This window comes from Burkholderia territorii, assembly GCF_902833055.1.
In the GTDB taxonomy this organism is placed as follows: Bacteria; Pseudomonadota; Gammaproteobacteria; order Burkholderiales; family Burkholderiaceae; genus Burkholderia; species Burkholderia territorii.
In genome coordinates this window covers 113,276-213,565 of the sequence record NZ_CADFEJ010000008.1, presented here as the reverse complement: position 1 = coordinate 213,565, position 100,290 = coordinate 113,276, and the positions used below count along the sequence as shown (strand labels likewise).

Annotated in this window: 86 protein-coding genes, 1 tRNA gene and 1 pseudogene; 32 read left to right on the top strand and 56 right to left on the bottom strand. The window is 67.2% G+C overall.

Going from position 1 to position 100,290, the window contains the following annotated elements:
* Window positions 1–171 precede the first annotated feature (171 nt).
* Genes HW466_RS17215 through HW466_RS17205 form a run of 3 tightly spaced genes read right to left on the bottom strand, consistent with a single transcriptional unit; the run spans window position 172 to window position 1,354 of the window.
* Window positions 172–606, bottom strand: a complete 435-nt coding sequence (locus HW466_RS17215) for a DUF1801 domain-containing protein (RefSeq protein ID WP_151006382.1) — start codon at window positions 604–606, stop codon at window positions 172–174.
* A complete protein-coding gene (locus HW466_RS17210) occupies window positions 603–1,034 on the bottom strand; it encodes an SRPBCC family protein (RefSeq protein WP_059450781.1) in 432 nt (143 codons plus the stop codon). Before HW466_RS17210 ends, HW466_RS17215 begins: the two co-directional genes overlap by 4 nt.
* On the bottom strand, window positions 1,031–1,354 hold the full coding sequence (locus HW466_RS17205; RefSeq protein WP_059450869.1) for an ArsR/SmtB family transcription factor: 324 nt from the start codon (window positions 1,352–1,354) through the stop codon (window positions 1,031–1,033). Before HW466_RS17205 ends, HW466_RS17210 begins: the two co-directional genes overlap by 4 nt.
* 700 nt (window positions 1,355–2,054) lie before the next feature.
* Here HW466_RS17205 and HW466_RS17200 point away from each other — a divergent pair.
* Window positions 2,055–3,794, top strand: a pseudogene (locus tag HW466_RS17200) (S53 family peptidase).
* A gap of 81 nt (window positions 3,795–3,875) precedes the next feature.
* Here the strand turns inward: HW466_RS17200 and HW466_RS17195 are convergent.
* The 5 genes from HW466_RS17195 to HW466_RS17175 all read right to left on the bottom strand — a co-directional run bounded on the left by HW466_RS17195 (window position 3,876) and on the right by HW466_RS17175 (window position 9,994).
* Window positions 3,876–5,303, bottom strand: a complete 1,428-nt coding sequence (locus HW466_RS17195; protein WP_174905937.1) for an MFS transporter — start codon at window positions 5,301–5,303, stop codon at window positions 3,876–3,878.
* 241 nt (window positions 5,304–5,544) lie between these two features.
* On the bottom strand, window positions 5,545–6,381 hold the full coding sequence (locus HW466_RS17190) for an ABC transporter permease (RefSeq protein ID WP_040141016.1): 837 nt from the start codon (window positions 6,379–6,381) through the stop codon (window positions 5,545–5,547).
* Window positions 6,382–6,418: 37 nt separating this feature from the next.
* Entirely contained in the window at window positions 6,419–7,675 is a 1,257-nt protein-coding gene (locus HW466_RS17185) for an ABC transporter permease (RefSeq protein ID WP_170296694.1), read from the bottom strand.
* A 102-nt stretch (window positions 7,676–7,777) separates the two neighbouring features.
* Window positions 7,778–8,824, bottom strand: coding sequence for an ABC transporter substrate-binding protein (locus HW466_RS17180; RefSeq protein ID WP_151005454.1), 1,047 nt, complete (start codon window positions 8,822–8,824; stop codon window positions 7,778–7,780).
* A gap of 78 nt (window positions 8,825–8,902) precedes the next feature.
* On the bottom strand, window positions 8,903–9,994 hold the full coding sequence (locus tag HW466_RS17175) for an ABC transporter ATP-binding protein (protein ID WP_059506357.1): 1,092 nt from the start codon (window positions 9,992–9,994) through the stop codon (window positions 8,903–8,905).
* Between the two features lie 107 nt (window positions 9,995–10,101).
* Here HW466_RS17175 and pdxR point away from each other — a divergent pair, with 107 nt between their 5' ends.
* On the top strand, window positions 10,102–11,622 hold the full coding sequence (gene pdxR / locus HW466_RS17170; RefSeq protein WP_151005452.1) for a MocR-like pyridoxine biosynthesis transcription factor PdxR: 1,521 nt from the start codon (window positions 10,102–10,104) through the stop codon (window positions 11,620–11,622).
* A 9-nt stretch (window positions 11,623–11,631) separates the two neighbouring features.
* Here the strand turns inward: pdxR and HW466_RS17165 are convergent, their stop codons facing one another.
* The 5 genes from HW466_RS17165 to HW466_RS17145 form a co-directional block, all read right to left on the bottom strand.
* A complete protein-coding gene (locus HW466_RS17165; protein WP_174905936.1) occupies window positions 11,632–12,666 on the bottom strand; it encodes a lipase secretion chaperone in 1,035 nt (344 codons plus the stop codon).
* Window positions 12,667–12,669: 3 nt separating this feature from the next.
* Window positions 12,670–13,764, bottom strand: a complete 1,095-nt coding sequence (locus HW466_RS17160) for a triacylglycerol lipase (protein WP_151006490.1) — start codon at window positions 13,762–13,764, stop codon at window positions 12,670–12,672.
* A 229-nt stretch (window positions 13,765–13,993) separates the two neighbouring features.
* The gene (locus tag HW466_RS17155) at window positions 13,994–16,126 is read right to left on the bottom strand and encodes a TonB-dependent copper receptor (protein ID WP_174905935.1); all 2,133 of its coding nucleotides are present in this window, start codon (window positions 16,124–16,126) and stop codon (window positions 13,994–13,996) included.
* An 81-nt stretch (window positions 16,127–16,207) separates the two neighbouring features.
* The gene (locus HW466_RS17150) at window positions 16,208–16,576 is read right to left on the bottom strand and encodes a DUF2946 domain-containing protein (protein WP_059977749.1); all 369 of its coding nucleotides are present in this window, start codon (window positions 16,574–16,576) and stop codon (window positions 16,208–16,210) included.
* A gap of 159 nt (window positions 16,577–16,735) precedes the next feature.
* Window positions 16,736–17,272 carry a cytochrome b gene (locus HW466_RS17145; RefSeq protein WP_059450772.1) on the bottom strand — a complete coding sequence of 179 codons (537 nt, stop codon included), beginning with the start codon at window positions 17,270–17,272 and terminating at the stop codon, window positions 16,736–16,738.
* Between the two features lie 233 nt (window positions 17,273–17,505).
* Here HW466_RS17145 and HW466_RS17140 point away from each other — a divergent pair, with 233 nt between their 5' ends.
* Window positions 17,506–18,144, top strand: a complete 639-nt coding sequence (locus HW466_RS17140; protein WP_059450771.1) for a Pr6Pr family membrane protein — start codon at window positions 17,506–17,508, stop codon at window positions 18,142–18,144.
* 48 nt (window positions 18,145–18,192) lie between these two features.
* Here HW466_RS17140 and HW466_RS17135 read toward each other — a convergent pair whose 3' ends face one another.
* Window positions 18,193–18,927 carry a peptidoglycan DD-metalloendopeptidase family protein gene (locus tag HW466_RS17135; protein ID WP_174905934.1) on the bottom strand — a complete coding sequence of 245 codons (735 nt, stop codon included), beginning with the start codon at window positions 18,925–18,927 and terminating at the stop codon, window positions 18,193–18,195.
* 369 nt (window positions 18,928–19,296) lie between these two features.
* On the opposite strand from HW466_RS17135, the gene HW466_RS17130 reads away from it, so the two are divergent.
* Window positions 19,297–19,617, top strand: coding sequence for a hypothetical protein (locus HW466_RS17130; protein WP_059450769.1), 321 nt, complete (start codon window positions 19,297–19,299; stop codon window positions 19,615–19,617).
* A 115-nt stretch (window positions 19,618–19,732) separates the two neighbouring features.
* Here the strand turns inward: HW466_RS17130 and HW466_RS17125 are convergent, their stop codons facing one another.
* The 4 genes from HW466_RS17125 to HW466_RS17110 all read right to left on the bottom strand — a co-directional run bounded on the left by HW466_RS17125 (window position 19,733) and on the right by HW466_RS17110 (window position 23,323).
* On the bottom strand, window positions 19,733–20,077 hold the full coding sequence (locus HW466_RS17125) for a DUF4148 domain-containing protein (protein ID WP_059466446.1): 345 nt from the start codon (window positions 20,075–20,077) through the stop codon (window positions 19,733–19,735).
* A gap of 201 nt (window positions 20,078–20,278) precedes the next feature.
* Window positions 20,279–21,691: an NADP-dependent phosphogluconate dehydrogenase gene (gndA, locus tag HW466_RS17120; RefSeq protein WP_059450767.1), complete on the bottom strand. Its 1,413-nt coding sequence runs from the start codon at window positions 21,689–21,691 to the stop codon at window positions 20,279–20,281.
* 97 nt (window positions 21,692–21,788) lie between these two features.
* Entirely contained in the window at window positions 21,789–22,430 is a 642-nt protein-coding gene (locus tag HW466_RS17115) for a DUF938 domain-containing protein (RefSeq protein WP_174905933.1), read from the bottom strand.
* Complete coding sequence (locus HW466_RS17110; RefSeq protein ID WP_151006726.1) at window positions 22,427–23,323, bottom strand: NAD-dependent protein deacetylase; 897 nt, start codon at window positions 23,321–23,323, stop codon at window positions 22,427–22,429. Before HW466_RS17110 ends, HW466_RS17115 begins: the two co-directional genes overlap by 4 nt.
* 1,178 nt (window positions 23,324–24,501) lie before the next feature.
* Here HW466_RS17110 and HW466_RS17105 point away from each other — a divergent pair.
* Window positions 24,502–25,461: an LLM class oxidoreductase gene (locus HW466_RS17105; RefSeq protein WP_059846633.1), complete on the top strand. Its 960-nt coding sequence runs from the start codon at window positions 24,502–24,504 to the stop codon at window positions 25,459–25,461.
* 247 nt (window positions 25,462–25,708) lie between these two features.
* A complete protein-coding gene (locus HW466_RS17100; RefSeq protein ID WP_174905932.1) occupies window positions 25,709–28,153 on the top strand; it encodes a mechanosensitive ion channel family protein in 2,445 nt (814 codons plus the stop codon).
* 453 nt (window positions 28,154–28,606) lie between these two features.
* Here the strand turns inward: HW466_RS17100 and HW466_RS17095 are convergent, their stop codons facing one another.
* Window positions 28,607–29,212 carry a hypothetical protein gene (locus HW466_RS17095; protein WP_167357953.1) on the bottom strand — a complete coding sequence of 202 codons (606 nt, stop codon included), beginning with the start codon at window positions 29,210–29,212 and terminating at the stop codon, window positions 28,607–28,609.
* Between HW466_RS17095 and HW466_RS17090 the strand changes: the two genes are divergently transcribed.
* The gene (locus HW466_RS17090; protein ID WP_151003298.1) at window positions 29,114–30,949 is read left to right on the top strand and encodes a S53 family peptidase; all 1,836 of its coding nucleotides are present in this window, start codon (window positions 29,114–29,116) and stop codon (window positions 30,947–30,949) included. The two genes, HW466_RS17095 and HW466_RS17090, sit on opposite strands and share 99 nt — an antisense overlap.
* A 142-nt stretch (window positions 30,950–31,091) precedes the next feature.
* Here the strand turns inward: HW466_RS17090 and HW466_RS17085 are convergent, their stop codons facing one another.
* The 7 genes from HW466_RS17085 to HW466_RS17055 form a co-directional block, all read right to left on the bottom strand.
* Window positions 31,092–32,642, bottom strand: coding sequence for a phospholipase D family protein (locus tag HW466_RS17085; RefSeq protein ID WP_059868533.1), 1,551 nt, complete (start codon window positions 32,640–32,642; stop codon window positions 31,092–31,094).
* A gap of 311 nt (window positions 32,643–32,953) precedes the next feature.
* Window positions 32,954–33,032 (bottom strand) — tRNA-Ile (locus HW466_RS17080).
* Between the two features lie 138 nt (window positions 33,033–33,170).
* Window positions 33,171–35,588 carry an RNA polymerase sigma factor RpoD gene (gene rpoD / locus HW466_RS17075; RefSeq protein WP_081051568.1) on the bottom strand — a complete coding sequence of 806 codons (2,418 nt, stop codon included), beginning with the start codon at window positions 35,586–35,588 and terminating at the stop codon, window positions 33,171–33,173.
* 88 nt (window positions 35,589–35,676) lie between these two features.
* Entirely contained in the window at window positions 35,677–37,551 is a 1,875-nt protein-coding gene (gene dnaG, locus HW466_RS17070; protein ID WP_059450758.1) for a DNA primase, read from the bottom strand.
* A gap of 69 nt (window positions 37,552–37,620) precedes the next feature.
* Entirely contained in the window at window positions 37,621–38,067 is a 447-nt protein-coding gene (locus HW466_RS17065; protein WP_059450757.1) for a GatB/YqeY domain-containing protein, read from the bottom strand.
* 185 nt (window positions 38,068–38,252) lie between these two features.
* On the bottom strand, window positions 38,253–38,465 hold the full coding sequence (gene rpsU / locus HW466_RS17060; protein ID WP_006479415.1) for a 30S ribosomal protein S21: 213 nt from the start codon (window positions 38,463–38,465) through the stop codon (window positions 38,253–38,255).
* Window positions 38,466–38,571: 106 nt separating this feature from the next.
* Window positions 38,572–39,801, bottom strand: coding sequence for a BaiN/RdsA family NAD(P)/FAD-dependent oxidoreductase (locus tag HW466_RS17055; RefSeq protein WP_269112415.1), 1,230 nt, complete (start codon window positions 39,799–39,801; stop codon window positions 38,572–38,574).
* Between the two features lie 121 nt (window positions 39,802–39,922).
* Here HW466_RS17055 and tsaD point away from each other — a divergent pair, with 121 nt between their 5' ends.
* Window positions 39,923–40,963, top strand: a complete 1,041-nt coding sequence (gene tsaD / locus HW466_RS17050; protein ID WP_151003296.1) for a tRNA (adenosine(37)-N6)-threonylcarbamoyltransferase complex transferase subunit TsaD — start codon at window positions 39,923–39,925, stop codon at window positions 40,961–40,963.
* A gap of 111 nt (window positions 40,964–41,074) precedes the next feature.
* Here tsaD and folE2 read toward each other — a convergent pair whose 3' ends face one another.
* From folE2 to HW466_RS17030, 4 genes are all read right to left on the bottom strand, one after another.
* A complete protein-coding gene (gene folE2 / locus HW466_RS17045; protein ID WP_059450754.1) occupies window positions 41,075–41,884 on the bottom strand; it encodes a GTP cyclohydrolase FolE2 in 810 nt (269 codons plus the stop codon).
* Window positions 41,885–42,038: 154 nt separating this feature from the next.
* Window positions 42,039–43,943 carry a 1-deoxy-D-xylulose-5-phosphate synthase gene (gene dxs / locus HW466_RS17040; RefSeq protein ID WP_059450753.1) on the bottom strand — a complete coding sequence of 635 codons (1,905 nt, stop codon included), beginning with the start codon at window positions 43,941–43,943 and terminating at the stop codon, window positions 42,039–42,041.
* Window positions 43,944–44,023: 80 nt separating this feature from the next.
* Window positions 44,024–44,908 carry a polyprenyl synthetase family protein gene (locus tag HW466_RS17035; RefSeq protein WP_059793203.1) on the bottom strand — a complete coding sequence of 295 codons (885 nt, stop codon included), beginning with the start codon at window positions 44,906–44,908 and terminating at the stop codon, window positions 44,024–44,026.
* Window positions 44,905–45,198: an exodeoxyribonuclease VII small subunit gene (locus tag HW466_RS17030; protein ID WP_059450751.1), complete on the bottom strand. Its 294-nt coding sequence runs from the start codon at window positions 45,196–45,198 to the stop codon at window positions 44,905–44,907. The genes HW466_RS17035 and HW466_RS17030 overlap by 4 nt, the downstream gene beginning before the upstream one ends.
* A gap of 271 nt (window positions 45,199–45,469) precedes the next feature.
* Between HW466_RS17030 and HW466_RS17025 the strand changes: the two genes are divergently transcribed.
* On the top strand, window positions 45,470–46,576 hold the full coding sequence (locus HW466_RS17025) for an aromatic ring-hydroxylating oxygenase subunit alpha (RefSeq protein ID WP_059503576.1): 1,107 nt from the start codon (window positions 45,470–45,472) through the stop codon (window positions 46,574–46,576).
* Between the two features lie 117 nt (window positions 46,577–46,693).
* Entirely contained in the window at window positions 46,694–47,563 is an 870-nt protein-coding gene (locus HW466_RS17020; protein ID WP_151003294.1) for a sulfurtransferase, read from the top strand.
* A gap of 52 nt (window positions 47,564–47,615) precedes the next feature.
* Here HW466_RS17020 and HW466_RS17015 read toward each other — a convergent pair whose 3' ends face one another.
* The 3 genes from HW466_RS17015 to polA form a co-directional block, all read right to left on the bottom strand.
* Window positions 47,616–48,491, bottom strand: coding sequence for a dienelactone hydrolase family protein (locus HW466_RS17015; RefSeq protein WP_059793204.1), 876 nt, complete (start codon window positions 48,489–48,491; stop codon window positions 47,616–47,618).
* 324 nt (window positions 48,492–48,815) lie between these two features.
* A complete protein-coding gene (locus HW466_RS17010) occupies window positions 48,816–50,150 on the bottom strand; it encodes an NAD(P)/FAD-dependent oxidoreductase (protein WP_059503582.1) in 1,335 nt (444 codons plus the stop codon).
* Window positions 50,151–50,427: 277 nt separating this feature from the next.
* On the bottom strand, window positions 50,428–53,181 hold the full coding sequence (polA, locus tag HW466_RS17005) for a DNA polymerase I (protein ID WP_151003292.1): 2,754 nt from the start codon (window positions 53,179–53,181) through the stop codon (window positions 50,428–50,430).
* 1 nt (window position 53,182) lies between these two features.
* On the opposite strand from polA, the gene HW466_RS17000 reads away from it, so the two are divergent.
* Both HW466_RS17000 and HW466_RS16995 read left to right on the top strand, forming a co-directional pair.
* Window positions 53,183–53,941 carry an LOG family protein gene (locus HW466_RS17000; RefSeq protein ID WP_059503586.1) on the top strand — a complete coding sequence of 253 codons (759 nt, stop codon included), beginning with the start codon at window positions 53,183–53,185 and terminating at the stop codon, window positions 53,939–53,941.
* Between the two features lie 392 nt (window positions 53,942–54,333).
* Window positions 54,334–54,624, top strand: a complete 291-nt coding sequence (locus tag HW466_RS16995) for a hypothetical protein (protein WP_151003290.1) — start codon at window positions 54,334–54,336, stop codon at window positions 54,622–54,624.
* Between the two features lie 120 nt (window positions 54,625–54,744).
* Here the strand turns inward: HW466_RS16995 and HW466_RS16990 are convergent, their stop codons facing one another.
* The gene (locus HW466_RS16990; protein WP_059450866.1) at window positions 54,745–56,271 is read right to left on the bottom strand and encodes an AMP nucleosidase; all 1,527 of its coding nucleotides are present in this window, start codon (window positions 56,269–56,271) and stop codon (window positions 54,745–54,747) included.
* A 140-nt stretch (window positions 56,272–56,411) separates the two neighbouring features.
* On the opposite strand from HW466_RS16990, the gene HW466_RS16985 reads away from it, so the two are divergent.
* From HW466_RS16985 to HW466_RS16965, 5 genes are all read left to right on the top strand, one after another.
* Window positions 56,412–56,819 carry a hypothetical protein gene (locus HW466_RS16985; protein ID WP_059450743.1) on the top strand — a complete coding sequence of 136 codons (408 nt, stop codon included), beginning with the start codon at window positions 56,412–56,414 and terminating at the stop codon, window positions 56,817–56,819.
* 107 nt (window positions 56,820–56,926) lie between these two features.
* On the top strand, window positions 56,927–57,925 hold the full coding sequence (locus HW466_RS16980; RefSeq protein WP_151003288.1) for a homoserine kinase: 999 nt from the start codon (window positions 56,927–56,929) through the stop codon (window positions 57,923–57,925).
* A complete protein-coding gene (locus HW466_RS16975) occupies window positions 57,916–58,725 on the top strand; it encodes a BPSS1780 family membrane protein (protein ID WP_151003286.1) in 810 nt (269 codons plus the stop codon). Before HW466_RS16980 ends, HW466_RS16975 begins: the two co-directional genes overlap by 10 nt.
* Before the next feature lie 167 nt (window positions 58,726–58,892).
* A complete protein-coding gene (locus tag HW466_RS16970) occupies window positions 58,893–59,345 on the top strand; it encodes a MarR family winged helix-turn-helix transcriptional regulator (protein ID WP_059450740.1) in 453 nt (150 codons plus the stop codon).
* 153 nt (window positions 59,346–59,498) lie between these two features.
* On the top strand, window positions 59,499–59,918 hold the full coding sequence (locus HW466_RS16965) for an organic hydroperoxide resistance protein (RefSeq protein ID WP_011658280.1): 420 nt from the start codon (window positions 59,499–59,501) through the stop codon (window positions 59,916–59,918).
* Between the two features lie 115 nt (window positions 59,919–60,033).
* On the opposite strand, the gene HW466_RS16960 is transcribed toward HW466_RS16965, so the two are convergent.
* Both HW466_RS16960 and HW466_RS16955 read right to left on the bottom strand, forming a co-directional pair.
* On the bottom strand, window positions 60,034–60,210 hold the full coding sequence (locus HW466_RS16960) for a DUF3563 family protein (protein WP_069228557.1): 177 nt from the start codon (window positions 60,208–60,210) through the stop codon (window positions 60,034–60,036).
* 81 nt (window positions 60,211–60,291) lie between these two features.
* Window positions 60,292–61,401, bottom strand: coding sequence for an extracellular catalytic domain type 1 short-chain-length polyhydroxyalkanoate depolymerase (locus tag HW466_RS16955; RefSeq protein ID WP_059503590.1), 1,110 nt, complete (start codon window positions 61,399–61,401; stop codon window positions 60,292–60,294).
* A gap of 246 nt (window positions 61,402–61,647) precedes the next feature.
* On the opposite strand from HW466_RS16955, the gene HW466_RS16950 reads away from it, so the two are divergent.
* From HW466_RS16950 to HW466_RS16935, 4 genes are all read left to right on the top strand, one after another.
* Window positions 61,648–62,346 carry a phosphatase PAP2 family protein gene (locus tag HW466_RS16950; protein ID WP_059450738.1) on the top strand — a complete coding sequence of 233 codons (699 nt, stop codon included), beginning with the start codon at window positions 61,648–61,650 and terminating at the stop codon, window positions 62,344–62,346.
* Between the two features lie 136 nt (window positions 62,347–62,482).
* Window positions 62,483–63,280, top strand: coding sequence for a molybdate ABC transporter substrate-binding protein (gene modA / locus HW466_RS16945; protein ID WP_059503592.1), 798 nt, complete (start codon window positions 62,483–62,485; stop codon window positions 63,278–63,280).
* Between the two features lie 10 nt (window positions 63,281–63,290).
* A complete protein-coding gene (gene modB, locus HW466_RS16940; protein WP_059450865.1) occupies window positions 63,291–63,968 on the top strand; it encodes a molybdate ABC transporter permease subunit in 678 nt (225 codons plus the stop codon).
* Between the two features lie 106 nt (window positions 63,969–64,074).
* On the top strand, window positions 64,075–64,776 hold the full coding sequence (locus HW466_RS16935) for a sulfate/molybdate ABC transporter ATP-binding protein (RefSeq protein WP_151006710.1): 702 nt from the start codon (window positions 64,075–64,077) through the stop codon (window positions 64,774–64,776).
* Between the two features lie 192 nt (window positions 64,777–64,968).
* On the opposite strand, the gene HW466_RS16930 is transcribed toward HW466_RS16935, so the two are convergent.
* The 3 genes from HW466_RS16930 to HW466_RS16920 form a co-directional block, all read right to left on the bottom strand.
* Entirely contained in the window at window positions 64,969–65,814 is an 846-nt protein-coding gene (locus tag HW466_RS16930; protein ID WP_151006708.1) for a TOBE domain-containing protein, read from the bottom strand.
* A gap of 48 nt (window positions 65,815–65,862) precedes the next feature.
* Entirely contained in the window at window positions 65,863–67,497 is a 1,635-nt protein-coding gene (locus HW466_RS16925; RefSeq protein WP_174905931.1) for a CHAD domain-containing protein, read from the bottom strand.
* Window positions 67,498–67,637: 140 nt separating this feature from the next.
* Window positions 67,638–68,021, bottom strand: a complete 384-nt coding sequence (locus tag HW466_RS16920) for a tautomerase family protein (protein ID WP_151006993.1) — start codon at window positions 68,019–68,021, stop codon at window positions 67,638–67,640.
* Between the two features lie 109 nt (window positions 68,022–68,130).
* Between HW466_RS16920 and HW466_RS16915 the strand changes: the two genes are divergently transcribed.
* From HW466_RS16915 to HW466_RS16895, 5 genes are all read left to right on the top strand, one after another.
* Window positions 68,131–68,988, top strand: a complete 858-nt coding sequence (locus HW466_RS16915) for a LysR family transcriptional regulator (protein WP_059770385.1) — start codon at window positions 68,131–68,133, stop codon at window positions 68,986–68,988.
* A 41-nt stretch (window positions 68,989–69,029) separates the two neighbouring features.
* Entirely contained in the window at window positions 69,030–69,953 is a 924-nt protein-coding gene (locus HW466_RS16910; RefSeq protein ID WP_059450731.1) for a DMT family transporter, read from the top strand.
* 67 nt (window positions 69,954–70,020) lie between these two features.
* Window positions 70,021–70,800 (top strand): sensor histidine kinase, encoded by a 780-nt coding sequence (locus HW466_RS16905; RefSeq protein WP_174905671.1) that lies wholly within the window; start codon window positions 70,021–70,023, stop codon window positions 70,798–70,800.
* 76 nt (window positions 70,801–70,876) lie between these two features.
* A complete protein-coding gene (locus HW466_RS16900; RefSeq protein WP_059770389.1) occupies window positions 70,877–72,217 on the top strand; it encodes a hemolysin family protein in 1,341 nt (446 codons plus the stop codon).
* A 22-nt stretch (window positions 72,218–72,239) separates the two neighbouring features.
* Window positions 72,240–72,824 (top strand): thiamine phosphate synthase, encoded by a 585-nt coding sequence (locus HW466_RS16895; protein WP_174905670.1) that lies wholly within the window; start codon window positions 72,240–72,242, stop codon window positions 72,822–72,824.
* A gap of 40 nt (window positions 72,825–72,864) precedes the next feature.
* Here the strand turns inward: HW466_RS16895 and HW466_RS16890 are convergent, their stop codons facing one another.
* Window positions 72,865–74,514: a DUF3459 domain-containing protein gene (locus tag HW466_RS16890; RefSeq protein ID WP_060128477.1), complete on the bottom strand. Its 1,650-nt coding sequence runs from the start codon at window positions 74,512–74,514 to the stop codon at window positions 72,865–72,867.
* A 306-nt stretch (window positions 74,515–74,820) separates the two neighbouring features.
* Between HW466_RS16890 and HW466_RS16885 the strand changes: the two genes are divergently transcribed.
* The gene (locus tag HW466_RS16885) at window positions 74,821–75,531 is read left to right on the top strand and encodes an SAM-dependent methyltransferase (RefSeq protein ID WP_151006589.1); all 711 of its coding nucleotides are present in this window, start codon (window positions 74,821–74,823) and stop codon (window positions 75,529–75,531) included.
* A 176-nt stretch (window positions 75,532–75,707) separates the two neighbouring features.
* On the opposite strand, the gene HW466_RS16880 is transcribed toward HW466_RS16885, so the two are convergent.
* Window positions 75,708–76,361, bottom strand: coding sequence for a DUF1345 domain-containing protein (locus tag HW466_RS16880; protein ID WP_059450726.1), 654 nt, complete (start codon window positions 76,359–76,361; stop codon window positions 75,708–75,710).
* A 135-nt stretch (window positions 76,362–76,496) separates the two neighbouring features.
* On the opposite strand from HW466_RS16880, the gene HW466_RS16875 reads away from it, so the two are divergent.
* Complete coding sequence (locus HW466_RS16875; protein ID WP_059503610.1) at window positions 76,497–77,222, top strand: metallophosphoesterase; 726 nt, start codon at window positions 76,497–76,499, stop codon at window positions 77,220–77,222.
* A 96-nt stretch (window positions 77,223–77,318) separates the two neighbouring features.
* On the opposite strand, the gene HW466_RS16870 is transcribed toward HW466_RS16875, so the two are convergent.
* Window positions 77,319–78,017, bottom strand: a complete 699-nt coding sequence (locus HW466_RS16870; RefSeq protein ID WP_059542719.1) for an RES family NAD+ phosphorylase — start codon at window positions 78,015–78,017, stop codon at window positions 77,319–77,321.
* A 2-nt stretch (window positions 78,018–78,019) separates the two neighbouring features.
* Entirely contained in the window at window positions 78,020–78,439 is a 420-nt protein-coding gene (locus HW466_RS16865) for an MbcA/ParS/Xre antitoxin family protein (RefSeq protein WP_059450723.1), read from the bottom strand.
* A 232-nt stretch (window positions 78,440–78,671) separates the two neighbouring features.
* Between HW466_RS16865 and HW466_RS16860 the strand changes: the two genes are divergently transcribed.
* Window positions 78,672–79,454: an ABC transporter substrate-binding protein gene (locus tag HW466_RS16860; protein WP_034194975.1), complete on the top strand. Its 783-nt coding sequence runs from the start codon at window positions 78,672–78,674 to the stop codon at window positions 79,452–79,454.
* 977 nt (window positions 79,455–80,431) lie between these two features.
* Here HW466_RS16860 and HW466_RS16855 read toward each other — a convergent pair.
* Together HW466_RS16855 and HW466_RS16850 are read right to left on the bottom strand one after the other, a co-directional pair.
* Window positions 80,432–81,904 carry a sigma-54 dependent transcriptional regulator gene (locus HW466_RS16855; RefSeq protein WP_151006211.1) on the bottom strand — a complete coding sequence of 491 codons (1,473 nt, stop codon included), beginning with the start codon at window positions 81,902–81,904 and terminating at the stop codon, window positions 80,432–80,434.
* A gap of 438 nt (window positions 81,905–82,342) precedes the next feature.
* Window positions 82,343–83,260: a metal-dependent hydrolase gene (locus HW466_RS16850; protein ID WP_059503616.1), complete on the bottom strand. Its 918-nt coding sequence runs from the start codon at window positions 83,258–83,260 to the stop codon at window positions 82,343–82,345.
* 603 nt (window positions 83,261–83,863) lie between these two features.
* On the opposite strand from HW466_RS16850, the gene HW466_RS16845 reads away from it, so the two are divergent.
* Together HW466_RS16845 and HW466_RS16840 are read left to right on the top strand one after the other, a co-directional pair.
* Window positions 83,864–84,205, top strand: coding sequence for an FKBP-type peptidyl-prolyl cis-trans isomerase (locus HW466_RS16845; RefSeq protein WP_059450863.1), 342 nt, complete (start codon window positions 83,864–83,866; stop codon window positions 84,203–84,205).
* A 26-nt stretch (window positions 84,206–84,231) separates the two neighbouring features.
* The gene (locus HW466_RS16840; RefSeq protein ID WP_059770400.1) at window positions 84,232–84,999 is read left to right on the top strand and encodes an AraC family transcriptional regulator; all 768 of its coding nucleotides are present in this window, start codon (window positions 84,232–84,234) and stop codon (window positions 84,997–84,999) included.
* Window positions 85,000–85,069: 70 nt separating this feature from the next.
* Here the strand turns inward: HW466_RS16840 and HW466_RS16835 are convergent, their stop codons facing one another.
* Entirely contained in the window at window positions 85,070–85,543 is a 474-nt protein-coding gene (locus tag HW466_RS16835; protein ID WP_151006424.1) for a winged helix-turn-helix transcriptional regulator, read from the bottom strand.
* Between the two features lie 154 nt (window positions 85,544–85,697).
* On the opposite strand from HW466_RS16835, the gene HW466_RS16830 reads away from it, so the two are divergent.
* On the top strand, window positions 85,698–86,930 hold the full coding sequence (locus HW466_RS16830) for an MFS transporter (protein WP_174905669.1): 1,233 nt from the start codon (window positions 85,698–85,700) through the stop codon (window positions 86,928–86,930).
* Between the two features lie 143 nt (window positions 86,931–87,073).
* On the opposite strand, the gene HW466_RS16825 is transcribed toward HW466_RS16830, so the two are convergent.
* The 10 genes from HW466_RS16825 to HW466_RS16780 form a co-directional block, all read right to left on the bottom strand.
* Window positions 87,074–88,240, bottom strand: coding sequence for a glycosyltransferase family 4 protein (locus tag HW466_RS16825; protein WP_174905668.1), 1,167 nt, complete (start codon window positions 88,238–88,240; stop codon window positions 87,074–87,076).
* A complete protein-coding gene (locus HW466_RS16820) occupies window positions 88,240–89,424 on the bottom strand; it encodes a glycosyltransferase family 4 protein (RefSeq protein ID WP_059503623.1) in 1,185 nt (394 codons plus the stop codon). Before HW466_RS16820 ends, HW466_RS16825 begins: the two co-directional genes overlap by 1 nt.
* Window positions 89,421–90,887, bottom strand: a complete 1,467-nt coding sequence (locus tag HW466_RS16815; protein ID WP_059450715.1) for a chorismate mutase family protein — start codon at window positions 90,885–90,887, stop codon at window positions 89,421–89,423. The genes HW466_RS16820 and HW466_RS16815 overlap by 4 nt, the downstream gene beginning before the upstream one ends.
* A gap of 10 nt (window positions 90,888–90,897) precedes the next feature.
* Window positions 90,898–92,034, bottom strand: coding sequence for a glycosyltransferase (locus tag HW466_RS16810; protein ID WP_174905667.1), 1,137 nt, complete (start codon window positions 92,032–92,034; stop codon window positions 90,898–90,900).
* A 43-nt stretch (window positions 92,035–92,077) separates the two neighbouring features.
* Window positions 92,078–93,037: a glycosyltransferase family 2 protein gene (locus tag HW466_RS16805; RefSeq protein ID WP_059503629.1), complete on the bottom strand. Its 960-nt coding sequence runs from the start codon at window positions 93,035–93,037 to the stop codon at window positions 92,078–92,080.
* Between the two features lie 62 nt (window positions 93,038–93,099).
* Window positions 93,100–95,325, bottom strand: coding sequence for a polysaccharide biosynthesis tyrosine autokinase (locus HW466_RS16800; RefSeq protein ID WP_059450712.1), 2,226 nt, complete (start codon window positions 95,323–95,325; stop codon window positions 93,100–93,102).
* A gap of 50 nt (window positions 95,326–95,375) precedes the next feature.
* A complete protein-coding gene (locus HW466_RS16795) occupies window positions 95,376–96,554 on the bottom strand; it encodes a polysaccharide biosynthesis/export family protein (protein ID WP_059450711.1) in 1,179 nt (392 codons plus the stop codon).
* On the bottom strand, window positions 96,548–96,991 hold the full coding sequence (locus HW466_RS16790) for a low molecular weight protein-tyrosine-phosphatase (protein ID WP_059450710.1): 444 nt from the start codon (window positions 96,989–96,991) through the stop codon (window positions 96,548–96,550). The genes HW466_RS16795 and HW466_RS16790 overlap by 7 nt, the downstream gene beginning before the upstream one ends.
* Window positions 96,992–97,031: 40 nt before the next feature.
* Window positions 97,032–98,447, bottom strand: coding sequence for a UDP-glucose dehydrogenase family protein (locus HW466_RS16785; RefSeq protein ID WP_059450709.1), 1,416 nt, complete (start codon window positions 98,445–98,447; stop codon window positions 97,032–97,034).
* Between the two features lie 69 nt (window positions 98,448–98,516).
* Window positions 98,517–99,890 (bottom strand): undecaprenyl-phosphate glucose phosphotransferase, encoded by a 1,374-nt coding sequence (locus HW466_RS16780; protein ID WP_059950031.1) that lies wholly within the window; start codon window positions 99,888–99,890, stop codon window positions 98,517–98,519.
* Window positions 99,891–100,290: the final 400 nt, after the last annotated feature.

The window sequence follows — 100,290 nt, the reverse complement described above, 5'->3', positions numbered from 1 at the left end:
CCGGTCCAGCAGCCCAGTGCCTGAAGTGCCTTTCGATCGAGCAATTGCCTCCTCCGACATCCTTAGAATCAGGTGTCAGATTATGCAATCGCTTGAAAACCCTCCACGGTTTTCTGCGATGAACCTTTTTTTATGCGCGCGCGGCGGCGCAAGGGCGATGCCGCCTGTCCGTCATGCGGCCTTGTCGCCGCGTGTCTTGGCCCCCGCGCGTGCGCGCACGTTCTTCTTCAGGTGCGCACGGTTGTAGTCGATCGCCGCGCGAACGAGGCGCTTCAGCGCTCGCTTGTCGAGCGTGTCGCCTTCGAGGAAATCGATCGCGCGGCGCGCATTGCCGTCGAGCCCTGCGTTGAACAGCCCGTCAGGATCGGGCAGGTGTGCACCGTGCATGAACGTGAGCTTCACCTTGCCCTTGTGTGCGTTCGCGACGGCGATCATCCCGTCGCACGACCACACCGGGCTGCCCATCCATTTCCATTCCTCGACGATGCCGTCTTCGGCGGCGAGGATCGTCTCGCGCAGCGCGGCGAACGTCTTGCCGCGCCAGTCGGCGATGCCCGCGATCAGCGCGTCGATGCGGGCCGACGGTGCGAGGTCAGATGCGCTCATGCCCCGGCCTCCGATTCTTCATCGGGACGCGCCAGCACCTGTTCGAGCGACTCGAAGAACCGCACCCACCCGTGCTGCGCCCCGCGATATGCCTGTTCCTGATCCGCGCGGAAGCCGGCCTGCTCCATGCGCAGCAGCGTGCCGCGCGGCGTCGGCGTGAGCGTCCACGTGACGACGCTTTCGAGACCGTACGCGGCCCATGTATAGGAAAGCACGCGCTGCGGCTCGATCGTCAGCACCTTGCAGTCGACCGAACCCCAGTCCGCGCGGAAGCTGAACGCGCGCCCCGCGACGGGCTCGAAGTCGCTCTGCATCAGCCACGCCTCGATCAGGTGCGGTTGCGTGAGCGCACGCCAGATCTTCTCCGGCGGATGCGACAGTTCGCGTTCGACGACGACGGTACGCGTTTCGGCATTGGACTGGTTCATTGATCCATCCTTTTGAGCAGATCTTCGAGAGCGTCGAACCGGTTCTGCCAGAAGCCGGCCATCTGGCTGGTCCAGTCGATCAACGGAGTCAGCGCCTGCGGCTGTGCGCTGTAGTGCGTCTGCCGGCCTTCATGACGGTCGGTCACGAGCCCGGCCTGCTTCAGGACACCGAGATGCTTCGAGACGGCCGGCTGCGAGACGCCCGCATGGGCCGTCAGCGCGGCCACCGTCAGCTCGCCGTCCGCGCACAGGCGTTCGAAGAGCGCGCGGCGCGTGGGATCGGCAAGCGTCCTGAAAAGCATGTCGTGTGCGGTCTGCATGTCCAGATTCATAACTCATCGGTTATGGATCGAAGGATAGCAGTCGATCGGTCCGCGTCAAGGCGAAATTTCGCGGGCGGCGTCTTTCGCTCCCGCCGCGCGCTCGTTCGGCGGCGCGGGCCGAACGACAACGAAGCGCTCGGCGATGGACGTCGGACGCGTCACGTCGGCACACCGTCGTCAGCATTCGAGTGTTTCCTCTAATCCGCCCGGCGCATCGGTTAACCGAAAGCACGCTGCAAGACTCGGCAATGCGCTGTTCCACAGTTCGGGAAACGCTCGTGATCGACCGGCCCCGTTTTCGTGCATCCGCGCGTTGCGGCCGCGTCGCGTGGGCGCCGCGGCCGCGCTTGACCACATAGTGCGACGCGCGACGCGCCGAGGTCCGATCGCACGCGATGCGCGTTCGCGGCGATTCGCTCCGCGATCACGCGCATTCCGATCCCCCAACGAACGAGTCGTGCGTGCAAGCGTCGTCGATCGCAGCGCGATCGCGTCGCGAACCGGTTCCGTTTGCCGACACCGAAGGCGTACGCGCGCACGACGCCGCGCATGCGCGCGAACGCGCCGATGTCAGAACTGACAGCTATGGAAACTGGCAGCTACCTGAACGGCACCGACGCCCTACGCTCGTCACCGCTCGCGGCCTCACAAGGGCCGGGGGCTCCAGCAACGTCGTCTCTCCTAAAAAGGACTCCCGATGAAAAGAAACGCCTGGTTTGCCCTCCCCCTTCCGTCGCCCCGCCGCCTCGCATGCGCGTGGCCGCTCGTGCTCGCCGCCGGCGCGGCACATGCGACGACGGACTGGGTCGACACCCACACGAAGGCCTTTCTCACCGGCCCGCAATTGATGGCGCGCAGTGCGGCGCCATCGCTCGAACTCGCGGCCGGCGAGACGACCGACATCGTCGTCAGCCTGATGCTGCGCAATGCCGCGTAACTGAAGCAACTGGCGCACGACGTGAACCGGCCCGGCAATGTGCATTACCGCCAGTACCTGACGCACGAGCAGTTTCTCGCCAACTACGCACCGACCGATGCCCAGGTGAAATCCGTCGTCGACTATCTGCGCAAGAGCGGCTTCGTGAACATCGAAGTGGCGCCGAACCGGCTGCTGGTGTCCGCGCGCGGCACGGCCGGCACGGTGAAGACCGCGTTCAACACGTCGCTCGTGCACTTCCAGTACGCAGGCCGCTCGGGCTTCGCGAACGCGTCGACCGCGCAGGTGCCGCGCGCGCTCGGCGACGTCGTCGGCTCGGTGCTAGGGCTGCAGAACGTCGCGCGCGCACGGCCGATGCTGCGCATCGGCAACGTCGCGAAGCCGCAGGCGCTCGCGGCCGGCACGGCCACCGGCCACTATCCGAAGGAATTCCCGGGCCTCTACAACGCGACCGGCGTGCCGACCGCGGCCGGCGTGACCGTCGGCATCATCACGATCGGCGGCGTGTCGCAGACGCTTCAGGACCTGAAGCAGTTCACGTCGAGCAACGGTTACGGCACGGTCACGACCCAGACCGTGAAGACCAACGGCACCGGCACGAGCGGCAGCTACAGCGACGACCAGGACGGCCAAGGCGAATGGGATCTCGACAGCCAGTCAATCGTCGGCTCGGCCGGCGGTCAGGTCGGCAAGCTGGTGTTCTACATGGCGGACCTGAACGCGGCGGGCAACACCGGGCTCACGCAGGCATTCAACCGCGCGGTATCGGACAACACCGCGAAGGTGATCAACGTGTCGCTCGGCTGGTGCGAGACCGACGCGAACGCGGACGGCACGCTCGACGCCGAGGAACAGATCTTCACGACGGCCGCAGCGCAAGGCCAGACGTTCTCGGTATCGTCGGGCGACGAAGGCGTGTACGAATGCAACAACCGCGGCTATCCGGACGGCGCGAACTACACGGTATCGTGGCCGGCCGCGTCGCCGCACGTGCTCGCGATCGGCGGCACGACGCTGTACACCACGTCGGCGGGCGCATTCTCGAACGAAACGGTGTGGAACGAAGGTCTCGACGGGAACGGCAAGCTGTGGGCGACGGGCGGCGGCGTCAGCACGATCCTGCCGGCACCGGCATGGCAATCGGGCAGCAATCGCCAGTTGCCCGACGTGTCGTTCGACGCCGCGCAAAGCACGGGCGCATACATCTACAACTACGGCCAGTTGCAGCAGATCGGCGGCACGAGCCTCGCCGCGCCGATCTTCACCGGCTTCTGGGCGCGTCTGCTCGCGGCGAACGGCACGGGTCTCGGTTTCCCGGCCGGCAAGTTCTATGCGGACATTCCGTCGAACCCGTCGCTCGTGCGCTATGACGTCGTGTCGGGGAACAACGGCTATCAGGGGTATGGCTACAAGGCAGGCACCGGCTGGGATCTGACGACCGGCTTCGGCAGCCTGAATATCGCGAACCTCAACAAGCTGATCCAGACGGGCGGCTTCTGAGCGTGATGCGAAGGCCGGCGCGCGGCGCTCGTTCGCTGCGTGCCGGCGGGGAAATTCGCGGGCAGCGGGCGCCGCGCAACGCTATTGCGTCGCCTGTTCCTTCGTCGGCGCAGCGGCTGCCGACGCGACCGGCACGCCGGCCCGATGCGACGGCGTGAAGAGCCGCAGCCCGCTCGCGACGCTCGCGGCGCCCGCAAAGCCCGCGCCGAGCATCAGCGCGAGCGTCGGCCCGTGACGTCCGGCGATCCCGAACGACAGCGCGACGAGCGCCGCGCCGGTCGCCTGCCCGATCAACCGCGCGGTCGCGATGATGCCGCTCGCGCCGCCGCTGCGCTCGGGCGGCGCGCTCGACATCAACGCCTTCAGGTTCGGCGACTGGAAAAAGCCGAAGCCCGCGCCGCACAGCATCATCCGCCAGCCGATGTCGATGACGTTCGGCGCGGCCGGCAACGCGGCGAGCGACACCATCCCCGCACTCAGCAGTGCGAGCCCGATCGCACCGAGCAATCCCGGAGGATAACGATCGGACAACCGGCCCGCGATCGGCGCGGCAAGCGCGACGATCGCCGACCACGGCGTCATCAGGAAGCCGGTCTCCACCGCGTCGCGATGCAGCACGGTTTCGAAATAGAACGGCAGCGATACGAACGCGAGCCCCTGCGCGGCAAACGCACACACGGCGGTCAGTGCGGACAGCGTAAACACGGGGCGGCGGAACAGATCGACCGGCAGCATCGGCGCCGGGTGCCCGGCCTGGCGACGGATCAGCAGCGCCCCGAACGCGAAGGCGACGGCGGCAGCCGTGAACACGATGGACAGCGGCCCGCGCTGCGCGAATTCGCCGAGCGCGAAGATCAGCGACGCGAAGGTGATCACGTTGAACAGCGCAGCGAGCGGATCGAACGCATGCTTGCCGCGCGCCGTCTGCGGCAGCGACGGAATCGCGACGGCAAGCGCGAGCATGCCGAGCGGCACGTTCACCGCGAACAGCCACGGCCACGCGGCCACCGACAGGATCAGCGACGCGATCGTCGGCCCGACCGCAAACGACACGCCGACGACGAGCGCGTTGAAGCCGACGCCGCGCCCGAGCCGGTGCGCGGGAAACAGGTTGCGGATCAGCGCGACGTTCACGCTCATGATCGCGCTCGCGCCGAAGCCCTGCACGATCCGCGCCGCCGTCAGCTGCGGCAGCGTCGCCGCGAGCGAGCAGCCGAGCGACGCGAGCGTGAACACCGCGAGGCCGGCGACATACACGCGCTTGTGCCCGACGATGTCGCCGAGCGACGCGAACGGCAGCAGCGTCGCGACCATCGCGAGCTGGTAGGCATTGATGATCCACACCGACGCGGCCGGCGACGCGTGCAGGTCGGTGGCGATCGCGGGCAGCGCGGTGTTCGCGATTGCCGTATCGAGCGTCGCGAGCGCGACGGCCAGTAGCACGGCGGACATCGCGCGCCAGTTGACGACCGGCTCGCGGGTGCCGGCAGGAGATGCGAATTCTGACAAGATGAGGCTCGGCTGACGAGCGACGCACGGCGTCGCGGATTGAGCGGCGCGGCACCGGGCGCCCATCCTGCAGGAACGGAACGCGCGTCGCCGCGAGCCGTATTGTTGCAGAGCCTCATCGAGCGTGCAGGCAGCCGCTTCGTCAGTCAGCGAAACGAAAGCTTTGGTGTGCTGCGCCCGGTGCGCGCCATCGTTGAGATCGCAACGATCGACCGCACGCCGGGCGCCGCGATGGCGGCCGTCACGACACCGCGCGTCGCGCGTTGCGTCCGCGCAGCCATTCGAGCGCGAGCAGCAGGCTCGTCGAGAAGATGATCAGGATCGTCGCGAGCGCGGCGATCGTCGGACTGATGTTCTCGCGAATGCCCGTAAACATCTGGCGCGGCAGCGTCGTCTGGTCCGCGCCCGCGAGGAACAGCGTGACGACCACTTCGTCGAACGACGTCGCGAACGCAAACAGCGCGCCGGACATCACGCCCGGCGCAATCACCGGCAGCGTCACGCGGAAGAACGTCGTGACGGGATTCGCGCCCAGCGACAGGCTCGCGCGCACCAGGTTCTGGTTGAAGCCCTGCAACGTCGCTGCGACCGTCGTCACGACGAACGGCACGCCGAGCGCCGCATGCGCGGCAATCAGGCCGGTGTAGGTATTCGCGAGCCCGAGCGGTGCGAAGAACAGGTACATGCCGACGCCGACCACGACGACGGGCACGATCATCGGCGACAGCAGCACGGCCATCAGGAGGCCCTTGCCGCGGAAATCCGCCTTCGTGAGGCCGATCGCGGCGAGCGTGCCGAGCACGGTCGCGACGACGGTCGCCGACGGCGCGACGATGAAGCTGTTCTTCGCGGCCATCCGCCACTCGTCCGATGCGATCAGGTTCTCGTACCAGCGCGTCGAGAAGCCCGGGATCGGATAGACGAGGAACGTGCTCGACGAAAACGACAGCGGCACGATCGCAAGCACCGGCAGGATCAGATACAGCAGCGTCAGCACGACGAGCACGCGCAGCGCGACGTACCACGCGCGCTCGACGAACGACATGTGCGGCGCGAACAGCGGCCTGGCGAGTTTCATGGTGGGCATCCCCTTCCCGTTTCGTTGTGCGCGGCGCTCAGCCGAGGCTCACGTTGGTGCGCGTGAAGCGCCCGTACACCGCATAGAGCACCAGCGTCGCCGCGAGCAGCAACCCGCCGAGCGCGCACGCCATGCCCCAGTTGATCGTCACGTTCGTGAAGTACGCGACGTAGTAGCTGACCATCTGGTCGTTCGGCCCGCCGAGCAGCGCGGGCGTGATGTAGTAGCCGATCGCGAGGATGAACACGAGCAGCGCGCCGGCGCCGACGCCCGGGTAGGTCTGCGGCACGTACACGCGCCAGAACGCGGCGAACGGGTGGCTGCCGAGCGACACGGCCGCGCGCTGGTACGTCGGCGGGATCGACTTCATCACGCTGTAGAGCGGCAGGATCATGAACGGCAGCAGGATGTGCGTCATCGAGATGTACACGCCGACGCGGTTGAACAGCAGCGTCAGCGGATGCGAGATCAGCCCACTGCCGATCAGCGCCTTGTTCACGAGCCCTTCGCTCTGCAGCAGCACGATCCACGCGGCGACACGCACCAGCACCGAGGTCCAGAACGGAATCAGCACGAGGATCATCACGAGGTTCGCGCGGCGCTCCGACAGCGTCGAGATCCAGTAAGCGAGCGGATAGCCGAGCAGCAGCGCGAACAGCGTGACCGCGACGCCGATCACGAACGTGCGGCCGAAGATCGCGAGATAGATCGATTGATCGGGATCGGCCTGCACGATCCGGCCGAAGCCGTCCTGCTTGTGGTCGAGCGCGGCGAGCAGGTAGAACGGCGACACCTGGCTGCCGTTCTTCGCGATCGACTGCCAGTACGCAACGTCGCCCCAGCGCGAATCGAGGTCGATCAGTTTCGTGCGCGTTTGCGCGGGTGTGAGCGCGGCGTGGTTGTCGCCTTTCAGCGGCATCGCGCGCGCCGTCTTCGCGACGAGCGAGCGATAGCCGGGAATCTCGGTGTTCAGGCGCCGCGCGAGCGCGCCCATCGCCTCGCTGTCGGCCACCTTCGTCATGTCGGCCGCGAGCGCGACGTACGCGGCATCGGCCGGCGGCGCCTTGCGGTCCCAGCCCGACAGCGCGGCGACCGTGTTCGGCAGCGCCGTTGCGATCTCGGGGTTCTGCACCGCGCGCGTGAGCAGCGTGCCGATCGGCACGACGAAGATGAGCAGCAGGAAGATCGCGAGCGGCGCGATCAGCAGCAACGCCATCGTGCGCTTGCGGGCCTCGGCAGCCTTCAGCTCGCGCTTGAGCGCGGCTGTCGACGGCGAGGAAGGAGCGATCGTCATCGTGTTCAACGGTTCTCTCCGGCCGGGCTCGATCCGGCGGAATGCCGCGCGACGCGGTCGATGCGCCGCGCGGCAGGTTGCATCAGGACACCTGAGTAGCGTTTACTTCGTCGCCCAAGCGGCGAAGCGCTGCTCGAGCTCGTCGCTGTGGTCGGTCCAGAAGCCGATGTCCTCCAGCACCGCGTTCTTGCCGTTGGCCGGCGAGTTCGGCAGGTTCGCGAGCGTCTTCGCGTCGAGCGACTTGATCGCCGCGATGTTCGTCGGACCATACGCGATGTGCTGCGCATATCCTTGCTGCGGCTTCGGCGTCAGCGTGTACGCGATGTATTGCTCGGCCAGCGCCTTGTTCGGCGAGCCCTTCGGAATCGCCCAGTAGTCGAGGTCGTAGATGCTGCCGTTCCACACGACCTTCAGGTTCTTGCCTTCCTTCTGCGCGGCGTCGATACGGCCGTTGTACGCGGTCGACATCACGACGTCGCCGGCCACGAGGAACTGCGGCGGCTGCGCGCCCGCTTCCCACCACTGGATGTACGGCTTGAGCTCGTCGAGCTTCTTGAACGCGCGATCCTGGCCGGCCTTCGTGCCGAGCACCTTGTAGACGTCCTTCGGTGCGACGCCGTCGGCCATCAGCGCGAACTCGAGGTTGTAGCGCGCGCCCTTGCGCATGCCGCGCTTGCCGGGGAATTTCTTCACGTTCCAGAAGTCGGCCCAGCCGGTCGGCGCGGCCTTCAGCTTGTCCGCGTTGTACGACAGCGCGGTCGACCACACGAAGAAGCCGACGCCGCACACCTGCGGCGCTTCCGGAATCAGGTCGGACTTCTTCGCGATCTTCGACCAGTCGAGCTTCTCGTACAGCCCTTCGTCGCAGCCGCGGTTCAGGTCGCCCGATTCGACTTCGACCACGTCCCAGTTGACGTGCTTCGCCTCGACCATCGCCTTCACCTTCGCCTGCTCGCCGTTGTATTCGACGGCCGTGACCTTGTTGCCGGTGGCCTTTTCGAACGGCTGGTTGAATGCGGCCTTCTGCGCGTCGCCGTTCGCGCCGCCGAAGTTGACGACCGTGAGTTCGGCCGCCGTGGCCGATGCGCCGACGACGGCGAGCGCGAGTGCGAGTGCGGTGCGACGCGCGGTAGTGCTTGCTCCGTTCATGGTGGTTCCTCTCCTCTCGTGGTGGAAGTGGGCAGTTGTTGTTGACGACGTGCTGCGATAAAGCGGAAAAACCCTGCGTCAGGCGAATACGCGCAAATGCTCGGGCGCGAATGCGAGCGATACCGGCGCGCCGGGCGAGAACGCGTCGAGCGCGCCCGTGCCGAGCGGCACCTTCACGAAGCATTCGTCCTGGCCCGGCAGCGCGCAGCGCATGCGCACGTGATCGCCGAAATAGATGAGACTGCGCGCCTCGCCGGTCACGCGGTTGGCCGTGCCGTTCGCGTGCCCGTTCGCGAGGCTCATGCGTTCGGGCCGGATACACGCGACGGCCGGCGCGCCCTCGGCCGCGTCGCCGATACGGCGACCGACGAGCTGCGTGCCGTCGTCGAGCCGGAATTCGCAGAATTCGCCGTCGATGCGCGCGATGGTGCCGCGCAGCCGGTTGCTGTCGCCGATGAAGTTCGCGACGAATTCGTTGCACGGCGATTCGTACAGGCGGTCGACGGTGTCGAGCTGCTGCACGATGCCCTTGTCGAACACGGCAACGCGATCGGACATCGTGAGCGCCTCGCCCTGGTCGTGGGTCACATAGACGAAGGTCACGCCGAGCTTCTCGTGCAGCGCCTTCAGTTCGTACTGCATGTGTTCGCGCAGCTGCTTGTCGAGCGCGCCGAGCGGCTCGTCCATCAGCACGAGCTTCGGCTCGAACACGAGCGCCCGCGCGAGCGCGATGCGCTGCTGCTGGCCGCCCGACAACTGCGCCGGATAGCGTTTCGCGAAACGCTCCATCTGCACCATCTTCAACGCATGCGCGACGCGCTCCGCACGTTCGGCCGCCGGCAGCTTGCGCACCGACAGCGGATACGCGACGTTCTGCTCGACCGTCAGGTGCGGAAACAGCGCGTAGTTCTGGAACACCATGCCGATGTTGCGCTTGTGCGGCGGCACGGTATTCAGCAGTTCGCCGTCGAGGCGGATCTCGCCGCCCGTCGGGAACTCGAAGCCCGCCAGCATCATCAGGCAGGTGGTCTTGCCCGAGCCGGACGGCCCGAGCAGCGTCAGGAATTCCCCTCGGTGGATGTCGAGGTCAAGCGATTTGACGACCAGCGTCTCGCCGTCGTAGGTCTTCCGCACGCCGCGAAAGCTGACGATCACATCATCGGACTTCATCGTGGCTGTCCCCTTGCTGCGCGACAAATGTTTTTGAGATGGACCCACTATACGGCGGGCACGGTTCTACAATAGGGAACCATTTCAATATTCCAAGTAGGACCACTTTGGATACCGTGATCCTGGCCGACTGGCTCTCCGCCCGGCTCGACCGCAGCTCGTCCGAGCCGATGTACCGGCAGCTGCTGCAACTGATGCAGCAGGCGATTCTCACCGGGGAATTAGGGCCAGGGACGAAGCTGCCGAGTTCGCGCACGCTCGCGGCAGACCTGTCGATCGCACGCAATACCGTGCTGCACGTGTACGACCAGCTGACGGCGGAAGGCTACGTGCTGACGACGACCGGCAGCGGCACCTACGTGGCCGACACGCGCCCGGACGCGGCCGCGATCCGCGTTCCGGCCGCTGCGCCGCCGTCCGGCAGCGATGCGGCGGCGCAACAGGATGCACAAGGCGGCCTGTCGATGCGCGGCCGGCAGCTGATCGAACATGCGGGCGTATCGCGGCGTCAGTGGGGCGCGTTCATGCCGGGCGTGCCGGACGTGTCGGAATTCCCGAGCCGCACGTGGAGCCGCCTGCAGGCGCGCCTGTGGAAGGAAGCGAATCCCGAATTGCTGACCTATGCGCCGGGCGGCGGCTACCGGCCGCTGCGCCGCGCGCTCGCCGACTACCTGCGCGTCGCGCGCTCGGTCAAATGCTCGCCGGACCAGGTGATCATCACGACCGGCATCCACCAGTCGATCGACCTCGCCGTGCGGCTGCTGTCCGACATCGGCGATCGTGCGTGGGTCGAGGAGCCGTGCTACTGGGGCGTGCGCAGCGTGCTGCAGGCGACCGGCCTCGCGCTCACGCCGGTGCCGGTCGACCAGGAAGGCATCGATCCGAGCGCGTCCGACATGCAGCATCCGCCGCGGCTCGTGCTCGTCACGCCGTCGCACCAGTATCCGCTCGGGATGGTGATGAGCCTTGCGCGGCGCCGGATGCTGCTCGAGTATGCGCGCCAGCACCGCTGCTGGATCATCGAGGACGACTACGACAGCGAATTCCGCTACGGCAGCCGCCCGCTTGCATCGCTGCAGGGCCTCGACGACGGCGGCCGCGTGATCTACGTCGGCAGCCTCGGCAAGATGCTGTTCCCGGGCCTGCGAATGGGTTACATGGTCGTCCCCGAGCATCTGGTCGACACGTTCCGCACCGGATTGTCGGAGCTGTATCGCGAGGGCCAGCTGATGCAACAGGCCGTGCTCGCGGAATTCATCATGGACGGGCACCTGACTTCGCACGTCAGACGGATGCGCACGCTGTACGGCGAGCGCCGGCAGTTGCTGATCGATGCGATCCATGCGCGCTTCGGCGACGCGCTGCCCGTGATGGGCGACGAGGCCGGCCTGCATCTGGTGCTCGGCCTGCCGGATACGTGCGACGACCGCGCGGTCACGCAAAGTGCGTTCGACGCGGGTGTGATCGTGCGCCCGCTGACCAGCTACTACAGCAGCCAGGACACCGCGCGGCGCGGGTTGTTGCTTGGCTACGCGTGCGTCGCGCACGAAAGCATCGGCCCCGCGTTCGACACGCTCGCGGCCACCATCGAACAGCATCTGCCGCAACACTTCACGCGCGCGGCATGAGCGCGCACGTTACTGCGCGGCAGCCGCGCCGCGGTCGAGCGACGCCGCGCGCATCGCTTCGCCGGGCTTCGTGAACATGCGCTGCCGTAGCGCCGCGATCTGCGCGTCGCGCTCCTGCGGCGACAATCCGGCCGCGCCGATCTGCGCACGCTGCGCCGCATAGTCCGCGTAACGGCTCTGCCACGATGCGTCGTCCTGCTGCATCTGCGCGACGCGCTCGGCAGCTTCGGGGCCGAGTGTCTGCGCCAGTTGCGCGCGCATCGTTTCGGGCATCGCCCCGCTCTTCTGCAACTGCGCAATCTGGTCGATCGCGGCCTGCTGCCGGTCCGCCTTCTGCCGTGCCTCACGTTCGTCAGCGGGCATCTGCTGTGCGAGCACCGCGAGCCGCTCCGCCTTCTGCGCATCCGTCAACGTGCGGTCCTGCACGATCTTCAGCCGCGCGAGATCGTAGCGCTGCCGCCACTGCTCCGCGCCGAAGAACGGCTGGCTCCACTCGCCGAGCGCGCGCGACGCGATCGACGCGCGCTGATCGAGCGCGAGCTGCAGCGCACCGAGATCGGACTTGTCGACCGCGCCCGCCTGCGGCAACTTCGCCAGCGTGTCGAGATACGCGCGATATCGATGCCATACATCGAGCGCCTCGGATTGCGCAACCGTACCGTCGAGCTGTGCGGCGATCTCGCGCACGACGAGCGCATCGAGCTCGGCCGCGCTCAGGTCGCTCCGCGCGGTCAGGCAGTAGTCGAAGAAATCGCGCACCGCACGCGACTTCGCAAGATGGCCGCCGGCATCGAGCGGCAGCCTCGGTGCACTGGAACCGGCGAGCGGCGGCGGCAGGCCCGCGCTCGCGGGCACTGCGGCCTGGGGCGGCGCGGCATTCGCGCCGCCGGGCACTGCCGTGTCGGCCGACGCATGCGTCGCGTCGGCGCCGCGATGCGATACCGTGCTGTTCCAGATCGCGACGCCGGCGATCGCCGCCAGCCCCGCCGCGCCGTAGATTGCAACGCGCCGCGCGAGCGGCGCGCGTCCTTCACGTGCCGTCATCGATTACACGCCCGCGAGCTTCAGCCGGTTCGCATGCGTGCGGATCACCGCGACCGGATCTTCCGCGTTCGCGCCGCGCACACCGAGCAACTGGTTGATCTCGTCGAGATGGTTCCACTTGTAGCTCGTGCTCAGCACCTTCCCGTACAGCGCGCTGCACTTCGATACGAGCCCGTCGTTCTGGCCGGAGGCCCGATTGATCATCACCGTGCCCGTGCCGAACAACGCAAGCGTCGACAGGTCCAGCGCGTTCGCCGGATCGATCAGCGGAATCGTGCTGGTATCCGTCGCGCCCGTCACGCCGAACGCGGAGACGGTCGGCTGGATCGCCGTGCCGGCCCATGAATACAGCAGATGCGTATTGCCGCCGACGGTTTCCGTCGGCGCACCCGTCTGGCAACTGCCCGGCGCGCCGAGACCCGCGCTCGGGTAATTCTGGTTGTACGTGGCGGCCTGGGAAGTCGTCAGCGTCTTCAGCGCGGCGAGCGCGTCCTGGTTGGTGTTGTTGCTGCTGCTCGTCAGGATACCGAACAGATTGACGAATGCCGCGATCACCGACGACGACAATCCGGTCGGATCGTACGCGAGTACGCCCTGCACGAAGTCCGCGAACTCGGAGCCGCGATGCGGCGTGCCGATCGTCGTCACCGACGCGACGAGATCGGGCGCGACGGCCGCGACATAGCGCGACGTGAGCCCGCCCTGGCTGTGACCGACCAGATTCACCTTGGTCGCACCGGTGGCGGCGAGCACCGTCTTGACGTAAGCGAGCAGTTGTTCGCCGCGACCGTTCGGCCCGTCATCGCTCTGGAATCCCGACAGGTTCGCGACGTAGACGGTCGCGCCGTGCTGCTGCAGGTCCTCCTGGATGCCGTACCAGTACTCGAGCACGCCCGCGTACTTGTCGGTGCCGGTGAGCCCGTGCACGAGAATGATCGGATAACGCGTCGCCGCGTAGTTGTCCGCCGCTGCGGTTGCCGCCATTGCCGCGTGCGTCGTTGCAAGCGTCATCAGCGCGGTCGTCCCCGCGAACGGCGCGACGCTCATCGCGCAAGCCACTGCCCCTGCCACCACCCTGGAACGCATCGATCTGGCCATGGATGTTCTCCTGATTATTGTGCTGCCGGTGCGAATGAGATCGGATCGACGCGCACGGCAAGTCGCGAACGGTCGCTGGCACCGTATGCGTCGAATGCCGGAGTGAATCACGAGTCGCGAACGTTTGCGCCCTGACTAGATACGGTTCTCTAATCGGTTGACGCGCCCCGCCCGTTCGGGCGGGGCTGCGTTCACGCGCGCGCATGCTGCATCGCACACGCGCCGCACGTTACAGCTTCGCGCTCACGCGCAACCATGCGGTGCGGCCCGGTTCCATCACCGGCGCGTTTGCCGGATAACCGAAGCCGGCGTTGCCGGCGAGGTTCAGGTGCTCGGTGTAGGCCTTGTCCAGCACGTTGTCGATACCGACCGAGATCTGCACCTTCTTGCTGACGTTGTACTGTGCGTGCAGCGACAGCACGCCGAAGCCGGCGCTCGGACCGAAGTCCTTGCCGACCACGTTGCCCTCGTTCAGCGCGTAACGATGCTGCGGCGCAACGACGCGCCACAGACCGCCTGCCGACCATGCACCGTGCGTGTACTCGAGCCCGAAGCGCGCCTCGAGCGGCGGCATCTGCGGCAGCGGATCGCCACTCGTCGCGTTGCGCCCCCACGCATACGCGAGCGACGTCTCGACGCGCAGCGGTGCGACCGGCCGCCACGACACGCCGGCTTCGCCGCCCATGATCTGCGCGTTGACGTTGGCCGCCTGCGTGGTCGGGCCCATCATCCCGGCCGCGTAGTTGAACAGGATGTAATCCTGCACATAACCGGCATAGGCCGACACCCACGCATCGAGCCGCTCTCTCTTGAACTGCGCGCCGACGTCGAGCTGCGTCGTTTTCTCCGGCTGCACCGCCGAGAATGCATTGACCGAACCGGTCGGGCCACGCTTCGCGGAGAACAGTTCCCAATAGTCCGGGTAGCGTTCCGCGTGACCGATTCCCGCGTACCACGTGACCGGCAGCGCCGCGAGATCGCGCTCGTATCGCACGAAGCCGCTCGGCAGCACGCGCGCGCGATCGTCGTCGAAGGTCGGGTTCGGCTTGCTGCCCATCATCCCGCGCGTCGTCGCACGCTTGTCGCGCGCGCTCGCGTAGTCGACGCGCGCGCCGCCGATCACGCGCGACGCATCGCTCGCATACCACGTCAGCTCGCCGAACGCGCCGGCGTTCCACATCGTCGCCTGTGCATCCCACGGCTGGTCGCCGTAGTTCTGTCGCCCCATCGCCGAGCGGGCATCCAGCCGGTTCGATTGCGCATCGACGCCGGTCACGAGCTTGAAGTCGTCGCCGAAACGGAACGTCGCGGCCGCCCGCGCACCGAGCGTGCGGCGCCGCACCTCGGATGCCATTCTCATCGGCATGCTGCTGGTCGGGTCGGGCTGCCGCAACGTGTAGTTGTCCATCACGTGATCGGCTTCGTTGTAGAACACACGCGCTTCGATCCGGTCGAGCACGTCGCCAAGATGCCGCTTGTCGAACGACAGGCCGAACGTCTCGCGGCGGAAATGCGCGCCGTCCATCCCGCGCCCCGCGTAGCGCGCATAACCGTCACCGGTGCCCGCCGTCAGTTCGACGCGCGTGTGATCGTCCGGTGTCCAGCCCAGCGCCGCGTCGGCGTTCCACTTGTCCCATTGCGACGGCACGGTGTTGCCGTTGCCGTCCTCGTAATCCTGCGCGTGCGCGTGATTCGCGGTCACGCGGCCGTAGACGTCCGGCGTGCCGGCCGTCACGTCGACGTTCTGATCGTTGCGGCCGAACGATCCGCCGACCACGCTGCCGTCGAAACGCATGCCCGGGCGTTCGAAACGCGGCGTCACGCGTTCGAACAGCACCGTGCCGGCCGATGCGCCGGGACCGTAGAGCACCGTCTGCGGGCCCTTCACGACGGTGACCTTGTCATAGCTTTCCGGCGCGATATACGAGGTCGGCGCATCCATCCGGTTCGGGCACGCGCCGAGCGTCGGCATTCCGTTCGCAAGGATGTTCAGCCTCGACCCGAACATCCCGCGCAGCACCGGGTCGCCGTTCGTCCCGCCGCTGCGGATCGACGTGAAGCCGGGAATCGTCTTCAGGTAGTCCGCGCCATCGCTTGCCGGCAGCGGCTGACGCGGCGTCTTCGGATCCGTGACGACGACCAGCGGTGTCGACAGCGGAGACGCGACGACTTCGACGGCCGGCAGCAGCGCGGCCGCGTCGTCCGTCGGCGCACCGGCCGCCTGCGCGGATTCGGTCGCGGCAGCCGCCGCGGTCATCGCGCCGACGGCCAGTGCGGGAACGGTGAGTTTCAGCACGCGCGGCACGGGCCGCGTACGGGAATGGCGCGCCGCCCTCGGCGCGCGCAACGAAAGAAGGATCATGATCGAAAGCCCGAGTGACGCCCTCCACAGGGCCTCGACGGACCGCACGGATAGGCGATGAATGGAACGGAAGACAGCGCGTCAGGCGCGCTCGGGCGGTGCGCGCGGGTACGCGCGCGGATAGCGGTCGGCGCGCGCCGCGACGGCATGCGGCGCGGCGGCGGATACGGCATGAGGGGGAACGAAAGCGAACGATACGGCGGCCGTGCCGCCGATTGCGGGACTGTGTGCGAAGAAGCCGCAATAACCGCACGCATCGAGATGCAATGCGTGATCGTGCGCGGGGCCCGCATCGGGCGCGCGGTGCGCACCATGCTCTGCACTACAGACGATCGCGTCGGGGGTCGCCGCCTGCGCGATCCGCCACTGCGACACCAGCGGCGCCGCGATCGCGAGCCAGATCGCGAACACGCCGAGCCAGGCGGTCAGGTGACGATGTCGATGCAACATGCGCGGCGATGCGTAAGCGGAATGTAAAAGCAGCCGAGATGTTACAGAATGTTCGCGGCAATGACCAGCCGCGCATCGGGCCAAACGGATCGGGGGCGCATGGTTGTGTCGACAACCATGCGCCCCCCGGGGCTGCCGTGCGGCTTCAGCGTGCGGTAATCACGGTGCCATGCGTCGCAGCACGTCGTCGCGCCGGATGAAGTGATGGTAGAGCGCGGCCAGTGCATGCAGGCCGATCACGAAGTAGAACGCGTTGCCGATCAGTTCGTGCGCTTCCTTGATCGTCGGCCGCAGCGCCTTGTCGGGGCCGAACAGCGTGAACGACACGCCGATCCAGTCGAGCGACACGGGCTTGCCGCCCATGTTGATCATCATGATGCCGAGCAACGGCTGCGCGATGATGAACACGTACAGCGCGAAATGCGCGAGCTTCGACAGCCACTTGAGCAGCGCCGCCTGCGCAATGGCCTCCGGCACGCGACTGATCATGCGCCAGAGCACGCGCAGCACCGACAGCACGAGCACGCAGGTACCGGCCAGCAGGTGCACGTTCATCCAGAACGCGCGGCTGTCGCTGCCTTTCGGTCCGCGAATTTCGATGGCCAGATAGGCCAGCGCCACCAGCAGGAAGATGGCCCAGTGGAAGAAGATCGCGGGTGAGCTGTAGCGCGTCTGTTTCGCGAGGATGTTTTTCATGCTGTGTCTCGTGATTTCTCGTGGGGTATGCAGGGGCACGCACATGCCGCTGCGGCCGGCGCCCCGGCGGTTGCCCCGATTGTAGCCTCACGCGCGAGCGCCGTTGTACGACCGGATCAAATATCCGACGAATCCGCGCGGCCCGCCCGCCGGCCCGCCATAAGGAAAGTCCGAATCGCGCGCGTCCACGGCTGTGGCAGGATGAAGCTTTGGTGCGACGTTGCGCGGGCATCATGAGCAAAGCGTTCTTCGTTGCGGCCTACCGGCTGATCGCCGCGTTGCTCGCGGTATCGACCACGCTGCACAGCGTAGCCGGCTACTGGGGCATGCCGACTTTCCATCTCGGCAACTACCTCAGCTATTTCACGCAATTGAGCAGCCTCTACGCCGCCGCGATGCTGATCGTGGGGCTGTCTCGCATCACGCGCCCCGGTTCGGCGCGCTACGAATCGATGCGTGGCGCCGCCGTGCTCTACGTGCTGATCACCGCGATCGTCTACGAACTGCTGCTCGCCCGGCTCGATGCGTTGCGGCACGTCACGCCGGCTCTCAACAACTGGGTTCTGCACCGGATCGTGCCGCTCGTGGTGCTGTGCGACTGGCTGTACGTCGAGCCGCGCTCGCCGATTGCGTGGCGCAGCGCGTTCGCGTGGCTCGGCTTTCCGGTCGTCTATCTCGGCTATACGCTCGTTCGCGGTGCGCTGGAGAACTGGTATCCGTACCCGTTCGTCGATCCGCGGCCGCACGGATACCTGCCGGTCGCGATTCAGTGTTCGCTGATCGCGCTCGGCGCGGCGGGACTTGCACTGGGCATTCGCTGGCTCGGCAACCACGCGAGGCAACCTGGCACCGCGGAACTCAAGGAAGGGTGAAGACGGGAACGTGTGCGCCGCGCGGCGCACACGTCGTGACGCGGCGCGTCAGCCGCCGTTGCGCGGCAGGAAGTTCATCGGATCGACGACCTTGCCGTTCTGCCGGACTTCGAAGTCGAACGTCGCGCGACCGCTCGCGTCGGTGCCCATCTCGGCGACCGGCTGGCCCGCACGCACCGCGTCGCCTTCGTTGACGAGCAGCTTGCCGTTGTGCCCGTAGGCCGTGATGAGGCCGTTGTCGTGCTTCAGGATCACGAGCGGGCCGTATGCCTTGACGCCGGATCCGGCATAGACCACCCGCCCGTTTGCCGCGGCCCGCACCGAACGGTCGGGCCCGGTCGCGGCGATCACGATGCCGCGCGTCTTGCCGGGGACGAACGGCGTCGCGACCATGCCCGTGGCCGGCCAGGCCAGCGAGCCCGGTTGCGCGGCCGCGGCGGGCGGCTGTCCGAGCGAGGTCGCGGCCGGCGGTGGTGCGACGCGCAGCACCTGGCCGGGCGACACGGCGTCGTTGGGCGACATATGGTTCCAGCTGGCCACGTCCTGCACGCGCTGCCCGTAGGCGGCGGCAACGCCAGCGAGCGTGTCGCCCGGATTCACGCGGTAATAGCCGGCGATCACGCCCGGCGTGGCGACCGACGCCGGCGTCGACGGCCGTGCCGGCTGCCAGTTGTCGGTCCACGGCGTCATCGTACAGCCCGTCAGCGCGGCAGCCGCGGCGACAAGTGCCGCCTGCGGCAACCAGCGCGCCAGCGCATCGTGGATCGGAATCGTTTTTCTCAAGGGTCCTCCGGATTTGCGTCGTTGCGCCGCCCACCGCCCTCCGGCGCGCGACGCACGATGTCCGGCCAGACGGCCGGACTACCAGTATCCGACCGCTCTCGCGGCCTTCGGTTTCCACAGCGGGACGTCGGCACGAACGGGCTCATCGGCCCCTTTTTCGCGCCATTTTCGGGTCGTCCCGGCCGTCAAAGATACCATCTGTCGTAGTCGGGGCCGCGACAGGTGCCCGATCCGGCAACAATCTTGCGGTATCGCACGCGCATGCCGGCGGGCCGCCAGCCGTGCCGCGCGGATGATCGCCACCCTGCCGCGGGCCGCCTCCTATACTCGAAGGTGCACCGCACGACCCGCGATAACGAGGAGAAGACCATGAACAACGCGACGTTTCTGTCCGTGCAGCTCAACGCCGAGGATTTCGCCGGTTCCAGCGGCCTCGTCGAATTGCTCAACCGGCACCTGTTGTTCGCGACGGACGTCGCCGAAGCAGCGGACGCCCTCGTCCAGCTGGCGAGCGTCGCGCACCTGAGCGGCGCCACGCGCCACAGCGTCGAGCTGCCGATCCTCGCGATCGAGCGGCTACGCGACGCACTCGACACGCTGAGCGGCTACGACGAGGCCTGGCTGCAGGCGCTGGAGCCGGCCGACGCGCTGTTCCGGGACATCGGCCGCGGCCCACGGCCGCTGCATTGACGCGGCGCGGGACACCAATGAAAACAGCCCGTCGTTCCGGGCGGCGGAACCACGGGCTGCGAGTACTGCATGGGGTCACATCAGGCCGCACATGCGGCCGGGCGACCGATGGCGATTAACGACCCTTGTAGACCGGTGCGCCATCCGACACGCGCTTGACCTGCCAGCCGGTCTTGGCGGCAGCCGGAGCGCCCGATTCCTGCTGGGCGGCCGGTTGCGCACCGTAGCCGCTCGTATCGGCGGCGGCCACGTTCTGTTGCGGGTTCACGCGGGCTTCAGCCGCCTGGATGCCTGCCGGGTAGTCGGTACGATCGCTGCCCAGCTTGTAGCCGGCCTGTTGCAGTTGAACCAGTTCGGCCTTCACCTGCGCACGGGTGACGGGCGCGTTCTGTTGGGCGAACGAGACGGCAGGAACGGCGAGGACAGCAGCAGCAGCGAACGTTGCGATCAGCGATTTCATGATTAACCTCCGGGATTTTTTTGCTCCGCCGCACACACCATGTCTGCAGCGATTGAACAAAGTTTAGTCCCGAGATCACCTAGGGAAAACCATGAAAGAACGAAAACACTGTTTCCTCGGAGCCAACAATTCCGGGATCCGGGAACGAAAAACCCTACTCAAAGAATAGAATTTCGCAACAATGACGTCCTCGCCTGCCGGTTACGACCAGTTCGCGTGGAAGCTGCCCGGCTTGTCGGTACGCTCGAACGTGTGGGCGCCGAAGAAGTCGCGCTGCGCCTGCACAAGGTTCGCCGGCAGCCGCTCGGAACGGTAGCTGTCGAAGTACGCAACCGCCGACGCGAACGCCGGCACCGGCACGCCTGCCTTCACCGCGGCCACGACGACGTCGCGCAGCGACGCCTGGTAGTTGGCGGCGATGTCCTTGAAATACGGGTCGAGCAGCAGGTTCGCGAGTGCCGGATCCTTCGCGTACGCGTCCGTGATCTTCTGCAGGAAGCGCGCGCGGATGATGCAGCCCGCACGGAAGATCTTCGCGATCGTCCCGAGATCGAGGTTCCAGCCATACTCTTCGGACGCCGTGCGCAGTTGCGCGAAGCCCTGCGCGTACGAGATCACCTTGCTCAGGTACAGCGCGCGGCGCACCGCTTCGACGAACGCGGCGCGATCGCCGTCGAACGACGCGGCGGCCGGGCCCGACAGGATCTTGCTCGCCGCGACGCGCTCGGTCTTCAGCGACGACAGCACGCGCGCGAACACCGACTCGGTGATCAGCGGCAGCGGCACGCCCAGATCCAGCGCGTTCTGGCTCGTCCACTTGCCGGTGCCCTTTTGCGCGGCGCGATCGAGAATCACGTCGACGAGGTGCTTGCCGGTTTCTTCGTCCTTCTTGCCGAAGATCTTCGACGTGATCTCGATCAGGTAGCTGTCGAGCTCGCCCTGGTTCCATTCGGTGTACACCGCGCCGAGTTCGTCGTTGGTCAGGCCGGCGACATCCTTCAGCACGGCATAGCTTTCGGCGATCAGCTGCATGTCGCCGTATTCGATGCCGTTGTGGACCATCTTCACGTAGTGGCCCGCACCGTCCGGGCCCATGTACGCGACGCACGGCTCGCCGTCGGACGGCGCCTTCGCGGCGATCTGCTTGAGGATCGGCTCGACCAGGTCGTACGCGTCGCGCTGGCCGCCGGGCATGATCGACGGGCCGCGCAGCGCGCCTTCTTCGCCGCCCGACACGCCGGTGCCGATGAAATGCAGGCCCGATTGCGCGAGCTCCTGGTTGCGGCGGATCGTGTCCGTGAAGTGCGTATTCCCGCCGTCGATCAGCACGTCGCCTTTCTCGAGCAGCGGCTTGAGCGATGCGATCGTCGCATCGGTCGCTTCGCCGGCCTTCACCATCATCAGGATCCGGCGCGGGGTCTCGAGCGACGCGACGAATTCTTCGAGCGTATAGGTCGGTACCAGATTGCGGCCGGGGAATTCGGCGATCAGTTCGTCGGTTTTCTCGCGGCTGCGGTTGTACACCGACACCGCGTAACCGCGGCTCTCGATATTGAGTGCGAGATTGCGGCCCATCACCGCGAGCCCGATCACACCGATTGCTTGTTTGCCCATTAGTCAATTCTCCGGAAAAAACGGGGCGCGACCCGAACCGGGCCGCGCGCACAGGCGAAAGGATAGTGGAAACCCGGCTGCGATGCGCGCTTGCGTGTCATTGCTCCGCGTGCGGCAGGCGCCTGAACACGACGCTCAGGTTGTTCGCCGGCATCTCGACGACCTCGATGCAGTCGAGCCCGCGATCGAGACCCAGCGCGACGACCGCCTCGAGATCGCGCACGCCCCACGACGGGTCGCGGCTGCGCAACTGCTGGTCGAACGCTTCGTTGGACGGCGCCGTGTGCCGACCGTCGCGGCGATATGGGCCGTACAGGAACAGCACGCCGCCCGGGCGCAGCACGCGCGATGCGCCGGCGAACAGTGCTTCGGCACACGCCCACGGCGAGATGTGGATCATGTTGATGCAGACGATCGCGTCGAACGCCGCGGCCGGCCACGACGCATCGCGCACGTCGAACGCCAGCGGCTCGGCCAGGTTCGCGAGGCCGGCATGCGCGACCCACGCGGCGATCGAGCGGCGCGCGTGCACGTCGGGATCGCTCGGCTGCCAGCGCAGCGCCGGCAACGCCTGCGCGAAATGGACCGCATGCTGCCCGGTGCCGCTCGCGATCTCCAGCACGTCGCCGCTGGCGGGCAGCACGCGACGCAGGACGTCGAGGATCGGCCCGCGATTGCGTTCGGCCGCCGGCGCCGACAGCCGCGCGGACGGATCGCGCGAGGACGTCGGCCCGGTCACGATGCGTGCTCCGGCGCACCGCTACCGACACCCAGCCGCGCGTTCAGCGCGTCGAGCGCGGGCGCGCAACGCGCCTCGACCTTCAGCGTCAATATCGGATCGGCACGCGTATGGCCGAGGTTCAGCGCGGCGACGGGCTTGTTCCGGGCCTGGGCCCACACGCAGAACCGGTAGCCGGAATACACCATCAGCGACGAGCCGACGACGAGCAACGCGTCGGCCGCATCGAGCGCCTGCGACGCCAACGCGACGCGTTCGCGCGGCACGTTCTCGCCGAAGAACACCACCGCCGGCTTCAGCAGCCCGCCGCAGGCCGGGCAGGCCGGAATGCGGAACGTGTCGAGGGCCGCCCATTCGAGGTGCGCGTCGCCGTCGGCGGCCGGTTCCGCCTGCGCGCCCAGCAGCTCGGGGTTGTCCGTTTCCAGCAAGGTCTGGATCGTCGCGCGCGCATGATGCGCACCGCAATCGAGGCACGTGACGGCGTTGATGCCGCCATGCAGCTCGATCACGTCGCCGCTGCCGGCACGCTGGTGCAGCCCGTCGACGTTCTGCGTGACGAGCCGCTCGATCCGGCCGGTGCTGCCGAGCCGCGCGAGCGCGACGTGCGAGCGGTTCGGTTGCGCGCGGCCCACCACGGGCCAGCCGATCATGCTGCGCGCCCAGTAGCGGCGGCGTGCGACTTCGGAACCGAGGAATTCGTGAAGCTGGATCGGCGGCGAGCGCATCCACTGACCGTTGCGGTCGCGATAGCCGGGAATGCCGGAATCGGTGCTGATGCCGGCACCGGTCAGCACGAGCAGCCGCGGATGGCGCTCGACGAACGCGTGCAGCGCGTCGAGCGCGGCCGGATCGATGCTGGCGGATGAGGGGTCGGGCAAGGCGATGTCATTCATGTTGGCGGCGCGTGATCGGCGCGGTGGCGAGGCACACGGCCAGCGCGCCAGCACATGATACAGAACGCCGCGCGATCGGGCTGGCGGTGCGCGCGACACCGGCGCAGCAAAAAAAGACGCCCATCGACCAGATGGCGATGGGCGCTCCAACAATTGATCCATCGGGGTAGTGGATCAACTGACAGCACAATGACGTCGAATCCGCCGCGGCGCGGCCGGCGGACCTTCCCCGTTGACTACACCTTCTGTTTCCTGATGGTTGGCAGATCGCCACGGTGCGCCGCGTGCGGCACGCGCACGCACGCGGCGCGCCCGGCGCGCGTACGTTTCGCGCGCCGGCATGACGATCCGGAACTCATGATTGCCCATCTGCGTGCACGGGCGGTTCATCCCCGACGGCCGACCGGCACCGGTCGACCTCGTGCGTCACGCATGCACGTCATCGTTCGGAACGAACCCGAATTGTTCGGATGGAACGAAAAGCCGCACGCTCATGTCACCGCAATCAACGGCGAGGCGAATTCACGGGCAGGTCGGCGATTCATGTTTGCAACACGATGCGTTGCGATTCGGTCTGTTCTCATTGTCTTGTCCCCGTCTTCGATGCGTCCGACCCACTGAAGCGATGGCCGGGCCACTACTGCGCCGGCAATCGCGCTCACGGCGCATACAGATATGCAAGGAGCGCACCATGCTTCGCGGTACAAGGCCGCGCGGCCGGTGAAGTGACCCCGACGCAAATCGGGCCGCGACGGAAATGCGCGAACGTTTCGAAAGTGAAACGACCGGACACGGTCCGCGCGAGCGGCGCATAGGCGCGCCGCCGGCGTTGCGGGAACGTGACATGTGCGCCGGCGAGACGGTTGCCACTGCGCGACGCCGACGATCTGCTTACGATCGCCGACCCTTCGCGCATAGGCGCGATCGAGCGCGCACGTCGAACGTGAGCGCCCTCCGGCTGTCGGCCACGCGCGCCCAACGCGCTCGATGACAGGCGTCGAACATCTTCACGCGTGTTCATGCCGGTCGATTGCGCGGTGACCGGATGCGCCGATCGCGCAGGAACCGCCGATGCCGTCGCGTATCGCTCGCCGCGAACCACAAGCGTCGCGCAAACGCGTTAGCATGCGAACACCGCACGGAGCGCGCCCGCTTCGCCCCGCAATCAAGGAGTGAACATGCCCCTGCCCGCGTCCGGCCGCGCCGACGTCGCGCAACGCGTCTTCTCGGCCGAGCGGCTGTCGATCGGCCTGACGCTGCCGCTGCTGCGCAGCGGCCGGACCGTCGCCGACTTCAACGAGCAGCTCGAACTCGCGGCGCTGGCCGATTCGCTCGGCTTTCGCGCACTGTGGATTCGCGACGTGCCGCTGAACAGCGCCGACTATCCCGACCCGGTCGGACACCTCGATCCGTGGGTGCTGCTCGGCGCGCTCGCGTCATGCACGCGCCGGATCGTGCTCGCCAGCGGCGCGATCGTGCTGCCGTTGCGTCATCCGCTGCATATCGCGAAAGGCGCGCTGTCGGTCGCGACGCTGTCCGGCGGACGCTTCATCCTCGGCCTCGGCTCCGGCGACCGGCCGCCCGAATATGCAGCGTTCGGCGTCGACGCGCAAACGCGGCGCGACCGGTATCGGCGCCACTGGGAAGTCGTCGCGGCCGCGCTCGGCGCGCCGCCCCGCGTGCTGCCCGACGAAACGCCGCCCGACGCGCCCGACTTCACGCTGCTGCCGCGCGGCGATGCCGCGGTGCCGATGCTCGCGGTCGGATCCGGCGGACAGAGCGTCGACTGGATCGCTCGGAACGCGATCGGCTGGATGACGTACCACCGCGATCCGGATACGCAGCGTTCCCGTTATTCGATGTGGCGCGCGGCCGTCGACCGGCTCGCGCCTCCGGGCTTTCGCGCGTTCGGCGTATCGATGCGGCTCGATCTCGATGCAAATCGCGACGCACCTGCCCGCGCGCTGCCGCTCGGCTACGCGACCGGCCGCAATGCGTTGGTCGGCATCCTGCGGGCCATGCGCGCTGCCGGCACGCACCACGTCACGCTGAATCCCGGCTCGGACCGGCCCGTGCGCGAGATCATCGAGGAAATCGCGGAGCACGTGCTGCCGGTCTTTCACGACGAGCAGGACTGATTCATCAGGAATCCATATTTCATTGCGAGTAGCGGCGGCGGTGGTTGGCACCGAATCGATGTGCCGCAGAGCAGGGATCGTTCCTGACTTGACCGTCGTCGCCGGGCCAAACGAAACAGACTGCCGCCCAATGTCCGATGTGAATATTTGTCCACGGAACTATTCGGGTCCGTTCGCGATCATGTTAACTTCCGTCCATCGTCCAGACCGGCGGGCCACATATCGATGCGCGCCCGCATGCCCACCCATGCGACATTTCCTGCTCGGCTGGCTGCTCGCCGCCGTCGTATCGATCGCCCACGCGGCTTCTTCTGCACCGGCCGCCGCATCGGCTGCCTCCGGCGCCGCGCCGGCACTGACGCCGCAACAGGCGCAGCAGGCCCTCTCCGTCCTGCAAAACCCGCGCGAACGCGAACAGGTCGAAACGACGCTGCGGGCGATCGCGGCCGTCGGCGTGCTCACCACGCCCGCACTTCCGGCGAGCGCCGCGGCACCGGCCAGCGCGGCATCGGCCTCCGCCGCCACCGCCACGCTCACGACGAACGGGCTCGCATCGATGCTCGTCCGGCAGGGAGCACGTTGGGCAGGCGAAATCGGCGGCGCGCTGAACGAATCGCTGCGCTCGTTGCTCGATGTCGGCTCGGTCGGCGTGTGGTGGCACGAGCGGCTGGTACGCGCAGACGAACGCGCGGATCTCATGCGTTCGCTCTTCGTCATCCTTGCCGTGCTCGTGCCCGCGATCGTCGTCGAGTGGTTCGCGAAGCGGCTGCTGCGGCGCGCGCTGGCCGCCCTGGGAACGCGTCGTGCGGAATCATCGCGGCGCGCCGAGCACGAGCCGGCCACACCGGCAGACTCTGCGGCATCGGCGCCGGGCACCGCCAGCGCGGACGGCACCGCCACGCCCGATACGTCGTCGCAAGGCCGCGGCCATGCGCGGCGCCACACCACGCTGCTGCGCCGCATGCCGCGCGCGCTGGTCAGCCTCGCGCTGCGCGTGGTGCCGCTGCTGGTGTTCGTCGGTGTCGCGAGCCTGGCGATGTCGGTGCTCGACGGCGCCGGCACGCCGACCGATACCGCACTCGAATCGCTGATCGACATCTACGTGATCTGCCGCCTCGTGACAATCGTCAGCCGGCTGTTCTTCCAGCCCGATGCGCGGCAGTTGCGGCTTCTGCACGTCAGCGACGCATGGGCCGCGATCGCGCAGCGCTCGATCACGCGGATCGTGATCGTCGTCGGCGTCTGCACCGCCGCGGTCGAGATCGCCGCGACCTTTGGCCTCAGCGATGCCGGTCACGTCGCGCTGCTGAAGGCCGTCGCGCTCGTCGGCCACTTGATGGTCTCCGCGCTGATTCTCAGGTGCCGCCAGCCGGTCGCTGCCCGCATCCGCGCGGCCGGCGACGAACGACCGGCCTTTGCGATGGTCGGCAACGCGCTCGCCGATGCGTGGGCGCCCGTGTCGGTGTTCGTCGTGATGGCGCTGTGGTTCGTGTGGGCGCTCGACGTGCATAACGGCTACCGCGTGCTGATCACGCTCGGCGGCCGCTCGATCGCCGTGATGATCGGCATGCGAATCGTGTCGATCGTCGTGTTCGGCGCGCTCGCACGGCTGTTCCAGCGCCGCGACGACGATCGCACGCTGGTCCACCTGCACGCGTACCGCTACTACCCGCTGATGCGCCAGATCGTGTCGGCGGTGATCGCGGTCGTGACCATCGTGCTGCTGCTGCAGATCTGGGGCGTGCCGATCTTCCATGCGTTTCAAGCCGGTACGATCGGCCATCGGCTCGCGTCGGCGCTGATCACGATCGCGATCGCGGCCGTCGTCGCGTTGATCGTCTGGGAAGCCGCGAACATCGCGATCGAACGCCGCCTTCAGCAGTGGACGCGCGAAGGCAACCTCGTGCGCGCGGCGCGGCTGCGCACGCTGCTGCCGATGCTGCGTTCGCTGCTGTTCATCATGATCGCGCTCGTCGTCGTACTGACGGGCCTCAGCGAGATCGGCGTGAACATCGGCCCGCTGCTCGCGGGCGCCAGCATCTTCGGCGTCGCGCTCGGCTTCGGCTCGCAGAAGCTCGTGCAGGATTTCATCACCGGGATTTTCCTGCTGATGGAGAACGCGATGCAGGTGGGCGACTGGGTCACGCTCGCCGGCGTGTCCGGCACCGTGGAATACCTGTCGATTCGCACCGTGCGGCTTCGCGCGGGCGACGGGTCGCTGTACACGATCCCGTTCAGCTCGGTGACGACCGTCAACAACACGAATCGCGGGCTCGGCAACGCGGCCGTCAAGGTCAGCATCGCATACGGCCAGGACATCGATCGTGCGATCGCGACGCTGAAGGAAATCGGCGCCGCGTTGCGCGACGATCCGAACTACAAGGACGGCATCCTGTCGGATTTCAGCTACTGGGGCATCGACCAGGTCGACGGCGCGACGATCGCGCTGGCCGGACAGATCCAGTGCAAGGACTCGGCACGCTGGGGCGTGCAGCGCGAATTCAACCGGCGTATCGCGGTGCTGTTCGGCGAGCGCGGAATTCGAATCGCGAATCCGCAGCGCAGCGTCGTGGCGTATGAAGACGGTTCGCGGCCGGTGGCGCCCGCGAACGACGAGGACGGCGACCATACCGTCGGCACGCCGCCCGCCGAAGCGCCGCCGCCCGCCGAAGCGGACCGCAAGCCGGACTGATCTGATCGTGCGCATGCCGTCGGCCCGGCCACCGCGCGTCGCACCGTGCCGCCGACATCGAACGACAGATAGCCGCGCTCGACACGCGGCGATTTTCTTCATGCGCTGAACGCGCTTTGCCGCGTCGCCGTCCCGCCCGGCCTCGCGTATCGTCGACCCGTTGTGTCATCCGGTCGCGTCGCCGCGCGGTGCGATCCATCACGATGCGGTGCCCATTCTCGCGAGGCTGTCGCCGGCCGGCTCGCGACCAGCCGCCGATCTGATCGGGTCACCCAATGCGCTCCCCGGCAGAAGACGGGTGCCGGTGATTCGAGTGACCTCTCGAATATGGTTCGCTCATTACGAATCCAATCGCGAATTATTCGACCGACGTGACCGCGATTGCATCCGTTTTCTGAGTTGAAAATTACAAAACACCTCAAGACTTTTCAAAAACATTTCACCTTATTCAATCTAACTTTGTTTCATATAATCAGAAAAAGTTTGACACCGAACTTTCGTTCTTGATACCGTCCGATGCAAGCAATCCGACGAATTGCCAACACGCAATCGTTCCTGCTCGACGCATCTCGTTTCCGCCGCACCGAAGTTCTCGCCGCCGATCGTCGTCTCACGTGTCGGCGCATGCAACATCCCGATGCATTCATTTGGGCAGCTGCCATCCGGCAGCAAGCCGAAGGACCGAATCAGATGAGCAGGACTCCAAAACTGTTGCTCTAGCCATCCCGCCTGCATCAGGCCTGCGGGCGCGGCCGATTCGCATCGCGGCGCAGCGCCTCCTTCACCGAGCATTCCAGCATTTCGCCCCCGGTGGATCACCACCCGCCGGGTCGGGCGAAAGGCCCCGTCGCGTCCGCGCCATCCGCGTGAGCGCGACGGATATCGGCGGCGCACGATCCGCACCGCCGTCGACCGTTGTTGTTCGTGCAGTTCGATGTTCAACCGGAGGGGTAATTCAAAATGAATCAGGTTGCAGACAAGAAACAAAAACACATCCGCATCGCCAGGCTCGCCTTCGCCGCGGCAGCGGCCGCGTCGTTCGGCATGACGGCCGTCCATGCCGCACCGGCCGCCGGCTGGACGGAAACGCGCACCAAGGGATTCCTGCCGCTCGTCCAGCAGGGAGAAAGCAGCAGTACCGCCGGCGCGCCGGCGGCCAGCACCGCCGCCGCGGCCTCCGCTGCCACCGAGATGGCGCCCGGCGAATCGGTCGACATCGTGCTCGGGTTGAACCTGCGCAACGAAGCGCAACTCGACCAGTACCTGCACGACCTGCATACGCCCGGCTCGCCCCACTACAGGCAGTTCCTCACGTCGGCCCAGTTCGCCGCGCAATACGCGCCGACCGACCAGCAGGTCGCCGCCGTCGTCGCGCACCTGCGCCAGGCCGGCTTCGTCAACATCGTGGTCGCGCCGAACCGCCTGCTCGTGTCCGCGTCGGGCACCGCGGCAACGGTCAAATCGGCGTTCCGCACGACGCTCAAGCGCTTCACGCGCAACGGCCGCAGCGTCTATGCCAACACCGATGCCGCGCAGGTGCCGAATTCGATCGGCGGCATCGTCGGCGCCGTGCTGGGCCTGCAGAACGTCGAGCTCATGCACACCGGCGCGGGCAGCAAGCCGCAAGGCAACACCAGCAACCTGACGATTCCGGCAGGCGCATCCGCGGTGCCGCACAATCCGACGGAATTCTCGTCGCTCTACGGCGGCGACGGCACGCCGACAGCCTCGCAGACCACCGTCGGCATCATCTCCGAGGGCGACCTGTCGCAAACGGTCAGCGACCTCAACACGTTCGCCGCGAACAACGGTCTCGGCACGATCAGCAGCAGCGTCGTGCAGACCGGTCCGTCGGGTAGTTCGTACACCGATACGTCCGGCACCGTCGAATGGAACCTCGACAGCCAGTCGATCGTCGGCGCCGCCGGCGGCAGCGTGAAGCAGGTCGTGTTCTACGTGGCACCGTCGATGACGCTCACGGCAATCACCGCCGCATACAACAAGGCAGTGAGCGACAACGTCGCGAAGGTCATCAACGTGTCGCTCGGCGTGTGTGAATCGTCCGCGTACAGCACCGGCTCGCAGGCGACCGACGACACCATTTTCAAGCAGGCCGTTGCGCAGGGGCAGACCTTCTCCGTGTCGGCCGGCGACCACGGCGCGTACGAATGCGCGAGCGGCACGCCGTCGCGCTCGACCTACACGGTGAGCGAGCCCGCGACGTCGCCGTACGTGATCGCGGTGGGCGGCACGACGTTGTTCACCAACACGTCGACCAACACGTACAACAGCGAAATCGTGTGGAACGATCCGAGCTGGCAGCCCGGCACCGTGTGGTCGACGGGCGGCGGCTACAGCAAGTACGAAGCCGCGCCGTCGTGGCAATCGTCGAGCCTCACCGGGTCGACCAAGCGCGCACTGCCGGACGTCGGCTTCGACGCCGACCTGCGCACCGGCGCGATTCTCGTGGTGAACGGCCAGACGTCCGACACGCTGTGGGGTTCGGGTTACCTCAACAACGAAGGCGGCACGAGCCTCGCCGCGCCGATCTTCACCGGCATCTGGGCGCGGCTGCAATCGGCCAACAACAACGCGCTCGGCTTCCCGGCGTCGAGCATCTACAAGTACTTCCCGAGCAATGCGGCGCTGGTGCACGACGTGACGTCCGGCAACAACGGCAGCGGCACGTACGGCTACAAGGCGAAGGCCGGCTGGGACGCGACGACGGGCTTCGGCAGCGTCAACATCTCGAAGCTGAACGCGTTCATCCAGGGCACGTCCGATTTCGCGCGGTAATCGGGCAATGAGCGATGCGGCTCCGGGTGCGGATCGTTTGCGCACCCGGGGCCGTGTCGGCGCAACGGCGCACCGCGCCGGATCGACGCGGTGCGGCGGCGCGCGCTGCCTGCGCCAGCCGCGGGCACGCGGGCACGCGGAATCACAGCTGCGATTCGATCGGAAACAAGCCGAGAAACCACACCTCCATGCGCCGCGCGGCCGAAACTTCCGGTTCGTGATCGAGCTCGGTCACTTTCCCGTCCGCGTCAGTCTGAATCCACTTCAGCCGCCCCTTTCCGGCCGGGTCGGTCCTCGATTCGACTCGCCACGCGATGCGGTCGAGCCGCGGCTCCAGATCCGTCGCGACCTCCGACGCAATCGCCGGGCTCTCGCAGTAAACACCGATCTCGGTATTGAGATTCAACGAGCGCGGATCGAGATTCATCGAACCGATGAAGATGCTCTTGCGATCGAACACGTAGGTCTTCGCATGGAGCGAAGCGCGCGACGAGCCGATGATGACCTGCTTCGAGATGCTCTTGTCGCCGGACGGCCGCCGTTCGTAAAGTCTTACGCCGGCTTCCAGCAGCGCACTTCGATAGCGCCGGTAACCGGCATGCACGGCCGCGACGTCGGTCGATGCGAGCGAGTTGGTCAGGATCGTCACGCGCACGCCGCGTGCCGTGAGCGCGTGCAGCCGTTCGACCATGTCCTTGCCCGGCACGAAGTATGGCGACACGATCAGCAGTTCCTGCTCGGGCCGCAACGCGAGCGCGCGCAGTTGCGGCATCAGGTGCCCGTCGCTGTCCTTCGGCGAGCGTGCGATCTTCGCCGGATCGTCGTACAGGACGGTCGCCCGCCCCCAGGAAAGCTCGGTGCCCTGACCGTGCACGATCTGGTCGAGCCTCTGTCGCGCCTCGAGCACGTACGGATTGTCCTCCATCGCGCGCAGGTAATCGCGCAGCCGTTCGCGCTCGCGGTCCAGTCCGTCCGGGGCCGCGTCGTGCCCGACCAGCGCATCGATCGGATACGCGTACGGCGAATTCCAGAACGTATCGAATTCGGTCGAGATGTCGCGCACGACGGGGCCGTGCACGACCACATCGAGATCGCCGAACTCCAGCATCGACGACGCACCGAAATACTCGTCGCCGATATTGCGGCCGCCGACGATCGCCGCCTGGTTGTCCGCGATCATCGCCTTGTTGTGCATGCGCCGGTTCACGCGCGAGAATTCGAGCACCGTGCCGATCTTCTTGAAGTGGCGTGTGGCGACCGGGTTGAAGAGCCGGATCTCGATGTTCGGATGCGAGCTGATCTCGAGCAGCTTGCGGTCGTCCGCGTTCGTCCCGAGATCGTCGAGCAGCGCACGCACGCGAACCCCGCGATCGGCGGCGCGGATGATCGCGTCCGCGAGCTCGTGTCCGGTCAGGTCGTCGTGCCAGATGTAGTACTGAAGGTCCAGCGAGCGGTCGGCCCGATCGGCGAGCAGCACGCGCGCGTCCAGCGCATCGACGGGGTCGCGCAGCAGATGAAACGCGTCCTGCCCCGGATGGGCAGCGGCCTGCTGGCGGAACGCGATGGCAAGGCGGGTGGTTTCCGTATCGGTGAATGCGTGCGTTTGCGCGCGCCCGGCCTGCGGCGGCAGGCTCGCGCATGCGGCAAGCATCAGCAACGACAGAATCGCACTCCACGAACGCAACATGATCATGATGGCCGCCCCACTGTCAGGCGAAGTCTGCTTGTGTTTGTTCTGGCTGCCGGACGGAACGCGGCGCTGGCCCCGGTTCGCGCGCTCGCCGATGCTCGATCGTGCGCGCCGACCGGGCTACAGCATACTTCGATTGATGGCGGGACGGCACGCTGCGCGCGCTTTCCCGGTGGCGGCGATGCGACACGCGACGCCGGCGTGAGCGCATTCAACACGCGCGACACATTCGGGTAGCGTGCAAAAGAAAAACCCGCGAGGCTTTGCGGCGTCGCGGGTTTCGAGACTTCCCCGGATAACCGTGGAAGCGAATCTGGTGGGCCCCCCGGGAGTCGAACCCGGCACCAACGAATTATGAGTTCGCTGCTCTAACCAAGCATGAGCTAGGGGCCCAGACGGGAAGCAACGTGTGCTACACGCCACCCCGGCAACGAAGCCGGGCCGGCATTGTAACAACAAAGACGCCCAAGAGGACAAACGCCACCGGCATCACGCGGATACCGGCGGCGTTCGCAGTCAAGACGCTGGAAATCAGTTCCCTTCGAGGAACGACTTCAGCTTGTCGGAACGGCTCGGGTGACGCAGCTTGCGCAGCGCCTTGGCCTCGATCTGACGGATCCGCTCGCGGGTGACGTCGAACTGCTTGCCGACTTCCTCGAGCGTGTGATCGGTGCTCATCTCGATACCGAAACGCATCCGCAACACCTTCGCCTCGCGCGGCGTCAGCGAATCGAGGACATCCTTCACGACGTCGCGCATGCTTGCATGCAGCGCGGCATCCGCCGGCGCGACCGTGTTGTTGTCCTCGATGAAATCGCCGAGATGGGAATCGTCGTCGTCGCCGATCGGCGTTTCCATCGAGATCGGCTCCTTCGCGATCTTCATGATCTTGCGGATCTTGTCTTCCGGCATCTCCATCTTCTCGGCAAGCGTTGCCGGATCCGGCTCGAGACCGGTTTCCTGCAGGATCTGCCGCGAGATGCGGTTCATCTTGTTGATCGTTTCGATCATGTGAACCGGAATACGGATCGTGCGCGCCTGGTCCGCGATCGAGCGCGTGATGGCCTGGCGGATCCACCACGTCGCATAGGTCGAGAACTTGTAGCCGCGACGGTATTCGAACTTGTCCACCGCCTTCATCAGGCCGATGTTGCCTTCCTGAATCAGATCGAGGAACTGCAGGCCGCGGTTCGTGTACTTCTTCGCGATCGAGATCACGAGACGCAGGTTCGCCTCGGTCATTTCACGCTTCGCCTGACGTGCCTTCAGTTCGCCGGCCGCCATCTGGCGGTTGGTTTCCTTCAGGTCCTTCAGCGGCAGCACGACGCGCGCCTGCAGGTCGAGCAGACGCTGCTGCTGTTCGCGGATCGCCGGGATGTTGCGCGACAGGACCGCGCTGTACGAATGACCTTCGGCCGCGATCTTCTCGGCCCAGTCGAGATCCGTCTCGCTGCCCGGGAAGCGCGCGATGAATTCCGAACGCGGCATGCCGCACTTGTCGACGACGATGTGCAGGATCTGACGCTCGACCTGGCGAACTTCGTCCACTTGCGCACGCAGCGTGTCGCACAGACGCTCGACGGTACGCGCGGTAAAGCGGATCGTCATCAGTTCGCTCTGGATCGTTTCCTGCGCCTTCAGGTAGGACTTCGACTTGTAGCCTTCCTTCTCGAACGCGCGGCGCATCTTGTCGAACCACTCGCTGATCTGCGAGAACTTCTCGAGCGACGCGCGCTTGAGGGCTTCGAGCTGGGCGGCGTTGGCGGTTGCCTGGGCGGCACCGTCATCGTCCTCCTCTTCCTCTTCTTCCTCTTCCTCTTCGGCTTCCTCGTCCTCGTTCTCGATCGCTTCGGCTTCCTTAGCCGAGAAACCGTCCGTATCGGCGGAGTCCGAAGCATTCGGATCGAGCAGGCCGTCGACGAGCTCGTCGACGCGGATCTCTTCGTTCGCGACGCGCTCGGCCATCGCGAGGATGTCGGCGATCGTCGTCGGGCACGCGGAAATTGCCATCACCATGTGGCGCAGGCCGTCCTCGATCCGCTTCGCGATCTCGATTTCGCCTTCGCGCGTGAGCAGCTCGACCGTGCCCATCTCGCGCATGTACATCCGGACCGGATCGGTCGTGCGGCCGAATTCCGAATCGACGGTCGACAGCGCGACTTCCGCTTCTTCCTCGACTTCATCGTCCGACGACGCGGCCGGCGCGTTGTCGTTCAGGAGCAGCGTTTCCGCGTCCGGCGCCTGCTCGTAAACCGCCACGCCCATGTCGTTGAACGTGCCGATGATGCCTTCGAGGGCTTCGGTCTCGGTGAAGTTGTCCGGCAGGTGGTCGTTGATTTCGGCATACGTGAGGAAGCCGCGCTCCTTGCCGAGCTTGATCAGCGCGCGCAGCTTCACGCGGCGCTCTTCGAGCTCCTCGGCCGTGCCGGGCGTGCTCGTCGCGAACGCTTCCTTCAGCAGCGCCTTTTCCTTGGCGCGACGATCGCGCACCTTGGATTTGCCCGGGGCAGCCGCGGCTGCGGGCTGCTCGTCGCTCTGATTTGCGTCGTCATCGACGGATACTTCGTTCAGCTTTTTGGTCATGGAGTTCGCCGTACCGGCTATATCGACTCGCGGCTGCTGGACGACAGCCGGTTGAACCGTGGGTGCATGAGTAGTACGTACTGCCGTTTCGTCCGCGGCGGCAGTCGTGTCCCTTGCGCTTTTCGCACTTGCCCGCTTCGCCGCCGGCTTGGCCGGCCCGGAGTCGGGTCTGGCGGCAGCCCGTGTTCTGGCTGCCGGCGCCGGCGCAGCCTGAGCAGTGCCGGCCGCGGTTTTCTTTCCTGCAGGGGCTGACGTGGCTGAAGACGTTGTCCTGGTGGAAGAAGCAGACTTGGCCGCTGTGACCTTCGTGGTCGGCTCCGTCGAGCCCTTGCCCGTTGCTTTCTTTCCGCCTGTCGTCTTTGCCATCGCGAATCTCGCCTCTGCTTAGAAAACAAACCGCTGGAAACCTTATATTATAGCACGCTGGGGCGTCCTCTCCCGACGCCCCGGCCGCCTACAGCCCGAGCCGACGCTTCATGTCGGTTCGCTGCTGGTTCAATTCCGTCAATTCAGCCAGTTCCTCGGGTGTGAAATTGGACTGCCGCGCAAGCCGATCGAGCCTGTCGCAGCAGGCGTCATAGCGCATCTTCAGCACTGCGGCCTGCAACTCCTCGCCCGCGATCCGTTCCTGCTCACGCTGCCGCTCGGGCACCGTCTCGTCTTCCGGATTCTGTAACAGCAAATCGCGGACGTTTTCATCATAGTCCAGAATTTCGCGGAAGATTTCCTCGTAAGTCGCCGCGTTCGAGGACGTCCGCAGGACATCCGACAGCAGCCGGAACTCGGCGCCGTCGCCCAGCGCACGCGCATGCTCGACGACTTCGGCGAACAGCTCGCCGATCCGCGGCAGCGCACACAGGGTCGCAAGCTGTTCGTCGTCGAGCTGCGATGCGATTCGCGGATGCATGACGAGCGTGCGCAACGCGCGCTTTTCGCTGTCCGTCACGCGCCGCCGCTCGCTGCGCGCGGGCGCCTGGCGCGCGGGCGCAGCGATGCGCGCATCGACCTCCGACAGGGCCGCGACTTCCTCGAACGGGATATCGAGCCGGTCGGCGAACATGTGCATGATCTGCGCGCGCAACGCATTCGCCGGCAGCGCCTGCAGCAACGGCTTCGCGTCGAACAACGCCTTCGCACGCCCTTCCGGCTGGTCGAGCGCCTTGCCGGCAATTGCTTCGTTCAACAGAAATTGTGACAGCGGCATCGCGCGCTCGACCTGCTCGGAAAACGCGTCCGCGCCGAATTCGCGCACGTAGCTGTCCGGATCGTGCTCGGGCGGCAGGAAAAGGAATCGGATCGTCCGGTTGTCCGCCGCATGCGGCAGGCACGCCTCGAGCGCGCGGCGCGCCGCACGCCGGCCGGCCGAGTCGCCGTCGAAGCTGAAAATCACCGTATCGGTCTGGCGCAGCAATTTCTGCACGTGGATCGGCGTGCATGCCGTGCCGAGCGTCGCGACCGCGTTCGGGAAGCCGAGCTGCGCGAGCGCGACGACGTCCATGTAGCCTTCGACGACCAGCACGTACTTGCGCTCGCGGATCGCGAGGCGCGCCTCGAACAGCCCGTACAGTTCACTGCCCTTGTTGAACAGCGGCGTTTCGGGCGAATTCAGGTACTTCGGCTCGCCGCTGCCGAGCACGCGGCCGCCGAACCCGATCACCTGCCCCTTCACGTTGCGGATCGGGAACATGATCCGCTCGCGGAACCGGTCGTAGCGTCGCGCGACGCCCTGCGCATCGGTTTTCTCGCTGACGATCACGAGCCCCGATTCGACGAGCGAGTCGTCGCGGTAGTCCGGGAACGCGGCTTCGAGGTTCTGCCAGCCGTCCGGCGCATAGCCGAGCCCGAAGCGCGCAGCGATCTCGCCGGTCAGGCCCCGGTTCTTCAGATACTGGATCGCGACCGTCGCGCCGCGCAATTGCTTGCGGTAGTAGTCGCACGCGGCGGACATCACGTCGGACAGCGCGGTCGCGACCGATTTCGACACGGGCGCCGGATAGTCGCCGCCGCCCGCAGCGCCTCCGCCACCGCGCATCGACGGCTCGTGCGGCACGGTCAGCCCGACCGATTGCGCGAGCTCCTGCACGGCTTCCGGAAACGTGAGCCCCGCGTGTTCCATCAGGAAACCGATCGCCGTGCCGTGCGCGCCGCAGCCGAAGCAGTGATAGAACTGCTTGGTCGGGCTGACGGTAAACGACGGGCTCTTCTCGTTGTGGAACGGGCACAATCCCATGAAGTTCGCGCCGCCCTTCTTGAGCTGCACGTACCGGCCCACCACGTCGACGATATCGACGCGGTTCAGCAAATCCTGCAGGAACGAATGCGGAATCACCGTGGGATCGAGCGAAAAAAGACAATACGACGCCCCGGCGCACGCGCATGCGGCGCCGGAAAGCGGGTTTTACTTCGACAGCGCGGCCTTGACCTGCGCGGAAACGGCCGTCATGTCGGCCCGGCCCGCGAGCTTGCCCTTCAGCACACCCATCACCTTGCCCATGTCCTGCGGGCCGGCTGCCCCGGTTGCAGCGACCGCGGCCTGGACTTCGGCGGCTACTTCCGCGTCCGACAACTGCGCCGGCATGTAGGCGGCCAGCACCGTCAGTTCCGCCTGCTCCTTCTCGACGAGATCGTCGCGGCCGGCAGCCTGGAACTGGCTGATCGAGTCCTTGCGCTGCTTGATCATCTTGTCGATCACGGCGGTAATGCCCGCGTCGTCGAGGGTCACCCGATCATCGACTTCGCGCTGCTTGATCGCGGCCAGCAGCAGGCGAATCGTCGCCAGACGCTCGCTTTCCTTTGCGCGCATCGCGGCCTTCATGTCTTCGCTGATCTGCTCTTTCAAACTCATCTTGCACCCGGGATGAAAACGTGACTTCGGCACCCGCGAACGGGCGTCAACACAAAAACCCGCTTGGGACTAAGTCTCAAGCGGGTTGCTCGAATCCGGCATCGGCGACTCGCGGCCCCGAATCGAGGCCGATCGTGCGGAGCTCGCCGGTGCGCCGCTCAGCGAACCGCGCGGCGCTCAATCTTTCAGTACAGCTTCTTCGGCAGCGTCTGGCTGCGGATCCGCTTGTAATGACGCTTCACCGCGGCAGCCTTCTTGCGCTTGCGCTCGGCGGTCGGCTTCTCGTAAAACTCCCGCGCACGAAGCTCGGTCAGCAGACCGTTCTTCTCGATCGTGCGCTTGAAGCGGCGCATGGCGACTTCGAACGGCTCGTTTTCTTTAACGCGAATGATCGTCATGATCCGACACGAATAAAGGTTTGCAGGGAAGACTCATGAGTATAGCAGAGCGCCGCGCAAAGACATAAGGGCCGGGTTCCGTCAACGGCGGGCCGGCGCCGCCGTGTCAGGCGCTCCGCGCAAACTCCGCCGCCGCCTGCCCGGCCGCCGTGCCGGACGCCCACGCCCACTGGAAGTTGTAGCCGCCGAGCCAGCCCGTCACGTCCACGGCCTCGCCGATGAAGAACAGCCCCGGCACCCGCGCGCTCATCATCGTCGCCGACGACAGTTCGCGCGTATCGACGCCGCCCTTCGTCACCTCGGCCTTCTTGTAGCCTTCGGTGCCGTTCGGCGTCAACGTCCAGCCGGACAGCGCGTCGCCGATCTGGCGCAGCGTCTTGTCGGGCAGATCCGCGAGCCGTGCATCGGCCGCGACGCGGTGCGTGTCGAGCCAGACGTGAGCGAGGCGCGACGGCACCCAGTCCGCGAGCAGCGAGCCGATCTGGCGCTTCGACGTGCGCTTCGCGTCGAGCAGGTCGGCCACCGCGTCGCGTTGCGGCAACAGGTCGATGCGGATCGGGTCGCCCGGCTGCCAGTAGCTCGAAATCTGCAGGATGCCGGGGCCCGACAGTCCGCGATGGGTCAGCAGCAGATCCTCGACGAATTCGCCGCCGCGCTTCTTGTCGCCGGTCGACACGCGCACTTCGAGCGACACGCCGGACAGCGCCGCGAACGGTTCCCAGTCTTGCTGCGCGAAGGTGAGCGGCACGAGCGCGGGCCGCGTATCGACGAGCTTGTGGCCGAACTGCTTCGCGAGCCGGTAGCCGAAGTCGGTCGCGCCGATCTTCGGGATCGACAGGCCGCCCGTGGCGACGATCAGCGCGCGTGCGCGGATCGGCCCTGCCTGCTGCGTGTCGAGCGTAAAACCGTCGGCGGGCGCGTGGCGCACCGCGTCGACGACCACCGGCCGGCGCCACGCAATGCCGCCCGCGTCGCATTCGTGCTTCAGCACGTCGATGATCGCGTCGCTGCCGTGATCGCAAAAGAGCTGCCCCTTGTGCTTTTCGTGCCAGGTGACGTGATGGCGCTTGAGCAGGCCGAGGAAGTCGCGCGGCGTATAGCGCGCAAGCGCCGAACGTGCGAAATGCGGATTCGACGACAGGTAGTTGTCGGGGCCCGCGTAGAGATTCGTGAAGTTGCAGCGGCCGCCGCCCGAGATGCGGATTTTCTCGGCGAGCCGCGGCGCGTGATCGATCAGCACCACGCGGCGGCCGAGTTGCCCGGCGACCGCGGCGCTCATCATCCCGGCGGCGCCCGCGCCGATCACGGCGATATCGTAAGTTTCCATGGCGCGGATTGTACCTGCCCGGTCGCGCGGGCGGGCCGCCGCAGGCGGCAGCGGGCCATCGCCTGCTATAATTTGCGGTTACGTTGATCTTCCCGCGGCGCGCTCGATGCAGTGCGCCCCACTCTTGCCCATGCTCGTTCTCGGCATCGAAAGCTCCTGCGACGAAACCGGTCTCGCGCTGTACGACACGCAGCGCGGCCTGCTCGCGCACGCGCTTCATTCGCAGATCGCGATGCACCGCGAATACGGCGGCGTCGTGCCCGAGCTCGCATCGCGCGACCACATCCGACGCGCGCTGCCGTTGCTCGAGGAAGTCATGGCGCAAAGCGACACGCGCCGCGAGGACATCGACGCGATCGCATTCACCCAAGGCCCCGGCCTCGCCGGCGCGCTGCTGGTCGGCGCGAGCATCGCGAATGCGCTCGCGCTGGCATGGAACAAGCCGACCGTCGGCATCCATCACCTCGAAGGCCACCTGCTGTCCCCGCTGCTCGTCGACGAGCCGCCGCCGTTCCCGTTCATCGCGCTGCTGGTGTCGGGCGGCCACACGCAATTGATGCGCGTGACCGACGTCGGCGTGTACGAAACGCTCGGCGAGACGCTCGACGACGCGGCCGGCGAAGCATTCGACAAGACGGCAAAGCTGATCGGCCTCGGCTATCCGGGCGGCCCGGAAGTATCGAAGCTTGCGGAAACGGGCACGCCGGGCGCCGTCGTGCTGCCGCGCCCGATGCTCCATTCGGGCGATCTCGATTTCAGCTTCAGCGGCCTGAAGACGGCCGTGCTCACGCAGATGAAGAAGTTCGAGGCGGCAAAACTCGAAGGCGAAGCGCTCGAACGTGCGAAAGCCGATCTCGCGCGCGGCTTCGTCGACGCGGCCGTCGACGTGCTCGTCGCGAAGTCGCTCGCCGCACTCAAGAAGACGAAGCTCAAGCGCCTCGTGGTCGCGGGCGGCGTCGGCGCGAACCGCCAGTTGCGTGCCGCGCTGTCGGCTGCTGCGGCCAAGCGCGGCTTCGACGTGCACTATCCGGATCTCGCGCTCTGCACCGACAACGGCGCGATGATCGCGCTGGCCGGCGCGCTGCGGCTCGGCCGCTGGCCCGAGCAGGCGAACGCCGATTACGCGTTCACGGTGAAGCCGCGCTGGGATCTGGCGTCGCTCGCACGCTGATTCGCACGACGCACCGGCACGCATCGAGATTCACCCGCCAAAAACACAAAGGCCGCTCGTTCTCGAGCGGCCTTTTTCGTTGCAGCGGCAAAACGCCGCAGCGGCATGACGTTACGCAGCGTGCCGCTTGTCGCGCTCGATCAGCGCATACGCGCTGTGATTGTGGATCGACTCGAAATTCTCGGCCTCGAGCACGTAGGCGATCACGCGCTCGTCCGCATCGAGACGCTGAGCGACGTCGCGCACCAGATCCTCGACGAACTTCGGGTTTTCGTACGCACGCTCCGTGACGAACTTCTCGTCCGGACGCTTCAGCAGGCCCCACAGCTCGCACGACGCCTCTTCCTCCGCGATGCGGATCAGCGCTTCGACCGGCAGGTCGGCGGCGAGCTCGGCGTCGATCGTCACGTGCGAGCGCTGGTTGTGCGCGCCGTACTGCGAGATCTTCTTCGAGCACGGGCACAGGCTCGTCACCGGCACAAGCACCTTGAGGAACACGCGTGCTTCGCCGTCGCGGCTTTCGCCTGCGAGCGTCACTTCATAGTCGAGCAGGCTCTGCACGCCCGACACCGGTGCCGTCTTGTTCACGAAGTACGGGAACGTGACTTCGATGCGGCCAGCCTCGGCTTCCAGCTTCTCGAGCATCGACGCGAGCATCGCACGGAAGCGCTCGACCGTCAGCGGCGCGCGATTCTCCTCGAGCAACGCGACGAAGCGCGACATGTGCGTGCCCTTCTGATCGGCAGGCAGGCGCACGTCGAGATTCCAGACGCCGACGGTCGGCTGCACGTCGCCGCTCTCGGTGCGTACCGTCAACGGATGCCGGACCGCCTTCACGCCCACGCGCTGAATCGGAATCTGGCGGGTATCCACCGTGCTCTGCACGTCGGGCATCACGAAGGCGGGATTCATCTGGTTCATCTTGTTCAATCCTTGTAAGCCGCGCGTCCGACGACGCGCACGCCGCGCCATGCGGCAGCCGGAAAAGCAACATGGGCCCGCAGGCCCATGTTTTCCGCATCAATGGTGACCGGTTGCGCCAGTCGCACCGACGCCGCCCGCAGGCGGCGCCAGCTTATGCGACCCGCTTCGCCTGACCGGCGACATCGGCCGCCGGGCTCAGGAAGCGTTCGCGAATCGATTTCGCAATGCCCGCGCCGTCGAGGCCGCATTGCGACAGCAGCTTCGCGGGATCGCCGTGATCGATGAACTGGTCAGGGAGGCCCAATTGTATTACGGGTCGGATAACCCCACTCTCCATCAGGGCTTCGACGCAGGCCGAACCCGCACCGCCCATCACGCAGCCTTCCTCGACCGTGACGAGATAATCGTGCGTCTCGGCGAGCTCGCGCACGAGCGCCGCATCGAGCGGCTTCACGAAGCGCATGTTCGCGACCGTTGCATCGAGCTCCTCGGCTGCCACGAGCGACGGCGCGACCATCGTACCGAACGCGAGGATCGCCACGCGCTTGCCTTCCGGCTGCGACGTGCGGCGGCGCACTTCACCCTTGCCGAGCGGGATTTCGGTGAATTCCTTCACCGTCGCCACGCCCGTGCCCGCGCCGCGCGGATAACGCACCGCGGTCGGGTTCGGCTGCTGGAGCGCCGTGTGCAGCATCTGACGACACTCGTTTTCGTCGGACGCGGCCATGATCGTCATGTTCGGGATGCAGCGCATGAACGCGAGATCGTACGCACCCGCGTGCGTCGCGCCGTCGGCGCCGACGAGGCCCGCGCGGTCGATCGCGAACACCACCGGCAGGTTCTGCAGCGCGACGTCGTGGATCAGCTGGTCGTATGCACGCTGCAGGAACGTCGAGTAGATCGCGACGACGGGCTTCAGCCCTTCGGTCGCGAGGCCGCCCGCGAACGTCACCGCGTGCTGCTCGGCGATGCCGACGTCGTAATAGCGATCCTTGAAGCGCTTCTCGAACTCGACCATGCCCGAGCCTTCGCGCATCGCGGGCGTAATGCCGACGACGCGCGAATCGCGCTCGGCTTCATCGCACAGCCATTCGCCGAACACCTGCGTGTACGTCTTTTTCGCGGGCGTGGCCGACGGCTTGATGCCTTCTGCCGGGTTGAACTTGCCGGGGCCGTGATAGAGCACGGGATCGGCTTCGGCGAGCTTGTAGCCCTGGCCTTTCTTCGTGACCACGTGCAGGAACTGCGGGCCGCGCAGCTCGCGGATGTTCTGCAGCGTCGGGATCAGCGAATCGAGATCGTGACCGTCGATCGGGCCGATGTAGTTGAAGCCGAACTCTTCGAACAGCGTGGCCGGCACGACCATGCCCTTCGCGTGCTCCTCGAGCTTGCGCGCGAGTTCGAGCACCGGCGGCGCCACGCTCAGCACGCGCTCGACGCCCGCACGCGCGGCCGCATAGAAGCGGCCGGACATCAGGCGGGCGAGATGGCGGTTCAGCGCGCCGACCGGCGGCGAAATCGACATGTCGTTGTCGTTGAGGATCACGAGCAGCTTCGCATCCTCCGACACACCTGCGTTGTTCATCGCCTCGAACGCCATGCCGGCCGTCATCGCGCCGTCGCCGATCACCGCGATCGAGAAGCGGTCGTCGCCGTTCAGCTGGCTGCCGATCGCCATCCCGAGCGCCGCCGAGATCGACGTGCTCGAGTGCGCGGTGCCGAACGTGTCGTATTCGGACTCGCTGCGGCGCGGGAAACCCGAGATGCCGTCGTACTGGCGCAGCGAATGCATCTGGTCGCGGCGGCCCGTCAGGATCTTGTGCGGGTAGGTCTGGTGACCCACGTCCCAGACGATCCGGTCGTTCGGCGTGTTGAACACGTAGTGCAACGCGATCGTCAGCTCGACCGTCCCGAGGTTGGACGACAGATGGCCGCCCGTCTTCGACACGCTGTCGAGCACGAACGCGCGCAGTTCATCCGCGAGCGGTTGGAGTTGGCGACGATCGAGGCGGCGCAGATCCGCCGGGTCGTCGATGGTTTTCAGCAAGTCGTACATCGTCGTTCCATTGTAGGAAATCAAACGCGCCCGCATTCTATTGCACGCACCGTAGCGTGTGCGCAGCGGCGGGCTTCGCGTCAGCTGACCCGGTTCACCACCAGGTCGGCAAGTTCGGCGAGACGCTGTGCACGTGCGCCGAACGGTTTCAGCGCATCGTGCGCTTCGGCACGCAGCTGGGCCGCGAGCTCACGCGACGCGTCGAGGCCGAGGATCGATACGTAGGTCGGCTTGTCGTTCGCCGCGTCCTTGCCAGCCGTCTTGCCGAGCGTCGCCGAATCGGTCGTGACGTCGAGAATGTCGTCGACGACCTGGAACGCCAGACCCACGGCACCCGCGTACACGTCGAGCGCGGCCATCGCTTCCGCCGACGGCGTGTCGCCGGCCAGCGCGCCCATCCGCACGGCGGCACGCAGCAGCGCACCCGTCTTCATCCGGTGCATCGTCTCGAGCTGTTCGCGCGTCAGCTTGAGGCCGACGCTCGCCAGGTCGATCGCTTGCCCGCCGGCCATGCCGATCGAGCCGCTCGCAAGCGCCAGCTCGCGCACGAGCGCGGCCTGCTGCACCGGCGACAGCGCCGCGGCGTCGGTCAGCGCGACGAATGCCTGCGACTGCAGCGCATCGCCGACCAGCAGCGCAGTCGGCTCGTCGTACTGCACGTGCACGGTCGGCTTGCCGCGTCGCAGCGCGTCGTCGTCCATGCACGGCATGTCGTCGTGCACGAGCGAGTACACGTGGATCATCTCCAGCGCCGCCGCCGCTGCGTTGCGCGCCGCTTCGGTCGCGCCGGTCAGTTCGCCTGCTGCATGGCACAGCAGCGGGCGAACGCGTTTGCCGCCGCCAAGGACCGCGTAGCGCATCGCTTCGTGAAGTTGCGTGGGCACCACATTATCAGCCGGCAAATATTGGCCGAGTGCGTCCTCGACACGGTCGAGCACGGACCGCATCCATTGTTCGAATGTCATAGATCGTCGTCTTCGCCGTCCGTGGCGGCCGTTCCGGACGAAAGCGGCTTCAGCGTCGCGCCGTCGAGCACGCGAACCTGCTGCTCCACTTTCTCGAGCTGCTGTTGGCAAAACGCAACGAGGGTCGCACCGCGGCGATACGCCGCCAGCGAATCCTCGAGGCTCAACGCGCCGCCTTCCATCCGGGCAACCAGCGTCTCGAGTTCCGCGAGCGCCATCTCATAATTGTCCGGCAACGGTTCGGCGCCATTGCCGGGCGGCGTGGCGCCTGGGGATGCGGTTTTCGCCATGGACGAGGGTGTCAAATTTCAAAACAAGTCGGACATTCTACGGCAAAAGAGAATTCTCCGATCTGCCGACGTGGGCAGTCGCGCACATCTTCCGGCCCCATCTTCGACACGCGAGGTGCGCACCCCGATTGCCTCCGGACAAAAAATTGACACAAATCAGGCACTTAATCCTAGCCTTGCGGGGCGAACCGGGTATAATTCCACGTTTCCCTAAATCGATTTTTCGATGGTTGGGTTGTTCACTGCTTTCACGCTAACACCGGGAGTGGGAATGTCCAATCTGAGCGATGCGCTTCAGTTGAAGTCGGCTCACAGCCAGCTTCCAGTCACTGCCTATTTCGATGAGTCGCTCCTTGAGCGCGAGATCGAAACCCTCTTCAAGAAAGGACCTCGTTACGTCGGGCACGAATTGATGGTGCCCGAGGCGGGGGATTATTTTGCGCTGCCTTCCGAGAACGAAGGCCGCGTGCTGGTCCGCAACCAGGCGAACCAGATCGAACTGCTGTCGAACGTGTGCCGTCACCGCCAGGCGATCATGCTGAACGGGCGCGGCCATGCGCAGAACATCGTGTGTCCGCTGCACCGCTGGACGTACGATCTGGAAGGCCAGTTGCTCGGCGCGCCGCACTTCCCCGACAAGCCGTGCCTGAACCTCGGCAAGAGCCCGCTGCAGAACTGGCAGGGGCTGCTGTTCGAGGCCGAGGGCCGCAACGTCGCGCGCGATCTCGCGAATCTCGGCACGAAGCATCACTTCGACTTCTCCGAGTATCAGTTCGATCACGTCGAAGTGCACGAGTGCGACTACAACTGGAAGACGTTCATCGAGGTCTACCTCGAGGATTATCACGTCGTCCCGTTCCACCCGGGCCTCGGCAGCTTCGTGTCGTGCGACGATCTCAAATGGGAGTTCGGCGACTGGTACAGCGTGCAGACGGTCGGCGTGCACAACGCGCTCGCGAAACCGGGCAGCACGACCTACCAGAAGTGGCACGAGCAGGTGCTCAAGTTCCGCAACGGCGTGCCGCCGGAATTCGGCGCGATCTGGATGGTCTACTACCCGGGCCTGATGATCGAGTGGTATCCGCACGTGCTCGTCGTGTCGTGGCTGATTCCGCGCGGCCCGCAGAAGACGACCAACATCGTCGAATTCTATTACCCCGAGGAAATCGCGCTGTTCGAGCGCGAGTTCGTCGAGGCCGAGCGCGCCGCCTATATGGAGACGGCCGTCGAGGACGACGAAATCGCGATGCGCATGGACGCAGGCCGCCGCGCACTGATGGCGCGCGGTGAATCGCAGGTCGGCCCGTACCAGAGCCCGATGGAAGACGGCATGCAGCACTTCCACGAGTTCCTGCGCCGCCATCTCGGCGACCTCTGATCGTCCGCGCGGCGCGCGAGCGCCGCATCGCATGCGGCATATGAAAAGACGGGTTTCGGCCCGTCTTTTTTTGTTTAGACTTGGAGTATCGGGCCGTTTGCACTCCAGGGAGCCGTCATGCCACATACCCACTACACCACGCTCATCTCCGCCGCCAATCTCGCCGAGCGTCTGGCCGCGGCGCCGGGCAGCGTCGCCGTGTTCGACTGCCGCTTCGACCTCGTCGATCCGGCCGCAGGCGAAGCGGCCTATGCGGCCGGCCACCTCCCCGGTGCGCAGTATCTGCATCTCGACCGCGATCTGTCCGGCCGCAAGACCGGCACCAACGGCCGCCATCCGCTGCCGACCCGCGACGCATTCGCGACGCTGATGGCGTCCCGCGGCGTCAGGCAGGGCCAGCAGGTCGTCGCCTACGACGCACAAGGCGGCGCCTATGCGGCGCGGCTATGGTGGCTGCTGCGCTGGCTCGGACACGATTCCGTCGCGGTGCTCGACGGCGGCCTGCAGGCATGGGAAGCGGCCGGCCAGCCGCTGACCACCGATGTGCCGCATCCGGCCGCAGGCGATTTCCGCGCGACGACTCCGCTCGAATCGACGGTCGACGCGGCAGCCGTGCTCGCGAACGTGACGTCGGGCAAGCGCGTCGTGATCGATGCCCGCGCACCGGATCGCTATCGCGGCGAAAACGAAACGATCGATCGTGTCGGCGGCCACATTCCCGGCGCACGTAACCGGTTCTTCAAGGACAATCTGACCGCCGACGGCCGCTTCAAGACCGGCCATGAACTGCGCGAGACCTTCACCACGCTGCTGGCCGGCACCGAACCGAACAGTGTGATCCTGCAATGCGGATCCGGCGTGACCGCATGCCACAATGCGCTCGCACTCGAAATCGCGGGGCTGCATGGCGCGTCGCTGTATCCGGGCTCGTGGAGCGAGTGGAGCGCCGATCCGTCGCGGCCGATCGCGACCGGCCCGAACCCGTAAACACCTGCGCGGCGTGACGGCAAAGCGGCGGCATCTGCCGCCGCTTCGTCGTTTACATCACGCCGTATTTGTGGAACCACTCGATCGCGCGCTTCCAGCCGTCCTCCGCATCGCCCTTCACGTAACTCGGCCGATAGTCTGCAAAGAACGCGTGACCGGCATCCGGATACACGACGATCTCCGATTCGCGCGCGAGCTTCGAATCGCTCGCCTGGATCGCCTTGCGCATGTCCGCGAGCGACGCCTGCGTGATGTTCGTGTCCTTCTCGCCGTACAGCCCGAGCACCGGCACCTTCAGCAGCGACGCATGATCGACCGGATTGAACGGCGTCATCTCGTCGGTCTTGCCCTCGACGAAGCCATACCACGCGACGGCCGCGCGCACGTGCGGATTGTGCTCCGCATACAGCCATGCCTGGCGGCCGCCCCAGCAGAAACCCGTCACGCCGAGACGCGACAGATCGCCGCCGTTCTTGCCGGCCCACGCGACGGTCGCATCGAGATCCTCGGTGACCTGCCGGTCGGGCACCTTGCTGATGATGTTGTCGTACAGCTCCTTCATCGTCGGATACTTCGACGCATTGCCCTGCCGCGCGAACAGGTCGGGCGCGATCGCCAGATAGCCGAGCTTCGCAAAGCGACGGCAGACGTCGGCGATATGCGCATGCACGCCGAAGATCTCGTGGATCACGATGACGACCGGCAGGTTCGTCTTGTCGACCGGTTGCGCGCGATACGCGGGGATGCTGGCGTCGCCCGAGCGAATCTGGATGGTGTCGACGTCCAGGCCGGTGCTGTCGGTCGTGATCGTCTGCGCCGACACGGGCAGCACGGCCGCCGCGAAGGTACCGCCCAGCGCGGCCTGCATGAACTTGCGGCGCGAGAACGGAACGTGGGGAACCAGGCTGTCGACTTCGGGTTTCAACATGAATGCACTCCTCGATTGAGCGCTGCCGCCACGGCCGGGGCTCGGCCCGGCTTCACGCCGGCGGACAGCGCGGATGTCGCGGCGGTTGGCACCCCGCCGCAAGCGGAAACCCGGACAAGATGCCCAATAATCCGTTGTCGCGTCAACTGTCAGATGTGTAAGACTCGATTACGACGATGTAATGCAGCGGCATCCGACGGTATCGATCATCGCGATGCAGCCGGCCCAGTGCGCGAGCTCGCGATCGCCCGCATTTGAAACGACAACGGGCAGGAAACGCGCGCTGCGTGTTCCCTGCCCGTCCGAAGTACACGTAAGTGCGCGTCAGTGCAGCTTGACGCGAGGCAGCGTCGTGCGGCGCAACCAGTGCGCGACCGTATCGAGCATCATGCGCGGATAGCCGTGCAGCGCCGCGATGTGCAGCCGGTACAGCGACATGTACATGAAGCGCGCGAACAGCCCTTCGATCAGCATGTTGCCGCCGATCAGCCCGCCCATCAGGTTGCCGACCGCGCTGAAGTGACCCAGCGACACGAGCGAACCGAAATCGCGATAGGTGAACTCCGGCAGCTGACGTCCGTCAAGCCGGCAGCCGATCGCCTTCAGCAGGAAACTCGCCTGCTGGTGCGCGGCCTGCGCGCGCGGCGGCACGTTGCGCTCGTTGCCGGGCCATACGCATGCCGCGCAATCGCCGAGTGCGAAGATGTTGTCGTCGGTGAAGGTTTGCAGCGTGCGGCGCACGTCGAGCTGGCCGAGCTTGTTGACCTGCAGGCCATCGAGATTCGACAGCACGGACGGCGCCTTGATGCCGGCCGCCCAGACGGTAAGATCCGCGCGCACCGTCTTGCCGCTCGCGGTGTGCACGAAACCGGGCGCAACCTCGGTCACGCGCTCGGCGAGCATCAATCGCACGCCGAGTTTTTCGAGCAGCTCGGCCGTTGCGGTCGACACGCGCTCCTGCAGCGCGGGAAGAATTCGCGGCCCCGATTCGATCAGCACGATGCCGACGTCGTGTTGCGGGTCGAGCTTGTGCAACCCGTAGACGGACAGCACCTGCGCGGTGTTGCGCAGTTCCGCGGACAGCTCGACGCCCGTCGCACCGCCGCCGACGATCACTACCTGGATGCGCGGCTCGTCCGCCGCTCCCGGCGCGGGCTGCGCCGGCGCCTGGTGCTCGGCGCGCATGCATGCGGCGATCAGGCGCTTGCGGAAGCGCTCGGCCTCGCCGACCGTATCGAGCGCGATCGCGTTTTCGGCCGCGCCCTGCACGCCGAAGAAATGCGTCGTGCTGCCGATCGCGATCACGAGCGTGTCGTATTCGAGGTCACGCGCCGGCAGCAATTCCGCGCCGTCGCTGTCGTTGACCGGCGACAACGTGATGCGCTTCGCCGCGCGATCGAGCGATGTCAGTTCGCCCTGCTGAAACTCGAAGCCATGCCAGCGCGCCTGCGCCGCGTATTCGAGTTCCTGCGTGAACGGGTCCATGCTGCCGGCCGCGACCTCGTGCAGCAATGGCTTCCAGATGTGGGTCGGATTGCGGTCGACGAGCGTGACGAGCGCACGCGCGGGACGATTGCCACGCGCGCCGTAACGGTCGCCGAGCCGCGTCGCCAGTTCCAGGCCACCCGCGCCTCCCCCTACGATGATGATCCGATGCATCCGATTCCCCCTTTGCGATTCGAAACTGCTGCCGCCGGACGATGCAGACGCGATGCGTACGCGCCGCCCGTTGGATTAACCGGTTCGGACATCATCGATGTGCAGTTCGAAACACTTCGATGCGCCGATCCCGGAACGCGGGGCGCGCTGCCCCCGCGACAATGACTGACTGACATGCATTGTCCGGGAGCTTGCGCGTTGACCACAAGCAAACCATCTCGATATTCGGCATCCCTGCAACAATATGCCGCGGGAAGCGGGAATCACGCGGGGTGCGTCAGTGTGCCTCTTCCCAGTTCGCGCCGGCACCGACTTCAGCGACGAGCGGCACCTTCAGCTTCGCCACGCCGCACATCATTTCCGGCAGTTTCTGGCGCACGAGCGACAGTTCGTCGTCGGGCACCTCGAGCACCAGTTCGTCGTGTACCTGCATGATCATCCGCGACGCGAGCCGGTCGCGCGTGAGCCAGTCGTCCACCGCGATCATCGACAGCTTGATCAGGTCGGCCGCCGTGCCCTGCATCGGTGCATTGATGGCCGCACGTTCGGCTGCCTGACGGCGCGGGCCGTTGCCGCCGTTGATCTCCGGCAGCCACAGGCGGCGGCCGAAAACGGTTTCGACGTAGCCCTTTTCCTTCGCCGCCGCGCGCGTGTCCTCCATGTACTGCGCGACGCCCGGGTAGCGCGCGAAATAGCGGTCGATGTACAGCTTCGCCGCATCGCGCGTGATGCCGAGGTTCGACGCGAGGCCGAACGCGCTCATCCCGTAGATCAGCCCGAAGTTGATCACCTTCGCAATGCGGCGCTGATCGGAATTGACCTCCAGCGGCGTCACGCCGAACACTTCGGCGGCAGTTGCGCGGTGGATGTCCTCGCCCTGCGAGAACGCGCGCAGCAGCGACGCGTCGCCGGAAATGTGCGCCATGATCCGCAGTTCGATCTGCGAATAGTCGGCCGACACGATGCGGTGGCCCGGCGACGCGATGAACGCCTCGCGGATCCGCCGGCCCTCGGCCGTGCGCACCGGAATGTTCTGAAGATTGGGATCGTTCGACGCAAGGCGGCCCGTGACCGCGACCGCTTGCGCGTAGTTCGTGTGCACGCGGCCCGTGGCGGGATTCACCATGCGCGGCAGCTTGTCGGTGTAGGTCGACTTCAGCTTCGACAACCCGCGATGCTCGAGCAGCAGCTTCGGCAGCGGATAATCCTCGGCCAGCTTCTGCAGCACTTCCTCGTCGGTCGACGGCGCGCCGCTCGGCGTCTTCTTCACGACCGGCAATTGCAGCTTCTCGAAGAAGATCTGTCCGATCTGCTTCGGCGAGCCGAGATTGAATTCGCCGCCGGCCAGTTCGTACGCCTGTCCTTCGAGCTCGATGAGACGCGTCGCGATCTCGCTGCTCTGCGCCTGCAGAAGTGCGTCGTCGATCAGCACGCCGGTGCGCTCCATCTTGCGCAGCACGAGCGACACCGGCATCTCGATCTCGCGATACACGCGCTCGAGGCCCGGTTCGCGCGCGACCTGCGGATACAGCGCATGATGAAGCTGCAGCGTGATGTCCGCATCTTCGGCCGCGTAGGCGGCGGCCTGGTCGAGCGCCACCTCGTCGAAGCCGATCTGCTTCGCGCCCTTGCCGGCCACGTCTTCGTACTTGATCGTCTTGACGCCCAGATGACGCAGCGCGAGGCTGTCCATGTCGTGCGTGCGATGCGATTCGAGCACGTACGATTCGAGCAGCGTGTCGTGCTCGATGCCGTTCAGCGCGATGTCGTAGTTCGCGAGCACCTGCGCGTCGTACTTCAGGTGCTGGCCCACTTTCTTGCGGTCGGCCGATTCGAGCCACGGCTTCAGGCGCGCGAGCACGTCGCCGATCGGCAACTGCTCGGGCAGATCGGGGCCGCGGTGCGCGACCGGAAGATACGCGGCCTTGCCGGGCTCGATCGAGAACGACAGGCCGACGAGCCGCGCGGTCATCGGATCGAGCGACGTGGTCTCGGTATCGAACGCGGTCAGTGCGGCCGCATCGATCTTCGCGAACCATGCATCGAACTGTTCCCAGGTCTGGATCGTGTCGTATTCGCGGACGATGTCCGCGGCCACCATCGGCGCCGGATCGCCTTCCGGCGCATCGGCGCCGCCGCCTTCCGCGGGCGCGCTGTCGACTTCGCGCAGCCACGTCTTGAAGCCGTAGCGCGCGAAGATGTCGCGCAACAGGTCGCGCGCTTCGCCATCGCTCTTGAGCGACGCTTCGATCGATTCGAGATGCGGTGCGAGATCGCAGGCCGTGTCGACCGTCACGAGCTTGCGGCCGAGCGGCAGGAAATCGAGCGCGCGGCGCAGGTTGTCACCAACCACGCCCTTGATCTCGCCCGCGTGTTCGATCACGCCGTCGAGACTGTCGTATTGCGACAGCCACTTCACGGCCGTCTTCGGCCCGCACTTCTCGACGCCGGGCACGTTGTCGACGGTGTCGCCGATCAGTGCGAGGTAGTCGATGATCCGCTCGGGCGGCACGCCGAACTTCTCGATCACGCCGGCGCGATCGAGCGTCTCGTTGGTCATCGTGTTGACGAGCGTGACGCGATCGGTGACGAGCTGCGCGAGGTCCTTGTCGCCGGTCGACACGATCACGTTCATCCCGTGCCGCTCGGCTTCGCGCGCGAGCGTGCCGATCACGTCGTCGGCCTCGACGCCCTCGACCATCAGCAGCGGCCAGCCGAGCGCGCGCACCGCGCCGTGAATCGGCTCGACCTGCAGCGCAAGATCGGGCGGCATCGACGGACGGTTTGCCTTATAGTCGGCATAAAGGTCGTCGCGGAACGTCTTGCCCTTTGCATCGAACACGCAAGCGCTATACTCTGCACTGACCTCCTTGCGCATACGGCGCAGCATGTTGATGATTCCGTAGAGCGCTCCGGTCGGCTCCCCGCCAGGGCCACGCAAATCAGGCATCGCATGGTAAGCCCGATACAGATAGCTCGAACCGTCAACCAATAGCAGGGTCTTACCTTCCAGATTTCGTTCTTCAGGCATTATGAACAAGAGAAAAGTGATTCCGAGTCTGCGTTCGCTCGCAGATCAAGAACGCGCGACGGCCAAGAAGGCGCGCGCATCGTGGCAGATGTTCACGATTATGGCAGAGTTTATCGAGGCGACCGAGTACCTGTCGGAGATCCGCCCGGCCGTCAGCATCTACGGTTCTGCCCGTCTCAAGCCCGACACGCCGCACTACAAGCTGGCCGTGCAGATCGCGCGCAAGCTGTCCGATGCCGGCTTCGCGGTGATCTCCGGCGGCGGCCCCGGCATCATGGAAGCCGCGAACAAGGGCGCGCACGCCGGCAAGGCGCCGTCGGTCGGCCTGAACATCGAGTTGCCGCACGAGCAGGCGGGCAACCACTATCAGGACATCTCGCTGCGCTTCCGTCACTTCTTCACGCGCAAGGTCACGTTCGTGAAGAACTCCGACGCGGTGATCGTGATGCCGGGCGGCTTCGGCACGCTCGACGAACTCTCCGAGGTGCTCACGCTGATCCAGACGAAGAAATCGCGCCTCGTGCCGATCATTCTCGTCGGCAGCGAATTCTGGCAGGGGTTGTTGCAATGGTTCCGCGATCAGCTGATTCCGAACGGCCTCATCAATCCGGAAGACATGAACCTGATGCAGGTGATCGACGATCCTGACCAGGTGCTCGACGCCGTGCTCGCGTTCTACGAGGACAGCGGCGAGGAAGAAGGCGCGGACGGCGAAGATCATCCGCCGCGGCCCGAAGAAGACCGCATGTTCTATCTGTAACTCGATCGGTGCGATGGCCGGCCTCATGGCCGGTTATCCCGTCTCCCGCGCGGCAGGCACGGCAATTCCGCCACCTGGCGCGCGTCATTTTGTAACGCCGTATTAATTCCGCCGCCAGCCGCGCGCCGCCCGAATGTCAAATCCGGGCAGCCTGCATCGCGCGATGCGATCGACGCTCCGGATGCTCGGCCCGGCATTGTCAAATCATGCGACGTGTCGTCGATCCCGGCCGGCGTGCACGACGTCAATCCTCCGTAACAAACCCGTATCGCATTTTCCGCGCCGCGCCTGCACACTGCATGTCGTCGGCGTGGCGTCCCCCCGGTGGAACGATCCCCCTCGCGTCCATCGCGTCGCGCCGGCCTTTTGACAACGACATCACGGAAAACAACATGAAACGCTCGCTGATCGCCCTCGCCTTCGCCGGCCTCGGCCTTTCGCTGTCCGGCCTCGCCCACGCTGTCAACGTCGACGTCAACATCGGCACGCCCGCACCGGTCGTGGTCGCACCCGCGCCTGTCGTGGTCGCACCGGCGCCTGCGATCGTGGTCGGCTGGCACGGCGACCGTTACTGGGACGGCCGCCGTTACTGGGAGCGTCGCGAGTGGGAAGATCATGAGCGCCATCGCGGGCACGGCGGCTACCATTGCCCGCCGGGACATGCGAAGAAGGGCGAGTGCTGAGCATCCGGGTGCGCGGTCTGTCTAGGCCGCGCATCGCAGGACAATGAACAAGGCCGCACGTGAACGAACGTTCGCGTGCGGCCTTTGTCGTTACGCCGCGCGGCTTGCGCGGCGTTTGCATCACTGAAACGCCACTTCGGCGAAGCTGCGCAGTTTCCGACTATGCAGCTTGTCGAGCCCGTTCGTGCGCAGAATCTCCATCGCCTTCACGCCGATCTGCAGATGTTGGTCGACCTGCCCGCGATAGAACGTGTCGGCCATGCCCGGCAGCTTCAACTCGCCGTGCAGCGGCTTGTCCGACACGCACAGCAGCGTGCCGTACGGCACGCGGAAACGGAAACCGTTCGCGGCGATCGTCGCACTTTCCATGTCGAGCGCGATTGCGCGGCTCTGCGACAGCCGCTGCACCGGCTCGCGGTGATCGCGCAGTTCCCAGTTGCGGTTGTCGACGCTCGCGACCGTGCCCGTGCGCATCACGCGCTTCAGTTCGGCGCCGTCGAGCTGCGTCACTTCGGCGACGGCGCGCTCGAGCGCGAGCTGCACTTCGGCGAGCGCCGGGATCGGCACCCACAGCGGCAAGTCCGCATCCAGCACGTGATCCTCGCGCACGTAACCGTGCGCGAGCACGTAGTCGCCGAGGCGCTGCGTGTTGCGCAGGCCCGCGCAGTGACCGAGCATCACCCATGCGTGCGGACGCAGCACCGCGATGTGATCGGTGATCGTCTTCGCATTCGACGGACCGACGCCGATGTTGACCATCGTGATCCCGCTGCCGTCCGCGCGCTTCAGGTGATAAGCGGGCATCTGCGGCAGCCGTGGCGGCGCGGCGCCCTCGGCCGGCTCGCTGCCAAGGTTCGCGTTGTACGTGATGACGTCGCCCGGCTCGACGAACGAACTGTACTGGCTGCGATACGCGCGCACGTCCGGATCGTCGCTTTCCGTCATCAGCGTGCGGCCGAGCTTCACGAATTCGTCGATATAGAACTGGTAGTTCGTGTAGAGCACGTAATTCTGGAAATGCGTGGGCGACGTCGCCGTGTAATGACGCAGCCGGTGCAGCGAGAAGTCGACGCGCGCGGCCGTGAACAGCGCGAGCGGATGCGGCTCGCCCGGCGCCGGTTCGAAGGTGCCGTTGACGATGCGGTCGTCGAGGTACGACAGATCGGGGGTGTCGAAGATGTCGCGCATCGCGAGCAGGCGGTCGCGGTCGAGTTCGCCTTCGAGATGGATGCCTTCGGGGAACGCGAAGTGAACCGGAATCGGCTGCGACGACACGCCGATCTCGATCTTCACATGATGGTTCTTCGACAGCAGGCGCAGTTGCTCGCGATAGTAGTTCGCGAACAGGTCGGGACGCGTGACGGTCGTCTCGAACACGCCGGGGCCCGCGACGAAGCCGTAAGAACGGCGCGAATCGACGTGCGTGTTGACGTCGGTGCGGATCCGCACGAACGGATAGCACGCGCGCACGTGCTCGGTGATCGGCTCATGGCGGCGGTATCGCGCGAAGGCGTCGCGCAGGAAGCCCGTATTGGTATCGTAGATGGCCGACAGCCGCGCGACGGCGGCAACGGAATCGTCGAATGCTTCGACGGGCGGGCTCTCGGGCGTCAGCACCCGATGCCGGCGGCTCAAATCGTTCTTCATTTTCATCACCTCGTCTGATCGAACGACATTACCACGGAACCCGGTCACGCTCATGGCCGCCCGCTTGCACGCCGCGTGCACGCGAGGGCCGGGCCGCGCGCAGTATTTGCTAAAATCGGAAGGTTCACTGGAGACTCATCATGAAGCCGCTCATTCTCGTCGCCGCTGCCGCCATGCTTGCCGGCACGTTTGCCGCTGCCGGCGCCGCCTACGCCGCCGGCGGCACGCCCGACGCCGACGCGCAGGCCCGGGCCGAGGCCAACGAAGCCGCCGGCCTGCCCGATCTCCGCAAGATCAATCGCCCGGCCGCCGAAGTCACGTCGAAAGTCGACTTCGCCGACATCCGCCGCACGCCGAGCTTCCACGAAAAGAGCAAGAACGGCACCGAGGTCACCGAGTATCGCGATCGCGGCAAGCCGGTCGAGATCGACGTGAAGTCGAACTTCGGCACCCGCTACCAGATGAGCTCCACGCTCGACACGTCGCCGAAGCCGCACGACGCGGGGGTTCCGATCACGCGCCTGCCGTCGGTGAATCTGCGCTACTGATTTCCTGCCGCGCCGCGTCGATCCCGACGCGGCGCGCCGGCTTTCCCTTCATCTCCTGTCGCGCCGCACGCCGCGCGCGTGCCGACAACTGACCAGACGCATCTCGCATGGCCGTTTTCACCGCTGTTTCCGACTCCGATCTCGCGCAATGGATGCGCCACTACGAACTGGGCGACGTGCTGGCGTTCCGCGGCATCCCGTCCGGCATCGAAAACAGCAACTTCTTCCTGACGACGACGCGCGGCGAATACGTCCTCACGATCTTCGAAAAACTGACGGCGGAACAGCTGCCGTTCTACCTGGATCTGATGCGCCATCTGGCAAGCCACGGCGTGCCGGTACCGGACCCGGTGCCGCGCGACGACGGCGCGCTGTTCGGCGAACTGCACGGCAAGCCGGCGGCGATCGTCACGAAGCTCGACGGCGCCGCCGAACTCGCGCCGGGGGTCGAACACTGCATCGAGGTCGGGCAGATGCTCGCGCGCCTGCACCTCGCGGGGCGCGACTATGCGCGCTACCAGCCGAACCTGCGCAGCCTGCCGTGGTGGCAGGAAAACGTGCCGGCGATCGTCCCGTTCATTTCCGACGCGCAGCGCACGCTGCTCGAGAGCGAGCTCGCGCATCAGACCGCGTTCTTCTCGTCGGACGACTACGCGGCGCTGCCGAGCGGCCCGTGTCACTGCGACCTGTTCCGCGACAACGTGTTGTTCGCACACGCGGCGCCCGGCACCGGTCATGAAGTCCGCCTCGGCGGCTTCTTCGATTTCTATTTCGCGGGCTGCGACAAATGGCTGTTCGACGTCGCGGTGACCGTCAACGACTGGTGCGTCGACCTCGCGACGGGCGTGCTCGACGTCGCACGCGCGGACGCACTGCTGCGCGCGTATCAGACGGTCCGGCCGTTCACCGCCGAGGAGCGCCGCCACTGGAGCGACATGCTGCGCGCGGGCGCGTACCGGTTCTGGGTGTCGCGCCTGTACGACTTCTACCTGCCGCGTGCGGCGGAAATGCTCAAACCGCACGATCCCGGTCATTTCGAACGCATCCTGCGTGAGCGTATCGCCCACACGCCCGCGCTTCCCGAGACCCATACCGCATGCAACTGATCGAAGTACCCGCGAAAGCGGGCTATGTCTGGTTCCGACAGGGCATCTGGCTGTTCCGCCGGAACCCGCTCGCGTTCATCACGCTGTTTTTCACGTACCTGCTGGCGATCACGCTGGTGTCGATGGTGCCGGTGATCGGTGCGGCACTGCCGCTGCTGTTCATCCCCGGCATCGCCGTCGGCTTCATGGCCGCGTGCCGCGACACGGTGGCCGGCAAGCCGGTGATGCCGACGATCCTCATCGACGGCTTCCGCTCGTACGGCTCCGTGACGACGCAGCGGCTGCTCGTGCTCGGCGTGGTGTACGTGGCGCTGATGGTGCTGGTGTTCGCCGCGTCGTCCATCGTGGACGGCGGCGGGCTGCTCACGATGATGATGGGCGCGACGAACGAAACGGCTCCGACGCCGGAAGCGCTTGCCGCGCAAGGCACGCTCGGCGCGCTGCTGCTGGCGACGCTGCTTTACGCGCCGGTCGCGATGTTGTTCTGGTTCGCGCCGGTGCTCACCGCATGGCACGACATCCCGCCCGCCAAGGCGCTGTTCTTCAGCATCGTCAGCTGCTGGCGCAATCGCGGCGCATTCGTCGTGTACGGCCTGCTGTGGTTCGGCGTTGCGCTCGGCACGTCGTTCGGCCTGTCGCTGCTGCTGCAGGCGCTCGGCGCCGGCGCCTACGTGCTGACCATCATGATGCCGGTGACGATCATCATCGTCACGATGATGTACTGCTCGTTCTACGCGACCTATCGCGGCTGCTTCGGCGTGCAGGAACCCGGGGCCGCGACACCCGCGTCGGGCCGCTGACTCGGGCCATTGACGCAGCTCGGCCGGCGCACGCCGCCGGCCGACCCATCCTGCCTCCCCGCCCGCCCGGCGGGCAGATCTTCGTAGCGCCCCCTGTTCAATCGAATCCATTGCGCGCAAAATAATTTGCATGCAAATCGTTAGCGCGTGCGCCGCGCACTCGAATCATGGACCGCCTTCCCCCGCTGCCCCAAACGCTCGACGAGCAACTCTGCTTCGCGCTCTATTCGACTTCGCACGCGATGACGAAGACGTACAAGCCGCTGCTCGACAAGCTGTCGCTGACCTATCCCCAATATCTGGCGATGCTCGTGCTGTGGGAGCGTGACGACATCGCGGTGAAGGACATCGCCGCCCGCCTCGATCTCGACCCGGCCACCGTCACGCCGCTGCTGAAACGGCTCGAGGCGCTCGGCTACGTCGAGCGCGTGCGCAGCGCGACGGACGAACGCGTCGTGAACGTACGCGTGACGGCGGAAGGCCGTGCGTTGAGGCTCAAGGCACGCTCGGTGCCCGCCGATCTCTTTTGCGCGATGCAGCAAACGCCCGAATTCCTGGTCAGGCTGCGCGCGGATCTCCAGCAATTGCGCAACGCGTTGACGGCCGCCAACGAAGGCTGAAACGCGTCGATCGCGAATGAGCCCGGCAGTGCCGGGCTTTTTCTTCAAAATTTCATTTGCACGCAAATCATTTGTGTTCTATATTTCGTTCGTGGCCGGCGACAACCGTCCGACCGGGCCGCTTCCTACCACTCTTCCGACAGGAGCTGCACCATGAACATTCTGTACAAGACCAGCGCCACGAGCACGGGCGGCCGCGACGGCCGTGCGGTATCCGCAGACAACAAGCTGGAAGTGAAGCTGGCCGCGCCGCGCGAGCTCGGCGGCACGGGCGCGGAAGGCACGAACCCGGAGCAGTTGTTTGCCGCAGGTTACTCGGCCTGTTTCCTGAGCGCGATGAAGTTCGTCGCGGGCCAGAACAAGCAGACGCTGCCGGCCGACACGCAAGTCACCGCCGAAGTGGGTATCGGCCCGAACGACGCGGGCGGCTTCGGGCTCGACATCGAGCTGCGCGTATCGCTGCCGGGCCTCGACAAGGCCGACGCCCAGGCGCTGGTCGACAAGGCACACCACGTATGCCCGTACTCGAACGCGACGCGCAACAACGTGCCGGTGCGCCTGACGGTCGTCTGACGCGGCGCTCGGCGCGCGACGCCGAATGCAAAAAGGGCGTGTGCGGCTGCTTGCCGCACACGCCCTTTTGCGTGATTCGCCGGACCGGCCGGTGAGCCGGCCCGCGCTGCGCTGCTTAACGCGAGCCGAACGAGAACGGACGGTTCATCGCTGCTTCGCGATCGATCTTGCGCATGCGGAATTCGAGATCGTAGATGTCGGTTGCTTCGGCCAGGTAAGCGTCGGCGCGCTCTTTCGCGGCCTTTTCAGCGTTCTTGGTCAGCATCAGGAAGAGGTGGCTCAGCAGGTACATGTTCGATCTCGCAATCCAAAGGTTCTTTGACTAGGGTTTTCCCGAATTATAGGGAAAACCCTAGGCTTTGGCCAGCATCGATCAAACAGTGCGTCGTTCGGTCGCCACAGTGCGCCGATTCTGTTCGAAAAAGGACCAGATCATCGCGCTCGCATCGGGGCCGATCGCCGCATGAAACGGCACGGCTTCGTCGCCGCCCGCCCATGCGTGATCGAGCCCTTTCACATGACAGAGGCGCACGATCGACTCGCCGTCGCGTCGCACATCGGTAATGTGGGCGCCTGCCACGCGCGTTTCCACACGCTCGCCGCCGCGCAGTGCGCCACGGCTGTCCGCGAGCCCGTTCACGCGCATGAACTGCACCGTCAGCTGATCCGCATTCTTCGGCGCGACGACATGGTCGCGGTCGCCCTGTACGATCAGCACGGGCATGCCCGGATACGCGGCCGCATCGACCAGCGTGTCGACCACCGCGGCCGGGTTCTCCCGCAGGCCTCGCCGCATCACATCCATCGCGCTGATGCCCGAATTCGCCTCGCCGAGCGCCGGGCCCGAGTGCAGGGCCGCCGCCGCAAAGCGCTCCGGGTGATGCAGCGCGACGAGCGCCGCGAGGCCTGCGCCGGCAGACAACCCGGCGACGTAGACGCGCGATGCGTCGAAGCCGTGCTCGTCGACGAGCGCGTCGACGAGCGACGCGACGGCATCCGCCTCGCCACGGCCCGCGCGATCGGTATCTTCGTACCAGTGCCAGCAGCCGTGGGCATGCGCGCGTAGCGACTGTTCGGGATACAGCACCGCGAAGCCGTGCTTGTCGGCCAGCAGGTTCATCCGGGTGCCCTGAGCGAACTCGTCGGCCGACTGCTGGCAGCCGTGCAGCATCACGACGAGCGGTAGCGCCCCGCGCCGGCGGCCAGGCGGAACGTAGAGCCCGTAAGCGAGCTGCTGGACCAGGCGGCCGATCGCGGGCGCCATCGGATGTTCGCCGCGCGTCCACTCGCCGGCCGCCCATGCAGCCGCGCGCGGCCGCACGCGCGATTCACGCGGCGGGGAAAGATCAGTAGCGCCGGGCGACGCCGCGGCCTCGAGCGTCTCGCGCGCGATACGCTGCGCGTCGCGCGCCGCACGCTTGGCTGCCGGCGACAGCATGCGTTTCATGCCGCCCAGCCATACCTTCGTCAGACTTTTGGTCATCGATCGGGCTCGCAGTCAGGAAAAAAGGGATACAGCAATCGGTGCATCATTCGACTTTGTGCAATGCACCATAACATTGTTTCTGGGATTTTTCCTGCACGCGGAGAGTTCCTCACGGCGCAAAAAAGGGCCTCGAGCACACGCGGCGCTATACTGGGGCCTGGCCGCTTGTATCCGTTGTAGTCGTTCTTCCCGGTTCGCGCGTTGATTTAAGCATTCGTCCCGCCTCTGTTCGCTCCCCTTCCGATGTTCGACCTGCCCTCTCACCTGTGGATCACGATCACCGCGTTCGGTGGCGCCGGCCTGACCTTGCCGCTCGCGATCACGATCGCCGTGTGGCTCGCGCTCGGCTATTCGTGGCAGCGCGCGGCCGCATGGCTCGGCGTGCTCGCCGCCGCGATCGGCGTCGTCGCGCTCACGAAGATCGCATTCCTCGGCTGGGGCGTGGGCATCCGCGCATGGGACTTCACGGGATTCAGCGGCCACGCGATGCTGTCGACATCGGTCTATCCCGTCGCGATCTTCCTCGCGCTGATCCGCACGCGCACGCCGGTGCGGATCGCCGGCATCGCGCTCGGGCTCGCGGCCGGCGTCGCGGTCGGCGTGTCGCGCGTCGCGCTCGACGCGCATTCGCCGTCCGAGTCGATCACCGGCTGCATCGTCGGCGCGATCGCCGCGCTGGCATTCATTGCGGGCTCCTGGCACGCGGTGCCGCACCGCTGGTCGGTGCCGGCGGTCGTCGCGAGCCTCGCGCTCGTCACGGTCGCGCTGCACGGCATCACGGTGCCGTCGCACCGCTGGGTCACGCGGGTCGCGCTGGAACTGTCCGGGCATGAACGGCCGTTCGTCCGCGCCCGCTGGAAAGCCAATCCGAATTACCGGCCGGCATCGCAGCCGTCGTCGCTGCACCGCACCGGATCGTCGCAGCCGTTGCTGCACGCGTGACGGGCCGCGCCCACTTCATTCCCGTCGTCTTTCAGGTCTGAAGATCTTCATGCACGCCGTCGCATGAACGGTATGTCGAGCGTTATAACCAGCCCTATATTACGATTACGGTTTCAACCATTCGAACGACCACACCATGCGCTCGACCGTCCGCCCGCTTCGCCGCACCCTGCTCCGACTGCTGCCGCTCACCGCGCTTGCCGCCGGCATCGCGTTCAGCGCGCCGGCATCCGCTGCCGACGAGCTCGTGGTGTCGGCGGCCGCAAGCCTGACGAATGCGTTCAAGGCGGTCGGCGATGCCTACCAGAAGCAGCATCCGGACACCAAGGTGCTGTTCAACTTCGGCGCGTCGGACGTGCTGATGCAGCAGATCGCCAAGGGCGCGCCGGCCGACGTGTTCGCATCGGCCGACCAGAAGGCGATGGATCGCGCGATCGGCGAAAAGGTCATCGTGCCGGGCACGCGCCGCGATTTCGCGGCGAACTCGCTCGTGCTGATCGTGCCTGCCGACAGCCACGCGCCCGCGCCGACGTCGCTGAACGACCTGACGGCACCCGGCGTGAAGCGGATCGCGTACGGCGACCCGGCGTCGGTGCCGGTCGGCCGCTACACGGAAGGCGCGCTGCGCGCGGCAGGCGTGTGGGACGCCGTCAGTGCAAAGGGCGTGCTGGCCGCCAACGTGCGCCAGAGCCTCGATTACGTCGCGCGCGGCGAAGTCGACGCGGGCTTCGTGTTCGGCACCGACGCGGCGATCATGCCGGGCCGCGTGAAGGTGGCCCTGACCGTGCCGACGCAAACGGCCATTACCTACCCGATCGCGGTGGTCAAGGACAGCCGCCATGCCGCACAGGCGCAGTCGTTCATCGATTTCGTCACGTCGCCGCAGGGCCAGGCCGTGCTGGCGACGTTCGGCTTCAAGCCCGCGGGCAAGTGAGCACGGCATGATGCAGGACGCCTGGGTACCGCTGCTGTTGTCGCTGAAGGTCGCCGGCTGGGCGACCGCGCTCGACATCGTGCTCGGCGTCGCCGCCGCGTTCATGCTCGCGCGCTGGCGCTCGCCGCTGCGCGACGTGGTCGATTCGCTGCTGACGCTGCCGCTCGTGCTGCCGCCGACGGTGCTCGGCTATTACCTGCTCGTGCTGCTCGGCCGACGCGGCGTGTTCGGCGCATGGCTCGACACGCTCGGCATCCAGCTCGTCTTCACGTGGCAGGGCGCGGTGATCGCATCGATGGTCGTCGCGTTTCCGCTGATTCTGAAATCGGCGCGCACGGCGTTCGAAAGCGTCGACCCGCATCTCGAGCGCGCGGCCCGCACGCTCGGGCTCGGCGAAGCCGCGGTGTTCTTCCGCGTGACGCTGCCGCTCGCCGCGCGCGGCATCCTGGCCGGCGCGCTGCTCGCCTTCGCGCGCGCGCTCGGCGAATTCGGCGCGACGCTGATGATCGCCGGCAACCTGCCCGGCCGCACGCAGACGCTGTCGGTCGCGATCTATGCGGCGGTGCAGGCCGGCGACGACAACACGGCCAACTTCCTCGTGCTGGTGACGTCGATCACCTGCGTGCTCGTGCTGCTCGCGACCGGCTGGCTCGTGCCGTCGCGCGCCGGGCGGAGCCAGTTGACATGACGCGCCCGCCGCATCCGTACCGCTGCACGTCGCGGGTCAAAGCTAAGCGCCTTCCGGTCGCACGTGCGGCGTCCCGCACGCGCGGCACGGCACGACGGAGGCCCGCATGAGCATCGCCGTCGACATCCGCAAGACCTACGCGAATGCGGAGCGCCGCTTCACGCTCGACGTGTCGTTTACGGCCCATACACAGCGCGTCGTGCTGTTCGGGCCGTCCGGCGCGGGCAAGAGCATGACGCTGCAGGCGATTGCCGGCCTGCTTGCGCCCGACGAAGGCACGATCGCGCTGAACGGCGAACCGCTGTTCGATTCCGCGCGCGGCATCGACGTGCCGGCCCGTGCGCGCCGCGTCGCGTACCTGTTCCAGGACTATGCGCTGTTTCCACACCTGAACGTGCGCCAGAACATCGCATTCGGGCTCACTCCCGGCCTGCGCAATCCGCGTGCGAAAGCCGTGCCGCCCGAAGTCGCGTACTGGCTGCAGGCGTTCGAACTCGACACGCTCGCCGGGCAATTCCCGTCGCAGTTGTCGGGTGGGCAGAAGCAGCGCGTCGCGCTGGCCCGCGCGCTGGTCGCGCAGCCGCGCATCCTGCTGCTCGACGAGCCGTTCGCGGCGCTCGACGGTGCGATGCGCCAGCGCATGCGCCACGAGCTGGCCGAACTGCAGGCGCGGCTCGATATCCCGATGGTGCTCATCACGCACGACCCCGACGACGTCGCCGCGTTCGGCGACCAGGTCGTGCAATTGAGCGAAGGACGCGTGCAGGCCGCCACGCCGCACGCCGAGTGGCCGACGCGCGTCACCTGATCGCGCAGACGCAGTGGCCAGAGCAGCCACGTTCGAACCTGAGAGAAGCCGCACTGGCGGCACAAGCGGAAAGCGGGATCGAAGCCGGCGCCTCGCGCATCGTGGGCGGCGCCGGTTTCGCCTCGTGTGCCCACGATCATCGCGGAGCGCGCCGCGCGCCGCGCCGCAGGGCCACCGCACCGCCTCGCGCGATCAGCCCGTCACCGCGAGAATCACGCTCGATGCCTTGAACAGCGCGATCGCACGCCGGCCGGCGTCGAGTTGCAACGCGCCGACGCTATCGTTCGTCACGACGGCCGTGAGCGTGCCACCGCCGTCGAGCACCAGCGTCACCTCGCTGTTCACCGCGCCCGCCGCGACGGTTTCGACCGTCCCGCGCAACTGGTTGCGCGCGGAAATCTTCAGAGAGGCTTCGGCTCCGCCTTCATCGTCGACGGCCAGCACGACCCACGACGCCTTCACGAGCGCGCACGCATCCGCACCCGGCTGCAGGCCGAGCGCCTCGGCGCTTTCGTGCGTCAGCACCGCGACGATCAGCTGCCCGCCGGGCAGCACGAGCGTGACCTCGTCGTTCACCGTGCCGCGCACGATCGACTCGACCTTGCCGAACAACTGGTTGCGCGCGCTCGTCTTCATCCCGATCCGGCCGATCAGGGCCCAGTCGACGTCGAAACCGGACACCGCCGCGCTCGCGGCGTCGATGAAGCGGCGATGCTCGCGCTCGATCGTGCGGAACGCGGCGATCAGCGACGTCGCGCGCGGCGTCAGCGTCGTGCCGCCGCCGCCCTTGCCGCCGGTCGAACGCGTGACGAGCGGCTCGCCGGCCAGGTTGTTCATCGTATCGATCGCGTCCCACGCGGCCTTGTAGCTGAGGCCGACGGCTTTCGCCGCGCGCGTGATCGACCCGGTGTCGCCGATCGCCGCGAGCAGCGCGATGCGGGTGGCGCCGCCGAGCGTCTGCGCGCCCGCGCGCAGCCACAGTTCGCCGCCCAGTTCGAGCGGTCCGGCGGAAGAGGAAGGAGGCGACGCGTCGCTCATCGGTCTGTCTGAAGAAAACGGGTGGCCATTATAGTGAGCGTGCGCCGCTCAACGCGGCGGCTTGCCGTCCAGCTTCGGCGGGCGCAGGCTCGCGAGCAGCGTCTCGGCGTCCCGCGCCGCGCGTTGTTCGAGCGCGGCACCGTAGCCGCGCACGAAACCGATCTGATAAGCGGGCGCCGCCAGTTGCTCGAGATGATGCAGCGCGACGATCGTGTCGTTCGCCTCGCCGAGCACGCTCTGCACGCGCGCGAGCGTCTTGACCGTTTCGTTGCGCGTGCGGCGCGAGGCCAGCGACGCGAAGAATTCGAGCGCGTAGCGCAGCCGCTTCGCGTCGATCCGCACCTGGTGCCGCGCAGCCGTGTCGAGCGACGTGAGCGACGGCGATGCATACAGGTGGCCGAACAGCCGCCGCACGCGCTTGGTTGCGTGACGTCGCAGCGGCGGTGCGTCGTCGTCGGCATCGGCCGGCGGCAGCGCGAGCGCGCTCAGCCACTCGAGCCAGCCGAGCGTCAGTCGCGCATAGCGCGCCGAATGCAGCGCCTGGCGTAGTTCGACGCGCGCGGCCGCCGCCTGTACGCGCGCGGCGTCGAGCGTGCCGTCCCAGTCTGCGCTGCCGCCGTCGGCCGCGATCAGCGCGGGCAGGCTCTCGGTCGAGAACACGTCCCAGTCGCGCACCGTGCCGAGCAGGGCCGCCAGCCAGCGCAAGTCGACACCGAACGTGTCCTGCCATCGATCGTCCGCGAAACGCGGGAAAAAGCGCATCAGCGTACGCAGCCGCCGCAGCGCGACGCGCATCTGGTGCACGAATTCTGGATCGTCGCGCTCGAGCACGCCGGCCTCGTTACCGAGCCATTGCGCGGCGATGTCGCCCGACAGCGCGAACAGTGCGGCCCGCTGCGTGCGGATGCCGGTCAGGTCGACGGGTTGCGCCTTGATCGGCCCGGCAACGGCTGGCTCGCCCGCGCACGCGCGATCGATCACGCTGGCCAGCTGCACGAACGCGGGCCATGCGCCGCTCAGCTCGCGTGCGGCGGCGAACAGCGCGCGCAACGCGGCCGTGCGCGCGGCGACGGTTTCCCAGTCGGGCGCCGCGAGCCGCAGCTCGACATGGCGGCGCGGCGGCTCGGTGCCGCCGTGCAGCGTGACGTCGTCGAGCGTCATCTCGACCACCACGCCGCTGTCGTCCGCCCAGCGCCCGCGCCGTCGCTCGCTGACGAGCCGCAACGGCGCCGGCGCGGACGTTGCGGCGAGCACCGCCTCATCGACGGCACCGGCCGTCACGCAATCGCCATCGCCCGTGGCCTGCGACGATTCCGCATCGGTGGCCTGCACAGGCGCGGGCGTGGCCACCGCAATGTCCGCATGCTCTGCATCGAACAGTTCGCGCTCCACGACGCCGGGCGCAAATGCCTTCGTGCGCGACGCGACGACCCGGCGCCCCTGCGCGGTCGATTCGATCCACGTCCACCAACACTCGCCGGGATTCGGCTCGGCTTCCTCGACCTGGCACGGCTCGATCGTCACGCGCTCGTGGCCGCGCCGCATCCGCACCTGCGGGCAAATCCGCCACGCGCGAACGAGTTCGGCGCCGAAGTCGCGGTGCTCGCCGCGGGCCCGGCTTCCCGCCTTGACCGGCCAACCTTCCAGCGACAGGCACAACACGATTTCCAGCACACGCGACATGGAGGCTCCCGCACATGAAGAATCGCCGGCGCATGATCCACGCCGGCGTCGCCAATGAAGCAGCTTCCATAGTACACGCCCCAAAAACGCGCAGGAAACGATCTGGCCCTGTCGCGCCTGTCGCGCATCAAAACGGCATATCAGACGACGTATTGCGCGATGCCGTTGCCGAACGACCAGTCCTCCTTCAGCACTTCGACGAGACTGATGAATACGTCCTGCGGCCGCACGCCGGGCTCCCGCGCGAGGTTCTCGGCGATGGTCCGGTACAGCGCCTGCTTCTGCTCGAGCGTGCGTGTGTTGTTCGCCGTGATCTGGATCATCACGAGATCGTCGCTGCGTTCGATGTCGAGGTAGTGGCGGCCGAACACGAAGTTCTCGGCCGAATGCTCGGTCACGACCATGAAGATGTCGTCCTCGGGCACGTTGAACGTGTGCATCAGCGCGCGATGCACGCCGTCGACGAGCGCCGCACGGTAGGCGGCCGGTTTGCCTTCGCGTACTGCGATACGGGTGAACGGCATGGTCTGCTCCTTTCGGTGACATGGAAAAAATGGAAACGCCACGTCAGATTAGGCGCGCAGAACTATAATGAACAGTCATTGTTCAATATTTCATTCATTTACATTTGAAATGAAAGTCCTCGACCTCGATGCGGTGCGGGCGTTCGTGCTGGTCGCCGATCTCGCGAGCTTCACGCGCGCCGCCGACGCGCTCGGCATCACGCAATCGGCCGTCAGCCTGAAGCTGAAGCGGCTCGAAGCGCACCTGGGCAAGCCGCTGCTCGCGCGCACGCCGCGCGTCGTCAAGCTGGCCGCCGACGGCGAGAACTTCCTGCCCGCCGCCCGCGCGCTGCTCGACGCGCACGATCACGCGCTCGGCGCGATTTCGGCCGGCACGCATCGTCTGTCGCTCGGTGTCAGCGAGCACGTCGCGGTGCCCGACCTGCCGGCCGTGCTGACGAGCCTGCACCGGCAGGATCCCGGGCTGTCGCTGGAAATGCATCTGGGGACGTCGACGAATCTGCTCGCGCAATACGACGAACGGCGCCTCGACGCAGCGATCGTGCGACACGAACCGGGCGAGGACCCGCCGCGCGACGACGGCACGCTGCTGTTCACCGAACCGCTCGCGTGGCTCGCCGCGCCCGACTGGACGCCCCGCGCCGGCGAGCCGCTGCCGCTCGCGGTGCTCGCCGGGCCGTGCGGCGTGCGGGCCGCCGCGCTGCGCGCGCTCGAGCATGCCGGGCGGCCGTGGCGCGAGCGATTCACGGGCGGCGGTGTCGCGGCGGTCACGGCGGCCGCCGCGGCCGGGCTCGCGGTCTGTCCGCTGGCCCGGCGCGTCGCGCCGCGCACGCTCGTCGACGTCGGCGCGAAATTCGGCTTGCCGCCGCTGCCGCACTCGCAGGTCGTGCTGTATTCGCGCGTGCGCGACGCCCGCGCGGCGGCCGCGCTGCGAAGGTTTTCCGACAGCCTTGCAATCTCGGCGTAAACTGACCGGTTTCGCCGTTCGCAATCCTCCGAAGAATTCCGATGAAGCCCGAAGCCCGCAAGCACCTCCGTGCCAACCTGCTGATGCTCGCCGCCGCCGCAATCTGGGGCTCGGCGTTCGTCGCGCAACGACTGAGCCTCGACGTGATCGGGCCGTTCCTGTTTACGGGGCTGCGCTTCCTGCTCGGTGCACTCGTGCTGATTCCGCTGCTGGCGTTCAACGCGGGCCCGCGCGCGCAACTCGCGGCGATTCGGCGCGAGCCGGCGCTGCTCGCGCCCGGCCTCGCGCTCGGCGGGCTGCTCGCCGTGTCGATCTCGCTGCAGCAATTCGGCCTTCAGTACACGCGGGTCGCGAACGCCGGCTTCATCAGCTCGCTGTATGTCGTGATCGTGCCGCTGATGGGCGTGTTCGTCCGCCACCGGATCGGCGCCGGCACGTGGTTCGGCGCGCTGCTCGCGGCGATCGGGCTGTACTTCCTGAGCATCGACGAGCATTTCTCGGTGCTCTACGGCGACTGGTTCCAGCTCGTGGGCGCCGTGATCATCGCAGCGCACGTGATGGCCGTCGGACATTTCGCGAAACGGCACGATCCGCTCGTGCTCGCGTTCCTGCAGTTCGTCGCGTGCGGCGCGCTCTGCCTCGCGGTCGGCCTCGCGATCGAGCCGGTCAGCGTCGCGATGCTGGGCAGCGCGCTGCCGACACTGCTGTACGGCGGGCTGCTGTCGGTCGGCGTCGGCTATACGCTGCAGGTCGTCGCGCAACGCGATGCAGCGCCCGCGCATGCGGCCGTGATCTTCAGCATGGAAGGCGTGTTCGCGGCCATCGCGGGCTGGGCCGCGCTCGGCGAGACGCTGACGCTGCGTGCGCTGCTCGGCTGCGCGCTGATGCTGGCCGGCCTGCTCGCGTGCCAGTTGCTGCCGAACGGCGACGCGCGGAAAAAGGACGAGGACGCGCTGCCGGCGTGACGCGCGCGATCCCTATAATGGCGGTTCGCGTGTCTTTCATGCCAACCGCTTCCGACAGGCCAGCTCCGTGACGCCCCATCCCGTCGATCCCGCCGCCGACCTCCTGCGCGAACGCGCAGCGCACTATGCCGCCGAAGCCGCGCTGTTCCTGCGCGACCAGGCGTTGTCCACCGCATCGCACGACCTGCGCAGCCCGCTGAACGCGATGCACAGCTGGGCGTATGTGCTCGAGCGCCAGCTCGCCAATGCCGACCCGAACCTGCAGCGCGCGCTCGCGGGCATCCGCGCGGGAATCGACCAGCAGGTCGCGCTGATCGACGACGTGCTCGACGCGCCGCGCGCGGCAACGCGCACGCTCGCGATCGCCGCGCAGCCGTTCGCGCTGCGCCCGCTGCTCGACGACACGCTCGCGCTGGTGCGCTTCGCGCTCGCCGACGCTCGGCAGGTGACCGTCGACGCGATGCTGCCCGACGGCGAGCCGTCGCTGAGCGCCGATCGCGAACGCATCGCGCAGGCGCTCTGGACGATGCTGACGACCGCCGTGGAAACCAGCGCCGCCGGCAGCCGCGTAACCTTCACGTGCACGCGCGACGGCGCGCTGTGCGCCGCGCGCGTCTCCTGCGACGTGAACGCCGGCGCGCTGGCCGATCCGGCGCTGCCGCACGTATTCGAGCCATTCGCCCGCCGCGAGATGCTGCGCGCGCGCGACGCGAAGCGCGTCGCGTGGACGCTCGCGCTCTGCCAGCGTGTCGCGCTCGCGCACGGCGGCTCCTTCACGCACACGCCGTTCGCCGACGGCTCCGCCGTCACCCTCTCGCTCTCCGTCCCCTGCGAGGCGCCGGTGTAAGCGATCGGCCGCCCGAATCATTACATTTCCCTTTCCGGCCCTATACTGATGGGCCTGTCATGACTGGAGCGATTCTTTGTTACAGATCTTCGCGCTCATCGGCGCGTTGTTCCTGGTGGCCCTCAACGGGTTTTTCGTCGCCGCCGAATTCGGCCTCGTCAAACTGCGCGCGACGCGCGTCAAGACACTCGCCCGCAAGCACGGGCTGCGCGGGCGCATCCTCGCGGTCGTGCACGGCCGGCTCGACGCGTATCTGTCCGCCTGCCAGCTCGGCATCACGCTCGCATCGCTCGGCCTGGGCTGGGTCGGCGAGCCGGCGTTCGCGGAACTGATCGGCCCGCTGCTCGACCTGATCGGCGTGCAGTCCGAACGCATCGTGCACCTGATCTCGCTCGTGTTCGCGTTCTCGCTGATCTCGTTCCTGCACATCGTGGTCGGCGAGCTCGCACCGAAATCGATGGCGATCCGCCAGTCGGAAAAGGTCGGCCTGTGGGTCGCGCTGCCGCTCTACGCGTTCTACTGGGCGATGTATCCGGCGATCTGGGTGCTCAACACCAGCGCGAACGCGGTGCTGCGGCTCGCGGGGCTGTCGGCCGACCATGGCGGCGATGCGCACTACTCGACCGACGAACTAAAGCTGATCCTGCGCAGCCGCCGCAGCGCGGGCAACACGGCTCAACCGGCGCGCGGCACGTACTCCAACGACGAGTGGAACACGCTCGCGCACTCGCTCGATTTTTCGTCGATGACGGTGTCGGACCTGATGCGGCCGGCGCACGAAATGATCGGCCTGCGCCGCGACCTGCCGCTGCCCGACAACATGGAGATCGTCGCGCGGCATCGCTTCAGCCGCTATCCGCTGTTCGAGGATGCGTCGCGCGAGCAGGTCAGCGGGCTGATCCACCTGAAGGACCTGCTGCTCGCGCGGCATGCCGGTGCGGCGCTCGAGGACCTGTCCGACTACGTGCGCCCGGTGCAGTACGTGAAGCCCGACACGCCCGCGCTGGAGCTGTTCCGCCGCTTCCGCAAGGGCGCACCGCACTTCGCGCTGGTCGGCAACAAGGGCCAGAAGCCGATCGGCTTCCTGACGCTCGACAACCTGCTCGGCGCGCTGGTCGGCCAGATTCACGACGAGTTCCGCCAGGGCGATGCGGACTGGAGCCGTCTCGACGACGGCACGCTGATGGGCAAGGGAAGCCTGCCCGTCGTGTCGCTCGAGCAGGCGCTCGGCATCGACATCGACGAAGGACGCGCGGAATCGGTCGGCGGCCTCGTGATCCAGGCGCTCAGCGATTTGCCGACCGAAGGGCAGCGCGTGTCGTTCGACCGCTTCGACGTCGTCGTGAAGAAGATGAACGGCCCGCGCATCGTCCTCGTGCGCGTCTATCCGAAGATCGCGAAGGAGGCCGACGAGTGACGGCCACCGCCCGCCGCGTGCGATGACGCCGACGCTGCCGCGCTGCTACGTGATCACGCCGGAGCCGACGTCCGCGTCGGCCGCGGATTGCCATGCATTCCTCGACAGGCTGTCGGCCGTGCTCGCGCGCGGCGAGACGCTCGTGCAGTTGCGCGTGAAGTCGCTCGATGCCGACGCGTTCGCGCGGCTGGCCGCCGATGCGCTCGCGCGCTGCAACGCGGCCGGCGCGCAACTGATGCTCAACGGACCGATCGACGCGGTGGGCGTGATGCAGTTCCACGGCGCGGGCTGGCACCTCGACGGCGCCGCGCTGCGCGCCGTCGCGCAACGGCCGCTGCCGGCCGCGCGCCGCATGTCGGCCGCATGCCACGCGGCCGACGATCTTGCGCTGGCCGCACGCGCGGGCGTGGATTTCGTCACGCTGTCGCCGGTGTTGCCGACACTCAGCCATCCCGGCGCGCCGACGCTCGGCTGGACACGCTTCGCCACGTTGGCCGCACAGGCCACGATGCCGGTCTATGCGCTCGGCGGCATGACGCGCGCGCATCTCGACGACGCGCGCCGCCACGGCGCGTACGGCGTCGCGGGCATTCGCAGCTTCTGGTGAATGTGCAGCGGGGCACGCCGGCCCCGCCAGTCCGCAGGCATCATGCGCGCGGAACGGGACGCATCGCACGCCATGCGTTGTCGCGAATCAGGCGCACGTCGTGCGTCAGCGCGTATTGGTTGACGTCACCCGTCAGCCACGCGACGAGCGAATACGGCGGCAGCTCCCCTTCATCGATCCGGTCGCGTGCGCGTGCCGGCGTCTCGAACACGACCTGCCCGCTCGGCGCATCGAACGGCACCGCGTCGGGCGACAGGTTCAATGCGATGGTCAGCGTCTCGTCATCGGCGAGCCGCCATGACGCAAGCAGCGCATCGGCGTCGCCGTCACCGCTCGCCTTCAGCGCGTGCGCGTCCTGCGGCCGGCAATCGGACAGGCGCGGCGCAATCAGCTTCGCGCGCACCGCGAGCGCCGACTGCACGAAATGCGCACGATCGGCATCGCGGGCGGTTTCATCGTAGACCAGCGGAATCTGCGGCGTGAGCAGCGAAAGTGCAAGCGCCGCGAGGCCGGGAGTCTGCTCGCGATCGCGATGCTCGCTCTCGCGCCATGCGCCATCGGACAACACCAGCGACGTGAGCGACAACCCTTCGGCGTGCGAACCGTCGCCCGCCGTGGCCGGCTGGAATGCCGCGCCTGCCGCGGTCAGCGCACGCGCGAGCGTGTGGATCGACTGGTGAGGCGAAATCCCTTCGTGCGCGGCCGCGTCGCGCCCCGTCAGCCGGTGCAGCGCGCGTTCTCCGCAACCGTTCCACTGCGCATCGAAATGCGTATCGGCCAGATGCACCGGATGACGCTCGCTGCCGAGCACGAGGTGGATCATCCGGTCGGCCGGCACGGCCGCACGCACGCGATCGGCGATCTCGCGCAGCCACGACGTGCCGATCCGGTCGGCCTCGCGCAACCGCAAGCCGTCGCAACGATATTCGTCGATCCAGTACAGCGCGTTGTCGCAGAAGAAGTCGCAAACCTCCGGATGGTCGAGGGCGAGCGGCGGCGCCTGCAGTGGATCGTCGCGCGTATGGAAGAACGGCGCCGCGTAATGGCGCAGCGCGTCGGTGCCGCTGCCGAAGCGTGCGTAGTCGAGCTCCAGCAGGACCGCGAGGCCGTAGCCGTGCGCATCGTCGATCAGCGCCTTCAGCGCGTCGGGGCCGCCCTCCGCCGCGAGCGGCGCGAACGGCAGGCTGTCGTGCGGCGACGCGAGCAATTCCAGCGCGGTCACGCCGAGACGAGCGAGCCGGGGCAATCGCCGGCGCACGCCGTCGAAGCCGCCCACCGCATGCGGGCGAATCGCGTACAACGCGATGTCTTCCCACGGACGTCCGCGCCAGAACGTGTTGCGCCAAGTGAACGCGCGTGGATCGACGACCTCGCTCGGCCCGTTGAGCCCGTCCGGCTGCGAACGCGATGCGGGATCGGGAATCGACGTGACGTCGTCCAGCCGGTAACGATAACGCGTGCCCGCACCGCATTCGACGAATGCTTCGAACCAGTGCGGACCGGCCGCCGCCATCGGGACGAGCGCGGGGCCCATGCCCGTATCGAATTCGAGTTGAACGTGCGTGCTGCCGGGCGCCCATACGCGGAAATGCGTGCGCGGCGACGTGCCGAGCGCGCCACACGGCTGCGCGCCGAACGGCAGGCAGTGAATGTAGTGCTGCGCATACGGATCGTGCGGACAATCTGACATCATGCGCTCCTCGTGCGTGCCGAGCGGCATGGCCGCGCGTCGGCGCGGCACATCGGACCCGGCATGCGACGGCCAGGCAGGGGGGAAGAAAAGTATGCGCCGGTTTCGCGGCCGCGACGCACGGAATCTTCACATTTTTAAATGCGAATCGACCCCGGCGGCGTTTGCGCGCAGCGCACGCCGAGTCGGGTAGTTCGCATACCGGAATGTCCGCTCGCCTTGTTGCGCGGCCGGCCCGCGCTTACGCTCGGGGCGAAGCGCGTGGACGCCCCGTCCGCGCCGGCACCCGCACCGAGGAAATCCGTCATGTCGCTCCCCGCCAGCGCCGCGAAGTTCGATCCGGCACGCGCGCACGAATACGCCGAACAATCCCGCATCGCGCTCGCCGGCTACGACGCGTGCCACGAACTTGCCGCGTGCATGCTTGCTTCGGCGATCGCCGCGCCCGACGCGCGGCTCCTCGTCGTCGGTGCAGGCGGCACCGGACAGGAAATCTGCGTGCCCGCCGCGCTGGAACCCGGCTGGCAGTTCACGGCCGTCGATCCATCCGCACCGATGCTCGCGCTCGCGCGTGCCAACGTCGAAGCGGCGGGTTTCGCCGCACGCACGCAATTCGTCGAGGCCGGCGTCGACGCGCTGGCCGATGAGCGTGCGTTCGACGGCGCGACGCTGATCGGCGTGCTCCATCACGTCCCCGGCGACGCGGCGAAAGCCGCGCTGCTGGATGCGATCGCGCGACGCGTAAAGCCCGGCGCACCGCTCGTGATCGCGGGCAACCATCGCCGCTACGCGGAGCACCCTCGCCTGCTCGACGCATGGCAGCAGCGCTGGCGGATGAAGGGCGCGACGCCCGACGCCGTGCGCGCGCAGCTTGCGAAAATCCTGCAGGGCGCCGATCCGCCGGCTGACGAGGAAGCCGTATTCGCGTTGCTGCGCGATGCGGGTTTCGATGCACCGCTGCGCTTTTTCTCGAGCCTGTTCTGGGGCGCGTGGATCGCGGTGCGGCGCGGTGCGTGACGATGCGAAACGGCGCGACGCGGCAGCTTCGGCGCGGCCGACATCCGGATCTGCTTCCCGCGCGAAGCCACGATGGCGCGCGGCGACGGCGGCACGCGCCAGGCGATCGCGCGCGTTCTTCGGCGATCCACGCGCGGCCCGGCCGGCCGCCGCATGCGCGGCTCAATTCGTCCGCTTCAGCTCAACAACCCTGCCGCGACGTTGATCGACAGCCCGAGCACGGCCATGTTGAAGTAGAACGACAGAATCGACTGCGCGAGCACCGCGCGCCGGGCGGAGCGGTTCGCGAGCGACACGTCGGCCGTCTGCGACGCGACCGCGAGCGTAAACGCGAAATACAGGAAATCCCAGTAATCGGGCTCGGGATTGCGATCGGGGAACCGCAATGCGCGATCGCCGCTCGGCGAGCCGTAATAAAGCCGCGCATAGTGCAGCGTGAAGATCGTCGGAATCAGGAACCATGCGCCGAACAGCGTCGCGCCCGTGATCGCGTAATGGCCGAGCCCGGCGCGAAAGCCGACGTTCTTCGCGGTGGCGAGTTCGATCGCGATCGCGGCGACACTCGCGACCGTCGCGATGCAGATGACCGTCAGTACCGTCGTCGCATTCTCGTCCTCGCGGATCGCGATCTCGCGCACCTGGTGATGATGCGCGCTGACCATGCGCACCCACATCAGCACTAGATACAGCCAGATCGTGCAATCCCAGCCGATCAGCGCACGCGCGGTCGGCCTCAACTGCAACGGCAGCAGCACCGCGCACAGCACGCCCACGGCCAGGGCGGCGACCATGCGCGGCCGGTTGCGTAATACCTGCGGATAAAGCGTCATCGTACGATTCCGAAAGCGGATGGAAAGGATTCGCCGGCGTGCGAACGGCCCGTTGCACGGCGCCGTGCGGTACCGCCCCGATTATCGCCATTCCTGCGTGACGTTGCGATGGGCGCGAGCGCCTAAGATATCGGGATGACTCCCGTCCTCTGCCACCACCCCGCGAACACGGCCGGCCGCGACTTCGTCGTCGGCGATCTGCACGGTTGCGTGGATGTGCTGCGCGCGCTGCTGCACGACATCGGCTTCGACGCGGCTCGCGACCGGCTCTTCTCGGTCGGCGATCTCGTCGATCGCGGCCCCGCGTCCGAAACGGCGCTCGAGCTGCTGGACCGCCCGTGGTGCCACGTGGTGCGCGGCAATCATGAAGAAGTACTGAGCCTCGTGTCGCGCGGCAAGCTGTCGCCCGACGCGTGGCGCGGAATCGGCGGCGACTGGGGCGCCGATCTCCCGCCGGAACGGCTCCACGCGCATGCGGCGCGCGTCGACGCGCTGCCGCTCGTGCGCGTGATCGGCGACGGCCCCGCGCGCTTCAACGTGCTGCATGCGGAATTCTTCGGCACGGACGCCGAACTGGACACGGGCAGCTATTCGCCCGAGGTGCGCGAGCGGCTGATCTGGGGGCGCGACCTGGTGCAGGGCCTCGCCGACCCGGGCCGGCAAGCCGGCCTGTCGCTCACCTGCACCGGCCACACGCCGGTGCGCGCGCCGCAGCGTATCGGCGCGCAATGGTTCATCGACACCGGCGCGTTCGCGCCGTCCGGACGCCTGACGATCGTGGAGCCGCGCACGGGCGAGACGTGGTCGCTCACCCAGGCCGATGCGCGCGCGCGTCACGCGGGCGACCTGCCGCTGCCTTGATGCCTGTCGCCCGTGACGGGCCTCGAACCGGCAGCGCGCCGGGCGGGCGCGACACGCACGCGTGCGCGCGGGCGGTGGACCCGGCGCGCACGCTGGCTAGCCAACCTGATTCAGCTCGAACACCGCATCGATCGCGAAACCGTTCCAGTTGTATTCGAGATATGCCGCGTGATGACAATCGCGCAGCAACGTCGTGCGAAACGCCGCGAGACACTCGCCGCGCGGGTCGCGCACCGACGGATAGACGATCCCCGCGCCGCCCGCATTGCGCACCGCGCGGCCGAGCGCCTGCCCGGCGCTGTAGTCGAGCGGATCGAGCAGCCCCGGGCTGCGCTGCGGCCACGCGCGCACGTCGGCGACTTCGCCCTGCGCGTACACCGTGTACAGCCGCATCTGCTGGCGCATCGGCGCCTCCTTCGTCGCGGCCAGGAACAGCCCGCTGTGATAGCGCGTCTCGGCGATCGCCGTATCGCGCGAGCGCGCGCAGTAGAACACGCCATAGCTGCCGTCGGAAAAGCGGCTGCCTTGCGGATTGAGATGCGTGAACGCGGCCATGATCGGCCCCCAGCCGGGGCCGTAGCGACGCTCTGCCGGCGGCACGAGTTCGAGCGTGCCGACTTCGTTGCGGATGCGGTCGTTGGTCAGCGACTCGAGCGCATAAAGCGCGTCGAAATCCTCGGCGGCCGCGACGCGGTCGAACAGGTTGATGGCCGGAAAACGGGTGGGAATGACGCGATAGGCAGGCGCCCAGTCGACGACGGTCGTCGGCCAGGGGCGTATTTCTTCGATCGGCATCGTCACGCCCAGCCACCCCGCATCGCATCGAGATATTGACGGACGGCAACCAGGTCGCCGACGTTGCCCGCGAGCATGCGGTCGAGCGCGCGCTTGCCGCCGAACGGCGCGGCATCGTTGGGCCGCTTGACCCAGGTGTCGGCCGCCGCAGGCTGCGGCAGCAGGATCTGCAGCGCCTTGTAGATGCCGAGCAGCAGCGATAGCCGCTCGAGCGTATCGCGCGGCAGGCGCGCCGATTCCGGCGCGGCCTTCCACTTGAAGAACGTCGAGCGGCCGGGCGATCCGAGCAGCACGATCTGTTCGTCGATCGTCAGCTCCCAGTCGCGCGCGATATTGAAGAACGCGCGCAGGCCGGCCGCCGACATCTGCGCGACCGACGCCTGCCGCGGGGCGGAATGCGGATTGAAGGCGGGCTGTGACATGATCGTTAGTCTCGAAACGAATTTACTAACAAGATTAGTCCATTTCCGTATTTTTGCAAGGGTCGTCCCCCGTGGTGTCGACCTTCCTCCGAAGAATCGATATTTTTTGTCCATTCTGGACTGCGATTTTATTTTCTGCGTTAATGACCGTGCGGACAGCGCGGCGGGACGCGATGCGTCTCCGCCGCGACCGTATCGCCCGGAACCGGATAGACCACGCCAAGGAACCACCATGAAGAGACTGATTGCCGCCGTTTCGATCGCCCTGCTCGCGGTATCGGCAGGCCCCGCCGTCGCGAAGGACTGGACCACGCTGCGCTTCGGCACCGACGCCAGCTACGCGCCGTTCGAATCGAAGGCGCCCGACGGCAAGCTCGTCGGCTTCGACATCGACCTCGGCAACGAGATCTGCGCGCGGCTAAAGGCGAAGTGCGTGTGGCTCGAGAACGATTTCGACGGCATGATCCCGGCGCTGAAGGCGAAGAAATTCGACGCGGTGCTGTCGTCGATGTCGATCACGCCGCAGCGCGCCGAGCAGATCGGCTTCACGACGAAGATCTACAACCAGCCGACGCGCCTCGTCGTGAAGAAGGGCTCGCCGCTGCTGCCGACGGCTGAATCGCTGAAGGGCAAGTCGATCGGCGTCGAACAGGGCACGACGCAGGAAGCGTATGCGAAGGCGTACTGGGCGAAGCAAGGGGCGAACGTCGTGTCGTACCAGAACCAGGACGGCGTGTACGCGGACCTGACGGCGGGCCGCCTCGACGCCGCGCTGCAGGACGAGGTGCAGGCCGCGATCGGCTTCCTGAAGTCGCCGCGCGGCGCGGGCTACCAGTTCGTCGGGCCCGAACTCGTCGACGAGAAGGTGCTCGGCATCGGCGCGGGCATCGGGCTGCGCAAGGAAGACACCGACCTGAAGGCGAAGATCGATCGCGCGATCCTCGACATGGTCAAGGACGGCACGTACAAGCGGCTCGCGTCGAAGTACTTCGACTTCGACATCTACGGCGGCTGAAGCGGCGCCGCGCGCGCACGGGTGCGATAACCGTCGCGCGCGGACCGACCGCCCCTCCCCCTGCCCGCCGGACGACGACGCCTCCCTGACGTTCGCCGCCGCGCCGGTTCATCGTCCGACTCGCGCATCGGACGTCGCACATCATTCGCATTGCAGACGGAACGCCTGCGCTGGCGACCGCAGGCGCTCGACGTCGTCAATAAGCGAAGATCGGGCGCCGGGGGACCGGTGCCCGCGTGCACATCCCCATGCGGATCGGGTTGGCGAGCAGGAAAGTGCCGGCCCGGCGCGGATGACCGGGTATCAGCCGGATCCGCCTCGCACCGGGCGCGGAGAGATGGCCTGTCGACGCATGCCGGCCGGCGGAAAGTTGCGCGGTCGACCGGCGATGGGCCGAATCACTGCGATCGCGGCCTGCGGGCCGCGGCGTGTGGCGATCGTTCGTCATTTTTCTACCCCGTGTTCTCCGTAGCTTGTACCGGCGACCGGACACAGCCGGTGCCCCGACGATCTGTCGATGACGGCCCATGCCGTGGCGAACGGGCCGTGCTGCCCGTGCGCGCGGTCATCCCCGTGGACTGCGTCCTTGCCGGTTCTCGCAGGATTCGTTGCCGAACCGGCCGGACGCCACGTCGTCGACTTTCGCCACTCGAACTGCGCAAGGAGCGGGCCAGCTTCGCTACGGGTCGGCCGCACAAGGCTTTCGTCGGACAAGCCCGTGGCCGGGACGGGCGCAACCGGCCGGACGTTGCGAAACTGAAACATGCCGCGCGCAGGCGGGCACGTTCGTGAGGCGGCAACGCCTTGCGGGACAAGGCGCGCGGACGATGAGGAAAATTTTCCCGGCACGGGCGGCATGCCGCCACGCGGGTTTCACGGGTCGATTCGGGCGGCCGCCGGCGGGAAACGTTTCACGCGCTTTACATGGTGCCGGACACGCCCGTCAGCGGCGCGCGCGAGCGCCTCCGTGCCGCCGTTCAGCCGACTCGCTGATGGTCGGCGTCGTCGGGCGGTGCGCCGTCCTTTCCGCCGTTGTCGCCATTGCCGTCGTGATCGTTGAGCCCGTGCTCGATCATCATCCGGTAAAGCGTGACGCGCGAGATACCGAGCTCGGCGGCGGCCTTGTTGATCCGGTGATCGTTGCGCAGCAGCGCGTTTTCGATCGCGGTGCGCTCGGCGAGCGACCGCGCCTGCTCGAGCGTCACGGGGTCCGTTTCGCCCGGGATCTCGAGCCCGAGATCGTGCGGCGTCAGCAGCCGGCTCTCGGCCATCACGATCGCGCGGCGCACCCGGTTGATCAGCTCGCGCACGTTGCCGGGCCACTCGTAGCGGCGCATGGCGTCGAGCGCGGCCGACGTGAAGCCGCTGATCTTGCGGCCGCTGTCGGCCTTGTATTTCTGCAGCACGTAATGCGCGAGGATGTCGATGTCCTTGCCGCGCGCGCGCAGCGGCGGCTCGTGAATGCGCAGCACGCAGAGCCGGTGGTAGAGATCCGCGCGGAAGCGTCCGGCCTCGACGGCGCCGTCGAGATCCACGTGCGTCGCCGAGATGATCCGCACGTCGACCGGAATCGACTCCTGGCCGCCGAGCCGTTCGATCTTCCCTTCTTGCAGGAAGCGCAACAGGCTCGCCTGGCTTTCGACCGGCATGTCGCCGATTTCATCGAGAAACAGCGTGCCGCCGTTCGCGGATTCGATCCGGCCCGCGCGACGCTGGTTCGCGCCGGTGAATGCGCCGCGCTCGTAGCCGAACAGTTCCGACTGCAGCAGGTGATGCGGAATCGCGCCGCAGTTGATCGCGACGAACGGCCCCTTGCCGCGCACCGAGCGCTCGTGGATCGCGAGCGCCGTCAGCTCCTTGCCGGTGCCCGACTCGCCGGAGATGAACACGCTCGCATCGGTTTTCGCGACCTTGCGGATCGTGCTGAACAGTTGCTGCATTGCTTCGCAGTTGCCGATCATCCCGTGCTCGCCGATCGACGCCGCGTACGCCGCGCCGTCGACGCGATCGAGCGCGGCCATCCCGCGCGCATGGCCGAGCACGTGCGAAATCCATTCGTACGGCAACGGCAGCGTCACGTAATCGAAACAGTAGCTGCGAATCAGTTCGCGCACGGCAGCGGTGATCGTGATGCCTGCCTGCGCAACGGAGATCCAGCCGATCGCCGGCTGGCTCAGGCACGCCTTCAGCGCGGGATAGTCGCGCGACGTGAAGCCCGAGAAATCGATGAGCCCGGCCGCGACGTTCACGCCGGACGTCATGTTCTGCGCGGCGCCGGCCGTCTTCGCGACGGAGATGTCCCAGCCGAGGCCGCGCAGTTGCGCCAGCAACGGCTCGTCCGGCGAACGCATGATCACGAACAGCTTGCGTCCGGCCTCGGGGGCGGTAACGGACACGAGCGGCGTCTCGGACGCCGCCGTCCCGCTTGCGTCGGATGACCTTGCAACCATCGTTGTTCCCCGCTTGGCGTTGGTATCGTGCGCCGGCTCGCCGCCGCATCCGAAGGACCTCGATCGAACCGACATATTGGCCGCATTTCCGTCCGAATAAAATCCCCCCGGGCAATAATCGCGCGCCGGGCGGATCCTTTCATGAACGGTATATCGGTGCCGCCGATGCGCGGCTAGATGGGTGATATCCCGGTGGCGAAAACCGTGCGAAAACGCGGTCGTACGCGTATCGGGCGCGCGAAGCCGCGCCGGTGCGGGCGCGCCGGTGCGACATGCGACACATGGAAGGTGGAATCGAACCGGCGGCGGGCACCAACGCGGCACGGGCGGCGGCACCGGCACGCGCTCGCGCAATCGTTTCCCGCTTGACGCCTGTCAATCGTCGGAAGAAGCCGGGTTGATGCACGAACGCAACACGTGCCGCGCGGCGCGGCGGCGTCAGCGCCCCGACGCGAGCGGCGCGAGTGCGTTGGCGCGGCCGCGGCCGGCCGACGCGCCGTCGTGTTCGCCGTAGGCGGCGACGAGCGCGTCGACGCGCGCGAGGTGGTGGCGGTTGTCGTGGTCCCACGGATGGAACCCCGGCCGGAAAAAGCTCAGCCACTCACGCGCGATGCGCGGGAACAGCCCGCGGCGCGGCCCGTAGAGGAATGCAATCATGCGCAGCATGCCGCGCACGCGATGCCTGATGTCGCGATCGCGCGACAGCAGCGTCATATGGATCAGGAACACGGTCGGCCAGAAGGTCAGCGTCGTCAGCAGATACACGCCGATGCGGATCAGGTAGCGGCGCGGGCCCGGCTTCATCACGGCGTTCCATACGTCGTAGGACACGGCCTTGTGCTCGGTTTCCTCGAGCGCATGCCACAGCCACATCTGCCGGTAGCCTTCCACCGAGCCGTCCAGGCGCGTCGGGTCGCGCAGCAGCCAGTCCGCGAGCATCGCCGTGTAATGTTCGGCGGCGACCGTGTGCGCGAGCTGCACCGAATGCGGCAGCGTGCGCTTCGCGAAGCCGAGCACCGTCCATACGCGCTTGTCGAGCTTGCGCGCGGGCAGGCGGTTGGCCTGCATCAGCTCGTTGTACTCGACGTGCTCGCGCGTATGCATCGCTTCCTGGCCGATGAAGCCGAGCACCTGGCGCTTGAGCACCGGATCGTCGATCCGGTCGCGATAATTGCGCACCGAATCCATGAAAAAGCGTTCGCCGGCCGGAAACAGCAGCGACAGCGCATTGAAGAAGTGGGTCACGTGCGGGCCGAGCCCGTTCCAGTCCTTCGCGCGTTCGACCGGCAGGTCGAAGCGCAGGTCGCGGCGCACCGGCATCACCTCGGCCGCGGTGGCGGAAGCGGCTGACTTCATGTTCGTCGTTCTCCTGGTTTTCGGCGGCCCCGGCAGCCTTCGCGGCCTGGTCGGCGCGGCCCGGGCAGCACATCGCGCAACGCCGAAATCTTGACATCGATAACTGTAAAGATAGGCGCCGGCCGGCGCCGCGCGCAAGTCGCGCGGTAGATGCGCACTTCCAAACGGGGCACGGTCCGGACCGCGAAAAAAGCGCCGCCGAAACGGCATGCGGGCGCGTCGCGGTTCGAACGCGAACGCCGTCGCGCGGCCGGCACAGGTGTGTCGTGCGCCGTGGTCGAAATCGGCGCGAAAGCCCCGTGCGACGGGCATCGCGCGCATTCGCGGGGCGGCGTTCGGCGCGATGCCGAGCGGCCGGGCCGCACCGATTCATACGCATGCGGCATTCGCTCCGCGCGCCCGCGTCGAACCGGTTCGCGAGAAAATTCAAACGCGCGTTCCATTCGCGTTCGGGGCGCGAGGCCCGAACGTCGCGCCGGTCGACGTCCGATCGACGTCCGATCGATGGAAGAGCGGTATGCCGCCGCGCCCGAGGCGCGCGCGGCGGCACGGTGCGCGCTCGCCTACAATAGCGGCTTTATCGAACTCTTTTCAGGAGAAGTCATGACTGTCACCACGACCGCATCGGGCCTCAAGATCGAGGATCTGACCGAAGGCACCGGCGCGGAAGCGCAAGCCGGCAAGACCGTCAGCGTCCACTACACGGGCTGGCTGACCGACGGTCAGAAATTCGACTCGAGCAAGGACCGCAACGACCCGTTCGCGTTCGTGCTCGGCGGCGGCATGGTCATCAAGGGCTGGGACGAAGGCGTGCAGGGCATGAAGGTCGGCGGCGTGCGTCGCCTCACGATCCCGCCGCAACTCGGTTACGGCCCGCGCGGCGCAGGCGGCGTGATTCCGCCGAACGCGACGCTCGTGTTCGAAGTCGAACTGCTCGACGTCTGACGACGCCGCCGGCCGACGTCCTCCCGATGGAACGCATCCCGTCCCCCGCCGTCTCGCTGCGCCGTTACGACACGTGCGAAGCGTCCGACGTGCACGACTTTCACCAGATCGTGATCGGCGTCGACGGTGCGATGGTGATGGCGGTGGACGGCGTCGGCCAGCGCATCGACCGGCACGCGGCGTGGCTGATTCCTGCCGGCGCGCGCCATGACTACGCGGGCCTGGGCGACAATCGCCAGCTCGTGCTCGACTTGCCCGCCGCGTCGCTCGCAATGCCGCAGCGGCTGTTCGACAGCGCGCGTGCCGTGTCGATCGACCCGGCGATGACGTCGCTCGTCGCGCAGGTCGCGGCGGCGGCCACGCAACTCGACGGCCCGGGCAGCGACATGCGTCGCGCCCATCGTTTCCAGTGGCAGGCCGCCGTGCGTCTGTGCGAGGCGCTGCTCGGCGACATCGGCGTCGCCGCGCCCGCGGCGGGACTGGACTTCGCGCGCATCGACCGCTGGCTGCGCGCGCGGCTCGCGGAGCCGTTGCGCATCGCCGATCTCGCTGCGCACTGCGGCTATGGGATGCGCCGGTTTCATCAACTGTTCGTCGACGCATTCGGCGAAACGCCGCATCGCTACCTGCAGCGGCTGCGGCTCGACGCCGCCGTCGTGCTGCTCGCGGACGGCCGCCATCCGCTCGTCGACATCGCCGGCATGGTCGGCTTCGCCGACCAGAGCGCGTTCACGCACGCCTTCACGAAGCGCTTCGGCGTCGCGCCGGGGCGCTGGCGCGGCGAGCGGCACTAGCGCATTCGCGCGCACCGCTTCAGGCTGCCGGAAAGCCGCGTCACGGCTCACGGAGCCTCTCGGCCGCGGTTTATCCGGTAACGCCTCCGCCCCCGTTTTCGCCCACCTTCCGCACGACCGTCTCTGACGCCTTCAGCGGCCGGCCGTCGTCGTGCCGAAGCGCGAGCTTGCGGATCGCGCGGCCCGTCTTGCGCTCGACCAACACCGAATGCGGCTCGCCGCGCTCGAACAGGTTCGCCTCGCCCCACTGCCGCAACATCACGATCACCGGAAACAGCCCCTCGCCCTTCTTCGTCAACGCATATTCCTGATATGCGCTGCCGTCCGACGCGGGCACGACTTCGAATACACCCGCGTCCACCAGCATCCTGAGCCGGTCCGACAGGATGTTGCTCGCGACGCCCAGGCTCGCCCGAAAATCGCCGAACCGGCGCACGCCGTCAAACGCGTCGCGCACGATCAGCAACGCCCAGCGATCGCCGACGATATCGGTCGCCCGTGCCACCGGGCACGGCGAATCCGCGAGACTTCTCTGCCTGGCCATATTGATCTCCGCTGTCGCGCCGGTGCCTTCGCGGGCCGCCGGCCGTCCGTGCGCGAGCCCATTGCCCGCCGCCACACAGGTTGCATTTTAAAACTACTTTTCCTACACTCCGACTAGTTTCAAATTGCAACTACTTCAATGAGTGTGAGGCTCCATGGAATCGTCCTGCTCGGGATCGGCCGCGTCGAACGCGACATCGCGCACCGCGCCTCCGGCCGACATCGCGCGCGTGTCGACGGCGCTCGTCGTGCTGCTGGCCGTCTGCTGCGCGGCGAGCGTCGCGAACGTGTACTACGCGCAGCCGCTGCTCGACTCGATCGCACATGACTTCGGCGTATCGCAGGCGGCGGTCGGTGGCGTCATTACCGCGACGCAGCTCGGCTGCGCGCTCGCGCTGCTGTTCGTCGTGCCGCTCGGCGATCTGCTGAACCGCAAGCGCCTGCTCACCGTTCAGCTTCTGCTGCTGACCGCGGCATGCATCTGCGTGGCCGCCTCGTCGACGCGCAGCGCATTGCTGGCGGGCATGGTCGCCGTCGGGCTGCTCGGCACCGCGATGACGCAAGGGCTGATCGCCTGCTCGGCCGCGCTTGCCGGGGCCGGCGAGCGCGGCCGCGTGGTCGGCGCGGCACAGGGCGGTGTCGTGATCGGCCTGCTCGCCGCGCGCTCGCTCGCGGGTGTCGTGACGGATCTCGCCGGTTGGCGTGCGGTTTATCTGGTGTCGGGTGCGCTCGCGGTCGCGATGCTGGCCGCGCTGGCCCGCCTGTTGCCCGATGCGGACGCGCCGCGCGAGCGCATCGGCTACGCGGCGCTGCTCGGTTCGATGGTCGCGCTACTGCGCAACGAGCGCGTGCTGCGGGTGCGCGGCGCGATCGCACTGCTGCTGTTCGCGGCGTTCAGCATCTTCTGGAGCGCGCTGGTGTTGCCGCTGAGCGCGCCGCCGCATGCGATGTCGCATACGCAGATCGGCGCATTCGGCCTGGTCGGCGCGCTGGGCGCGGCAGCCGCCGCACGCGCCGGGCGGCTCGCCGATCGCGGCCTCGGCGAAGCCACCACCGGCACCGCGCTCGCACTGCTCGCGCTCTCGTGGCTGCCGCTGGCGTTCGCCGGTACGTCGATCGCGTTGCTGGTCGTCGGCATCGTGCTGCTCGACATCGGCGGGCAGGCCGTCCACGTCGTCAACCAGAGCATGATCCTCGGCGCGCGGCCCGATGCGCATGCGCGCCTCGTCGGCTGCTACATGCTGTTCTATTCGGCCGGCAGCGGGCTCGGCGCGATTGCGTCGACGATGACGTATGCGCACGCCGGATGGATCGGCGTCTGCGCGCTCGGCGCGGCGGTCAGCGTGGTCGCATTCGCCGTATGGGCCGTGACGCTCCGGCGTGCGTGACGCGTGTCGAAACGTCGAACACGAAGCGCGGCGTGCGTGGCGCGGAACGAAAAAGCCGGCGCGTCCCGATCGGGCGGCCGGCATGCGGAGCCCACGCATGTCCATGCACGGGCTCGACCGTCGCGGCGGCGTGCCGCGTTCGCTCACCCCGCCGCCTGGATCGCCTCTTCGTACACGCCGGCGACGCGTCGCGCGATCACCGCGTTGTCGAAATGTTCGCGCGCATAGCGCTTGCACGCGGCTTCGTCCGGCAGCGCGATCGCGCCCGAGAGTGCGCCGCCGAGCCCGTCCGCGATCGCCTGCGCCCCCGTCGACGGCAGCACGAGATCGTTGGACAACCCGGCCACCGCCTCCGGCAGCCCGCCGACCGGCGTCACCAGCACCGGCGTGCCGGACGCCAGCGATTCGACCGTGATCAGCCCGAAGCCTTCGAGCGCGACCGTCGGCACGACGCTGACCGTCGCCGCGCGGTACAGCGCCGCCAGATGATTGTCGGGCACGAACCCGAGCAGCTTCACGTTGTCCTGCAGCTCGGCTTCGTCGATGCGCTGCTGCAGTTCCTCGCCGATCTTGCCCTTGCCGGCGATCAGCAGCAGCACGTCCGGGTGACGGTGCTTGACGAGGCCGATCGCATCGATCAGGTCTTCCAGACCCATGCGCCGCACGAGCCGGCGCACCGCAAGCACGATCGGCCGGTCCTGCGGCAGTTGCAGCTTGTGCCGCGCCTCGGCCGGCGTGAGCGGCGTGTCGAACTGCGCGGTATCGACGCAGCCGGGAATCACGCGCACGCGCGACGGATCGATGCCGTAGCGGTTCGTCAGGATCTGGCCGAACGCCTGCGACAGCACGATCAGGCGCGACGAGCGCGTATAGACGGCCTGTTCGAGATAGCGCTTCGCGCGCTGCCCGAGCGACGCGGCGCCCTCGACCTGGCTCTCGTCGGCCCACGGGCCCTGGAAATGCGACACCTGCGGGATCCCGCGCGTCACGTCGAGGCCCGGGAACGTGTACAGCGCGAAGTGCGATGAAATCACGTCGGGCCGCTCGCTGCGGATCTGGTCGCGCAACGCGCGGCGCGCGGCGAGCATGCGGCGCGCGAGCGGCTGCGACGCGGGTCCGAAGCCCTGGATCGCGCCGCCCGTGTCGTCGGCGACCTTCGGCGAGCCGGCGACGAGCCCGCGCACCTCGACGCCCGCCCCGGGCAGCGCGCCGACGAGCGAGTAGTACATCCGGTCGAGGCCGCCCGCGCGTTCGGGGAACCAATGCATGCCGATCTGCAACGATTTGATCGGCCGGGAAGATTGGGACATTACGACTGCTCCTGCGTAACCGCATGCTCGACCCGCTCGAACGCGGACGGCTGCGAGGGTTGGCCGATGCGCCGGTAGAGCGCGACATACTGGGCGCCCATGTGGGCCCAGCCGAAACGGGTCATCAGTTCACGGGCCGCGTCGCCCATCGCGCGGCAGGTGTCGCGCGACGCCGCGAGCGCGCCGATCGCCTGTGCGAGCGCGGCCGGGTCGTCCGGGTCCTCCAGCACGATCCCGCAGTCTCGCGTGATGATTTCCGCGCCGCCGGCGGTGCGTGCGGTGACGACCGGCAGCCCGGCGGCCATCGCTTCGAGCAACGACAGGCTCATCGCTTCGTAGCGCGACGGAAACACGTATGCGTCGACCGAACGCATCAGCGTCGGCATGTTCTTCACGAGACCGAGGAAGTGCACGCGCGAATCGACGCCGAGCGCGCGCGCCTCGTCCGGATACGGGCTGCCGGGCAGATAGCCGGCCACCGCGAGATGGACGTTCGCTGGAAGCTTCGTCAGCGCCTTCAGCACGGTGCCGAGGTTCTTGCGCGGCGTGCGCAAGTCGCCGACGAACAGCAGCAGGAACGCATCGTCCGGCAGCTTGAACGCCGCGCGATCGGCCTGCGCACCCGCGAACGCGCTGCCGTCGACGCCGTTGTAGATCACGCTGATCTTGCGGCTGTCGATGCCGAGCCCGGCGATCTCGTCGGCCACCTTCTGCGACACGGCCGTGATCGCGCGCGAGCGCCGGTACGCCCAGCGCTCGAGTGCCGTATTCACGCGCGTGTAGACGTACTGGTAGGCCGACCACAGCCCCTTCGTCAGCCCGAACGGGTAATACGGGCTCTTGAACCAGCCGCCGTGCACGAAGTGCGCGGTGTTCACGTCGGCCTTGATCCACGAAATGAAGCCGTTCACGTGCAGCACGTCGTACTCGCCGCGATGCGCGCGCAGCCACCACGCGCTCTTGAGCGCGAACACCTGTTGCTTGACGAGATTCGACGGCCAGAAGCCGCCGACCTTCACCGGCACCCAGCGTACGCGCGGGTCGGCCAGCAGCTCGGGCGCGACATGCGACGCGACCAGCGTGACCTCGTAGTTTTCAGCCAGCGCCGCGCGCGCGATTTCGTAATTGACGCGGCCCTGCCCGTCGTTATGTCGCACGACGTGCGTGACGATCGCGATTCTCAATGGTCGCCTCCCCGTGAACGCGCGGCGGCCGGCAGGCGTTGCGCCTTCTGCCAGTGCGCCGCGGAAAGTATCGAAAAAATGGCCGTGAACAGCAGCAGGCCGCCCGTGCCGATCAGCGAGTTGGTGAACACGAGCATCGCGAACACCGACAGGCACAGGCTCAGGCATGCGCCCACGAACTTGTCCTTGCGCAGCCTGAACGCCGCGCGCAGCGTGCGGGCGAGCAGCATCACGACGCCCGACAGGTACAGCAGCGTGCCGGGCCAGCCGAGCACGAACGGCACGTTCATCACGCCGCTGTCGAAGCTGCCGTACTTGCCGAGCTCGCCGCTGTCGCTCGACAGCTTGGTGGACGCGCCCGTCGCGCCCATCCCCTCGCCGGCGACGTCGGTGAACGCCGTTTGCGCGAAGGTCGCGTAGAACTTGTTGCGGTCGTCGTAGCTGCGGTCGTCCTTCAGGTTCGCGATCGATTGCAGGCGCGCGCCGAGCCGGTCGGCCACCGGCCCGACGGTCAGCAGCGGCACGCATAGCCCGACGAGCACGACGCCGCTGATCAGGATGCGCATCCGCACGCGGTTGCTCGACTGCACGAGCTGGATCGCGAGCGCGATCACCCAGCCGCCCCAGGTCGAGCGCACGAGACACAGCGCGAACGACACGAAGCCGGCGGCGCCCGCGAACCAGCGGACCTTCTGCGGCGCGGCGAACACGAACACCAGCGCGCCCATGATCGCGAACGCGAACGGCCCCGACGAGTTCATCGTGCTGAAGACGCGGACACCGTACGGCACCGGCTCGCCCTGCGAGCCCATGTCCGAGCCGATCATCCACAGCACGTCCCACTGCGGCATCACGAAGTACTGCACGACGCCGTACACGCCCATCACGAGCATGCCCCACATGAAGGTGGACAACAGCACGTCGCGGTACTCGGGATAGTCGCGCGAGTTGACCATGATGTGAAAGCCGATCAGCACCGGATACACCCAGTTCGCGAGGTCGTAGGTCGCGGCCATCACGCCGCTCGACACGATCCCGACCAGATACGCATACGTCAGCCCGAACAGCATCAGCAGCACGGGAATCCCGCGCCGCTGCGCGAGCACGCGGTAATGCCTGAGCAGCCCGAATCCGGCGATCATCGTCACCGCGAGCGGCGCGACCTGGATCAGGCTCGTCGGCGTGAACGCGCCCTTCGACCAGTCGGCGAGACGCCGCACCTCGGGGCTCAGGAACCACACCCACCACATGAAGCCGACGTAGCGCGCCGGGCTCTTGAAATACAGCCAGATGCCGACCGCGATGGCCAGCACCGGAAACGCGAGCGTCAGCACCTTGCCCTGGTGAATGGCGATCAGCGCGGCGGTAAACGTCCACAGCCCGGCCTGCCCGACCCAGTGCTTGCGCTCGGGTAACCGGCTGCGGCTGCGCGACGGTGCGCGTTCGGCGGCAATCGTGCTCATCGACCGGCTCTCACTGCGACGACGCGCGCGAATCCGCCAGCGGCATCGCCAGACCGGTCGCCGCCGGCGTGCGGCGCCGGCGCAGCATGTCGCGCGTGATCCGCACGTGCTGTTCCGCGAACGCCTGCGTGGTCAGGTCGCGCTCGCGCAGGCACGCGGCCGCGGCACGCGCGCACGCGAGCGCGGCGGCCGGATCGGCGACGAAGCGATCGGCGGCCTCGCGCATCGCCGCCGTGTCGAACGCCGGCACGTAGGCGGCCGTGTCGTGCGGGAAGTAGTCGCTGAGCCCGCCGACGTCGGACACGATCATCGGCTTGCCGACCGCCGCCGCCTCGAGCATCACCGTGATGCCCGACGCGTGGAAGTTCGGCCGCAGCGGCACGACGATGACGTCGGCCCACGCATACAGCTCGTGCTGCTTCGCGAGACCCGAGGCCGAACCGATCTTCACGTTCGGCGCATGCCACTCTCGCGGCACGCGGCGCCGCGTCGCGAGCCGCACGTCGTAGCGCTCGTCGCCGCCGAACGCGGCGAGGAACGTGCGCCAGTCGCGGTCGCGGTCGTTGCCGATCGCGGCGATCCGCAGCGGCCGGTGCGGCTGCCACTGGCGCGGCTCCGTCGGCGGGAAGTCCTGCGTGTTCAGCCCGTAGTAGACGAACTCGGCTTCGCGCCCGAGAAAGCGGCGGCACAGCTCGGCGTTGTCGCGCGCGAGCGTCGTCAGCGCATCGGCGCGCGCGAGCAGCTTGCGGTACAGCCAGCGGCGCGGCGCGCCGAACGTGTTCCACTTGTCGAACAGCCACACGCTCTGCGCGAGCAGCAGCGGGTGCTTGCCGCGTGCGCCGGCGAGCTTCAGGATCAGCGCGGCGGCGAGATGCTCCTGCTCGGTGTGCGTCCAGATCACGTCGGTGCCCAACAGCGCCGCGCGATTGCGCCACGCGTGCACGACGTCGAAGCCGAGCGCCGCCTTCAGCGCACGGCGCGCGAGACTCGCGACGCGCCCTTCGCGGCCGTCCTGCGAATAAGTCAGCTGGAATTCGTCGGATTCCGCGTGGTGATAGCCGTACAGGCAGCCGATGTTCTCGCCTTTCCGATAAGTACGCGGATCGGCGCCGTAGAACAGGTGGACGTGAACCTTCGTGGAATTCATGCAAGCCCTCCGGGGATGGCGGCGCGCGCTGCGCGCGGCCCGTTCAAGACGTCACCGGCGGCATCGCCGCACGATGGGGGGCAAGGTCGGCGCGACGCGCATCGCGTGCGCCGCGGCGCACCGCGCGCCAGTGCTCGCGCACGCGCTCGCGCCGCGCGGTATGCAGCGACAGCAGCAGGTGCGCGAGGCCGGGGTAGACGCGCGTGCCGATCAGCGTCCACCACCACCACGCGATCTCGCGCCGCAGCGGCGGCAGATGCTCGCGCAGGATCAGGTGCAGGTTGTACGCGCCGTTGCTGATCGCATTCAGCGACGCGGCATCGCGCCGGTCGTCATCGAAGCGCTCGGCCGGAAAATGATCGACCGCGATCGCCGGGTCGTAGACGAGCTTCCAACCTTCGCGCTGCACCTGCATGCTGAAACCCATGTCGTTGTGCACCTGCGCACCGGCGCCGCGCAACCGCGTGTCGAAGCGCAGACGTTCGATCGCGGCGCGGCGATAGCTCATGTTCGCGCCCTTGAGCATGTCGACTTCGCGCGCGCCGCCCACGCCCAGATGATGATTGCCGATGATCTTGCCGGACAGCGTGAGCTGGCCGACGCGCTCGCGCGACTCGTCGAGCACGCGGCCCTTCTCGTGCACCCAGTCGCGGCCGCCCACCGCACCGACGCGCGGATCGGCGAGGAACACGGCTTCGACGCGCGCGAGCCAGTCGGCGCGCGGCGCCGCGTCGTCGTCGGTGATCGCGACGATGTCGCCGTTCGCCGAGTCGAGGCCCTTGTTCAACGCGGCCACCTGCCCCGGCACGTCGACCGGCACGATTCGCAGCGGCAGCGTGCCGCCGACCGACGGATCGGCGAGGCGCTCGTGCGTGGCGTCGTCCTCCGGGCGCGCGACGACGATCACCTCGTCGGGCAGCCGCTGCTGACGCTGCAGCGCCAGCAGGCAGCGCGCGAGGTCGGCGGGACGCCGAAAGGTCGGAACGAGCACGGAAATTTTCATCGAGGGTTCTCCAGTCGGCCGGGCCGGCGCTGCGCACGCCGGCCCGGTTTCGTGCAATGCCGTCAGGCGCTCAGGTATTCGTGGACGGCCGCATAGCCGCGGCCGTAGCCGCGCGCCTTCGGCGGCACGCCGTTGAAGATCCCGCCTTCCAGATCGACGCCCGCGGTACGCAGACGCTTGATCGCGTCGGCGATCTCGCCTTCGGTATGCATGCCCGAGCGCAGCACCAGGAAGGTCGCGCCGGCCATGCGGCCGATGATGGTCGCGTCGGTCACCGCCAGCACCGGCGGCGAGTCGATCAGCACGACGTCGTAGCGCTTGCCGAGCCCTTCGAGGTATTGCGGCAGGCGCGTCGACATCAGCAGCTCCGACGGGTTCGGCGGGCGCGTGCCGGCCGAGATGAACGACAGGCCCTGTACCGGCGTCTCGCGGATCGCCTCCTCGAGCGGCGACTGGTCGCTCAGCAGTTCGGACAGGCCCGGCTGCACGGTGAGGCCGAAGTAGCGGTCGAGCATCCCGCGGCGCATGTCGGCGTCGATCAGCAGCACGCGCTTGCCCGAATGCGCGAGCAGCACCGCGAGGTTGACCGTCAGGAAGCTCTTGCCGATACCCGGCGTCGGGCCGGTCAGCACGATCACGCGATTCTTAGCGTCCATCATCGCGAACTGCATCGCGGTGCGCAGGCTGCGCATGCTTTCGACGCTGAGGTCCTTCGGGCGCAGGCTCGCGAGGATCGGCCGCGCACGGCCGCCGCCCTTCTCGGCCATGGCGTCGAGCTTCACCTGCTCGGCGCTTTGCGGCACCAGCCCGTACAGCGGCAGGTTGAAGGTGCGCTCCACGCGATCCGGATCCTCGATGCCCTGGAACAGGTTGCGGCGCAGGAACACGATGCCGGTACCGAGGATCAGCCCGAGGAACACCGCGGCCGACAGGATCAGCACCTTCTTCGGCTTGACCGGATCGCCCGGGCGCAACGCCGAATCGACGAGGTGGATGTTGCCGCCCGTGCCGGCCTTCTGCACCGACAGCTCCTGCACGCGGTTCAGCAGCAGCACGTAGATGTCCTCGGCGACCTTCGCGTCGCGCTGGAGCTGGACGGCCTTCACTTCGGTCGCCGGCAGGCTGCGGAAGCGGTTGCTGAACTTTTCCTTCTCGCCCTGCAGCTCCGCGAGCTGCTGCTTCGCGGCGATCACCATCGGATGCGAATCGGTGAAGCGCTGCGCGAGCGACGCGAGCTGCAGGCGCTGGGCCGCGATCTGCTGTTCGTACTGCACGCTGCCTTCGAGGTAGACCTTCGCCTCGTCGCTCGCGTTGATCGAGCCGGACGTGCGCTGATACTGCGTCAACGCGGCTTCCGCGCGCTCGAGATCGGCCTTCAGGCGCGGCTCCTCGCCCTTCAGGAATTCGAGCATCTTGGTCGCTTCGGCCTGCTTCGCGATCACGTGCTGGTTCAGGTACGACTGCGCGAGCGCGTTCGCGATCGCGGCGGTCTGGCTCGGGTCCTTGCCCTCGAGCGAAATCTGCACGACGCCCGTCTGCTTGCCCTGCTCGGACACCTGGATGCCCGACTGGAAGCCGGTGATCGCGTCGAGGTCGTTGTAGCGCACGACCGTGAACTGCGTGCCCGGACGCGCGACCAGTTTCTGCACGAGCAGCGTGACGCCGCCGCCCTGCTCCGATTCGCCGACGCGGCCCGACAGCAGCCGGTTGCCGCTCGGGTCGACCAGCGTGTAGGTGCCGTTCGGGCCGGCCGTCAGCGTCAGCTTCTTGCCTTCGAGCGCGGGCACGACGTTGATCGCGTCGATGTCGGCAACTTCGCCGCCCCACGCGTACGACCGCAGGCCGAACCACGCGCGCGACGGCTCGCCCGGCGTCGCGACGCGCGCGGCGAGGCTGCCGATCAGCGGAATCGTCTTCGGCACGACCGAGAAGTTCAGCTTGAACTGCTCGACGACCGGCGCGACGACGCCGCGGCTCTTGATGATCTCGATTTCCGCGTCGGTCTGCGCCTGTTGCGGGCCGCTGTTGATCGTCGCACCCGTTTGCGTCTGCGTGAGCGCCTGCGACGTGTTGTCGTTGCTCTCGACCCGCACGTGCACGTCGGCCTGGTACACCGGTTTCGCGACGTAGCAGTAGAGGCCGGCGAGCGCGATGACGGTCGCCGCGATGCCGAGCAGCAGCCAGATGTCGTCCATCAGTACCTGGAGCAGCTGGCCGAGGACGACGTCCTCTTCCTCGGTTTTCGCGGCCAGATCCGCGTAGGCGTGTTTTGCTTGCGTGTTCACCATTCGTTCCCGCTTGAGTGGTGCCGGGGCGGAGGCGCCGCCCCGGCGGGCTATCAGCGCGTGATTTGCCGCATGTAGAAGATCGTCTGGATCGTCGGCAGCACCTGCTGCAGCACACGGTTGAACTGCACCGAGCTGGCCGTGCTGACGTAGACGACGTCGAGCGGCTGGAGCGGGAAGCGGCTCGACAGCATCAGCGCATCGGGCTGCGTCATGTCGAGACGGAACACTTCCGGCTTCGTCGGGTTGTCACGCATTCCGCGCATCACGTAGATCTTGCGCGGGTTCGCATCGGTGTCGAGGATGCCGCCGCCCGCCGTCAGCGCGTCGGCGATGGTCAGCCTGCCCTTGAGCATCGGCACCGTGACCGGCGTCTTGACCTCGCCCATGATGAACACGCGGCTGTCGCTGCGGTCCGGCACGTTGATGATGTCGCCCTGCTGCAGCATCACGTTCTGCTTCACCTCGCCGCGGTCGAGCACGCCGTTCGCGTCGAGCGTGTAGAGCTTGCCGTCGCGCGTGAGGCGCACGCGCTGCAGGTCGGCCTCGGCGGTCGAGCCGCCGGAGCGCGAGATCGCGTCGACGAGCGTCAGCGGCACGTCGCTCATCGCGAGCGGGCCGGGGGTCTTCACCTCGCCCGTCACCTGCACCTTCTGGCTGCGGAACGACAGCACGCGCACGTCGAGCTGCGGATTCTTCACGTAGCGCGCAAGGCGCGTGGCCAGCTCGTCGCGCGTCTGCGCGATCGTCTTGCCCGCCACGTGGATGCGGCCGACGAACGGGAAGAAGATCGTGCCGTCGGCGGCCACGGTCTGGCCATACGGATCGGCCTGGCCCGGCAGCGACGACGAATACGGCTGCTGCAGCGCGCCCGCGATGGTCTGCGTCGTGTTGCCGCCGCTCGAGAACGACTGGCCCTGCGGCGTCGTCAGTTCCGGGTGGTCCCACACGGTGACGCCGAGGATGTCCTGCGGGCCGATGTGATAGACGTACTGCGACGGATCGCTGTAACGGCCCGGCGGCAGCGGGTGTTCGACCTGCTGCTTCTGCAGCTGATCCATCACCAGCTTCGCGTCGATGTAATGAACCGGGTAGGTTTCGGCCTGGCCCTGGCGGCCGTCGTCCTTCAGGTTCGACGAGTCGAGATAGTTGCCGGGCGCGCTCGCGCAGGCCGACAGGAAAGTCGTCATCGCGACGGCGAGCGCCAGCGGGCGCATGGGACGTTTCAGCATAGTTTTTGCAGCCATCCTTGAACCAGACGTTCGATCAATGAGTAGCTCTCGCGATAGTCGGCCTCGGGGCCGCCATGCGGATCCGCGATCTCGGCGTCCTCCCACTTGCCGAGCAGGTGGACCTTGCCGCGCGCGAACGGATCGACCGATTCGACGGCCTTGATCTGCTCGCGCTCGCTGACGAGAATCAGGTCGGCGTCGCGCACGATCCGGCGCGACAGCCGCCGCGACCGGTGCTTCGTCGCATCGACGCCGCGCTCGGCGAGCAGTTGCCGCATCACCGGATCGATGCCGTCGCCGTCGTTCGCGCGCACGCCTGCGGAGTGAAACGTCACGCGCGGGCCGCCACGCGACGCCGCGTGCGACTTGAACAGCAGTTCCGCCGCCGGGCTGCGGCAGACGTTCGCATGACAGACGATCAGGATGTTCCGGAACATGGCGTCTCGAGTCGGGTTACGGGTCACGACGGCGCGCGGGTTACGCGTTCGCGCGCGCGGCGCCCGGCATGCGGGCGGCGACGGCCTGGCGCGAGCCGGGGCGGCCGATCGGGTGGTATTCGATGCCCAGCTCGCTCATCGTCTCCGGCTCGTACAGGTTGCGGCCGTCGAAGATCACGGGCGACTTCCATTGACGTCCGAGCGCGACGAAATCCGGGCTCTTGAACGCCTTCCACTCGGTGACGATCACCAGCGCGTCGGCATCGCGCGCGGCCTGTGCCTCGTCGTCGACGAAGGTGAGGCGCTCGAGCCAGCTCGGGTGATCCGCGAGATCGAGCGCGAGCACGCGGCGTGCTTCCTGCTGCGCGACCGGGTCGTACGCCGCGATGCGCGCGCCGCGCGACAGCAGCTCGGCGATCAGCTCGCGGCTCGGTGCCTCGCGCATGTCGTCGGTGTTCGGCTTGAACGCGAGCCCCCAGATCGCGAACGTGCGGCCCGTCAGGTCCTCGCCGAAGCGCGCGACGATCTTGTCGGCGAGCACGCGCTTTTGCGTCGCGTTGACCGACGACACGGCCTTCAGGATCTGCAGCGACTGGCCATGCTCGTCGGCGGTGCGGATCAGCGCCTCGACGTCCTTCGGGAAGCACGAGCCGCCGTAGCCGCAGCCCGCATACAGGAAGTGATAGCCGATGCGCGGATCGGAGCCGATCCCGCGACGCACGGCCTCGATGTCGGCGCCGAAGCGGTCGGCCAGGTTCGCGAGCTCGTTCATGAACGAGATGCGCGTCGCGAGCATCGCGTTCGCCGCGTATTTCGTGAATTCGGCCGAGCGCACGTCCATGTACAGCGTGCGTTCGTGATTGCGGTTGAACGGCGCATAGAGCTTCTTCATCAGCTCGCGCGCGCGCTCGCCCGGCACGTCGTCGTCGCAGCCGATCACGATGCGGTCCGGCCGCGTGAAATCGTCGACCGCCGCGCCTTCCTTCAGGAATTCCGGATTCGACACGACGGAGAACATCGGCACGTCGCCGCCGCGTTTCGCGAGTTCTTCGGCCACCGCCGCGCGCACGCGCTCGGCCGTGCCGACCGGCACCGTCGACTTGTCGACGATCACCTTGAAGCCCTTCATGTAGCGGCCGATGTTGCGCGCCGCCGCGAGCACGTACTGCAGGTCGGCCGAGCCGTCCTCGTCGGGCGGCGTGCCGACCGCGATGAACTGCACGTCGCCGTGCGCGACCGCTGCCTCGATGTCGGTCGAGAAGCGCAGGCGGCCGGCCGCGCGGTTGCGCGCGATGACTTCCTTCAGGCCCGGCTCGTGGATCGGCACGCCGCCGTTGTTCAGGATGTCGATCTTTGCCTGATCGACATCGAGACAGAACACGTCGTGCCCGATGTCGGCGAGACAGGCGCCGGTGACAAGACCTACATAACCGCTGCCGATGATAGTCAGATTCATGATGTGTCGGACCTCGTGACCAATGATTCGAAATTCGTGAAACCGGGGTGTCTGCGCAATGGCACCGCGTCAGTAAGCGTTGCTGCCGGTGAAGCCTTTCCAGAGCGTCAGCACGACGATCTTGATGTCGAGCCAGAACGACCAGTTCTGCATGTAGTACAGATCGAGCTTCACGCGTCCCATCATCTTCTCGATCTGGTCGGTCTCGCCGCGAAAGCCGTTGATCTGCGCCCAGCCGGTGATGCCCGGCTTGATCCGGTAGCGGAACATGTAGCCCTTCACCAGATCCTTGTAGATGTCGTCGTGCGCGAGCGCGTGCGGCCGCGGGCCGACGACCGACATCTCGCCCTTCAGCACGTTGATGAACTGCGGCAGTTCATCGAGGCTCGTGCGGCGCAGGAAGCGGCCGATCGGCGTCACGCGCGTGTCGTTCCTGGTTGCCTGCGTGACCTGTCCCGCGACCTCCTGATGCACCTTCATCGAGCGGAACTTGTAGATCTCGAACTCGTGCCCGTCGATGCCCTTGCGCTTCTGGCGAAAGAACACCGGGCCGGGCGACGTGAGCTTGATCAGGCACGCGATCACCAGCATCGCGGGCGCGAGCGCCGTGAGTGCCGCCAGCGCGAACAGCCGGTCGAACACGAACTTCGGCAGGATCCGCACGTCGGTGATCGGCGACGCCGCGAGGTTGATCGCCGGCACGCCGAGCACCTCGACCACTTCCTGGTTGAAGAACGACAGCGTGCGCACGTCCGGAATGAAGCGGATGTTCACGAAGTCGTGGCGGAACACCGTCACGATCTGGTGAATCCGGCGTTCCTCCGTGATCGGCAGCGTGAGCCACAGCTCGCTGATCGCGCGGCTGCGCACCAGCCATACCAGCGATTCGAACTGCCGCTCGATGCGCACGTCGTCGAGCGCGACTTCGCCCGGCGCCTCGCTTTCGTCGTACACGCACACCGGGTTGAAGCCCGCTTCCGGACGCGCCCGCATCTGTGCGATCAGCCGTCGCGCCGCCGGCGTGCCGCCGACGATCGCCACCGCCTTCAGGTTGTAGCCGCCGCGCCGCAGTTGTCGCAGCACGACGTGCACGCATGCCTTCGAGCCGGCAAGCAGCGCCATCGTCGCGAGCGCCCAGTAACCGAGCCACAGTCGCGACAGGTCGCCCGACTGGTGAAAGCTGAAGCTCATCAGGATGCCCGCGAGCTCGACCACCAGCCACGCGAACGCGACACGCCCCACCAGCCCGACGAGACGCTTGCCGCGCCACGACTGGTAGATGCCCATGGCCGGAAAGAACACGACGACCAGCAGGCAGTCGAACAGCACCATCGTGCGCTGCAGGTCGTTGAGCCAGATGCTGCCGCCGTGCAGCGCGGCGGCGATCAACGCCCCCAACACGACCATCGCGATATCGATGACTCTCGCCAGCACGCTCAACATGTCCGCTTCCTCTTTGAACAGGCGTTTGCCGAACAGCTCCTCGTGCAGCCCGTGCCGCACCTTCGATTCAAACGTTGCATGACGCTATTGAAGCGACAAGAAAATCGCCCCTCAAGCGCACAAGTATTTCGAAAAATAATCGGAAATTCTTGCCGCGACATTCTTGAATTAAATCGGCAGGTTTTCCCGAATCGATCGCAAATCGGGATTTTTTCGGCAACTTTACGGTTCCCGTAAACCCTTTGCGGGACGGCGATCCAGCCGGATTTGCCGAATTATTTTTTATTTTTTTATTTGCATCGCATGCTATCGAGGAAAAATTTCCCTGACACGTGCGCGACGAGTATCGTGCAAATCGCCCGGTTTTATTGTCGATTTACTTCATGCTACAAACAGGCAC

What these genes read in the sequence shown, in the direction of transcription:
- HW466_RS17215 (WP_151006382.1), bottom strand. Translation starts at nt 606, where the DNA reads ATGAGCGCATCTGACCTCGCACCGTCGGCCCGCATCGACGCGCTGATC.
- HW466_RS17210 (WP_059450781.1), bottom strand. Translation starts at nt 1,034, where the DNA reads ATGAACCAGTCCAATGCCGAAACGCGTACCGTCGTCGTCGAACGCGAA.
- HW466_RS17205 (WP_059450869.1), bottom strand. Translation starts at nt 1,354, where the DNA reads ATGCAGACCGCACACGACATGCTTTTCAGGACGCTTGCCGATCCCACG.
- HW466_RS17190 (WP_040141016.1), bottom strand. Translation starts at nt 6,381, where the DNA reads ATGAAACTCGCCAGGCCGCTGTTCGCGCCGCACATGTCGTTCGTCGAG.
- HW466_RS17185 (WP_170296694.1), bottom strand. Translation starts at nt 7,675, where the DNA reads ATGACGATCGCTCCTTCCTCGCCGTCGACAGCCGCGCTCAAGCGCGAG.
- HW466_RS17180 (WP_151005454.1), bottom strand. Translation starts at nt 8,824, where the DNA reads ATGAACGGAGCAAGCACTACCGCGCGTCGCACCGCACTCGCACTCGCG.
- HW466_RS17175 (WP_059506357.1), bottom strand. Translation starts at nt 9,994, where the DNA reads ATGAAGTCCGATGATGTGATCGTCAGCTTTCGCGGCGTGCGGAAGACC.
- HW466_RS17165 (WP_174905936.1), bottom strand. Translation starts at nt 12,666, where the DNA reads ATGACGGCACGTGAAGGACGCGCGCCGCTCGCGCGGCGCGTTGCAATC.
- HW466_RS17160 (WP_151006490.1), bottom strand. Translation starts at nt 13,764, where the DNA reads ATGGCCAGATCGATGCGTTCCAGGGTGGTGGCAGGGGCAGTGGCTTGC.
- HW466_RS17155 (WP_174905935.1), bottom strand. Translation starts at nt 16,126, where the DNA reads ATGATCCTTCTTTCGTTGCGCGCGCCGAGGGCGGCGCGCCATTCCCGT.
- HW466_RS17150 (WP_059977749.1), bottom strand. Translation starts at nt 16,576, where the DNA reads ATGTTGCATCGACATCGTCACCTGACCGCCTGGCTCGGCGTGTTCGCG.
- HW466_RS17145 (WP_059450772.1), bottom strand. Translation starts at nt 17,272, where the DNA reads ATGAAAAACATCCTCGCGAAACAGACGCGCTACAGCTCACCCGCGATC.
- HW466_RS17140 (WP_059450771.1), top strand. Translation starts at nt 17,506, where the DNA reads ATGAGCAAAGCGTTCTTCGTTGCGGCCTACCGGCTGATCGCCGCGTTG.
- HW466_RS17130 (WP_059450769.1), top strand. Translation starts at nt 19,297, where the DNA reads ATGAACAACGCGACGTTTCTGTCCGTGCAGCTCAACGCCGAGGATTTC.
- HW466_RS17125 (WP_059466446.1), bottom strand. Translation starts at nt 20,077, where the DNA reads ATGAAATCGCTGATCGCAACGTTCGCTGCTGCTGCTGTCCTCGCCGTT.
- gndA (WP_059450767.1), bottom strand. Translation starts at nt 21,691, where the DNA reads ATGGGCAAACAAGCAATCGGTGTGATCGGGCTCGCGGTGATGGGCCGC.
- HW466_RS17110 (WP_151006726.1), bottom strand. Translation starts at nt 23,323, where the DNA reads ATGAATGACATCGCCTTGCCCGACCCCTCATCCGCCAGCATCGATCCG.
- HW466_RS17105 (WP_059846633.1), top strand. Translation starts at nt 24,502, where the DNA reads ATGCCCCTGCCCGCGTCCGGCCGCGCCGACGTCGCGCAACGCGTCTTC.
- HW466_RS17100 (WP_174905932.1), top strand. Translation starts at nt 25,709, where the DNA reads ATGCGACATTTCCTGCTCGGCTGGCTGCTCGCCGCCGTCGTATCGATC.
- HW466_RS17090 (WP_151003298.1), top strand. Translation starts at nt 29,114, where the DNA reads ATGAATCAGGTTGCAGACAAGAAACAAAAACACATCCGCATCGCCAGG.
- HW466_RS17095 (WP_167357953.1), bottom strand. Translation starts at nt 29,212, where the DNA reads ATGGACGGCCGTCATGCCGAACGACGCGGCCGCTGCCGCGGCGAAGGC.
- HW466_RS17085 (WP_059868533.1), bottom strand. Translation starts at nt 32,642, where the DNA reads ATGATCATGTTGCGTTCGTGGAGTGCGATTCTGTCGTTGCTGATGCTT.
- rpoD (WP_081051568.1), bottom strand. Translation starts at nt 35,588, where the DNA reads ATGGCAAAGACGACAGGCGGAAAGAAAGCAACGGGCAAGGGCTCGACG.
- HW466_RS17065 (WP_059450757.1), bottom strand. Translation starts at nt 38,067, where the DNA reads ATGAGTTTGAAAGAGCAGATCAGCGAAGACATGAAGGCCGCGATGCGC.
- rpsU (WP_006479415.1), bottom strand. Translation starts at nt 38,465, where the DNA reads ATGACGATCATTCGCGTTAAAGAAAACGAGCCGTTCGAAGTCGCCATG.
- tsaD (WP_151003296.1), top strand. Translation starts at nt 39,923, where the DNA reads ATGCTCGTTCTCGGCATCGAAAGCTCCTGCGACGAAACCGGTCTCGCG.
- folE2 (WP_059450754.1), bottom strand. Translation starts at nt 41,884, where the DNA reads ATGAACCAGATGAATCCCGCCTTCGTGATGCCCGACGTGCAGAGCACG.
- dxs (WP_059450753.1), bottom strand. Translation starts at nt 43,943, where the DNA reads ATGTACGACTTGCTGAAAACCATCGACGACCCGGCGGATCTGCGCCGC.
- HW466_RS17035 (WP_059793203.1), bottom strand. Translation starts at nt 44,908, where the DNA reads ATGACATTCGAACAATGGATGCGGTCCGTGCTCGACCGTGTCGAGGAC.
- HW466_RS17030 (WP_059450751.1), bottom strand. Translation starts at nt 45,198, where the DNA reads ATGGCGAAAACCGCATCCCCAGGCGCCACGCCGCCCGGCAATGGCGCC.
- HW466_RS17025 (WP_059503576.1), top strand. Translation starts at nt 45,470, where the DNA reads ATGTCCAATCTGAGCGATGCGCTTCAGTTGAAGTCGGCTCACAGCCAG.
- HW466_RS17020 (WP_151003294.1), top strand. Translation starts at nt 46,694, where the DNA reads ATGCCACATACCCACTACACCACGCTCATCTCCGCCGCCAATCTCGCC.
- HW466_RS17015 (WP_059793204.1), bottom strand. Translation starts at nt 48,491, where the DNA reads ATGTTGAAACCCGAAGTCGACAGCCTGGTTCCCCACGTTCCGTTCTCG.
- HW466_RS17010 (WP_059503582.1), bottom strand. Translation starts at nt 50,150, where the DNA reads ATGCATCGGATCATCATCGTAGGGGGAGGCGCGGGTGGCCTGGAACTG.
- polA (WP_151003292.1), bottom strand. Translation starts at nt 53,181, where the DNA reads ATGCCTGAAGAACGAAATCTGGAAGGTAAGACCCTGCTATTGGTTGAC.
- HW466_RS17000 (WP_059503586.1), top strand. Translation starts at nt 53,183, where the DNA reads ATGAACAAGAGAAAAGTGATTCCGAGTCTGCGTTCGCTCGCAGATCAA.
- HW466_RS16995 (WP_151003290.1), top strand. Translation starts at nt 54,334, where the DNA reads ATGAAACGCTCGCTGATCGCCCTCGCCTTCGCCGGCCTCGGCCTTTCG.
- HW466_RS16990 (WP_059450866.1), bottom strand. Translation starts at nt 56,271, where the DNA reads ATGAAGAACGATTTGAGCCGCCGGCATCGGGTGCTGACGCCCGAGAGC.
- HW466_RS16985 (WP_059450743.1), top strand. Translation starts at nt 56,412, where the DNA reads ATGAAGCCGCTCATTCTCGTCGCCGCTGCCGCCATGCTTGCCGGCACG.
- HW466_RS16980 (WP_151003288.1), top strand. Translation starts at nt 56,927, where the DNA reads ATGGCCGTTTTCACCGCTGTTTCCGACTCCGATCTCGCGCAATGGATG.
- HW466_RS16975 (WP_151003286.1), top strand. Translation starts at nt 57,916, where the DNA reads ATGCAACTGATCGAAGTACCCGCGAAAGCGGGCTATGTCTGGTTCCGA.
- HW466_RS16970 (WP_059450740.1), top strand. Translation starts at nt 58,893, where the DNA reads ATGGACCGCCTTCCCCCGCTGCCCCAAACGCTCGACGAGCAACTCTGC.
- HW466_RS16965 (WP_011658280.1), top strand. Translation starts at nt 59,499, where the DNA reads ATGAACATTCTGTACAAGACCAGCGCCACGAGCACGGGCGGCCGCGAC.
- HW466_RS16960 (WP_069228557.1), bottom strand. Translation starts at nt 60,210, where the DNA reads ATGTACCTGCTGAGCCACCTCTTCCTGATGCTGACCAAGAACGCTGAA.
- HW466_RS16955 (WP_059503590.1), bottom strand. Translation starts at nt 61,401, where the DNA reads ATGACCAAAAGTCTGACGAAGGTATGGCTGGGCGGCATGAAACGCATG.
- HW466_RS16950 (WP_059450738.1), top strand. Translation starts at nt 61,648, where the DNA reads ATGTTCGACCTGCCCTCTCACCTGTGGATCACGATCACCGCGTTCGGT.
- modA (WP_059503592.1), top strand. Translation starts at nt 62,483, where the DNA reads ATGCGCTCGACCGTCCGCCCGCTTCGCCGCACCCTGCTCCGACTGCTG.
- modB (WP_059450865.1), top strand. Translation starts at nt 63,291, where the DNA reads ATGCAGGACGCCTGGGTACCGCTGCTGTTGTCGCTGAAGGTCGCCGGC.
- HW466_RS16935 (WP_151006710.1), top strand. Translation starts at nt 64,075, where the DNA reads ATGAGCATCGCCGTCGACATCCGCAAGACCTACGCGAATGCGGAGCGC.
- HW466_RS16930 (WP_151006708.1), bottom strand. Translation starts at nt 65,814, where the DNA reads ATGAGCGACGCGTCGCCTCCTTCCTCTTCCGCCGGACCGCTCGAACTG.
- HW466_RS16925 (WP_174905931.1), bottom strand. Translation starts at nt 67,497, where the DNA reads ATGTCGCGTGTGCTGGAAATCGTGTTGTGCCTGTCGCTGGAAGGTTGG.
- HW466_RS16920 (WP_151006993.1), bottom strand. Translation starts at nt 68,021, where the DNA reads ATGCCGTTCACCCGTATCGCAGTACGCGAAGGCAAACCGGCCGCCTAC.
- HW466_RS16915 (WP_059770385.1), top strand. Translation starts at nt 68,131, where the DNA reads ATGAAAGTCCTCGACCTCGATGCGGTGCGGGCGTTCGTGCTGGTCGCC.
- HW466_RS16910 (WP_059450731.1), top strand. Translation starts at nt 69,030, where the DNA reads ATGAAGCCCGAAGCCCGCAAGCACCTCCGTGCCAACCTGCTGATGCTC.
- HW466_RS16895 (WP_174905670.1), top strand. Translation starts at nt 72,240, where the DNA reads ATGACGCCGACGCTGCCGCGCTGCTACGTGATCACGCCGGAGCCGACG.
- HW466_RS16890 (WP_060128477.1), bottom strand. Translation starts at nt 74,514, where the DNA reads ATGTCAGATTGTCCGCACGATCCGTATGCGCAGCACTACATTCACTGC.
- HW466_RS16885 (WP_151006589.1), top strand. Translation starts at nt 74,821, where the DNA reads ATGTCGCTCCCCGCCAGCGCCGCGAAGTTCGATCCGGCACGCGCGCAC.
- HW466_RS16880 (WP_059450726.1), bottom strand. Translation starts at nt 76,361, where the DNA reads ATGACGCTTTATCCGCAGGTATTACGCAACCGGCCGCGCATGGTCGCC.
- HW466_RS16875 (WP_059503610.1), top strand. Translation starts at nt 76,497, where the DNA reads ATGACTCCCGTCCTCTGCCACCACCCCGCGAACACGGCCGGCCGCGAC.
- HW466_RS16870 (WP_059542719.1), bottom strand. Translation starts at nt 78,017, where the DNA reads ATGCCGATCGAAGAAATACGCCCCTGGCCGACGACCGTCGTCGACTGG.
- HW466_RS16865 (WP_059450723.1), bottom strand. Translation starts at nt 78,439, where the DNA reads ATGTCACAGCCCGCCTTCAATCCGCATTCCGCCCCGCGGCAGGCGTCG.
- HW466_RS16860 (WP_034194975.1), top strand. Translation starts at nt 78,672, where the DNA reads ATGAAGAGACTGATTGCCGCCGTTTCGATCGCCCTGCTCGCGGTATCG.
- HW466_RS16855 (WP_151006211.1), bottom strand. Translation starts at nt 81,904, where the DNA reads ATGGTTGCAAGGTCATCCGACGCAAGCGGGACGGCGGCGTCCGAGACG.
- HW466_RS16850 (WP_059503616.1), bottom strand. Translation starts at nt 83,260, where the DNA reads ATGAAGTCAGCCGCTTCCGCCACCGCGGCCGAGGTGATGCCGGTGCGC.
- HW466_RS16845 (WP_059450863.1), top strand. Translation starts at nt 83,864, where the DNA reads ATGACTGTCACCACGACCGCATCGGGCCTCAAGATCGAGGATCTGACC.
- HW466_RS16840 (WP_059770400.1), top strand. Translation starts at nt 84,232, where the DNA reads ATGGAACGCATCCCGTCCCCCGCCGTCTCGCTGCGCCGTTACGACACG.
- HW466_RS16835 (WP_151006424.1), bottom strand. Translation starts at nt 85,543, where the DNA reads ATGGCCAGGCAGAGAAGTCTCGCGGATTCGCCGTGCCCGGTGGCACGG.
- HW466_RS16830 (WP_174905669.1), top strand. Translation starts at nt 85,698, where the DNA reads ATGGAATCGTCCTGCTCGGGATCGGCCGCGTCGAACGCGACATCGCGC.
- HW466_RS16825 (WP_174905668.1), bottom strand. Translation starts at nt 88,240, where the DNA reads ATGTCCCAATCTTCCCGGCCGATCAAATCGTTGCAGATCGGCATGCAT.
- HW466_RS16815 (WP_059450715.1), bottom strand. Translation starts at nt 90,887, where the DNA reads ATGAGCACGATTGCCGCCGAACGCGCACCGTCGCGCAGCCGCAGCCGG.
- HW466_RS16810 (WP_174905667.1), bottom strand. Translation starts at nt 92,034, where the DNA reads ATGAATTCCACGAAGGTTCACGTCCACCTGTTCTACGGCGCCGATCCG.
- HW466_RS16805 (WP_059503629.1), bottom strand. Translation starts at nt 93,037, where the DNA reads ATGAAAATTTCCGTGCTCGTTCCGACCTTTCGGCGTCCCGCCGACCTC.
- HW466_RS16800 (WP_059450712.1), bottom strand. Translation starts at nt 95,325, where the DNA reads ATGGTGAACACGCAAGCAAAACACGCCTACGCGGATCTGGCCGCGAAA.
- HW466_RS16795 (WP_059450711.1), bottom strand. Translation starts at nt 96,554, where the DNA reads ATGCTGAAACGTCCCATGCGCCCGCTGGCGCTCGCCGTCGCGATGACG.
- HW466_RS16790 (WP_059450710.1), bottom strand. Translation starts at nt 96,991, where the DNA reads ATGTTCCGGAACATCCTGATCGTCTGTCATGCGAACGTCTGCCGCAGC.
- HW466_RS16785 (WP_059450709.1), bottom strand. Translation starts at nt 98,447, where the DNA reads ATGAATCTGACTATCATCGGCAGCGGTTATGTAGGTCTTGTCACCGGC.
- HW466_RS16780 (WP_059950031.1), bottom strand. Translation starts at nt 99,890, where the DNA reads ATGTTGAGCGTGCTGGCGAGAGTCATCGATATCGCGATGGTCGTGTTG.